This is a genomic window from Dickeya undicola, from assembly GCF_000784735.1.
Classification (GTDB): domain Bacteria; phylum Pseudomonadota; class Gammaproteobacteria; order Enterobacterales; family Enterobacteriaceae; genus Dickeya; species Dickeya undicola.
Genome location: NZ_JSYG01000008.1, coordinates 115,343 through 230,685 on the forward strand (window position 1 = coordinate 115,343; position 115,343 = coordinate 230,685).

The following is a 115,343-nucleotide window of genomic DNA, read 5'->3' on the forward strand; positions in this document are numbered from 1 at the left end:
CTGTTCTACAACGCCGACGACACCGCCGAGCGCTACAGCGTGACCGATACCCTGCGCGGTCAGCGCAACGTCTTCCTCACCACCGGCAGCGTACTGCGTTCCAACGAAGACCGCCCGATGCTGGAAATCGTGGCGGATACCTGCGGCCGCCACGACACCCTCGGTGGTGCCTGCGCCACCGAAAGCAACACGGTGCGTTACGATCTGGAAAAGCGCCACATGCACGCCTGCCGTGACAGTTGGATGCTGGCAGTAACGCAACACCCGGAATACCAGCTGACCAAACGCGACATCACCCACAACATCAATTTTTTCATGAACGTGCCGGTGACGCGAGAAGGCGGACTAACCTTCGCTGACGGCATCTCCGCACCAGGAAAATACGTGGAAATGGTAGCGAAAATGAACGTACTGGTGCTGATCTCCAATTGTCCGCAGTTGAATAACCCCTGTAACGGCTACAACCCTACCCCGATCGATATCGCTGTCTGGTAAAGGCGGCAGCCACACACATCGGGAACAGCGACGCGCGGGACGACCCGCAACACGCGTCCAAGACTCCGCAGGACGACCTGCCGGTAAGAGACTCTGTCATGTTTGAGCGAGTACTGATTGCCAACCGTGGCGCTATTGCGGTGCGTATCATCCGCACCCTGAAAAAAATGGGCGTAAAAGCTATCGCGGTTTACGCCGAAGCAGACCGTCATTCACTGCACGTGCGTCAGGCGGACGAAGCCTGGTCACTGGGCGACGGCCCAGTACGAGATACCTACCTGGATCAGGACAAATTACTGCATATCGCAGCAGAAAGCGGCGCACAAGCCATTCATCCCGGCTACGGCTTCCTGAGCGAGAATGCCGGTTTCGTCACCCGTTGCGAGCAGGCAGGCCTGGTATTTCTCGGCCCGACCGTGGCACAGATGACCGCTTTCGGCCTCAAGCACCAGGCGCGCGCGCTGGCGCAACAGAATAACGTACCGCTACTGCCGGGCAGCGGCCTGCTCACCTCGCTAGAGAGCGCCTGCGACCAGGCGCAGCTCATTGGTTATCCCGTGATGTTAAAGAGCACGGCGGGCGGTGGTGGCATCGGTATGCAGCGCTGCAATGACCAGGACCAGTTGGTCGATGCCTTTACCCGCGTAAAACGACTGGCGGGCAACAACTTCGCCGACGACGGCGTATTTCTGGAAAAATTTATCGCCCAGGCCCGCCATATCGAAGTACAGGTCTTCGGCGACGGACAGGGCAACGTCATCGCCCTTGGCGAGCGCGACTGCTCCGCCCAGCGTCGCAACCAGAAAGTGATTGAAGAAACCCCCGCCCCTAACCTTAGCGACCACGTGCGCGCCGAACTACAGGCCACCGCCATCCGTCTGTGTCAGGCGGTGAACTACCGCAGCGCAGGCACGGTTGAATATGTGTACGACGACAGCAGCAAGCAGTTCTGGTTCCTGGAGGTCAACACTCGCCTGCAGGTAGAACACGGCGTGACCGAAATGGTGTACGGCGTCGACATCGTGCAGTGGATGGTGATGCTGGGTGCCGGTTGCCTGCCCGCGCTCCACACCCTTACCGCCACACCACACGGCCACGCCATACAGGTGCGGCTGTACGCCGAAGACCCGGCCAAACAGTTCCAGCCTTGCGCCGGGTTGCTGAGTAACGTCAGTTTCCCGGATGAACTCCCCGGCCTCACCCTGCGTATTGACCATTGGCTGGACAGCGGCAGCGAGGTGTCGCCGTTTTACGACCCGATGCTGGCGAAAGTCCTCGTTCATGGTGCCAACCGGGACGTGGCGATCGACGGTATGGCGCAAGCGCTGAACGCCACATCGCTGTACGGCATCGAAACCAATCTCGACTGGCTGCGCCATCTGCTGACGCTACCTGCTGTCCGACGCGGAGAAATCATCACCGCAACACTGGGTAACGTCGTCTGGCAACCCGCCACGCTGGATGTCCTCAGCGGCGGCACACTCACCACCGTACAGGATGCACCCGGCCGAACCGGTTACTGGCATGTCGGCGTCCCGCCCTCTGGCCCGTTCGACTCGCGCTCTTTTCGGCTCGGCAACCAGTTGCTGGGCAACGCGCCGGATACCGCCGGGCTGGAGATCACCCTGCGTGGCCCGACGTTGCGCTTCAACCGCGACTGCGCTTTCGTCATCACTGGTGCCGCCATCGACGCCCGGTTGGATGATGTTCCGCTCATCGGCTGGCAGACACATCACGCCCGCGCCGGGCAAACACTGACGCTTGGCGATATTCAGGGAGCAGGCTGCCGCAGCTACCTGTTGCTGGCTGGTGGTTTAGCCTGCCCGACTTATCTGGGCAGCCGCAGCACCTTTACGCTCGGCAAATTCGGCGGCCATGCCGGGCGCGCATTGCGCGCGGGTGACGTACTGCATCTGGCAGCCGCCGCATCTCAGTCGCCCACCCTCAACGCCGCCCTGCCTGCGCCCAACTGGAGCACGCAGTGGCAACTCCGGGTGGTTTACGGGCCACACGGCGCGCCGGACTATTTCACACCGCATGACATTGAAGATTTTTTCGCTGCCGACTGGCAGGTGCATTACAACTCCAGCCGAACCGGCATCCGGCTGATTGGCCCGAAACCTCAGTGGGCACGAACCGATGGCGGTGAAGCCGGTATGCACCCGTCCAATATCCATGACAACGCCTACGCCTTCGGCACGGTGGACTTTACCGGCGATATGCCGGTGATTCTGGGGCCGGACGGCCCATCGTTGGGCGGGTTCGTCTGCCCGGCCACGGTGATCCACGCCGATCTCTGGATACTCGGCCAGTTGAAAGCTGGTGACAGCATTCGCTTTATTCCAGTCACACTGGAACAGGCGGATGAACTGGCGCGCGAGGCGGAACACGCCATCACAGCGGGTCGTCTGGTAGCAGCTTCCGCCACCGACGCCTGTTGCCCCTCGCCCGTGCTATATCACCGACAGGCACAAGACGATCGACCCTCAGTGACCTGTCTGGCGGCAGGCGACCGTTTCCTGCTGCTGGAGTATGGCGAGCACCGGCTCGATATCGCGCTACGCTTTCGCGTGCACGCGCTGATGCAATGGCTGGAACAGCATCCGTTGCCGGGCGTACAGGAACTGACGCCGGGTATCCGCTCTCTGCAAGTCCACTTCGACAGCCTGCAATGCCCGCGCAGCACGCTGCTGGCGCATCTGCAGCACGCAGACGACGCGCTCGGCGACCTGCAACACGCCGCCGTGCCCTCCCGCACCGTGTGGCTACCGCTCAGTTGGGACGACGATGCCTGCCGCGAGGCCATCACCCGCTATACCCAGTCGGTCAGGCCCGGTGCCCCCTGGTGCCCCAGCAACATCGAATTCATCCGCCGCATCAACGGGCTGCAATCGGTGGAGCAGGTCAAAGACATCGTATTCAGCGCCCGTTATCTGGTGATGGGCCTGGGTGATGTCTACCTCGGCGCGCCGGTCGCCACCCCACTCGACCCACGTCACCGGCTGGTGACCACCAAATACAACCCGGCTCGCACCTGGACGGCAGAAAACTCGGTTGGCATTGGCGGTGCCTATCTGTGTGTATACGGTATGGAGGGCCCAGGCGGCTATCAATTCATCGGTCGCACATTGCAGATGTGGAACCGCGATCGACAAACCGACGCTTTCCATCAACCCTGGTTGCTGCGGTTCTTCGATCAGATTCGCTTTTATCCGGTTACGGCACAGGAACTGCGGGCAGCCCGTGAGCGCTTCCCGTGGGGAGATTATCCGTTACGTACCGAAGAAGGGGAGTTCCGCCTCGCCGACTATCAGCGGAGCCTGGTAGAGCAGCAACCGGCGATAGACGCTTTCCAGCAGCAACGCCAGCGGGCATTCGACGAGGAACTGGCGCGCTGGCGCGCCGACGGTCAATTCACTTTCGACAGCAGCTTGCAGGAAACTATCGCGGATGACGATACCATGCCCACCGACGGCTACGGTGTGGAAAGCCAGGTGGCGGGCAGCGTCTGGCAGTGGCTGGTAGCTCCCGGCGATAGCGTCAGCGCAGGTCAACTGGTAGGGATTCTGGAGTCAATGAAAATGGAAATTCCCATCACCGCACCAGTGGCTGGCACCATCCACACCCTATACCGCCAGCCCGGCCATCAGGTGCAGGCGGGGCAGTTACTGATGGTGATCGAACCCGCGGATGCCTGATCCTTGATAATCTTGCCAACTTATCCGGCTGACACACGTCAGCCGGTTGTCTTCAGGCTGCCTGAATCATCGGGATACCCACAGAGTCTTACATCGGTGCAACCCGACGCTGACCACCCCACGCACGCAATAACCCAGGGTATACACCACAAAACACGGCTTAAATACCACATGGTCTTCATGAAGAAACCACGTGTCCATCTGGATTTTTCGTGACTTTTAGTGCTACATTCTCACTAAATTATAATTTTCGTATTAATCCGATACAGCCGGTCAGTGCCGTACCCGCTCTATCTGATGAATAATATACCCTAAATAATTCAAGTTGCAGGACAAAACGTATTGCGTTTTGAACAACGCGAAGCGTTGGCCCTTCAGGGCAAGGCTCATTTGAGCCTTGTAACGCGGCAACCGAGTGACAAATTCGTCGGGAACGAATTTGACCAGCCAACGGCTGGCCTCTGGTGAGAGACAGGATGTCTCTCATTTCATCCCGATGAGCTTACTCAGGTAAGTGACTCGGGTGAATGACAAATTGGCGTAAGCCGATTTGAACGCTGCTTGCAGCGACCCCGAAGGGGCGAGGCCCATGAAATGGGCCGAGTAACGCAGCCAACGCACCTGCAACTTGAAGTATGACGGGTAAAAAACTATCACGGGGTTGATAGCGTCATGCGTTTATTATTTATTTGCCCAAATTGGGCCGATTTGGCTACACCCATTGTGGCGGAGATGAAGCGGCAGGGTCACGACGTCATCCATATTGACCATTGCGACTTATCAACGTTTAGCTATTTTGATTCGCGTCATAAAATCATCGCGAAATGCTATAAAGCGATAACAGGCAAGAACTACAAACGCCTTGTTCTTGATAATCAAATCAAACTTGGCCTGCACAATTTTTTTATCGGCAGAGAGCCATTTGACGCCATTATCATGACGGAACCTAAGTTGTTCAATCAACAGCATCTGGAAATACTTCACCGGCATGGAAAAAAGCTTGTCGCCACATTGTGGGACAGTCTAAAAAAAGCCCCTAATAATGCTTTATATCTCAACCAGTTCGATCATGTACTCAGTTTTGACAGTGAGGATTGCGACCAATTTCACTTTGCCAAAATCACCAATTACATTGATCCGGCCTGGAAAAGTACGCTTTCTTACCAGGCGTGTGAGTATGATGTTTTTTCTATTATGAGCTTCACACCGGAAAGATATAGGCAGGCAATCCATTTTCTTGATAAGCATCCCCAGCTAAAATCCAATATTATCTTTTATGTCGGAAAGGCTGGAAAACCAAAAAATATAAAAGATGAAAGAATAAAAATATCAGAAAAATTATTACTGGGCGCTGAACTGGCTCATGAAATTAATAATTCCCGAGCCATTCTGGATATTCTGCAAGGTCAACAGACAGGATTATCATTTCGAGCCTACGAATCAATGGCTTATAATAAAAAATTGATTACCACCAATCCCTATATTACCAGTTACGATTTTTATAACCCGCAAAATGTGTGTGTTCTGAATCAGGATGGCTCCGTTCCACCTGATTTCATCCATACCCCTTACCAAGCTGTACCAGAAAATATCTATCATCAGTACACACTCTGTGCATGGGTACAAAAAGTCATTCGTGAAATATCAACCGATACCAGCCACGTACCGGCTTAACCGCAATACAGCCAACTGCCCTTTATGATAAAAAAGAGCCTCCATTCGGAGGCTCTCTGTTTACGGGCATATCCAGCTGATTAGCTGCAACCTGAATTACTGCAACACGGAGATATCCGCAACTTTCAGGAACAGGTTGCGCAGTTCGTTGAGCAGCGTCAGGCGGTTGATACGCACCTGCTGATCCTCAGCGTTCACCATCACCTTATCGAAGAAGTTGTCCACCGACTCACGCAGCTGGGCCAGTTCCACCAGCGCTTCCTGATAACGGCCTTCGGCAAACCACGGTGCCAGCTTGCTGGTCAGCGCGGTGACATAGGTCGCCAGCTGAATTTCTTCGTTCTCTTTCAGCAACGCCGCCTGCACGCTGTCGTTCAGCCTTTCGGTGGATTTAGCCAGAATGTTGGACACGCGCTTGTTGGCAGCGGCCAACGCGGCAGCTTGCTCCAGCGTGCGGAAATGGCTCACCGCTTTCACACGGGCGTCGAAATCTGCCGGGCGAGTCGGACGGCGCGCCAGCACCGCCTGAATGGTGTCCACGCTGTGACCTTCTTCCTGATACCAGGCGCGGAAGCGGCCCAGCATGAATTCGATCACATCGTCCACCACGTTGGCGTTAGTCAGCTTGTTACCGTACAGGCGCACCGCTTCTTCGGTCAGGGTTTGCAAGTCCAGCGGCAGACGTTTTTCCACGATGATACGCAATGCACCCAGCGCGGCGCGGCGTAGCGCGAACGGGTCTTTGTCGCCTTTCGGGTGCTGACCGATACCAAAGATCCCCGCCAGGGTATCCATCTTGTCGGCGATCGCCAGCGCACAGGCTACCGGCGAAGACGGCAGCTCGTCACCGGCAAAGCGCGGCTGATACTGTTCGTTCAGCGCCACCGCCACGTCTTCGGCTTCGCCGTCGTGACGGGCGTAGTGCATCCCCATCACGCCCTGAGTATCGGTGAATTCGAACACCATGTTGGTCATCAGGTCGCATTTGGACAGCAAGCCCGCACGTTTGGCGTGATTAACATCAGCACCAATCTGCTCAGCCACCCAGCCAGCCAGCGCCGCGATACGGTCGGTCTTGTCGCGCAGCGTGCCCAACTGTTGCTGGAACAGCACGGTTTCCAGACGTGGCAGATGATCTTCGAGGCGTTTTTTACGGTCGGTATTGAAGAAGAATTCAGCATCGGCCAGACGCGGGCGTACTACCTTCTCGTTACCGGCGATGATCTGCTGCGGGTCTTTGGACTCGATGTTGGCAACAAAGATGAAGTTAGGCAGCAGCTTGCCGTTGTTGTCGTAAACCGGGAAGTATTTCTGGTCGCCTTTCATGGTGTACACCAGCGCTTCCGCTGGCACCGCCAGGAATTTCTCTTCGAACTTCGCGGTCAGCACCACCGGCCATTCCACCAGCGAGGTGACTTCTTCCAGCAGGCTGTCGCTCAGATCGGCGTTACCGCCAATGTTGCGGGCGGCCGCTTCGGCATCCGCTTTGATTCTGGCTTTACGCGCCTCGTAGTCGGCAAGCACCTTGCCGCGCTCCAGCAGAATCTGCGGATACTGGTCGGCGTTATCGATGGTGAATTCCGGCTCGCCCATAAAGCGGTGGCCGCGGAGGGTGCGGGCAGAGTCGATGCCCAGCACGGTGCCGGGGACCAATTCGTCGCCCAGCAGCAGGGTTACGGTGTGCACCGGACGCACAAACTGGGTGTCTTTGTCACCCCAGTGCATCAATTTCGGGATCGGCAGCTTCGCCAGCGCGGTGCTAACCATGCCCGGCAGCAGCGCCTGCGCCGCTTCGCCTTTCACCTGCGCGCGGAACAGCAGCCATTCGCCCTTGTCGGTGGTCAGGCGTTCGGCCTGCTCAACGGTGATGCCGCAGCCACGTGCCCAGCCTTCGGCCGCTTTGGTCGGTTTGCCTTCGGCGTCAAACGCCTGCGCGATGGCTGGCCCGCGTTTTTCCACTTCCCTGTCCGGCTGAGACGCACTCAGACCGGCGACTTTCAGCGCCAGACGGCGCGGTGCTGCAAACCAGCTGACCGACTGATAACCCAGCCCGGCCGTATCCAGTTCAGCGGTAAAATTAGCGGCAAAAGATTCCGCCAGATTGCGCAAAGCCTTCGGCGGCAGCTCTTCCGTGCCGATTTCCACCAGAAACGTCTTGTCTGTCATCGCTGCCTCTCAGCTCTTTTTTCGATTGCACATCGGGAAGCCCAGCGCCTCGCGGGAGGCGTAGTAGGCTTCCGCCACCGCTTTGGTCAGGGTACGGATCCGCAGGATGTAGCGCTGACGTTCGGTCACGGAAATGGCTTTGCGCGCGTCCAGCAGGTTGAAGCTGTGGGCGGCTTTCAGAATGCGCTCGTAGGCAGGCAGCGGCAGCGGTTTTTCCAGCGCCAGCAACTGCTGGGCTTCTTTTTCGTACTGCTCGAAGCAGGTAAACAGGAAATCCACGTCGGCGTATTCGAAGTTATAGGTGGACTGCTCCACTTCGTTCTGATGGAACACGTCGCCGTAAGTGGTTTTACCCAGCGGGCCGTCGCTCCACACCAGGTCGTAAACGCTGTCCACGCCCTGAATGTACATCGCCAGACGTTCCAGACCGTAGGTGATCTCGCCGGTTACCGGCTTGCACTCCAGACCACCCACCTGCTGGAAATAGGTGAACTGGGTCACTTCCATGCCGTTGAGCCACACTTCCCAGCCCAGTCCCCAGGCACCCAGCGTCGGGTTTTCCCAGTTGTCTTCCACGAAACGGATGTCGTGAATGGTCGGGTCCATACCCAGCTCTTTCAGCGAGCCGAGGTACAGCTCCTGAATGTTGTCCGGCGATGGCTTAATGATCACCTGAAACTGGTAATAGTGTTGCAGACGGTTGGGGTTCTCACCGTAGCGGCCGTCGGTAGGACGGCGGGACGGCTGCACATAAGCGGCGGCGATCGGCTCCGGGCCAAGCGCGCGCAGGCAGGTCATAGGGTGAGAAGTGCCAGCGCCGACTTCCATGTCCAGTGGTTGGACGATGGTGCAGCCTTGACGTGCCCAGTAATCCTGTAACGTCAGGATCAGGCCCTGAAAGGTCTTGGTATCAAACTTTTGCATGTTGGATTCGCACGCGATACAAGTGGTTTTTACAATGAAGGCGCCAGTATACCCTCTGAGTGCAAGATATACAGCCAGAATGCGGCAACAACTTGGGCCGCATTGCTCTGTAGTCCGCTTTTCCTTCCGGTTCCCGTGGTGATTAGCCTGCGAACACGGTCTGCAACATTTTCAGGCTCAGCAGCAGCAATAACCCGGCGAACGCCTTTTTCAACGTGGCGACCGGCAGTCGGTGCGCCAGACGCGCGCCCACCGGCGCGGTGAAGAAACTGACTGCGGAGATCAGCACCACCGCAGGTAACGAGACATACCCCACGCTGAACGCGGGCAAGCCGGTAGCCGACCAGCCGTTAATCACGTATCCCAGCGCACCGGACAAGGCAATCGGCAAACCAACCGCCGCCGATGTGCCGATAGCCTGCTGGATGCGCACGTTACACCAGGTCAAAAACGGTACGGTGAGCGACCCGCCGCCAATAGCAACCAGCGCGGAAATACCGCCGATGGTCAGCCCAGCCAGCGACATACCCGGCACGCCCGGCAACTGCCGGTGGGATTTGGGCTTAATGTTCAGCACCATTTGTAACGAGACATACGCCATGAAGCAGGAAAAGAAAATCGCCAGCGCGCGGGTCGGCAACAGCGCCGCCAGCCAGGTGGCGGCGAAGGTCCCCACCAGAATCGCTGGCGTGATACGCCACACCACCGGCCACAGCACCGCCTGATGTTGATGATGCGTACGCAGACTGGAGATGGCGGTAATCACAATCGCCGCCATTGATGTGCCCAGTGCCAGATGCACCAGATGCGACGTTTCCACCCCCTGCGCGGCAAATAGCGCCGTCAGCACCGGCACCATGATACCGCCCCCGCCAATGCCCAGTAATCCAGCCATAAAACCCACCACGGCACCCAGCGCCAGATAGGCCAGCACCCACTCAATCCCCATTATTGTCCCCTGTCGTTTATACTCTGTTATTTCCGGCGTCATGCCTCACACGGCCCCTGTCTGCGCAGGGTTGCATCGCACCGCGCTTAGGCTGATGATCGCCCAGCCACGCGGGTGATGCGCTGAAACCGGCCATCATCAATACCAACAATGCCGGTGAATCTCAACCGGGGAGCAAGGAGAAGAGGATGACACGCTGTGGTTGGGTCACGCAGGACACGTTGTACCAGGATTATCATGACAACGAGTGGGGGAAGCCCTGCACCGACGGACGGGAACTGTTTGAACTGTTGTGTCTTGAAGGCCAGCAGGCCGGGCTGTCGTGGATAACCGTGCTCAAAAAACGGGAACACTACCGCCGCTGCTTCCACGGATTTGATCCCCATCGCGTCGCCGCCATGACCGACGACGACGTAAACCGGCTGGTGCTGGACCCAGGCATCATCCGCCACCGCGGCAAAATTGAAGCCATCATCCGCAATGCTCGCGCCTGGCTGGCGATGCAGCAGCAAGGAGAAGACTTCGCCGCTTTTATCTGGTCCTTCGTCGACCACCAACCGGTTGTCAACCGACACGCCTCGCTGGCCGACGTGCCCGCGAAGACAACGGTGTCGGACGCCATGTCAAAAGCGTTGAAAAAACGTGGCTTTACCTTCATCGGCTCGACTATCTGTTACGCCTTTATGCAGGCCGCTGGACTGGTGAACGACCATACCACTGAATGCTTTTGTCGTCCGGAGGCGCTGTGATCCGCCCTTATCGTCCGCAGGATCTGGATCTGCTGGTGCGGCTGTGGCTGGAAAGCACCACCCTGGCGCATCCGTTTATCGCGCCGCACTATTGGCGGGAAAGCGAGGAACTGGTGCGCGGGCATTATATCCCCCACTCGCAGACCTGGATTTATGAGGATGAACAAGGCATCGGCGGTTTTATCAGTGTGATGGATCAGCGTTTTATCGGTGCGCTGTTTGTCCATCACAACCTGTACGGCCGGGGAGTGGGTGCGGCGCTGATGCAACATGTCCAACACCGCTTTCCCATGCTCAGCCTGGAGGTGTATCAGCAAAACCACCGCGCCTGTGCCTTTTACCGCAAACAGGGGTTTATTACCGTACAGGAAAGCTATCAATCCGAAACTCAAGCTAACCTGCTGATCCTGCACTGGCAGGACCAAGCGTTGCTCGCCTCCGTCATGTCCTGAATCAGGCTGGTATAGCCGAAGAACGTCCCGCTACGGTTGCATTACCGCCATGAAATGATACTTTATAACATACCAACTCATGCCGCTGGCGTGAGTATGGCTGCCAATTATTTCATCTTTTTTGCAACACCGCTGATTTCAGCCAATACCAGGGTTTTTAGCGGGCGTGCGCCTTCTGGCACATTAGAAGGCGCGCCACCCGACTCCCCTCTGGCTTGCAGTCTCCCACCATGTCGACCATCATGCCTGAAGCAACCGGTTTAGAACTCGTCGCCTCTGGGCTAATTTATGCCTTACGGGTCGGGCGGCGCGCTCCCCAACAGAACAAATCGCTTCGCATCCGGCGCTGCGCGTGAATAGCGCGCGGATAATAAGCATATATGACTGTTTACCATCGTATTTCATTGAATCATCCAATCGTTTTTGGGCGATGGCACGGCAAAGACCGGGCATCAATATGCGAAGCTAGCTGAGAACTCTTTTCAAAAATCGCGTTTACATACAACCGTCGCGCTAATCAGACAATCGCCTATCAGCCGGAGTGAACTGATGAAACCTGAAGTGATCCTCTACAGAAGTATCCCTGACGCCCTGCGCGCTCGCCTTGAACAATACGCCACCGTGCATGAATTCAACGGGCTGCCGCCAGTCGATCACCCCGTACTGGAACGGGTGGAAGGCCTGATCGGCTCCAGCGCCACGGTTAGCCGGGAATTTCTCTCCCATTTACCGCGCCTGCGCGCCGTCTCAACCATTTCGGTCGGCTACGACAATATCGACCTCGCCACCCTGAACGACAAAGGAGCGTTGCTGATGCACACGCCAACCGCCCTGACGGAAACGGTGGCGGATGCGGTGCTGACGCTGATGCTGATGACCGCCCGCCGCGGGCTGGAAGTGGCAGAGCGGGTTAAAGCCGGGGAGTGGAAAACCAGTGTCGATCAAGACTGGTTTGGCATTGACGTGCACCACAAAACCATCGGTATTCTGGGTATGGGGCGTATCGGTCTGGCGGTAGCACAGCGTGCGCATTTGGGCTTCGGTATGCCGGTGCTGTACCACGCCCGCCGTCATCATCAGGAAGCAGAAACCCGCTTCAATGCTGGTTATCGTGATCTGGACGGCTTGCTGGCAGAGTCGGATTTTCTGTGCATTACCCTGCCGCTGACCCCGCAGACCCATCATCTGATTGGACGTGAGCAGTTGAAGAAAATGAAGTCCAGCGCGATTGTGATCAACATCGGTCGCGGTCCGGTTATCGACGAACCGGCGTTAATTGACGCGCTGACTGACGGCACTATTTACGCTGCCGGTCTGGATGTGTTCGAGCAGGAACCGCTGCCGGTGGACTCGCCGCTGCTGAAGTTGCCCAACGTGGTTGCGCTGCCGCATATCGGCTCCGCTACCCATGAAACCCGCTATAGCATGGCGGCCTGCGCGGTAGATAACCTGATCGCCGCACTGAGCGGCAACGTCAAAGAAAACTGCGTCAATCCGGACGTGCTGAAGTAATTCAGCACGTTACCTCCGTTTTATCTTCAATATTCCGCCCTCCTGATATCAGGAAGGCGGAATCACAGCACGAATCCTGACCTTAACCTACGGTAAGCGCGATCACTCCACCGCAATCGGTTTTTCGGTCAGCGTCGTGGCGCGATCGCCCTGAATCGCTTTCACTTTCTGCTCGGTTTGTTGTACCGCCGCCGGGCTGCTCAACAGGCTGTAGGTCAGCTCAAACGTGGTGCTCTGGCCGGGTTGCAGCTTCTTCACCCTTCCCTGCTGGCGTTCGATGGTGACCGGGTAGGCGTAATTGGTGCCGGGTTCGATGCCGGTAACGTAGCCCTGTTTCAGGGTATCGGTGTTTTTCCACAGCGTCAGCAGCGGCAACTGATGGGTATCAAAAGCGATCGACACCCCTTTGTCGCCAGCGCGATTCACCAGTGCCGCCAGCGTCTTGCCCTCTTTATCCGCGTACGGCGTCATGTTAAACACCATCTCGTCGAAGTCTTTAGTCGGTCCTTTATACGTCTGCCAGCTTTTCAGACCCGCTTTGGCGTAGTCATTAAACGGTGAAATCTCTTTCACTGGCGCGAGGAAACGTGCCCCTTCTTCCAGAATCGGCGTACCGAAATTGCTGTGGTAGATGATCTGGTAATCGCGGGCGTAATCCGACTTGTTGGTCAGCACATCGTGTACGGTAAAGGACTCGCTACCCGGCACGTAACGCAGTTCGGTCCAGGTTTCGAGGTTAGATTTCTTGAAGCTGTTCTCCTTCAGCAAGCCGCGCACAGTGATGGTGTAGGGTGCTTTGTCGCTGACATCCACGACAACTTTCGACGCCGGTGTATTACCGGCGCGACCGTGCAGGGTGTAAATCATGCCGTCGCTGGTGACCGGGTGGCCGGTCCACTCATACCCGCAGCGCACCATCATCTCATTGAAACCTTCCAGCCAGCCCAGCCCGTTGCGGCTTTCAAGCGTGATGGTATTCGGGTTCACCACCTCATCCACCGGTGAATCCCAGCCCAGCCGGATGTTTTTACCAGTCACATGCAACAAATCCATGCCGCGAGTCGGACTGAGGGTGATTTGCAGCCCATTCGGGCTGGTGATAGTAAGAATTTTGCTGCCTTCCTGACGTCCGCCGTGCAGTACTTTCTGTTCAATGCTGAAGCGCTGATCTTTGATCTTCAGCGTGTCGCTGCTGATCTGCCAGTTTCCTTTCTCGGTGCTGCTTTCAACATCCGTCAGCACAAAGGTCTGAGCTGATGCCTGCCAGGAAACCAGCGCCAGAGCGATACTTATTGCCAGTACGTTTTTCATCCCATTCGTCCTTATAGCTGAATTGATTAAGCCTGCGGAGCTAAAAGACTACAAATCCGGCTGACGGGAGAATGTGACTGCTATCACCAGATAACCAACTGCTCTTTTTTCGCGATGAATTTGGATTATTCATCACAATTTTAATAAGCATGGTGAGTATTTTTGCAGGAAAAACGTGAGATAAATCAGATAAAAGCTGACGCACGTTCAGCTTTTGGCACCATGTGGATGGGTTATGCTGAAACAGCACAGTAATGACAATAGTTAATTATTTTTCCATAACAAAAATATATAGCATAAAGAGTGGTGATGGATTTTCTGTTGCGATTGCACCTGCCCGACACGCGCGCTAAGGTGTCGGTTTACCTGTGCGTTACCCTTTATTGACAAACTATGAACTTTTCCCGTTTCGGCAACAAATTTACCCGCCATGCTGGCATTACCCAATTGATGGACGACCTGAACGACGGGCTGCGTACCCCCGGAGCCATCATGCTGGGCGGTGGCAATCCAGCTCATATCCCGGCGATGGACGATTATTTTCAGCAGTTGTGTCGCGACTTGCTGGATCAAGGAAAACTGACCGATGCCCTGTGCAACTACGACGGTCCGCAAGGCAAGGATGTGCTACTGCATTCGCTCTCCAGCCTGCTGCGCGAACAGCTGGGTTGGGAGATTGGACCACAGAATATTGCACTGACCAACGGCAGCCAAAGTGCGTTTTTCTACCTGTTTAACCTGTTTGCCGGCCGCACCGACGACGGCCAGCGCCGTCGTGTGCTATTCCCGCTGGCACCGGAATACATCGGTTACGCCGATTCCGGGTTGGATGAAGACATGTTCGTCTCCGTTCGCCCCCAAATTGAGCTATTGCCCGAAGGGCAATTCAAATACCACGTCGACTTCGAACAACTGCGCATCACCGACGACATCGGCATGATTTGCGTCTCGCGGCCCACCAATCCCACCGGCAATGTGCTGACCGACGAAGAGTTGCAGCATCTGGATGCACTGGCCCGCGAACATCAGATTCCGCTGGTGATCGACAACGCCTACGGCGTGCCGTTCCCCGGCATTATTTTCAGCGACGCCACGCCGTTGTGGAACCCGAACACCATCCTGTGCATGAGCCTGTCGAAACTCGGTCTGCCCGGCTCGCGCTGCGGCATCGTGATCGGTTCGGAGCAGGTGATCGAAGCGCTTGGCAACATGAACGGCATCGTCAGCCTGGCACCCGGCTCCATCGGCCCGGCGCTGGCCCACGAGATGATTCAGCGCGGCGACCTGCTGCGGCTCTCTAACGACGTGGTGCGGCCGTTCTACCGTCAACGGGTGGAGCAGGCTATCGCCATCATTCGTCGTTATCTGTCGCCAGAGGTGTGCCTGATCCACAAACCGGAAGGGGCGATTTTCCTGTGGCTGTGGTTCAAAGACCTGCCGATCACCACCGAAGTGCTGTACCAGCGGCTGAAACAACGCGGTGTGCTGATGGTGCCGGGCCACTACTTCTTCCCTGGTCTGGAGCAGGAATGGTCGCACGCCCACCAGTGCCTGCGCATGAACTATGTGCCGGAGCCGGAAAAAATCGAGCAGGGCGTCGCCATTCTGGCCGAAGAGGTGGAACGGGCGCGAAAAGAAGCCGGCATCTGATATCTGAACATTCCATACACAAAAAAGCCGCCCGAAGGCGGCCTGTGCGACATGGAAACCAATGATCAATTGTAGATTTCTGCTACACCGCGCAGCTGATTGTCGTTGCCGGTGGCGGAGATGATGCGGAATGATTTAGCTCCAGCGGCCTGTGCTTTTTCAGACAGGCTGGCCTGCAGGCTGTCCAGCGTACCGGCGGTGGCGCTCACGGTGCCAACAGACTGGCTGCCAGCGTGCTGTACTTCGGTCGCCGCAAAAGTGCCGAAAGAAAGGGTAGCCAACGCGATAACTGCAACAACATTTTTGATAGATTTCATGGTCAATATCCTTCACTTGGAATTCGGTTAGTGTTCTTAACTGGAGGCGTTATCGCCTTCGATGAAAGTGATAATAGACCTGTTATCGCCACGTTAAAACCGGGTTTATTTGCAGATATCATTCAAATTTTATGAAATAAAAAAACCCGCACTCTCGGCGAATTATTACCCACCTGCACAGTGGCTGATGCTGACGCGGGGCAAACAAGGCGCATTGCGTGCGTTTTTCCATTTGTACTCATCTCGTCCGCACAAATGGCGTCATTCCTCTCGCATCAGATCATCAATACTCCGGGCGAAGCACACACTCAGGAGATGTCATGATGTCTGTCTTTCAGTTAAGAACCTACACATTGAAAACGGCGGTCGCGGCTAGTCAGTACGCTGAAATCTGGTATCACCACATTGAGAGCCTGAAGTTGTTCCACATCGAAACACATGGTGTTTTTCGACCACAGGAGAACGATCGCCAGGTGGTGGCACTGGTGAGCTATGCCGACGGCGTGGACATTCAAACAACCGCACTCGCTTATATGTCCAGCGATGCATTTCATGCCGATATGTCGGGATTTGAGATGAATATGATCGAAAATGTGCAGGAAACGCCACTCGTTGCCTTACCTGCCTCACCGCTGCAATAACACCGCTCCAGTCTTAGCTATCGCGCTCACATCCAGGGAATACAAACCATCAGGCAACCTGTTTTGGTTGCCTGACGAATAGGCTCTCCGCGCGAGATAAAGGAGTTACAGCGTCTGGCCCAGCGCCTGACGCAGATACGCGCCCGCGCCCAGCAGCCCTGGCTGTGGGTGGGTGATCATGAACACCGGGATGTCGGCGAGGTAATCGCGGAAACGGCCTTTGTCTTCAAAGGCGCTGCGAAAACCCGAGTTGCGGAAGAATTCCAGAAAACGCGGCACGATGCCGCCAGCGATGTAGACACCGCCGAAGGTGCCGAGCGTCAGCGCCAGATTGCCGCCGAAACGCCCCATCAGTACGCAGAACAGCGACAGCGCGCGCAGGCAGTCCACATCGCTGTGCGCCAGCGCCCGTTCGGACACCACCTGCGGCGTCAGCGCTTCCGGCACCCGGTCGTCCGCCTTGACGATCGCCCGATAAATATTCACCAGCCCCGGCCCGGACAGCACGCGCTCAGCGGAAACGTGCCCCAGTTCCTGACGCAGCACCTGCAACAGGATGTCCTCTTCTTCGCTGTTGGACGCGAAATCCACGTGACCGCCCTCGCCCGGCAGGCTTAGCCATTTGCCGTTCACCGGCAGCAAGTGCGCCACGCCAAGCCCGGTTCCGGCACCGTATACCGCCACCGGCTTACCAGCGACTGCATCAGCGCCGCCCAACCGAATCACATCCTCCGGCGTTAACACCGGAATCGCCATGCTGACGGCGGTAAAATCGTTGATCACCGCCAGACGCTCAAACCCCAGGCTCTGCCGCATGGCCTCAATGGAGAACGCCCAGTGATGGTTGGTCATCTCCACCCAGTCATCGGTCACCGGGCAGGCAATGGCAATGCAGGCTTCTTTGATAGTGAGCGCCGCGTGTTCCGTCAGAAACAGACGAATGGCGTCTTCCAGACTGTCGTGCTCGTGAACCGCGTACTGTTTACTGTGTGACAGATGCCCATTCGCCAGCTCGCAAAGGGCAAGACGTGCGTTGGTTCCACCGACATCACCTACCAGCGCATACTGATGCATAAATTACGATCTCCCATTGAAATATCATCATGCGTACTTGGGCACACGGAGAAAACCGCACGCCGATGACGGCAAGCACGCCCGAATTTCACTCATATTTACTGGCGGTCCATGCCATCAGGGAGACGCGACAGATCACATCAGGCCGTTTCCCCCCGTTTCAGCCGCAGCATAAAGTCCCGAAATGCGGGAGCCAATTCCTGAAACAGAGCGTCTTTGCGGTGGGTCATCATGACCTCGCTAAACAGCTTCAGCCCGGTGCAGAACGCGGCGACCTCCGAGTCCGGCAAAATCCCCTTTGACCGAACTTTCTCAATGATTTCCAGAATATCGTCATGATTGGTGACGTCAAACGTCAGTGCGCGATTTTGTGGCGTTTCGTCGCGATTATCGGTGATATTTTCCAGCGTGATACGATAGTGATAAGGCATGATTTTATCCTTGCGGTTGTGCGGTTTGAATCGTGCGATGGCATGGGCGGCCCGGCGTCGCCATATGGTTGACATTATCAACCATATGAACATATAAACCAAATGGTTGATAAGGTCAACAAATTGATGCGTGACACCCTTGATACCCAGACCTTTGAGCTGCTGGGAGAACTGATCCACGGTTTTAAACAACGTCTGCAGGAGAGCGATGCACTGACGCAGACGGGCCTCGCCCCGTTTCAGGCACGCACGCTGGGGCTGATAGCTCGCCACCCCGGCAAGAGCCAGCATTTTCTGGCGCAGTACATGGGGCGGGACAAAGCGCAGATTGCCCGTCTGCTGAAAGATCTGGAAACGCTGGGGCTGATCACCCGCCAGCCTTCGCCGACCGACCGGCGGGCACAGGTAGTGTTACTGACGAAAAAAGGTGAGGACACACATCGCCAGTTCGCCGATGCTCGCACCAGCCTGTTGCAACGCGCCTTTGCCGATGTAACGCCGGAAGAGCGCCACCAGTTCGCACAGGTATTGCAGAAAATGAAGGCCAACCTGGCCTCAATATCGGAATGTACCCAAAATAATTCGAGTTGCAGGAAGGCGGCAACCGAGTGAATCCCCAGGAGCTTACATAAGTAAGTGACTGGGGTGAGTGACAAATTGGCGTAAGCCGATTTGAACGCTGCTTGCAGCGGCCCCGAAGGGGCGAGGCCCATGAAATGGACCGAGTAACGCAGCCAACGCACCTGCAACTTGAAGTATGACGGGTATAAAAGCCTGATGATGAACCGCTGACCTCAGCCTGCCATCCCGGTGCTGTAGATATCCTGGCGGACAAAGGTCCAGGCATAATCCTGACGGTTAACCGGCTCGTAGCCCACTTTCTGGTATAGCCACGGCGCGGTAGAGGTAAGCAGCAATTGACGGCGCAAGCGCTGCAATCGCGGATGGTTGACCGTGCATTCCACCAAAAAACGGCCCAGCCCGGCACCCTGATGTACGGGCAGTACAAACACATCGCACAGATAGCCGAAGGTAGCGAAATCGGTCACCATGCGGGCAAAGCCAATCTGGCGGCCCTGATGATAAAGCCCGAAACACAGGCTGTTGGCGATAGACAGTGCGACAGTTTCCCGATCGATGCCTGCTGCCCAACTGGAGGTGGTGAGATAGCCATGAATGGTATCCAGATCGAGCTGCTGCGGATCCGTCGACACCTGATAGTCCTTTTTCTCCCATTGCGCTGACACGGTGTTACTCCTTTTGATCATGATGAGGGGTTATCATCCCACCAGACCGCCCGCCAGAACAACGCCGACAACAACGATAACGTCCACCCTTGTCTCACACAGCATCACCTGTCATGCCAGTAGCAAAAGCAACGCCACCTGCGTCCACGCGAATAAAACGCTTACCCACCTGATGTATTGACCTTCCCTGATATTGACGCAATGAAATATGACGAATAGCCGGTCTGACGCGTTCCTGACGTCCAGCATGGTCAGATCCGCTGTTCTGGAAACATGAAAAGTATTGACCCGCGAATGACTGATGACAAAGCAAGCTCGCCGCCTGTGGCGACCCATCATCAATCTGTTTTTTCATTATGTATACGACATGTGCCCGCTAACTCAAGCCGGTCACACTCAGGCCTGGCACAGCGTCTGGATTAACGTCCATACTGCGGTTGCCGCAGTGGAGAGCGAACGATTACGACGGCGGACCAATTGCAATCGTCGGTTCTCGATTGGCCATAACTGACGGACTGCCAGCCCGGAAAATTCAAGGGAAGATAATGCCAGTTGTGGAATGACCGAAACCCCAATACCTGACTGCAAAATACGAAAGATGGTGGTGACATGCCCAAGCTCCTGAATGACATGCGGTGTGACACCATGACGAATCAACGCATTGTCGATTAAAGGGCGGCTGCCTGAGGCATAGTCAAGCAACACCAGTTCCTGATTCTGCAAGTCACACCATGTCACTCGCTTCAGCCGGGCAATCGGGTGATGCTCCGGCAGTACCAGACAAAATGGCTCCTCCATGAATGTTTCGGTGTACAAATCGGACGGTACAGCGGGTTCGATCACCACACCAAAATCAACCTCCTCGTCCATGACCATCTGCATCGCTTGCTGCTGTACCCGGTCATGGATGACTAAATTGACGTGCGGATAATTTTCAGCGATTTGCGCGATGCAGTCAGGCATGATCCCCGCCGAGATGGTGGGGCTGGTTGCTACATGCACCAGCCCGCGACGCCGCTCTCCCCAACTCTGGACATTACACAGCGTCGTTTCCAGATCACCCAAAACACGGCGAAGGTCTTGCGACAAATCTGCCCCTTCCTGCGTTAATACCACCTCACGGGTTGTCCGTTTAAATAATCTGACGCCCAGCTCATTTTCCAGATCACCAATACTGTGACTCATCGCGGATTGTGTCAGGGAAACCATGTTTCCTGCACGACTAAAACTATGATGTTCAGCCACCGCCAGAAAAATACGCAACTGCCTTAACGATATATTTGAGATATTCATGATTTTAAGTCATCGATAGATTAAAAAAAAACATTTCCACATTCAGTACCTTGTGGTTATTAATAAATACCAGAAACAGAACGAAGAGCAATTACATTTTACTGTCAATAAATCAATCGATGAAATTATTCAAATAGCCACGGGATTTTATTCAATGGAAATAAATTGATAAAAATTAAAATACTTGTGAATTAGTTAGCAGAAATGACTTTCCATCTGACTTTATCACCAATGGAATAATCATTTTAATGACTGTCATAACACCGGAAACCTGAAATATGACGGGTATTAATAAAGCAAGTGAAACACGTTGAAAATAGCCAACCAGATTATGGTTAGCGATTTCTTCGGTGTTTCACTCCACCCCTTATTTTCAAATCCTCGAAGTCAGGAGAGTGTATTATGAGTGAAAGAATAGATGTGCGGAATCGAACGGATAAGGAAATACTCGGCTTTAATCGATGGTGGCTTTTTGTATTGGCTTTTCTGGCGATGTCTGTTATTAGCCCTTATGAATATGCCTGGTCGGTTATTGCCCCGCACTTTGCCAAAATATATGACTGGGAACCGACAAAAATATCGTTAATGTTTAGTATGTTCGTTATTTTCCAGGCATTCGGCACCCTGCCCGGTGGGATTTTTCGTGACAAGTTTGGCCCCAAGGTCGTGTCTGTCGTCGCGGGTATCTTTTCAGGCATCGGGCTGCTGGTGTGCGCATTTGGGCAGACGTTGTCCTATAAAGTCGTGCTCATCGTCTGGTGTATTGGGTGTTTTTTCTGCGGATTTGTCTACAACGCAGCGATAACCACCTGCAACAAATGGTTCCCTGATCACAGGAATATCACTATCGGTCTTATTTCCGCCGCTTTCTCCTGGGGAGCATTACCCTTTATTTTCCCCATCCGTAGCATTCCAGACAACGCCCCAGACAGTACCTTCTTCAATGTCATTTTTATTATGGCGGCGATCATCTCTGGCGTTATCATTATCACCGGCTTATTGATGAAAGACCCACCGAAAGGCTGGCGTTATTTCACCCCATCATCGGCAAAAAAGCATACCGTAGTAAAACGCCCGTGCGAGAAACAATACAGTATGGGAGAAGCAATGCATACCTGGCAGTTCTGGGTGTTAATTGCCTCTTTCGTTTTAGTCTCCGCATCCGGCCTGACCTTTATTTCAAATAGCATCAAATTTGCGTCAGCATTCCACTTCAGTTTGGCAGCAGGCACCATCGTTACCGTCGGAATGGCAATCACCAGCGGCCTTAGCCGGGTTGTTGGCGGCTGGATTGCAGACAAGATTGGCATCGATAAAACCATGACCATCTTTTATATCCTGTGTGGCGTGTTTTCTCTCGTGGCGTTATTTTTCGCTAAAGCCAATAGCGCAACAGGTTTTATCAGCAGTTGTATTATCTCGATATTCTTCTGGGGAGCATTATATTCGCTGTTTGCATCAATTGTAGGGTATTACTACGGTGAAGTTGCTTCCGGCTCCAATTACGGCATGTTGTATGCCTCAGCCAAAGGCTTAGGGGGAATTTATGGCGGTGTCTTCTCCGCTTATTTAATTTCCACCTACGGTCACTCCTTCACCATTATTGTCTCTTCCATTATGGCGTTACTTTCCGGGCTCATTCTTATTCCATTGTGGAAACACCCTCCTGTCTGGAAAGAAACGAATGGAATGCTCATACCCACACACTAGAAATTTAAATTCACTAGAAATTTAAATTCACTACAAAAATTCATGACATTGGAAATTAAAAGCGAGGTCTTATGTCTTCTATTACCGAAATCGATACTGCCAATGCGGCAGCATCAGAAAAAACAACACTGATTGATGGCTTTCACCTTTTTCTTGAAGCACTCAAACTGAATGATATCGATACCCTCTTCGGTTTACCCGGCATTCCGATTACCGATCTGCTGCGTATGGCCCAGGCGGAAGGACTGCGGGTTATCTCTTTCCGCCATGAACAACACGCCGGTAACGCGGCGGCGGCGGCCGGTTTCCTTACCGCCAAACCCGGTATCTGTATGACGGTTTCCGCACCCGGTTTCCTGAACGGCCTGACCGCTCTCGCCAACGCCACGACCAACTGCTTCCCGATGATCCTGATCAGCGGCTCCAGCGAGCGTGAAATTGTCGATTTGCAACAAGGCGATTACGAAGAGATGGATCAACTGGCTATCGCCAAGCCGCTGTGTAAGGCCGCCTTTCGCGTATTGCGAGCCGAAGACATCGGTATTGGTATCGCTCGCGCCATTCGTGCAGCCGTCTCCGGACGCCCCGGTGGGGTCTATCTGGATCTGCCCGCTAAACTGTTCTCGCAAACCCTACCACAGGATGCCGGGCGTAAATCCTTAATCAAGGTCGTCGACCCTGCGCCGCGCCAGCTCCCCGCACCACATGCCGTAACCCGTGCGCTTGAGCTACTCAAGAACGCTAAAAAACCGCTGATTCTGCTGGGCAAAGGGGCGGCCTACGCCCGTGCCGATGCCGAGATTCGTGCCTTCGTCGAAAAAACCGGCATCCCCTACCTGCCGATGTCGATGGCTAAAGGCTTGCTGCCGGATACGCATGAACTGTCTGCCGCCGCCACTCGCTCCTACGTTTTGAAAGAAGCGGATGTGGTGGTGCTGATCGGCGCTCGTCTGAACTGGCTGCTTTCACACGGTAAAGGCAAGACCTGGGGGCAGGAAAACGGGCCGAAGAAATTTATCCAGATCGATATCGCGCCGACTGAAATCGACAGCAACGTCGCGATTGATGCACCGCTTATCGGTGATGTCAGTTCCTGCATCACCGCTTTGTTGAACGGCATCGGCAACAACTGGGCCAAACCTTCGACTGACTGGACCGGCGTTATCGCAGAACGCAGAGCCAAAAACATCAACAAGATGGCTGACATGTTGGCCGCCCGCCCATCGCCGATGAACTTCCATAGCGCATTGAGCGTCGTGAAAGCCATCGTGAAGGACAACCCGGAAGCCATCGTCGTCAGCGAAGGGGCCAACACGCTGGATTTTGGCCGCAGCATCGTGGACATGTACCTGCCGCGCAAACGTCTGGATGTCGGCACCTGGGGGGTGATGGGTATCGGCATGGGCTTTGCTGTCGCTGGTGCAGTGGTGACGGGCAAACCGGTTATCGCCATTGAAGGCGATTCCGCCTTCGGTTTCAGCGGCATGGAAGTTGAAACGATCTGCCGTTACCACCTGCCCGTCTGCATTGTGGTGTTCAACAACAACGGCATTTACAAAGGGACCGACATCAATGCCGCGGGCGGCACAGACATGGCCCCCACCGTGTTCGTCAAAGACGCACGCTACGAAATGATGATGCAGGCGTTTGGCGGCGTGGGCGTGCATGTCACCACCACGGATGAACTGCATCACGCCATGAATGAAGCCATTGCCTCCGGTAAGCCAACGCTTATCAATGCCGTCATCGACGAGACAGTCGGCACCGAAAGTGGCCGCATTACCAACCTGAACCCAGCCAAAGCCATCAAAAAATAATCGCTTTGGTCATTCATCGATAAAATGGAGATAACACCATGAATAATAAAAAAGACTTGCCGTTGGCTGGCGTCAAAATCATCGATTTCACCCACGTACAGGCAGGCCCGGCTTGTACACAAATGCTGGCGTGGTTCGGTGCCGACGTGATCAAAATCGAACGTCCGGGTTCGGGCGACATCACCCGTAACCAATTACGCGACATCCCGGATGCGGACGCTCTGTATTTCACCATGCTCAACAGCAATAAGCGCTCACTCACACTGGATACTAAAAAGCCCGAGGGCAAGGAAGTGCTGACCCGACTGATCAAAGAATGTGACGTGATGGTGGAAAACTTCGGCCCCGGCGCGTTGGACCGCATGGGATTTACCTGGGAGCACATTCAGGAACTGAACCCTCGCATGATCCTTGCCTCCGTCAAAGGCTTCAGCGAAGGCCACCACTACGAACACCTGCGTGCCTATGAAAACGTGGCGCAATGCGCCGGTGGTGCCGCTTCAACCACCGGCTGGTGGAAGGGTGAGAATGCCGTGCCAACCATTTCGGCCGCCGCGTTGGGTGACAGCAATACCGGTATGCATTTAGCCATCGGTATTCTGACTGCCTATATCGGCCGCCAGAAAACCGGCAAAGGGCAGAAAGTCGCCTGTGCCATGCAGGACGCCGTGCTCAACCTCTGCCGCGTCAAAATGCGCGATCAACTGCGTTTGGATAACGTCGGTTATCTGGAAGAGTACCCGCAGTATCCGCATGAACCGTTCTCCGACGTGGTGCCACGCGGCGGTAATGCCGGTGGTGGTGGTCAGCCCGGTTGGATCCTCAAGTGTAAAGGCTGGGAGACAGACCCCAATGCCTACATCTACTTCACGGTACAAGACCTGGTATGGACGCCGATTTGCGATGCGATAGAGCGCCCTGAATGGCGGGAAGACCCGGCGTTTACCACCCCGAAAGCGCGCCAGCCGCATATCATGGATATTTTCGGTGCCATTGAAAGCTTCATTCTGAGGACCGGTAAAGACAAATTCGACGCGGTGGAATACTTCGGTAAGTTCGGCATCCCCTGTGCGCCGGTGATGTCGATGAAGGAACTGCTGCACGACGAATCGCTGCGTAAGAGCGGTTCCATCGTCGAAGTGCCGCACAAAGTACGCGGCAGTTACTGGACCGTCGGTTGCCCAATCAAGTTCTCGACTCTCAAACCTGAGATTACCGCCTCGCCGCTGCTCGGCGAGCACACCGACAACGTACTGGCGGAACTGGGCTACTCGCAAGAGCAGATCGCGCGCATTCACACAGCTAAAGCGGTGTAAGCACGGCACGCCCTGACCGTCGCTACTGACGCTCAGGGCAAACAGACCGAGGAATGATGAAGCGCGGTGAATCGCACCAAAGTGAATGAGAGTCGAGGAGAATTATCATGAGCAAAGCATTAGACGGGATCAGAATTATCGATTTCACCCATGTTCAGTCTGGCCCAAGCTGCACCCAGTTACTCGCCTGGATGGGTGCTGACGTTATCAAGATCGAACGCGTCGGCGAGGGTGACGCGACACGCAAGCAATTACGCGATATCCCCGGCGTGGACAGTTTGTATTTTACGATGCTGAACCACAACAAACGCGCCGTCACCCTCAACACCAAAACCCCCGAAGGCTTGCAAGTACTGGATAGCCTGATCCGACGCGGCGATGTACTGGTTGAGAACTTTGCGCCCGGCGCGCTGGACCGCATGGGGCTGACCTGGGAGCACATCCACGCCACCAATCCACGCCTGATCCTCGCCTCGGTCAAGGGCTTCGGGCCAGGTCGCTACGAGGACTGCAAATCTTACGAGAATGTCGCCCAATGTGCGGGCGGCGCGGCATCAACCACCGGCTTCAACGATGGCCTGCCGATGGTGACCGGCGCGCAGATCGGCGATTCAGGCTCAGGCTTGCACCTGGCGCTGGGTATTGTCTCGGCACTTTTCCAGCGCCATACCACGGGGCGCGGGCAAAAAGTGTCGGTGTCGATGCAAGACGCCGTGCTCAATCTATGCCGGGTTAAATTGCGTGACCAGCAACGGCTGGAACGCACTGGCGTATTGCAGGAATATCCGCCATTCCCGCATAGCGACGCGGTGCCGCGCGCTGGCAACGCGTCGGGTGGCGGCCAGCCGGGTTCTATCCTCAAATGCAAAGGCTGGGAAACCGACCACAACGCCTACCTCTATTTCATCGCTCAGGCGGCGGTCTGGCCTGCAATATGTAACCTGATCGGTGAGCCAGGCTGGGCCGAGGACGAGCGTTTCAGCACCCCCGCGGCCCGCCTGCCCAGACTCAACGCTATCTTTCAGCGCATCGAACAGTGGACCATGACCAAGAACAAATTCGAGGTGATGGAAATCCTTAACCACTACGACATCCCCTGCGGCCCGGTGCTGTCGATGAAGGAGCTTGCCCGTGACGATGCGCTGCGCGCCAGCGGCACCATCGTCGAGGTTGATCACCCCACACGTGGCAGGTACACCACCGTAGGTATGCCGATAAAAATGTCCGACAGCCCGGTGGATGTCACCCGCTCCCCTCTGCACGGCGAGCATACCGATGAGGTTCTGCGGGAACTGGGCTATGACAGTGCAACCGTAGCGGCCCTGCGCGACAAGCAGGTGATTTGATGACGCGATGCCTCTTGTTGATACTGACGGGGCGGTCGGTGGCATCCTGTCTGTCACCGGCCCTGTACCGGCAGCGCTCTCCCATTACACATCGCGCGGTTTCGCCACATCCCCCTCGGTGACCAGGACACGCTGACGATAGCGATAAGCCCACCCTTGCACCACCAGCAGCATGGTCAGCGGCAAACCGTGGAACAGCACAATCACCGCTGCGGGCGTCCACCATACATAGAACGGCGCGACCACCAACATGCCGATACCAAACCCGGTCATCTGCATCAACGTCAGCAGGCTGAAAATAGGCAGACGCAAAGATTCCGGCTCGCTCTGTGCGCGCGAGATCAAGCTGACTTCCGCCACACCATCGCCAATGCCCGCCCACACCACAAACACCAGCAGCCACATCAGCCCGGTCTGCTGGAAGGTCAGAATAAACCCGGTGGACATCAGCGCCACGCCGATGAAAAAGACCCGTTCCATCGCCCGGCGCTGCCCTTGTCTGAGCCAAAAACCACTGACCCGCGCACCGACGAATTTTCCTACCGCCCACAGCGCCAGCATCAACCCCATGGTCTTACTGGCGCTATCGGGAGAAATGAGAGCAGACAATACCGGGAAACCCACGTTATGCGCGGCGCTGCCAAGCGTGTCCGCCATAGTGACGATCAACATGCCCGCCAACATCGGCGCGCCGCGCAGCCCTGCTTTCAGTTGACGCCACTCGCCAAGCCTGTCGCGCTGGCTGGCTCGCGGCTGCGGCTTTTCTACCCAACGCAGCGGCAAAATCAGCAGCGCGGCAGCCAGATAGGTCGCCACGTTCAGCGCAAACACCACCGGATAGCCAAAACCGGCGACCAGCAGGCCCGACACCAGGCTGCCCAGCACCGCGCCGCTGGCCGCCACCGACGTCAGCCAGGCGTTGGTGCCGAGCCGCATCGAACTTTCCACCCAGTAGGGCAACTGGCTGTTAAGCCCAATCGCAAACATAGCGTTCCCCACCCCCACACCCAGCGCGATCATCGGCAGCAGCGGCAACTGCCACGTTGGCGGTAACACCAACAACAGCGACAGCAACGCCGCCCGCAGCAGGTCGAAGCCGACAAGCGAGGCACGCCCCTGAAAGCGGCGGAAAAACGGCGTACCGATCAGGCTCGCCAGCAGCCCGCCCGCCACCCGGCAGGCCAGAAAAATACTGACGCTCACCACACTGTTGCTCAGCAGATAAACGTAGGTGGACAGCGCCACCATATTCAGAAACGCGCCAAAGTCGGAAATAAAACGCGCGGCAATGATCAACCCGGCATTACGCCGGGATTGTCCCATGTCGATATCATGATGCTCAGCCATGACGGATTACCTTTTTGTTTTCCCTGTTGTGTTCCCTGTTAACACTCCTGCACCGGCCGAAACGTCACCAGCAATAAATCCCGGTAGGCGGACTCCGCCGTCGCTGCCGGTCGAACTGGCCCGGCGCGGTGGTACAGCTTTTTGTCATTCACAATCAGCGTCTCCAGAAACCGGCTCATCGCCGTTGCCAGCAACGGTGGGGAGGTTTCCTGCGCCGAGGTGAAAATTTCAGACACCACCGGCTGTGTATCCACACTCTGAATGAAATGCATACAAATCCACGCCATGCCATCCTGATGAATGCCGGAGGTGGTCGGGCTGCTGTGCCCTTTTTCCGCCCTGACCCGAAACTGATGGATATCGACAGCATATTGCTGATCGGCCACCATCCAGCGGCGCATCATCGCGATATCCGTCGCCACGATGCGCTGTAACAACGGGTGGTGGATAAACCCCGCTTCGGCATACTGCAGGTGGTTCGGCCCTGGTTTGTAGTCGATGTCGTATTTCACCGTGGAGCGGTAATCCGCGTCGGTATTCAGTCGCAGCGGGTGGCCGGGCTGGTGGAAAAACCGCAAAATCCGCCGTTCACGGCAGGTGTAGCTTTTGAAGTTTTCATCCTCGGCCAGATTATCCCAGTAGGCTTTGAAGGTCTTTTCTTCCTCCGGTTCCACCGCAATCCACTCCCGGCTGGTGGCAAAATGGCAATAATCCTGCTGCGCCAGTTGTTCAACAATCCTGTCTGTATTCATAGTGATTTTCCTGAGTTAACGCATCGCGACAGGCGCGGGCGCTACGCCGTCAGCAACGGTGAGCGGCATCGGGTCGATCTGTGGGCGGAGGTGGTGCTGCAATGCGTCGTACAGCGCCTGCGCGTCTTGTGCCGACGCGACGCGAGCCCACCCTTTGAACAGGTAATGCTCTTCGATATCGGCATCCACGTAATGCCCCACCGGATAATGACCAAACGCCAGTACCGCCGGGTGACGCTCGACCCACGCCAGACCATCAAAACCGTTGAAATAACCGCTGGCGGGAGGATAAAGCGCGAACATCGAATAGTGCTGCCGGTTTCCAGCGGCACGCTCGCAGGCCGTGCGCACCGACGCCTCAATCCCCTCCTCCGCCAGCAGCAAAGACAGGTACAGATCGTAAGGGTCCAGCCCGGCGATATCCTGAAACGCCGCGTTCACGTACAGCCCGCCCAGCCGCGGATTGACCTCGATAACCACCGGCCCCGATGCCGTCATACGGAACTCGACATGCGCCACGGCGTAAGTCAGCCCCACCGCTTGCAGGCAGGCGACGGCGTATTCCCGAATCTGTTGCTGCTGTACGTCGGAGAAGGAAACCGGCGGCGTAATCAGCAGGTTTTCCAGCACCGTGGTGCCTTGCGTGGTCAGCAACAGCTTTTCATTTATCAGTACCGGGAAAACCGCCTGCGCTGTCGCCACGCACTCTACACTGCCCTCAACGCCGTCGATATAGGATTCCAGCAGAACCGAACGGCCGGGGACATAGCGGTGTGAATGTCCGTCAAGATCGGTGAAATGGTGTGATTCGCCATAGAAACTGGCGACGGATGCGCGATCATACTGTGCGAGAAAGGTGTGGTAATAAGCCCGCAACTGCGGCCAGTCGAGGCATTTGCGAATGAAGGCGGAAGCCGCCCCGTAGGGCGGTTTGGCGATCAGCGGGTAACCGACCCGCTCGGCCTCGCGCTGCAATTCCGCTTCATCATGGCACAGCGCATAGTCCACGGACCGAACACCAGCCCACGCCAGCGCCTGACGCATCAGGAACTTGTTATTACAGTGGTCCACCGCCTGCGCGGTGCTGTAGACCAGTCCATGACGCTGGCACAGCTCCGCCACCAGACACCCCATCTGCCCCAGCGGCGAGGCGTGTCCGGCGTGACACAACACCGCCCGCACCTGATAACGCTCGGCCAGTTGCCGCAGCAGCGCATCCAGCGACGCCACCGAGAGCGTCGGCAGCCAGAACACCTCATCGCTGTCCGCCTCCAGCCGCTGAGGTTGCCGGTGGCCGCGCCATGCCGCCGTCAGGCACACCAGCCCCCGGCGGCGCGCGGCGGCGAAGTGCGGCTCGCGGTAGGTATAGACGGGAACCGCGGTATCGTTGACATCAACAAACAAAATCGCTTCAGGTTTCATGCCGGTTCTCCCTGTGTCGCGGTTAGCTGTCCTGCCAGCGGCACACATCGCCCTGCCAGTTGGTGAAACGGTAAAAACGCGTTCCGTCGATATCTTCAAACTGCGGTATCTCTTCCACGCTGCTGAGCAACGGCACGGTGAATTTCCCTTTGGCGTGAGGCAGCACGTACTCCGGCAGCGCAATATTGGATACCCGGCGTTTCAGCCGATTCATGATGGCGATGGCATCGCGAATCGATGCCTTGTATTCCGAAGCGCCCGGCGAAAACGGCATAAAGTGGTATAAATAATAGGGCTTGACCCCCATGCGATATAATTCGATAAACAGCGTTTTGAGCGTTTCCTCATTGTCATTCACGCCGCGCAGCAACGGCATATTGGAAAACACAATCGGCACCACCTGCTGAATACGTTTTACCGCATCGCGGAATGCGCCGCTCAATTCCAGCGGATGACAAACGTGCACCCCAAAGGCATTAACGCGGTGCCGCCGGAGAATATCCAGCAGATTATCGGTAATACGGTAAGGGTTGAAGGTCAGCGAACGGGAATGAATACGAATCAATAGGGAGTCACGGATATTACGAATAGCCCCCAGGCACTCATCCAACTTGGCATCCGTCAGCATCATCGGATCACCGCCGCTGAGAATAACTTCCTCCACCTCGGGGGTAGTGCGAATATAATCCAGCGAATCCTGAAAGGCTTTTCGCCCGGCATTCTCTTTTTCCGAATCGACCTTTAACGTTCGCAGCGCTTCAAAACAGAATTGGCAGTAGGAATTACAGGTATTGACCATCCGTAAAATAACCCGATTGTCATATTTGTGCTGACAAATCGGTGTTTTCATTTCATGCGACAATTCCCAGTTTTCTGATTCGCCGTCGTAACCGGTTACGCCATCATCGTGCCAAAACGGCACCACCTGACGCCACAGCGGATTATCGACAATATCCTTGTACGCGGCTTGTCGTATCAGGTCGGCATAATACGGCGTGATCTGCATTTTGCGGTCGTTGAGATTACGGACAATGCGCTGCGCCACCTCCTCGCTCCAGCCGCCGCAAGCCGCCCGTAATGCCGGTTCGTCCCGAATCGCGTTTTTCTGCTGCCAGCGCCAATCCGTCCATCGTGAACGTTCTTCTGCCGGGAATAACGCCAGTTCGGTTACTGATATATCCATATTGCCTCCGTGATCACCGTGTTTTCAGCGATGCAAAGTCACGTCAGGCTGCTGATCGTTATTTCTCTTCATGAGATGAAGTCGGTATTTTTAATGTCACATTAAATCAGAATAAATAATAGAACGACTAACGTGAAAAGATAAAAATACGATTACATGAAAAAATAACAATAGCAGACCGGCGATACTTTACATTGAAATATGCGTTCCTGGCGTTCACATAGCCAACCGTTCAGGCATTGAGAAATAATTCAGTTTGCAATAACTTATTCTTTTGGAAAAAGCGATTCTCTTTGAAAAATTATATTTTGGAAAAAAAATCAATATCATGACTGGCGACAACCACCATCGCCCTTGCCAATAACATTACCGTTATTATTGTTATACCCGTCATACTTCAAGTTGCAGGTGCGTTGGCTGCCCTCACTCACCCCAGTCACTTACTTATGTAAGCTCCTGGGGATTCACTCGGTTGCCGCCTTCCTGCAACTCGAATTATTTAGGGTATATAACAAAATGAGTTTTTTGCAAACAGATAGTTAACATTTTGGTATCGTATTTCCCTATAATGCCTACTTTCAGCACCAACGCCACCGTGCTATCTGGTTGAAATAGTCGTACCGCTTTTCTTCTATCCTGCGTATTCTCATGGCAACAACATCATGAAAACAATACAGAACCCGAGGAGAGACGTGTGGCGATAACCCTTCCTGAAGCACTGATTCCAGCCGACCCCCGTTTTGGCTGCGGCCCGTCGTTGATTCAGCTCGACGACCTGACGCAACTGAAAGACAAAGGGCCGCATCTGCTGGGCACCAGCCACCGCAAGGAGCCGGTGCGCGCGCTGTGCCGCGAGATTCAGCAGGGCCTGCGGGATTACCTGTCGGTGCCGGACGACTACAGCATTGTGCTGGGTAACGGTGGTGCCACCGCGCTGTTCGACATGGTTGGCCTCGGGCTGGTCAGAAAGCGCATCGTCCACCACACCTGCGGCGAGTTCTCCGACAAATGGTTCAAAGCCTCGCGCCGGATTCCGTGGATTCAGGCAGACAGTGCCACGGTGGAATACGGCCAGGCAAACACCGCGTTTGTGACGGAAGGCGCGGACGTGGTGGCCTGTACGCTGAATGAAACCTCCACCGGGGTGATGAACACCCGTTTACCCGAGGTCGGCGAGGATTGCCTGCTGGCGGTAGACGCCACCAGCGGCGCGGGGCAAATCGCCTGCGACCTGTCCCGCGTGGATGTGTTCTTCTTCTCGCCGCAGAAGGTGTTCGCCAGCGAAGGCGGGCTGTTTGTCGCTATTTTGTCGCCGCAGGCCAAAGCGCGGATCGCCGAGATCGCCGCCGATCCCAGCCGCTATATCCCGGCGTTCGCCGACTGGCGGCTGGCGCTGAGCAACAGCGACCAGCAGCAGACTTACAATACTCCGGCGGTGGTGACGCTGTTCCTGTTCGCCGAGCAGGTCAAACGCATGAACGCGCTGGGTTTCGCCGAGGTGGAACGTCAGGCCGCCGCTAAAGCGGCGCTGTTGTATCAGTGGGCTGCCGACCGGGATTATCTGTCCGCCTATGTGGCCGACCCGGCGTTTCGCTCCACCACCGTCGCCACCATCGACGTGGCGGATACGATCTCCGTGGACAAGCTGACCCGCTATCTGGACGAACAAGGGCTGGCGCACGGCATCGAAGGCTACCGGGCGCTGGGGCGCAATCAGTTACGCATCGCGCTGTTTCACAACATCGCCTTTGACGACCTGAAAACGTTGACCGCGTTGATCGATTTTCTGGTCGCCAGCGGCGAATTCGCCGCCTGACGTCACACCGTCGCCTTAACCGGCAGCGCGGTTTTGTGAATCAGCCGCCGCAGTGAAAACGAGGACTGCACATCACGCAGTCCTTCGATTTTGATCAGCTTCTTCTGCAAGAATTTCTCGAAATCCGACAGGCTGGCGGCCACCACCCGCAGCATGAAATCGTGGCTGCCGGACATCAGGTGGCACTCCATCACTTCGTCGAAGGTGGCGATCTGCTGTTCGAACTTGCGGAAGGTGGCTTCCGACTTCGGCTCCAGCGTCAGCGAAATGTACGCGTTCACCGGAAACCCGGCCTTTTCCTGATCCAGCAGCGTCACATAGCGGTCGATCATACCTGCGTCTTCCAACTGCTTCAGCCGCCGGGTGCAGGGCGTGGCCGACAGGCATACCCGTTCGGCCAGTTCGGTGGTTTTCAGCCGCGCATCCTGCTGTAGCTCATTCAAAATCTGTGCGTCGATGCGGTCGATCTTCATGAGTGAAAGTCTCTATTTATGCCATTACGATGAGTGATTACCCCTAATTTAATGGATAAACGGCTTTTCTTTTAGTTAAAAATCACTCCGTGATCAATGTTAAGTTGAGCGCCATAAATGAATGTTCAGTCATGAAAGACGCAAATATATGCATTTCTTATGGCTAAATCAGACAAGATCGCGTTGAGAGGGCAACACCCGTGCTGAAAGAGTCTGTCGTGCTACCCAAGGCAGCGGAAACCGGCCAGAAGCCGGGGCTGGCTCACACCCTGAAAGACGACGTGTACGGCCTGATGCTGGGGGTAATGTTTATCGCCTTCGGCCTGAACATGCTGAAACTGTCCGGTATGGTCACCGGTGGGATCGCGGGCATCGCTTTACTGCTTTCCTACTTTGTTCCACTGTCGATCGGCGTACTGTTTATCCTTGCCAACATCCCGTTCATGGTTTTCTGCTACTTCAGCATGGGGCGCGCCTTTACGCTGAAAACGCTGATCGTCAACATCGCTCTGAGTGCCGCCACTCAGGCGGTGCCCTACCTGCTGAGCATCAATTACATTCATCCGCTGTTTTCCGCCCTGGTGGGCGGCACCTTTCTCGGCATGGGCATCCTCTCGCTGGCCCGCCACAATGCTTCGGTCGGCGGCACCGGCGTCGTCACCCTGTGGCTCTACAAACGCTTCAACATCAACGCGGGCAAAAGCCAGATGCTGCTGGATGTGCTGGTGTTCGCCGTCTCGATGATCACCATGCCCGTGCACCTACTGCTGTGGTCGGCACTCAGCGCACTGGCGATGAACGCCATGCTGATGAACTGGCATAAGCCGGGGCGCTATCAGGGCGGGTGAACTAGCTATTCCCATCATGGTGTTGCAGGACGATCAAACAGGTATATCGCCCGGCGGGGTGAATGGAGATAGTGGTTTCAAAGGTTTCGCCGTTGCGATCCACATAACGCCGTATGATTTTCAACGCGGGTGAGCCCGCTTCCACTCCTAGCTGTTTGGCGATTTTGGCCGGTACGCCAACCGCAGTAATGGTCTGGTGTACTTCTTTGCTTTTCACGCCATAGTGGTTTTCGATCAAATCGCTGATCAGCGAAAACGGGTCGCTACGCACCAGACGCCGGACCTTATCGTAGGCAACGCTGGCGTAGCTGTCCGTCCAGCAAATCGGCGCGTCCGGCTTGATGCTGTCTTCCCGAATACTCGCGATATGCAGCCAGCGCGACCCCGGCGGGCAACCGATGATTTGCGACAATTCATAATCAGCGACGATCTCATCAATCTTTTTCACCACCCGCAAATTATTCCGGGCCAGCGCCAGCAAATCTTCCAGGTTGGCCAGCGGGTGATTCGTGTTCCCTTCTCTGGCATCGGTGACATGGGTCCCGGCACCTTTACGTCTTGAGATCAGCCCCTGTTCGGTCAGCTCGCGCAGCGCTTCCCGCACGGTATGTCGGCTGGCCTGATACACCTCGCAGAGCGCCTTTTCAGTCGGGAAAAGCGCGCCGACGGGGTACTTGCCGGAAACAATGTCCTGCTGGCCTTGGCGGTCAGAATGGTGTGGTGGAATCCGCTGGGGTATTACTGACCCAAATGAATCAGGGTGAGGAGAACCTCACCCTGATTGTCACTGCGTAGTGCTAACCGCGTCGTTATCACCCTGTAGCGTTCGTCGTGTTGTACCATCACGCCGTCACCACCGTAAGCACATCACGGTGTTACGCGTTAACGCATGGTGACAAACTCTTCCGCCGCCGTTGGATGAATCGCCACGGTGTTGTCGAAGTCTTTTTTGGTCGCGCCCATCTTCACCGCCACCGCAAAACCTTGCAGGATTTCATCCATGCCGAAGCCGATGCCGTGTATACCAACGATTTTCTCTTCCGGCCCTACGCATACCAGCTTCATGCGGCACGGCTGACGGTGCTGCGTCACCGCGGTGTACATGGCGGTAAAAGCCGATTTGTAGACTTTCACCTGTTCATCGCCGTACTGCTCACGCGCCTGCGGCTCGGTCAACCCGACGGTGCCGATCGGCGGATGGCTGAACACCACGGTCGGAATGTTACTGTAATCCAGATGCTCGTCCGGCTTGTTATTGAACAACCGTTCAGACAGACGACGCCCCGCCGCCACCGCAACTGGCGTCAGTTCAACGGCACCGGTGTTGTCACCCACCGCGTAAATGCCCGGTACATTGGTGTTCTGGAACTTATCCACCACGATGTAGCCTTTGCTGTTAAGCTTCACGCCCGCTGCGTCCAGATTGATATTATCGTTCGCCGGTTCGCGGCCGATCGCCCAAATCAGGCAATCTACGGTTTGCTCATGCCCGTTTTCCAGTTGCAGCGTCAGGCTGCCGTCGGCATTTTTCACCACCGCGTTGGGAATGGACTCGGTATGCAGCGCCGGGCCTTCGGTATTCATCACTTCTACCAGGGTGTCTACAATCAGTGGGTCGAACTGGCGCAACGGCGCGTGCTTGCGCACAAACAGGTGAACATCGGAGCCGAGCGCGTTCAGCACACCGGCGATTTCCACCGCGATATAACCAGCACCGACCACCGCCACCCGCTTCGGCAAGGCGGTCAGTTCAAAGAAACCATCGGAATCAATGCCATATTCCGCTCCAGGAATCGCCGGGCGCGTCGGCCGACCGCCGGTGGCGATCAGGATATGGTCGGCGGTGATGCGCTCGCCATTCACTTCCACCGTTTTCGCATCCACGAAACGGGCAAAGCCCTGAATCACCTCGACCTGATTTTTCCCCAGCACGTTATTGTAGGACTGATGGATACGGTCAATGTAGGCGCTGCGGTTTTTCAGCAACGTATCCCAGTTGAACTGATTGACGGTAACATCAAAGCCATAATCCGGCCCGTATTGATGAATGGCTTCGGCAATCTGAGCGGCGTGCCACATCACCTTCTTCGGTACACACCCGACATTGACGCAGGTGCCGCCCAGGTGTTTGGCTTCAATCAGCGCACATTTCTTTCCATACATGGCCGCACGGTTGATGGAGGCAATGCCACCGCTGCCGCCACCAATGGCGAGATAGTCATAATGTCTGGTCATCAGGGCTCCACACTTGCTTTCGATAAACATTCAATAAAAGTAAACAGACCGTATCCCGTCGGCACATCGATATTGGCGCTGATGGCGGAATACGGTTCACAGTGTAACGCCGACGAAAAAATGTAACGCCAGCGAAAAATGTCATGCTGGGGAAAAGTGTAACGCCAGCGATCGGTATCCGGCAAAGACAGAAAGCGGGATTGTATGAAGAAATGCGTAGCGGTTCGCAACGGTTTTGAAAATCGGTGCGATAGGTAAAATGACACGATGCTAAAAAAACAGGTTAACTTTCGGAGCGTTGCATGGAACTGATTTTTCTCGGCACCAGCGCGGGCGTGCCCACCAAAGAGCGTAATGTCACCAGCATCGCGCTCGATCTGCACGGTATTCGCCCGGCGTTCTGGCTGTTTGACTGCGGTGAAGGCACCCAGCACCAAATTCTGCGCACCCCAGTCAAACCCGGCAAACTGGAGAAGATTTTTATCACCCATCTGCACGGCGACCATCTGTTCGGGCTGCCCGGCCTGCTCTGCTCGCGCTCCATGGCGGGCATAGAGACGCCGCTGACGCTTTACGGCCCGGCCGGGCTGAAAACCTTCGTCGAAACCGCACTGGCGATGAGCGGCTCCCGGCTCACTTATCCGCTGGACATCGTGGAAATCGCTCCCGGTATCGTGTTTGAAGACCACCAGTTACGGGTGACGGCGCATGAGCTGTCGCACACCCTGTATTGCCTGGGATATCGGATTGAGGAACGCCCCAAGCCGGGTCCACTGGACGTGGATAAACTGGCGGCGGAGGGCGTTAAACCCGGTGCCTATTTCCAGCAGTTGAAACGTGGGGAAACGGTAACGCTGGATGACGGGCGGGTGCTGAACGGCTGGAATTACGTCGGCCCCGGACTGCCGGGCAAGTCACTGGCGGTCTTCGGTGATACCCGCCCGACGCCGGAAGCGCTCAAATTAGCGGCCGGGGTCGATGTCATGGTGCACGAAGCCACAGTGGAAGGGGCAATGGCGGAACGCGCCAACGAACGCGGCCACTCCACCACCTTGCAAACCGCCGCCACCGCGCGAGACGCCGGGGCGAAGCGGTTGATTATCACCCATTTCAGCGCCCGCTACGGCCAGGCGGACCTGGAACGGCTGCGTCAGGAGTGTCAGACGCTGTTTCCAGCCACCGACGTTGCCACAGATTTGGCTACCTTTCGGATATAACGCGGCGTCGCTACAGGTAGCCGGGTGCTTACTCCGGTACGACTTACTCCGGTACTACCCATTCGACACGCGTGTGGCCTGTACCGCCGGGCACCAGCGCCTGGTGTAGCCACGGCAGCACGCTTTTCATCTGGGCTTCCAGTTTCCACGGCGGATTAATAACGATCATGCCGGAGGCGGTCATACCGTGACGATCGCTGTCTGGCAGCACCGCCAGCTCGATTTGCAGAATACGGCGGATACCGGTGTCTTCCAGGTCTTTGAGCAGGCGTTTGATATGCTGACGCAGCACCACCGGATACCACAGCGCGAACACGCCGGTAGCAAAGCGGCGATAGCCTTCCTGAATGCCTTTCACCACCGCCTGATAATCGGTTTTCAATTCATAAGGCGGGTCGATCAGAATCAGCCCACGACGTGACAGCGGCGGCAACTGGGCTTTCAGCTGCTGGTAGCCGTCCTCGCGCACCACACGCGCCCGGTCGTCACGCAGAAATTCCTGACGCAACAACGGGAAGTCGCTGGGGTGCAGCTCGGTGAGATGGATTTTGTCCTGCTCGCGCAGCAACTGACGGGCAATCAGCGGTGAGCCGGGGTAATAACGCAGCTTGTCGCCGGAATTATAGGAGCGCACCACTTGCATGTACGGCTCCAGCTCCTCTGGAATATCGTCCCGCTGCCAGATACGGCCAATGCCGTCGAGGTATTCGCCGGTGCGCTCGGCGTGTTCGCTCTGTAACTGATAACGGCCCGCGCCGGAATGCGTATCCAGATACAGGAACGGTTTGTCCTTTTCTTTCAGCGCATTAATGATCAGGCTCTGGACAGTGTGCTTCAACACGTCGGCATGATTGCCGGCATGAAAACTGTGGCGATAACTCAGCATAAAGTGTGGATTTCCGGTCAATGAGGGCGCGTTTGCCGCTAATCGCCATAGTATAAACGGTTAGCGCCACAAAATACCCCACAATCACCTCTATCCACCTCGGGGGAGTTCAATAACTCACCTTTTTCAACCCGCCCTTTTCGTTATATAATATTTTATATATCGTATATTCTGGATACGACGCTCATGAAAAACCACTTTGGCGACGGTATTCTGGCTGGGTTGCAAGCCTCCACGCCGCAATCGATGAGTGATATCCGTCATTACTGCGACGATTATCGCCGCGGCTATGTCTGTGGCTACGCGCATCAACGGGCTTCGCAAAGAGGCAGGCAACAAGCGGCGTTCGAAGCCGGGCAGTTGTGCCGCCGTTACGGGCTGATGCGTGATATCGTGGCGGAGTTCTTTTCCGATGTCAGCAACCCGTCGCTGATAGCCTGGTTTTACGCCGGTTACGATCAATCATCCTGAACGTCGGCGCACCAGCGTTGATCAGCGTTTTTCCGGTCAGCCTTGGCCTGTTGTGCCCTTTACCATTGATTTTCCCTTCATTACCCCCCATGTTAAGTCATCATCAACAGATTTCAGGACTGTGCCATGACCAATCCATTGCTTGCCTCCTTTACCCTGCCGCCGTTCTCCCAGATTCAGATTGAACACATCCTCCCTGCCGTGCAGGCGGCGCTGGACGACTGCCGTCAGACTGTCGAGCGCGTGGTGGCGCAGCCGGGTCCGTTCACCTGGGATAACCTGTGTCAGCCACTGGCGGAAAGTGATGATCGGCTGGGGCGGATTTTCTCGCCGGTTAGTCACCTGAATTCGGTTAAAAACAGTCCGGAGCTGCGCGGTGCTTACGAACAATGCCTGCCGCTGCTGTCTGAATATGGCACCTGGGTAGGCCAGCACGCCGGGTTGTACCGCGCCTACCGCGACCTGCGCGATGGCGAGCATTACGCCAACCTGAGCGTGGCGCAGAAAAAAGCGGTGGATAACGCCCTGCGAGACTTCGAACTGTCCGGGATTGCGCTGCCGCCGGAACAACAAAAACGCTACGGCGACATCGCCTCCCGTTTGTCCGAACTGGGTTCGCAGTTCAGCAACAACGTGCTGGACGCCACCATGGGCTGGACCAAGCTGGTCACCGACATCAACGAGCTGAGCGGTATGCCGGAAAGCGCGCTGGCGGCTGCCAAAGCGCTGGCGGAGGCCAAAGAGCAACAAGGCTGGCTGCTGACGCTGGATATCCCAAGCTACCTGCCGGTGATGACCTACTGTTCCAATCAGGCGCTGCGCGAAGAGATGTACCGCGCCTACGTGACCCGCGCGTCTGAGCAAGGCCCGAACGCCGGTAAGTGGGACAACAGCGAGGTGATGGCACAAACACTGGCGTTGCGTCATGAACTGGCGCAGTTGCTGGGTTTTGCGAGTTTCGCCGACAAGTCGCTGGCCACCAAGATGGCGGAAAACCCGCAGCAGGTACTGGATTTTCTGACCGACCTGGCCAAACGTGCCCGTCCGCAAGGGGAGCAGGAACTGTCACAACTGCGCGCGTTCGCCAAACAACACTTTGGTGTTGATGAACTGAACCCGTGGGACATCACCTACTACGCCGAACAACAGAAACAGCACCTGTATTCCATCAGCGATGAATTGCTGCGTCCTTACTTCCCGGAACCGCGCGTACTGGAAGGGCTGTTCGAAGTGGTGAAACGTATTTACGGCATCACCGCCAAAGAGCGCCAGGGTGTCGACGTCTGGCATCCGGAAGTGCGTTTCTTCGACTTATTTAACGAAGGCGGCGAATTGCTGGGCAGCTTCTACCTTGATCTGTACGCCCGCGAACACAAACGCGGCGGTGCCTGGATGGATGACTGCGTTGGCCGCCTGCGCAAAGCCGACGGTGAGCTGCAAAAACCGGTGGCGTACCTGACCTGTAACTTTAACCGCCCGGTCAACGGCAAACCGGCGCTGTTTACCCACGATGAAGTCACCACGCTGTTTCACGAATTCGGTCACGGGTTGCACCATATGCTGACCCGTATCGATACCGCCGGGGTTTCCGGTATCAACGGTGTGCCGTGGGATGCCGTCGAACTGCCGAGCCAGTTTATGGAAAACTGGTGCTGGGAGCCGGACGCGCTGGCGTTCATTTCCGGCCATTACGAAACCGGCGAACCACTGCCACAGGAAATGCTGGATAAGATGCTGGCTGCCAAGAATTATCAGGCGGCATTGTTCATCCTGCGCCAGTTGGAGTTCGGCCTGTTCGATTTCCGTCTGCACGCGGGGTATGACCCGGCTAAAGGCGCGCGCGTGTTGGAAACGCTGGCAGAGGTGAAAGCGCAGGTTTCCGTGGTGAAAAGCCCGGAGTGGAACCGCTTCCCGCACTCCTTCAGCCATATCTTCGCGGGTGGTTATGCCGCAGGTTACTACAGCTACCTGTGGGCCGACGTGCTGGCGGCCGACGCCTTCTCCCGTTTTGAAGAAGAAGGTATTTTTAACCGCGACACCGGCTTGTCATTCCTGGAAAACATCCTGTCCCGTGGCGGTTCCGAAGCGCCGATGACGCTGTTCAAACGCTTCCGCGGCCGTGAACCTAAGTTAGACGCTATGCTGAAGCACTACGGCATTCAGGAATGAGGATTGGTTTACTGACGCAAGCCGGTGCCGACCCCGAGGCGCTGGCGATACTGGCCCAGCGCTGGGGTCTGGAAGATGACCCCACGGCCTCGCTGGCGCTGATATTGACGCCGGAACGTCTGGAGCTGCGCAAACGCGATGAGCCCAAACTGGGTGCCATCTGCGTGGATTTCGCCTCCGGCGCGCTGGCACACCGTCGCCGCTTCGGCGGCGGACGCGGCGAAGCGGTCGCCAGGGCGGTCGGTATTAAAAAAGACTATCTGCCCGATGTGGTGGACGCCACCGCTGGCCTCGGCCGCGACGCCTTTGTGCTGGCATCGCTCGGTTGCCGGGTGCGGATGGTGGAGCGTCACCCGGTGGTAGCGGCACTGTTGGACGACGGCCTGCAACGCGGTTATCAGGACCCGGAAATCGGTAGCTGGCTGCGCGAGCGCCTGACGCTGGTGCACGCTTCCAGCATCGACGCGTTGGCCGCTATCACCCCACCGCCGGATGTGGTTTATCTTGACCCGATGTTTCCCCACCGCCAGAAAAGCGCCTTGGTGAAAAAGGAGATGCGGGTATTTCAGTCGCTGGTGGGTGCCGACGATGACGCCGACGCCTTGCTGGCACCGGCGCGCCGTCTGGCGAAAAAGCGGGTAGTGGTCAAACGCCCGGATTACGCGCCGCCACTTGCTGGCGTACCCGCTCAGTCGGCGCTGGAAACCAAAAGCCATCGGTTTGATTTTTATCTGCCACAGGCGGAGTGATCGTGGGTTCTGGTCGCACGGTTAACAATAGCGGCCAGCGACCTTGTTTGTGACGACTGACGGCTGCCATCCTCTCGTATTAACGCTTCCCTGATTAAAAATAGACGGCTAACGGTTCTGGCGATATGTTAACCTTATTGCTCATCATTCCTGCGCACTAAGCCGTCAAACAATAATCATGAAAATAAATAAGTTACCATTACTGGCACAGGTTTCTGCCGCTCACTGGGTGAGTCATTTTCATATGATGGTGCTGCCAGCGCTGATGCCGCTGATCTCCGCGCAGCGCGGCATCAGTTATGTGGAAATCGGCTTCGCCCTCGGCGTATTCAACGTCGTTTCCGCCATTGTGCAAACGCCGATCGGCTTTGCCGTCGACCGTATCGGGCCTCGCCGCACGCTGATCGCCGGGCTGACGCTGGGCAGTCTCAGTTTTCTGTCGCTCGGTCTGTTCACCAGCTACCCGTGGATGGTGATCGCCATGGCATTGGCCGGGTTAGCTAACGCGGTCTATCACCCGTCTGATTACGCGCTGTTGTCGCGCGGCATCGCCGAAAACCGCATGGGGCGCGCCTTCTCGGTCCACACCTTTTCCGGTTTTCTCGGCACCGCCGTCGCCCCTGCGGTTTTGCTGGCGGTCGCGTCTGTCACTAACATCGAGCTTGCCTTTGCGTTGTCCGGCGTGCTGGGGCTGTTGACGGTGCCGATGCTGCTGAGCGAACAAGCAACGCCGGTCACGACGGCGGCAGCCCATAAGGCGGGGTCGGCCGTTCACGTCAGTGTCTTCACCCTACCGGTCTTTGTCTTGCTGGTGCTGTTTATGCTGCTGAATCTCAGCACCAATTCGATTCAGAACTTCTCGGTTACCGCGCTGGTAAATGGTTACGGGATGCCGCTAACCGAAGCCAATGTGGCGTTAACCGCGTTTCTGTTTACCAGCGCTTTCGGCGTGCTGGCAGGAGGCTCACTGGCGGACAAAACCCGGCATCACGGGCTGGTTGCGACGGGTTCATTGGTGATAACGGCGGTGTTGGTCGCCATTGTCGCGGTGTATCCACTGCCTTCGCTGGCGACTATCCTGATTCTGGGCATCGCAGGCTTTCTCTCCGGCATTATCGCTCCATCACGGGATATGCTGGTGCGCGCGATATCCCCCGCTGGCGCGGAAGGCCGGGTATTCGGCATCGTCACCACCGGTTTCAACATCGGCGGTGCGGTCGGCCCGGTCGCATTCGGCTGGCTATTGGATCAGGGCCATCCCTCCGCCATTTTCTGGTCGGCGGTAATTTTTATGGTGGTTACCGCCGTGATGGCGCTAGCGCAGGAACTGTACAGCACCCGGCAGCGGATACCGGCAATCTAATAGCGGAAGATTGCATCACTTTGAAAAAATGGCTTTTTTTTGCCAGTCCACTGAGACTTGATTCACCAACTGGAGAATGGAAGCCCTATTTTTTCCAGCAACATGTATCTTGACGCATATACATAGAATTTTATTCGCATGTGCCATAAGATGGTGCATATATTGTCTACGTTTTAAGACTTATGCCTCCAGCGCCCCAATTTATACTCTATCGTATCGCACAGGCAAAAAATAAAGAGGAAGTACCGATGACAGAGTTAGTAGAAAATCAACCAAGCAAGAATACTTTTAATCTTCGTGTCGTTCCCTGGTGGACGGATGGACTCTCGACCTTCCTCAATAATGTTTTTAAATGGTATCCTGCACTTATTGATCACCCGATGCAGGCGCTTGAATTTGGCGGTGGCAATTCAACATTTTACCTACTGGGCAAAGGCATAAACGTTGTCACGATCGAAAGCGATGATGCATACATAAAATTTCTGGTTGATGTATCCAATAGCATCGGATACAAGGCAACAAGCTGTGATGCCAAAGACTTCGACAAAAGCCAATTCTCTAACTTCAATCTTATTGTGATAAAAGCATCCAGCATAGCTGAAACTGATGGCATTATTCATAAGACAAATTGGGATTTTATTATCGATGATGGTATATCCCGAAAAGAAGTTTTGCAGGAAATTCAAAATTCATCACTAAATACCATTATTATTCTCGACAACGTCGAATATTGCGCAAACTGGGGTCGTCTGGATAGAAGCAGCGCTAAACCTGATCTCATTAAAGTCTACCGTGATATATTACGGGATAAAAACTGGCGTAACTATATTTTTGAAATGCCAGAAGGCCGTGGTGGCAGAGGAAGCGCGGATAAGACTGGTTGGGAATCACCGCATCGATGGTTATCCGCTATTTTATGGCCAACCGAACATTTATTTTCAGAACTGATGCTCTCAAATATCGGCATGCCGCTGGTTAATCCTCAAGGTATTGAGGATAAAGATATTGAGAGCCTGGGAGAGCGCTGCCCGTTTGACTGGAAAGAAATGAAATGGCTAAGTACTTCTTTCCCGGAAAAGCTAGATCTCAAGCTGGAAAGGAAATTCGATTAAATTAGAAGTGGCTGTACAAACAGCCACTTTATTTCAAAAAATGAAACCAGCACAACTATCTCTTACAAAGCTCATATCTGAAAAAAAACCCTGTGCGACGACAGGGTTTTTACCATCACGAGTTTCTATCAGATATCAATATTCGCCGCTTTCAGGGCGTTTTCTTCGATAAAGGCGCGGCGCGGTTCAACGGCGTCGCCCATCAGGGTGGTGAACAGTTCGTCGGCAGCGATGGCGTCCTTCACCGTCACACGCAGCATACGGCGGCTTTCCGGGTCCATGGTAGTTTCCCACAGCTGTTCCGGGTTCATCTCGCCCAGACCTTTATAGCGCTGAATCGCCAGACCGCGGCGTGACTCTTTCACCAGCCAATCCAATGCCTGCTCGAAGCTGGCGACCGGCTGTTTGCGCTCGCCGCGCTCAACAAAGGCACCCTCTTCAATCAACCCGCGCAGTTTCTCGCCCAGCTGATTGATTTTGCGGTACTCATTGCCCTGCACAAACGCCAGATCCAGCGCATAATCCGAATCCACGCCGTGGGTACGCACCCGCAGCACCGGCTCATGACGCTCGTTCGACTGACGCAGCAGGGAGCTATACGTACTGCCATGCTGCTCTTTCTCGTTGAGATAGTGGATCAGCGAGTCAATCCACTGCTGAGCCTGCGCCTGATCGTTCAGCATCGCTTCCGTCAAGGCAGGTTGATAGACCAGCGCATTAAGCAGCGCACGCGGATAGCGGCGTTCCATACGCTCGATCAGCTTTTGCACGCCGTAGTGATCCGCCACCAGTTTTTCCAGCGGTTCGCCCGCCAGCGCCGGTGCGTGAGCGTTGGTGTGCAACGAGGCACCATCCAGCGCCAGCATAATCTGGTACTGGTCCATCGCCTCGTCGTCTTTGATGTACTGCTCCTGCTTGCCTTTCTTCACTTTGTACAGCGGCGGCTGAGCGATGAACACATGGCCGCGCTCGACGATTTCCGGCATCTGGCGGTAGAAGAAGGTCAGCAGCAGGGTACGAATGTGGGAACCGTCGACGTCCGCATCGGTCATGATGATGATGTTGTGGTAACGCAGTTTGTCCGGGTTATATTCGTCGCGGCCGATACCGCAACCAAGCGCGGTGATCAGCGTCGCCACTTCCTGCGAAGACAGCATCTTATCGAAACGCGCTTTCTCCACGTTCAGGATCTTACCTTTCAGCGGCAGAATGGCCTGATTCTTACGGTTACGGCCCTGTTTGGCTGAGCCGCCCGCGGAGTCCCCTTCCACCAGGTAGAGTTCGGACAGCGCCGGGTCGCGCTCCTGACAGTCCGCCAGTTTGCCCGGCAGACCGGCCAGATCCAGCGCGCCTTTGCGGCGGGTCATCTCACGCGCCTTGCGCGCGGCTTCACGGGCGCGGGCGGCGTCGATGATCTTACCGACCACGATTTTAGCGTCGTTGGGGTTTTCCATCAGGTAGTCCACCAGACGGTCGTTCATCAGCGATTCCACCGCCGATTTCACCTCTGAAGACACCAGCTTGTCTTTAGTCTGGGACGAGAATTTCGGGTCCGGCACTTTCACCGACACCACCGCAATCAGCCCTTCGCGCGCATCGTCACCGGTGGCGCTGACTTTGGCTTTCTTGCTGTAGCCTTCCTTGTCCATGTAGTTGTTGAGCGTGCGGGTCATGGCGGCGCGGAAACCGGCCAGGTGAGTACCACCGTCACGCTGCGGAATATTGTTGGTAAAGCAGTAGATATTTTCCTGGAAACCGTCGTTCCACTGCATGGCGATTTCGACACCGATATCGTCTTTTTCGGCACTGAAATAGAACACTTGTGGGTGGATCGGTGTCTTGTTGCGGTTCAGGTACTCGACGAAGGCTTTGATACCGCCTTCGTAGTGGAAATGATCGGCCTTGTTCTCTTCGCGTTCGTCGCGCAGGCGGATAGACACGCCAGAATTGAGGAACGACAGTTCGCGCAGGCGCTTAGCCAGAATCTCATACTCAAACTCGACCACGTTGGTGAAGGTTTCCAGACTCGGCCAGAAACGCACTGTGGTGCCAGTGGTGTCGGCGTCACCCACCACGCTCAGCTTTTCCTGCGGTTCGCCGTGGCGGTATTCCTGGCGATGCACCTTGCCTTCGCGGCGGATAACCAGTTCCAGCTTCTCGGACAGGGCGTTGACTACCGATACCCCCACCCCGTGCAAACCACCGGATACTTTGTAGGAGTTGTCGTCAAACTTACCGCCCGCGTGCAGCACGGTCATGATGACCTCGGCAGCGGACACGCCTTCTTCTTCGTGGATGCCGGTCGGAATACCACGGCCGTCGTCCTGCACCGATACCGAGTTATCGGCATGAATGGTCACGACAATATCTTTACAGTAGCCAGCGAGCGCTTCGTCGATAGCGTTGTCCACCACCTCGAATACCATGTGGTGCAGACCGGTTCCGTCATCCGTATCACCGATATACATCCCCGGGCGTTTACGGACCGCATCCAGCCCTTTTAATACCTTGATACTTGAGGAGTCATAAGAATTCGACATCAACGTTTCTCGCTCATTTAGTCCTGTGATTGAACGGTTATTTTACCCTGTTCCACGCGGAACATCTTGCCATTTTCGCCCACCATGTCGCTAATCTGCTCAGCGGTAATGGCGCTGACGAACACCTGCGCCTGCGTTGCCTTCAGCCGTTCAGCCAGCAGGCGGCGGCGGGTGCTGTCCAGTTCGGAGGCGAAGTCGTCGATCAGGTACAAGCACTTCAGGCCGTTTTGCCGGGTAAGGAACTCCCCCTGCGCCAGCCTGAGCGCGCACATCAGCAACTTGAGCTGGCCGCGGGACAGCATATCCTCAACCGCCACGCCACCAGCGCGGATACGAAAATCGGCCTTGTGCGGCCCCAGCGCGGTATAGCCCAACTGCCTGTCACGCTCGAAATGGCGCTCCAGCAGTTCAGCGTAGTCGCTCTCTTTGTCCCAGCCGCGCTGGAAAGAAAAACTCAGGGAAAACTCCGGTAAAAACTGGGCGCAGGTGGAACCGATATCCGCCGCAATAGCGGCGCTGTAGTCGGCACGCCACTGGCTAATGCCTTCGGCTAACGGCACCAGTTCCCGATCCCAGGCTCGCAGTTGCCCATAATGACTGACCTGACGCAACGCCGCATTACGTTGGCGCAACAGCCTTTTCAGGTTGCTCCAGGCGCTGAAAAAACCGGGTTCATTGTGAAAACAGCCCCAGTCCAGAAAGGCGCGACGGTATTTGGGGCCGCCGTTAAGCAGGGTAAAGCCTTCTGGGGTGATCAGCTGGATAGGCAGCAATTGCGCCAGCTCTGCCACTTTGTGGCCGTCACTGCCGTCGATACGCACCGTGCTGTCGCCATCACGATTCTTGCTCAAACCGACGGAGCGCTCGCGCTCCTGCCCTTCAATACGGCCGTGCAGAATAAATTCGGCCTGCTCGTGGCGAATCACCCTGGCGGCCTGAATACTGCGAAACGCCCGCCCGTGCCCCAGCGTGTAGATGGCTTCCAGCACGCTGGTTTTGCCGCTACCGTTGGTGCCCACCAGAAAATTGAAGCCGGGAATCAGCGCCAGATCGGCCGATTCGATATTACGAAAATCGCGGATAAGAAGACGGGTCAGCGCCATGTTACAACCATTCTGCTTGATTTCTTGCCCATGCCGGACGTTTTCGCACGCTCACGCCACCATCCCGATAACGCTCTAATCCCGATAACAACACGCCGCACCTGATGGCGCGGCGTGTGAAAACGGGCAAAAGCGGACGCCCATCGTAGAGATTACAGACGCATCGGCATGACCACGTAGGCCGCCGCCTGACTGGCTGCATCCTCGATCTGGACGCTGGACACCGAATCGGTCAGCAGCAGACGCACGTCTTCACATTTCAGCGCGTTGAGCACATCCAGCACGTAGCTGACGTTAAAGCCAATTTCCATCTCCGTGCCGCCGTATTCCACATCCAGAATCTCTTCCGCCTCTTCCTGTTCCGGGTTGTTGGCGGTGATCCGCAACTGGTTCTGGTTCAGGTACAGCCGCACACCGCGGAATTTTTCGTTCGACAAAATAGCCGCACGGGAGAACGCCTGACGCAGCAGGTCGCAGCTCGCTTCCAGCGTCTTGTCCGGGTTTTTCGGTAGCACGCGGCGGTAATCTGGGAAGCGGCCATCCACCAGTTTGGAGGTAAAGATAAAGTCGCCGACATGGGCGCGGATATTATTGCTGCCGATTTGCAGTTGCAGCGGCGTATCGCCGCCATCCAGCAGACGCACCAGTTCCATCACCCCTTTACGCGGCACGATCACCGAATGCGACGGCAGCGACTGCCCGACCGGCATGGCGCAAACCGCCAGACGGTGGCCATCGGTCGCCACAGTGCGCAGCTCTTCGCCGCCGGTTTCAAACAACATACCGTTGAGGTAGTAACGCACATCCTGATGGGCCATCGAGAATTGCGTGGCTTCGATCAGGCGTTTCAGCGTCGCCTGTGGCAAGGTGAATTCCACCTCACTCTGCCAGTCGTCCAGGTTGGGAAAATCCGCCGCAGGCAGCGTGGACAGAGAGAAGCGGCTACGCCCGGAGCGTACCAGCATCCGATCCCCTTCCAGGGTGACGGAAATCTCCGCACCGTCCGGCAGGCCACGGCAAATATCGAACAGCTTGCGGGCCGGAACGGTAGTCGCACCCGGCTCATGGGGTTGTGTCAGCGCCAGATGCGCCACCATCTCCATTTCCAGATCAGTACCGGTCAGCGATAACCGGCCTTCGCTAACCTGCAACAGCAAGTTGCCCAGAATCGGCAACGTCGGTCGCCCACCCAGTGGGCTGCTGACCTGTTGCAACGGTTTTAACAGATGCTCACGCTCAACGATAAATTTCATGATGTTATGACGATAAGGTTCGGATTAAATTGGAAAAATCTTCTTTGATGTCGTGACTTTCCTCGCGCAGCTGCTCTATTTTACGGCAGGCATGGAGTACGGTGGTATGGTCACGGCCACCGAACGCGTCGCCGATCTCCGGCAAGCTGTGGTTGGTCAGCTCTTTGGCCAGCGCCATCGCCATCTGGCGCGGGCGGGCAACTGAACGTGAACGCCGTTTGGACAACAGGTCGGCCACTTTAATCTTATAGTACTCCGCCACCGTCTTCTGAATATTGTCGATGGTGACCAGCTTTTCCTGCAACGCCAGCAGGTCGCGCAGTGCTTCGCGTACAAAATCGATGGTGATCGACCGGCCGGTAAAATTAGCGTTGGCGATCACACGGTTCAGTGCGCCTTCCAGCTCACGCACGTTGGAACGCAGACGCTTGGCGATGAAAAACGCCACTTCGCCCGGCAGGCGAATATCGTTTTCGTCTGCCTTCTTCATCAGGATCGCCACGCGGGTTTCCAGCTCCGGCGGTTCGATAGCCACGGTCAGCCCCCAACCGAAACGAGACTTGAGTCGATCTTCCACCCCATTGATCTCTTTAGGGTAGCGATCTGACGTCAGGATGATCTGTTGATTACCTTCCAACAACGCATTGAATGTGTGGAAAAACTCTTCCTGCGAACGCTCTTTATTGGCAAAAAACTGGATGTCATCGATCAGCAGCGCGTCCACGGAGCGGTAATAGCGTTTGAATTCTTCGATAGCGTTATTCTGCAACGCCTTAACCATATCCTGCACGAAGCGCTCGGAATGCATGTACACCACCTTGGCATTCGGCTTGCGGGCCATGATGCCATTGCCTACCGCGTGCAACAGGTGAGTTTTACCCAGGCCAGTGCCGCCGTACAGAAACAACGGGTTGTAAGCACCACCGGGGTTATCCGCCACCTGACGCGCCGCCGCGCGGGCCAACTGGTTGGACTTACCTTCCACAAAGTTATCAAAGGTATGCTTGGGGTTCACGTTGGAACGGTAGGTATGTTCAGCCGGTGCCGCTGGGGTTTCCCAGCTTGGGCGTACCGGCGAAGCAACACGTGCCTGAGGTGCGGGTACAGTAACACTGTGATGACCAACAGGAACAGCAACAGGCGCTACCGGCTTGCTACCGACTTCAAAACGCAGTAACGGCGCATCCATGCCGCAGAAATCATTCAACAGTCCATTGATATTATTGATGTATTTATCGCGCACCCAATCCAAAACAAAACGATTAGGGGCGTAAAGCGCCAGAGTGTTGTCACTCAGTTCCGCCTGTAACGGGCGTATCCACATACTGAATTCTGTGGCAGGTAACTCATCCTGCAAACGGGCAAGACACTGCTGCCAAAGCGAAAGTGACACGGCGGACTCCACTCGAACAAGGTCAATCAAGAAAAGGAACAGACGTTAGTTATGTAACTCATGATTTTTCAGGCACCCGGCTGCGCATGGATACGGTTGCGCCGGGGTGCGCCGCGCGGAAAGCGGCTTTACCGTGACGATCCCGATCCAGGGATCGCTAGCGGGACGGCGGATCATAACCTAAACCACGCCAGAGATCTCCCCTTTCCACACAGTTTTGATCCTTTTTATCCACAGGCTCTTCTTATAGTATGCGACAACTCTGGCTTCCTAACACGGGCCATCGCCACGGTTACCCACAACCCGCCCGTCGATCCCCACAACGTCTTAAGCATAAGCGTAATCGGGGCGATCAGCGGTGATGCGGATCATGATCCCGTCGACAGGATCGCAGGTGGATCCTTGCGCTTTGTCGTAGAGTCCGTATAATTCCCGGCCTGCGCGTAGCGCCTGTTTTCTATGCTGAGCGGACAGTTTTTATGTCTGAGCAGACGAAAAGTCCGGGACAACCGGAAAGTTTCAGGCGGGTAAAACGCGGATGTTAATTGACTCGGGGCTGTACAATTATTACAATCCCGCCTCTTTATTATGCGATAGAGGCGTCGGTCACTTTTCACGCCGAGTAGCCAAACGCGTTTACTGTGAAGTCTTAAATCAAGTTTAGGTAGAAATCGCCATGAAACGCACTTTCCAACCGTCCGTATTGAAGCGTAACCGTAGCCACGGTTTCCGTGCTCGTATGGCCACTAAAAATGGTCGTCAGGTTCTGGCCCGCCGTCGTGCGAAAGGCCGTACTCGTCTGACCGTTTCTAAGTAATAAAGCTTAACCCTCCGAGTGGTTACGCTCGCTTTTCCCAGGGAGTTACGTCTGTTAACTCCCAGCCATTTCTCTTTCGTCTTCCAGCAGCCACAACGGGCCGGTACACCGCAGATCACCATCCTCGGTCGCCCGAATACGCTGGGGCACCCTCGTGTTGGTCTTACCGTCGCTAAGAAACATGTCCGACGGGCTCACGAACGCAACCGCATCAAACGCCTGACGCGTGAAAGTTTTCGTTTGCACCAGCACGAACTGCCTGCGATGGACTTTATTGTCATCGCTAAAAAAGGGGTGTCTGAACTGGATAACCGTACGCTAACGGAAGCGTTGGAAAAATTATGGCGCCGTCACCGTCGCTTGGCTCACGCTGGCTGATTGGCCTGATACGCGGGTATCAACGCTTTATCAGTCCGCTACTTGGACCGCACTGCCGCTTTCAGCCGTCGTGCTCCCAATATGGCATTGAAGCAATACGCCGGTTCGGCATGATAAAAGGCTGTTGGTTGACGCTTAAACGCGTATTAAAATGCCACCCTTTGAACCCTGGTGGTGATGATCCCGTACCGCCAAAACCCGACAATAACAGAGAACACTAACGATGGATTCGCAACGCAATCTTCTTCTCATCGCTCTGCTATTCGTAACGTTCATGATCTGGCAGCAGTGGGAAACGGACAAAAATCCCCCCGCAGCGACCCAGACCACGCAACAGGCGAATGGTGCTGTAGGCGATGCAGCCAACCAGGGCGTACCTGCCAGCGGTCAGGGTAAACTGATCACCGTTAAAACCGACGTGTTGTCGCTGAACATCAACACGCGTGGCGGCGACATTGAAGAAGCCGACCTGCTGGCTTATCCGGCGGAACTGGGATCGACCCAACCGTTCAAACTGTTGGAAACCACCCCGGCCTTTACTTATCAGGCACAGAGCGGCCTGACCGGCAAAAACGGCCCAGATAACCCGGCCAACGGTGCACGCCCGCTGTACACCGCACCGGCGGATCGCTTTGAGCTGGCTGATGGTCAGAACGAACTGCGTATTCCGTTGACTTACACCGATGCCAACGGTGTCAGCTTCACCAAAACTTTCGTGCTGAAACGCGGTGAATACGCGCTGAATGTAGAATACAGCGTTAACAACACCAGCGCACAGCCGCTGGAGCTGACCCTGTTCGGCCAGTTGAAACAGTCTATTGATTTGCCGTCGCATCGCGACACCGGCAGCAATAACTTCGCCCTTCACACCTACCGTGGCGCGGCGTTCTCTTCCAGTGACGACAAATATCGCAAGTACAGTTTCAGCGATATGAAAGAGAACCTGAACATCAACACGCAAGGCGGCTGGGTGGCTATGCTGCAGCAGTACTTTGCGACTGCCTGGGTGCCGGCAGCTGCGGGGAATAATACATTCTACAGCGCCAACCTGGGCAATGGTTTAGCCGCCATCGGCTTTAAAGCCACGCCGGTTGTCGTACAACCGGGCAGTCAGCAGAACCTGAACGCTACACTGTGGGTTGGCCCGGAAATTCAGGATAAGATGGCGACCGTCGCGCCGCATCTGGACCTGACGGTGGATTACGGTTGGTTGTGGTTCATCTCCCAGCCGCTGTTCAAACTGCTGAAATTCCTGCACGGCTTTATCGGCAACTGGGGCTTCTCGATCATCGCCATCACCTTTATCGTGCGCGGCATCATGTACCCGCTGACCAAAGCGCAGTACACCTCGATGGCGAAAATGCGTATGCTGCAGCCGAAACTGCAGGCGATGCGTGAGCGTATCGGTGACGATAAACAGCGTATGAGTCAGGAAATGATGGCGCTGTACAAGGCGGAGAAAGTGAATCCGCTGGGTGGCTGCTTCCCGCTGGTTATCCAGATGCCGATCTTCCTGGCGTTGTACTACATGCTGATGGGCTCGGTAGAACTACGTCATGCGCCGTTCGCGCTGTGGATTCATGACCTGTCGGCGCAGGACCCGTACTACGTGCTGCCGATCCTGATGGGTCTGACCATGTTCTTCATTCAGAAGATGTCGCCGACCACCGTCACCGACCCGATGCAGCAGAAGATCATGACCTACATGCCGGTGATCTTCACCGTGTTCTTCCTGTGGTTCCCGTCGGGCCTGGTGCTGTACTATATCGTCAGCAACCTGGTGACCATCGCCCAGCAGCAGCTGATTTATCGCGGGCTGGAAAAACGTGGCCTGCATAGCCGCGAGAAGAAATAACCGGTTGATTGCCCAATCAATCTCACTATAAGGCGGTCACTGACCGCCTTATTTTTTATATAGATACGACCCCATAACAGCGCCTGAAGATAGGCGAGAATGCAGAGAGAACACCATGAGCCATACCGACACCATCGTTGCCCAAGCCACCCCGCCGGGACGCGGCGGCGTAGGTATTTTGCGTATCTCCGGCCGCACCGCTGCCGCAGTGGCGCAAGCGGTGCTGGGTAAACTGCCCAAACCGCGTTACGCCGATTATTTGCCGTTCCATGATGCCGATGGCAGCGTGCTTGATCAGGGCATCGCGCTGTGGTTCCCCGGTCCGAACTCCTTTACCGGGGAAGACGTGCTGGAGCTACAGGGGCACGGTGGCCCGGTGATTCTCGACCTGCTGCTAAAGCGAGTGCTGACACTGCCTGACGTGCGTATCGCCCGTCCCGGCGAGTTCTCTGAACGGGCTTTCCTGAACGATAAGCTGGATCTGGCGCAGGCCGAGGCGATTGCCGACCTGATCGACGCCAGTTCTGAGCAGGCGGCCCGCTCCGCCGTCAACTCGCTGCAGGGCGCATTCTCCACCCGCATCCATCAGTTAGTGGAAGCACTTACTCACCTTAGGATCTATGTGGAAGCCGCAATTGATTTTCCTGATGAGGAAATCGACTTCCTCTCTGATGGCAAAATCGAAGCCATGCTTAACGACGTGATCGGCGATCTGGGTGCAGTGCGCGCCGAAGCGCGTCAGGGCAGCCTGCTGCGCGAAGGGATGAAAGTGGTCATCGCGGGTCGACCGAATGCAGGTAAATCCAGCTTGCTGAATGCGCTGGCGGGTCGCGACGCGGCTATCGTCACCGATATCGCCGGTACGACGCGCGATGTGTTACGCGAGCATATTCACATCGACGGTATGCCGCTGCATATCATTGATACCGCCGGGCTGCGCGAAGCCAGCGACGAAGTTGAACGTATCGGCATCGAGCGTGCCTGGCAGGAAATCGAACAGGCCGACCGAGTGCTGTTCATGGTGGACGGCACCACCACCGCTGCGGTGGAACCGGCGGCTATCTGGCCAGAATTTATGGCGAGATTACCGAAAACGCTGCCCATTACCGTGGTGCGCAATAAAGCGGATGTCACCGGCGAACCCCTGGGTATCGAAGACGTGAACACTTACTCACTTATCCGTCTTTCTGCCCGCACCGGTGACGGCGTAGACCTGCTGCAGGAGCACCTCAAGCAAAGTATGGGATTTACCAGCAACACCGAAGGGGGCTTTCTGGCTCGCCGCCGCCATTTGCAGGCCCTGGAGCAAGCAGCACAGCACCTGCAACAAGGGCATGAACAACTGGTTGGTGCCTACGCCGGGGAACTACTGGCCGAAGAACTGCGGCTGGCTCAGCAATCATTGAGTGAAATCACCGGCGAATTCACCTCCGATGACCTGCTGGGACGGATTTTTTCCAGTTTCTGTATTGGGAAGTGACGAGGTAGCAACCGGCGAGAAAAAACAGCCAGAGAGAGTAATGTCTTTACTGGCTATACTCGCCCAGCAAGCGTGGGCAGGCATTTCTCTCAACAGCATCGCCCCACGCAACAACCGGATTCACTACCCAGAGAATCGGGTGCTGTTCATTCATGCATCGAGGCCGGAAATCCTCACCAGATGAACCGTGAGCCAAAGCAGCTCATTACCGCCAAGGGTGATATCGAGCCGAACCTTGACGTAATCACGGATGAGCAAAGCACAGCGGTATGCGCCTGGGTACTCCTTAATCACCTGATCCAGCAAAAAACTGTCGCGCGCGGTGCTAATCTCACCTTCCTGTAATCGCTGGAGAAAGAACTGCATGTGGGTCATAAACCGCGAATAGTTAATCGACTCAGTATCGATTTCTTTCTTAAAGTGATACTGCACAAGATTAAAAATATCCTTCAGCATCTTAACCGACTGCATAGCCTGCGCCACGTCATCACCTTCACTCTGACCATTGACCAGATGAAAAGCGATGTTACCGGACTCCTCTTCCGGCAGTTCAATGCCGTACTGCTGGCGAATAATCGCCACTGCTTCACTGGCGACGCGAAACTGCTGCGGATAAAAGCGCCGAACTTCTGGCAACAGGCGGTTTTGAATCACTATACCTTTGCGGCTGCGTTCTATGGCAAAGGTCAGGTGATCGGCAAGGGTAAAGAAAATTTGCTCACGAACTTTGCTGGAAAGCTGCAAATTGGCGCGGGAAATAATCATTGCGGCCATCTCAATCACCTCATCAGGAATGGCTGAGAGCCCCTCAATATAGCCGCTGCGTTTTTCGAACGTCTGTGTAACAAATAACTTTTCTATTTTCTCTTGTGCAATCTCATCGCCGGGCCTGCTATTAAAGCCAATGCCTTTACCCATGACGATAACCTCCCTGTTATCGTCATCAACAGAGAGCACCAGACTATTATTGAGTACCTTCTGAACAATCATCGCTGCAACTCACTGTGATTACCGTTTTGCGCAATCACATCCTTATACCACCAGAAGCTGCGTTTGCGGATCCTTCGGAGACTTTTCAGGTCATCCTCACCGCGATCGACGTAAATAAAACCGTAGCGTTTGGCATAGCCCTGATGCGTGCTTACCACATCGAGTGCCGCCCACGGGCAGTAGCCCATCAGCTCAACACCATCGGCAATCGCCAGGCGCATCTGTTCGATATGCGCCTTCAGGAAGACGATACGGTAATCATCGTTCACCGTACCGTCATGTTCGAGTTTATCCGGCGCGCCCATCCCATTTTCGCTGATCAAAATCGGTAGGTTATAGCGCTCACACACCTTACGCAGGGTTAAGCGCAGGCCCACCGGGTCAACCACCCAGCCGTAAGGCGTTTTACCAACCCAGGGATTTTCCGCTGGCCTATAAACCCCTTCTTCACCCAACATAATCTGCTGGTCGCCCGCACGTGGCGCAACATCTGCGCCATCCCCCCGGCTAGCGGCAATCGTCGCAGTCGAGTAGTAGTTGATAGCGATAAAGTCAGGCCGTCCCTGCTGCAAAATAGACAGGTCTTCCACCTGCATATCTGGCGCAAGACCGCGATCCTGCAGATATGCCCATGCCAGAGCGTTATAGCGGCCATGCACCGCAACATCCAGAAAACTCCAGCAGCGCAATGTTTCCCAGTTATGTGCAGCAATAGCGTCTTCTGGCTTGCAGCTCTCTGCATACATAGACGTGGTATTGATCGCCGGGCCAATGCGCAGCCCTGGGAATTCCCGGTGACAAAGCGCAAAGATCTGCGCCTGAGCCAGCATCATATGGTGATTCTGCTGGTATAGCGCCTTCTTGTCCGGCAATGTGCGGTCAGTCGGTACGCCAATCGCACCGGGGTGGAGGATCATGGTGTTTTGTTCGTTAATCGTCAGCCACAACGGGACTTTATCGGCAAATTCGCTAAACAGTAGACGCGCATAGCGAACAAACGCCTCCCCAGTGTTGCGATTCAGCCAACCGCCTTTTAACTCCAGCGCCCAAGGCAGATCGAAATGGTAGAGGGTGACAATAGGCGTTATCCTGTGGCGAGTCAGCGCGTCAACCAGGCGATGATAAAAAGCCAGTCCAGCCGGATTCACCGCACCATCGCCATCCGGAATGACCCGTGACCAGGCCACCGAAAAACGATAAGCCTTCAGCCCCATTTCAGCCATCAGAGCAACATCTTCCTCCACATGATGATAGTGATCGCTGGCAATGCGAAAGTCTGCCGTTCCCGGCGGATGGTCGAGCATATCGACAACAGACAGCCCTTTACCGTCTTCATTCCACGCGCCTTCAACCTGATAGGCTGAGGTGGATGCTCCCCATAAAAAACTATCTGGGAATCGGGCCTGATGTTGATAAATCATACCCGTGCCTCCTGAACCGATTGCACCATCAACTCATCGCCATAATCGACCTGTGCAGCGGCCGTCACACGCAGAGAATGTGGTGTATCGCCATTTCCGACTATCACGGGAGTAGTCAGGTCGTACCCGGCCTGTTCGATAGCGGTGATATCAAAATAAATCAGCTCTTGCCCGGCCTTAACTTCATCTCCCAGCTTCAACGACGAACGAAAGTGCTGGCCGTTGAGGTTGACGGTATCAATACCGATATGAATCAGCAGTTCCAGACCATTGTCACTTTGCAGCCCAACCGCATGACGTGAAGGCAGAAAAATGATTACTTTGCCGTCAAACGGCGCACGCAATACTCCTTCCTGCGGGCGAATCGCCACGCCCTGCCCCAGCAAACCGCTGGAAAAGGCATCATCATTCACTTCGCTTAACGCCACCACCTGGCCGCGCAGCGGGCTTAGCACGGCTTTCTCACCGTCAATCTCACCTTCACTTTTCAGACGAGTACCAGACGGTGTTATCTCCTGGGTTTTCTCTTTATCTTCCGGGGTATTTTCAAACCCAATGAACCAGGTAAGGGTGAATGTCACCACGATAGAAATCGCACAAGTCACCAGCGCATGGACGATATTCATCGGGTTTTCACCGATAAATGCCGGGAGCGCTGCAAGGCCAGGGGAAACAAATGCGTAGCGCACCAGCCCGCTAAAACCGGCATACACCCCGGCACAACCACCGCCTATCATCGCAGCAATCAGTACGCGGCGATATTTGAGCAATACGCCATAAAGCGCCGGTTCGGTGATGCCCAGCAGCGCGGTAAAGCCCGATGAGGAAGCTAACTGGCGCAGACTACTATTCCTGGTTTTCAACGCCACGCACAGCGTGGCCGCCCCCATGGCCACATTTGAAGCCAGCATTCCCGGACCGTTAATCATTTCGTGGCCGCTTTTACTCAGTTGCCCCGTGGCAATGGGCGTCATCGCCCAGGCGGTTCCCGTAATAATCAGGAAGGGTTGTAAAGTGCCCATCAGCATCGGAATGAGCCAACTAGCGTGGCGGTCGATAGTCCCCGCCCCCGCCGCAACCAGATCGTTGAGCAGAATCCCCAACGGGCCGACCACTACCAGTGCCAGCGGAGCGGTGATCAACAGAATCAGCATTGGCTTAACAAAGAACTTGATTATCGATGGTGAAACTTTCTCGGCAAAACGCTCTACCCAAGACATTAGCCATACCGTCAGAATGATCGGCAGGACAGACCCGGCATAATCAGAAAGCAAGACATTGATGCCGACAAAATCCACCGCTTTACCGGCCGCCAGCATCTGGCCAATGCCTGGATGCAATAGCACACCTGCCAGAGTCATCGACAGAATCGGGTTGCACTCAAACTTCAGCGAGGCACCATACGCCAGCAGAACCGGCAGGAAAAAGAAAGCAGCATCGGCAACAATATTCAGCAGTTGATATGTCGAGCTAGTCCCGCTAATCAGCCCCGTCAACTTGAGAATCGCCAGTAGCGCTTTAATCATCCCTGCGCCGGTAATAGCTGGGATCACCGGAGTGAAGGTGGTTGAAATCACGCTGATAACACGCGCCACAATACCCTTAGGCTGACTATTTTTATCGCCGCTGACGCGACTTTTCCTCTCAGGCAGCATTTTGTTGATCATGCGAAAGACCTGCTGCACCTCATTGCCAATAACAATCTGAAACTGTCCGCCATTCTCTACCACGCTGATAACGCCGGGAATAGCGCTAATTTCCGCATCGTTTACCTTTATCCGATCATTAAACTCCATGCGCAATCGAGTCGCGCAATGCGTGATCATTCGGATATTCTCCGCACCTCCCACTGAGTGAAGGATTTTTTCTGCTATTTCTTTATAGTTCATAGTGTTACCTGGTGTTTGAGCAAAAAAAAAGACCAAAATAGACATGCCCCCCTTAACGGGAGAGCATTTCTATTTTGGTCTTGCCTGCTTTCGCAGTAACACGCCATCATAAAAATGGGCTGCTTCATCGGATTATCTAAGCAGCTACGGCGTATTCCAATCACAAACGGGTGAAAATGTGAGCTCGGTTACGTAAAAACGACATTCAGCCGTAGCAAAGCGTCAGTCCCACAATCACCGCATCGATACCGGCAAACAGGTCCGCCACCAAATTACGCAAGTGACTGTTCAGCGTGCCATCAACAAACCACCACTGATCAGTATCCCGTCAATATCGCATCAATAAATATTAACCGACGTAATTACTTTATATTTTTCTATTAATTTTAGAATAAGAAAAACTTGTTATCTCAAAACGAACCTTCACGCTATATTCACCATTGAAATCCTGTAATATATGCATACCAACCACCTCCTTTAAGGATAAAGGAAATAATATGAACGAGTTATTAGCCAACCCGCTCGAATTGAATGGATTCGCTTTTATCGAATTTGTTACCGACACGCCGGAAACACTGTCGGCATTATTTGTTTCTTTAGGGTTTACACGTGTCGCCCAGCATCGCCACCGCGATATTTCACTCTTTCGACAGAACAACATCAACTTTCTGCTAAATAACACCACGGCCGGTTTTCCACAAACGTTTCTGCAGGAACACGGCGCAGGGGCTTGCGGCATCGGGTTTTACGTCAGGGATGCCGCGCAGGCTTATGAACAGGCCATCCTGTCCGGGGCCAGACCGGCAGACCTTTCCACCAGCCCAGGTGAAATCATGGTGCCAGCAATCGAAGGGATTGGTGGGTCGAAAATCTACTTCATCGAGAAATATCACACCGGCATAGATATTTTCGATATCGATTTTGCATTTATTCCCGGCGTGGAAAGAAAGCCGAAAGGATTCGGGCTGCATACTCTTGATCACTTAACCAATAATGTCTATCAGGGCAGAATGAATTACTGGTCTGAGTTTTATAGCCGAATATTTAATTTTCAACAGATTCGTTATTTTGATATTGCGGGTGAATATACCGGATTGCACTCCAAAGCCATGATGGCGCCGGACGGCAAAATCCGTATTCCGCTGAATGAAGAGGCAGAAGGTAGCAACGGACAGATCCAGGAGTTCCTGCGCCGCTTTAATGGCGAAGGTATCCAGCATATCGCGATGCAAACCGACGATATTCTGACCACGCTCGATCAGTTGCGTCAGGCGGGTTTACCGCTGATGACCGCACCGTCTGATACCTATTACCAGATGGTGGAAGAGCGCCTGCCCGGCCACGGCCGTGATGTCGCAGCCCTGCAAACTCGTGGCATTTTGATTGACGGCAATACCCATAACGGGCAGAAAAAACTGCTGCTGCAAATTTTCTCGGAAACGCTGATCGGTCCGCTATTTTTTGAGTTTATCGAACGGGACGGCGATGACGGTTTTGGCGAAGGCAACTTCAAAGCGTTGTTTGAATCTATGGAGCGCGATCAGCTGGCGCGCGGGGAAATCAAAGTGACGACAGAAGCAGTCTAACCCCTACGTTATCAGGTGCGGCCTTGCATGATCAACACAAGGCCGCCACTGTCTGAATATCGATCGTATGCCAGCAGCATTAGCGATTAGCGCAACGGATACTCCAGACTATTCCTGCGCCGCCTGTTGCAGGCTCTCGCCTTCCAGACGGTAACGAATCCACTCGTTTTGCGGCGCGGCACCCAGACTGTCGTAAAAATCGATAGCCGGTTGGTTCCAGTCCAGCACGCTCCATTCCAGCCTTCCACAACCGCGTTCAACCGCCAGACGCGCGATGTATTTCAGCAGCGCCTTACCGGCCCCCTGGCCGCGATAATGCGGTGAGACGTACAGATCTTCCAGATAAATGCCGTTGCGCCCCAGCCAGGTGGAATAACTGGTGAAGAACACCGCAAACCCGATCGGCTCGCCGTTCCATTCGCAAATCAGCGCTTCGGTGGACGCGCCTTCGCCGAACAGCGTTTGCTCGATTTCCTGCTGGTTGGTCTTCACCTCATGCAGCGCTTTCTCGTACTCAGCCAGTTCACGAATAAAATTCAGGATAGTGGCGGAATCCTGCCGCGCCGCCCAACGGATATGTAAGGTCATAAGAAGATCCCAGTAAATCAAATTGGAAACGATAACCGGGAAGTAAGAAACGGGAAAGAGCAACCGACGCCTTCCCGCATCGTCATATCAGTAAGATATCAGGATTCTTCGTCCAGATGCGAGGCCTGTCGGCTGCACACCAGCCATACACCAGCAATAATCAGCGCGATCGCCAGCAGTTTGCCGGTGCTGAAGGTATCGGGAAAAATCGGCAGCGCCACCGCCAGCCCCCACACCAGCACGTAACTGAGGCTCAGCAGTGGATAAGCCCGGCTTAACGGCAAAAAACGCAAGGCATTAAACCAGCTCAACATTGAAAAAGCATACGCCGCCAGCCCCACCAGTACCGCCGCAGCGGCGACCGGCAACACCAGCATGGCGAACATAAACGGCAGCGGTTCCGTCATCGAGGGCAGTTGGGACATCCCCCATTTCATCGACAATTGTGCTGCACTGACCAGCAACACACTCAGCAGCGCCCATCCATAGCCTTTCACGCGATCCCTCCCATCAAGATTACACCGATAACAATCAGCGCGATGCCAGCCCACTGACGCAGGCTGATGGCTTCCCGCCATAGCCAGCGCGCGGCCAGCGCCACCAGAATAAAATTCAGGCTCAGCATCGGATATGCCACGCTCACCGCCACCCGCTGCAACACCGCCAGCCATAGCAACATCGCCAGCCCAAGCAGCAACAGGCTTACTCCCATCCACAACAGAATATGGGCACGACGTGAACGGCCACCGCTCTGCCAGCTGGCGGCCTGTTTCTGGCTAAGCTGACCGGCGCAGGTCAATAAACTGACCAGCAGAATCAGCAGGTAATTGGTCATTGCTGACGATACCACAATAAGGCGACTCGCCCTCGTCGGTCAGTGTAATCCGCTGGCGGTACGCCGGTGATCGGATCAGTCGCCGAAGAAAATATCAGTAGCAACGAGACATTGCCTTCACGGCGATGCGCCGCCAGCCAGTCGGCAAACGCACTGGCAGACACCGCGCGATTCGCGCTGTCCGGGTACGACAAACCATACTCCAGCTCACCCTGATTATCGTACATCAGAATATCGCTGCGCTTTTGTTCCCAGGCCGCTGCCGACGCAATGCCCACACTGTTGGCCAGAATGTAACGACTCTCTGCCAGGTGAGAGGCCACCTCCGGTGCGCGCAGGAACCACTGCGGATGTTTACTCTCCACCACCCGTTGCGGAATCGCCATGCCAATCAACAGGGCGATGCCCAGCGGGCAGGCCGCCGCCCAGTGCCAGCGCGTTGCCGAATGACGCAATGTCCACCAGCCGACCAGTCCCCAGAACAGGAACGCCACGACACCCAGCACCACCTTGGCGGTTTCCTGCGGCTGGTACAGCGGACGACGCGACACGCCCCACGGTGCCAACACCAACACCACGATCAGCGCGCACAGCAGGCCAAACACCAGGTTGATCCAACCATTGATAGTGAGCAGACGCGAGCTCAGCAAGGTAGTGGCACGTCTGGCCATCAGGATCGCCAGCGGCGCGAAACAGGGCAAAATGTAAGTCGGCAACTTGCCTTTGGCGATGCTGAAAAACAGGAACGGCATCACCACCCAGCCCAGCAGGTAGAACGCGCCGTTCTCCTGACGTCGCTCACGCCAGCTCTGTAGCAGTGACGACGGCAGCAACGCCAGCCACGGCAGCACGCCCGCGATCAACACCGGCAGGTAATACCAGAACGGCGCTTTATGCTGAGCATTCGCGGAATCGGCGAAGCGTTGAATATGCTCGACCCAGAAGAAATAGTGCCAAAAGTCCGGCTCCTGACGCGCCACCGCCAGCGCCCACGGCAGCGATACCACCACCGCACTGACAATCGCCAGCGGGCCGTACAGCAGCACCTCTTTCCAGCGCCGCTCCAGAGTGACCCACGGCAGCACCGCAATCACCGGCACCGCCAGCGCCAGAAAGCCTTTGGTCATGAAGCCCATGCCGCACACCACGCCCAGCAGCAAATAGCCGCCAATTTTACTGGCGCGGGTGGTGGCCTGCGCCGCACCCCAGAAGCTGCACATCGCCGCCGCCAGCCACAAGGTGACGATGGGGTCGAGCACCGCATAGGTGCCGATACCGTACACCAGCAGGCAACTCAGGTAGATGGCCGCCGCCAACAGCGAAGTGCGCCGTTGTTGCCACAACCGCTGCGTCAGCCAGTAAATCAGCCCCGCTGTCAGCAAAATGGAGAATACAACACCAGCGCGCACACCGGCGTTATTGTCGCCCAGCAGCCACTGGCCGATGTTATTGACCCAATAACCGGCGATCGGCTTTTCAAAATAGCGAATCCCCAGAAAATGCGGGGCAATCCAGTTGCCGCCCGCCAGCATTTCCCGGCTGATTTCCGCGTAGCGGGTTTCATCCGGTTGCCATAACAGGCGGCCATTGAGGGGAATAAAATAGTAGAGTAGCAACAACGCCAGCCACAGCGTTGTCTGACGTGCGTATTTCATCAGGCCGCCTCCACGGTCTGCTGACATCCCAACCAGCCATCGCGCCCGGCGAGGGAACCCCGCACCACGCGCCCGACCGGCAATGTAGTGGTATCATCCGGCAGCAATTCACTCAGCGGACAAAAGCGAATGCCTTCCTGCTCCGCCAGCGCCAGCAGTTCGCTGAACTGATCGCTCATCACAATGCCTTCCACTTCAGCATGAATGGTGTAGACCGGTGTACCCTGATCCTGATGGATTTTATCCAGAATATAGCGATTGAAATCGGCCGCGCTGGTTTCCCGGCCGACCGCTTCATCCCAGGTGGGCAACGTAACCGGAATCTGTACTGTACCGGTGCTGCCGTCGCTGAGCAGCGGGCGGAACGGCGCGGTGCCGCGACAGTCGCTGTTGTAGCGAAAGCCAAACCGCTGCTTAGCTTCCACCGCGGTTTGATCCGCACGCCAACCCGCTACCGCCGAACACGCTACCGGCTCGCCGGTAATCGATTGCAACGCCTCGTAGGCCAGTCGGATCTGTTGTTCCATTTTGGCCTGATCCCACACCCCGGCCCAGGTTTGCCAGGCGAAGTGATCCCAGGCGTGCAGCCCGACTTCGTGCTGCCGGGACGCCGCGCGAATCGGCTCCGGCAAACCGCGGCCGATCACCCTGCCCGGCCAGGCGGTGCCCGCCAGCAGGATGTCCCAGCCATACAGCGATGCTGCGCGCGAGCGCAGCATCTTCCACAAAAACACCGGTCGAATCAGGCGCCACAAATGGCGCCCCATGTTGTCGGGCCCGACGCTGAAGAAAAAGCTGGCCCGGACGCCATAGACGTCCAGCAACTCCAGCAGGCGGGGCACCCCCACCCGCGTGCCGCGCCAGGTATCAACGTCAATCCTTAACCCTACTTTTCTCATTCGCGGTCCTGTTTTATTCGCTGTCCTGACTGAATCGGCCGGTTTCAACGGTCTGGAGGAAGAAGTCCAGCGTTTCCGCCACAGTTTTTTCCATCTCGATGGTCGGCTGCCAGTGTAGCAAGCGTTTGGCATTGCGGATGCTGGGTTTGCGGTGCTCCACATCCTGATAGCCTTTACCGTAGTAGCTGCTGCTTTCCACTTCGCGGAAACCGGCGAACGGCGGGAACTGGCTACGCAGCGGATGCTTCTCAAAGCTCTCCAGCAGCTGTTCCGCCAGTTGGCGAATGCTGGCTTCGTTGTCCGGGTTGCCGATGTTGATGATCTGGCCGTCGCACACGCCGTCTTTATTCTCAATGATGCGGAACAGCGCTTCGATACCGTCTTTGATATCGGTAAAACAACGCTTCTGACGACCGCCGTCAACCAGCTTGATCGGCGAGCCTTCCACCAGGTTCAGGATCAACTGGGTGATGGCACGGGAGCTGCCGATACGCGCGGCGTTCAGGTTATCTAGACGCGGCCCCATCCAGTTGAACGGACGGAACAGGGTGAAACGCAGCCCTTCTTTTTCGCCGTAAGCCCAGATAACGCGGTCCAGCAGCTGTTTGGATACCGAGTAAATCCAGCGCTGTTTGTTGATCGGCCCAACGATCAGGTTGGAGTTGTCTTCGTCGAACACCGGGTCGGTACACATGCCGTACACCTCGGAGGTGGACGGGAAAATGATGCGTTTTTTGTACTTCACGCAGTCGCGGATGGTTTTCAGGTTTTCTTCGAAATCCAGCTCGAATACGCGCAGCGGGTTACGGGTGTACTCGATAGGCGTAGCGATCGCCACCAGCGGCAGCACCACGTCGCATTTCTTGATGTGGTACTCGATCCACTCGGAATGAATACTGATGTCCCCTTCCACGAAGTGGAAATGCGGGTTGCCGAGGAAACGTTCGATAGCATCGGAACTGATATCCAGACCGAACACTTCGTAGTTATCTTCCTGCAACAGGCGCTCGGTCAGGTGGTTACCGATAAAACCGTTCACCCCGAGGATCAGCACACGGGTACGGCGCTTCACACTCACCACCGGCGAGTTGTTGAGGATAGCGCCGGTCACCAGACCCAGGCTCTGGGCCAGTTGTGCGCCTTGCAGATAAATACCGTTGTCGCCCTGACCAGTGACGATCTCCAGCGCGTCGTTACCACAAGCCACCACCAGCGGCGAGGTGCTCAGCACGGTGCCCGGCTTGGCGGCGGCGAAATCAGTACGCACCTTCGCCTGCCAGATAATGAACTTCGTTGTGCCGACGAAACTGAACGCGCCCGGCCACGGCTCGGTCACCGCTCGCACCAGGTTATACAGGGTACGCGCTGGCTTCTGCCATTCAATACGTCCGTCTTCAGGAGTACGGCGGCCTACGTAAGTGGCCTGGCTCTCATCCTGCGGAATATCGTTCGCTTTACCGGCAGCGATGGCGGGCAGGCTATCTTTCAGCAACTGATCGGCGACGTCACGCAGCTTGCGGTGCAGGCTCAGCGCGGTATCGCTCTCGTCGATCGCCACACGCTGCTGCGCCACGATGTTGCCAGCATCGGCACGCGCCACCATGCGGTGCAGGGTCACGCCGGTTTCAGTTTCGCCGTTGACCAGCGCCCAGTTCAGCGGTGCCCGGCCACGATAACGCGGCAGCAGCGAACCGTGCAGGTTGTAAGCGCCATGCACCGCGCTCTGCAGAATGGCATCGCTCAGCAGGTGACGGTAGTAGAAGGAAAAAATGACGTCCGGCGACATCGCCGCAATGCGCTCCACCCACAGCGGGTGGTTAACGTCATCCGGTGCGAATACCGGAATGCCCAGCTCCGCCGCGGTGCGGGCTACCGATCCAAAGAACTGATTTTCCGCCGGGTTATCCGCGTGGGTAAACACCGCTTCCACGGTATAGCCCGCTGCCACCAACGCGCGGAGTCCCACGCAACCGAAATCATGATAGGCAAAAACAACAGCTTTCATTCTTCATTGTCCTGTTCAGAAAATCGTGGATCATTGCCAACAATACGTTGAATAAAATAACGGGGACGGGCGCGGACATCGTTGTAGATTCGTCCGATATATTCCCCCAATAGCCCCATACCGACGAACTGTGCGCCGATAAAAGAGAACAACACGGCGAATAGCGTAAACACCCCGTCCGCCGCCCAGGCCGCGCCGAAAAACAGACGCAGCAGGATCAGCAACAGCGCCAGCGTGAAACCGGAGAGCGCAATCACGCTGCCCACCACGCTCAGCAAACGCAGCGGCGTGGTGGTCAGGCAGGTCACCAGGTCGTACATCAGGTTAATAAGCTTCATGAAGCTGTATTTGGAGTCGCCAAACTCGCGCTCGGAGTGGCGCACCATAATTTCGGTGGTGCGGCGGGCAAAGGTATTGGCGAGGATCGGGATAAAGGTGCTGCGCTCGTGGCAGTGCAGCATGGCGTCGATGATATGGCGGCGATAGGCACGCAGCATACAGCCGTAATCGTTCATGGCCTTGCCGGTGGTGCGCTGAATCAGGTGGTTGATCATGCGCGAAGCGGTTTTACGAAACACACTGTCCTGACGATTTTCGCGGATGGTGCCCACCACGTCGTACCCTTGATCCGCCGTGTCCACCAGCCGGGGAATTTCTTCCGGCGGGTTTTGCAGGTCGGCATCCAGCGTGATGATAAGATCGCCGGATACATGGCTGAACCCGGCCATGATCGCCGAATGCTGCCCGTAGTTGCGGTTAAGAATCACCGCCACTACATGGCTGCCCGGTGCCTGCGCCGCCTCGGTCAGTAACGCGGCCGAGTTGTCGCTACTGCCATCGTCCACCAGCAGAATTTCATAATCACGGTTCATTTGATCACAGGCGGCGGTGGTGCGACGAATCAGCTCCGGCAGGCTCTCCTGCTCGTTGAAAACCGGAATCACCACCGAGACTTTATTAATTGCTTCCATGTCTGACATCAGCGTTTCCCCGCCAGTTCAGTTAACGCATCCACCACCCGGTCCACATCCTCGTCGCGCATATCCGGGAACAACGGCAGAGAGCAGATTCGGGCCGAGTTCCAGTCGGTGTTCGGCAGGTGGAGGTTGGTGAAACGTTCACGATAGTATTTCTGGGTATGGGCAGCGCGGAAATGCAGGCCAGTGCCAATATTGCGTTCTTTTAACGCTTGCATCAGCCCGTCGCGATCGATGCCGCAACGCGCTTCATCCACCCGGATGATAAACAGGTGCCAGGCGTGTTGGTGCGGCCATGACGGCAGTGTCAGCGGCTGGAACGGCAACGCAGCCAGTTTTTGCAGATAACGCTGCGCCAGCGCTTCGCGGCGCGCATTGTTGGCGGCCAGCTTTTCCAGTTGCACCAGCGCAATGGCGGCGCTGATATCCGGCAGGTTGTACTTGAAGCCCGGCGAAACCACTTCCGCCTGCGGTGCGCGCCCCTGCACCATGCGATCAAACGCGTCTACCGCCAGACCATGGAATTTCAGACTGCGAATGCGGTTAGCCAGCTCGTCGTCGTCCGTCACCACCAGACCGCCTTCAGCGCAGGTCATGTTTTTGATGGCGTGGAAGGAGAAAATCGCCGTGCCTTCACCGCCGACGTGGCGGCCACGGTAGTAGGTGCCCGCCGCGTGGGCAGCATCCTCAATCACCGGAATGCCGTGACGGCGGCCAATGTCACGAATAGCGTCGATATCTGCCGGTGCACCAGCGTAGTGAACCGGAATAATGGCTTTGGTGCGGGGAGTAATGGCCGCTTCAATCGCTTGTGGCGTCACCATCAGGTTATCGCGGTCCACATCCACCATCACAGGCTCTGCACCCAGCAGCACAATCATGTTCAGGGTGGAAACCCAGGTGAGTGACGGCGTGATCACTTCATCGCCAGCGCCAATGCCCAGTGCCATCAGGGTGACGTGCATACCGCCAGTCGCGGAGCTGACTGCAATGGCGTGTTTCGCACCGGTCAGAACGGCAAACTGTTGCTCCAGTTCCTGATTTTTGGGGCCAGTGGTAATCCATCCGGAACGAAGAACCTGCCCGACCGCAGCAAGTTCTTCCTCACCTAACGCGGGGCGTGAGAAAGGTAGAAAATCAGCCATGTAAAAATTCACTCTCAGGTTAAATCGATGATTATTGGTGTGGCGAGATAATTTTTTGAGCACTCGGGTCACATCGCCGTCCCGCCATCAAAATCGGATATGGGGATAAATACGTCAGGGAAAACCGCTCCTTAGTCCTTGCGAGGGATAAGTAGAAAAGCAATTAATGACAGTAATATGACCATCAATAATGTTGTTCATCTGACCTTGGTAGATGAGCATAACGAAGATTTCTTAGGTGAATATTAAGATGCTTCTTTTTAGCTGATGTTCAATCCGGGAGAAGAATAACAAGCGATGTTTAAACCCATCATCAATAAAATGGCGTTCAACGACAAACATTCATCCATCCTCAACCATATATAAACACACGAAAAGTAAGATGTTTTTCGTGATGCAAATCACATTGAAATCAAAACAACAAAAGAATTACGATTTCTTGCAAAATAATTAAAACTATCAACGTGGGAATAAATCCCATTCATACAAATTACTTATTTTTCTATAAAATATGAGCGGAGATAACCGTGCGTTCTTGTTCATCACTGACTCGCCATCCCTCTGCACTTTCTCATATTCTTTAATTATCATGAACAAAGCATAGTAAGATTTTCTGATATGGCAACAGGACAGGTCCCCATTGGGGGATATAACATCAGAAATGATATGCATAAAAAGCAAAAAAACCGCCCATGCAGCCATGGGCGGTTTTCTAGGTTATACATTTAAGAAAATAATATAATTACTTAGCTTCTTTCCCGTACATCGGTGAGCGCGGACCATATAACAGGGAAGAAGGACCACCAGCCGTCAACAGACGTACACTGGTAATACCCGCAATATCGTGGCCTTTATCAGCAATAGTATCGGCAATCTGTGTAACTGCCGCCTGAACCAGCAAGCCGATAACGCCTCCGTTAGAATTCGACTGCTGTTCGCTACTGGAGGCAGTCGCACTGCCTTTCCATAACTCCTTGCCATTACGCAAATCAACCAAGCGCGCATTAGCAGTAACACGAGTTTCACTATTTATGACCATGTATTTTGAACCATAGTCAGTGATATCAAGATACAGAGCCGCATCCGCTCCGAAAATCTGGTGCAGCTTCGCTACGCTAACTGCCTGAATATCCTGAGCTGTTGTCAAACCATTCTGTTTAAAAGTCTCGTCCGTTACCGCAACAGGCAGCACATAGTACCCTGATTCAGCTAACGGGTACGTCACTTGACTAAGGAAGCTAGTCCCGGCTTTCACATCCGGAGAGTGGTTCAGTGGTGGCAATACCAGAATCGTTCTCGGTTTGCTCTGCTTGAACGCAGTATAATCATAAGGTTGCGGCTTGGCACAGCCAGTAAGAACCAGCACACCCATCAAACTGATTAATGCTAAAAAACGGTTCATTGCTTATTTTCCTTTATTCTTGCTCAACAGAAAGTCCATGAAAGGGGCGGATTCGGGGAATAATGATTTTTCCGTCTCGAACTGCTGACGAGCATCCACACCGTGGCCTGTTTTTGCATACAGCAGACCCAATTGAGCATGTAATCCAGGGGGCACGGGTTTGTTCTGCGATTTGGCAACCTCTACTGACTTCTGCAAAGAAGCAATCTGCTCTTCAGGGCTGCTTTTATCCTGCTGATAATATTGATAAAGTGTAGTCTGGTAATTATCCCAGCTATAAATGGTCTTGGGCGCTGAAGCACACCCAGCCAGTAAAGTTGCGGCCAATAACAGCGCTGTCTTTTTATTGAATAACATTATTATTTTCCCATTCCTTTAATTTGATGGACGCCATGCGCCGCTCTCAATACCTGCAACCAGGTTGTTAACCGCTTCACGAATCGCCAAATCCAGTACTTTGCCATTCAGCGTCGAGTCATAACTGGCTGTACCGCCAAACCCGACAATCTCACGATTGGACAACGCATATTCACCAGCCCCCTGCACGGAATACACGACTTCAGATGTCTGGACATTTACGATATTCAATGTGGTCTTAGCGTAGGCAATCTGTGATTTGCCTCTGCCAAGAATGCCCCACAGTTGATGATCGCCAACTTCCTTACGACCAAACTCAGTTACATCCCCTGTCACAACGTAATTTGCGCCTTTTAAGGTTTGAGTCTGACCTTTAATACCAGCTTCCGTTTTCAGCTCGTCCATGTTGGTGCGATCCAACACATTAAAGCGGCCAGTTTGCTGTAAGTGGCTAACAAGAATGGTTTTAGCTTGATTTCCCAAACGGTCTACACCATCAGAGAAAATGCCATTCATATAGTTGGAGCGATTTTCAAATTTCCCTACCGAAATGGGGCTGCGGACGCCTTGATAAGGCGTGCTGTAGGACGCAACTTTAGGAGTTTCCACGGTACGTGAAGATTCTGTGGCACATCCGCCCAACAGGGTGGCGGCAATGACCATAGAACAAAAAACGACCTTTTTATTCATAGACCAATCCCTTACTAAATTATTGTTATACCGGTCAGCGTTTCTCATGAATGAGGTAGATGCCTGATAACGCCAGCATCCAGCCAACGGCGGGAGCTATTATGCTTAACGTTAAGATAAGTAACCACATATTTCACATCTAAAACTAAATTAAATATCCCGAACAAACATAAATATTCTCACGATCATTTTTCGATTAATAAAACTCTCATCATGTATTGCTGCGAATGGCTGTTTTTGTCTTTTTTGATAACTGCATGAAAAAATTTGGTTATTTTTACCCCACATTATCTGTTCTATATCAAGATTCATGCTGACCCGAGTCGCTAGGATAACCCTCAATAATTGAAGGGAACGTTATTTTTTCTCCTGACGAGACAAGTACCCCCCCTTCCAGAATCACTTTCTAAGAACCTTTCTCAATAGGCGCAATTGGCGTAGCCAGTTTGGACTCGGGCAGCGCGGAGACAACATGCAACGCATGTTGAACGGACAATTGCTTTGTCCGGCCCTACGGGCGAACGCAGCGAGCAAACCAGAGCGTACACGTAGTACGTGAGGGTTTCGAGCACTGCCCAGGTCCAAAATGGCAAGTGAATTAGCCTTATTGGGATAGGCTCTAAGTGACCCGCTCAGGCTGGTTTCGTTATCTCTCGCCTGCCCGGCAGGCAGTTCCGGCGCAACACAGCCTGTAATCACAACAGACACCCCATTAATTAAGTGAGTGCACACTTACTTAATTGAGTGGAGGCACGCCTGAAAATGACCGGCGGGTTATACGCACACCCATGCTGTACATGTCGGGAGAGGATATGAATCAGTTTGTTATCGCAAATGCGAAGGATTGTATTGGCTGTAATGCCTGCGAGATTGCCTGTGTGATTTCCCATAATCATGGGCGTTATCCTGAAAACAGGGACGACTTTCACCCCCGGATCAGGGTATTTCATCAGGGGGAGCAGCATACCGCGGTAACCTGCCGCCATTGTGAAGATTCCCCTTGTGCAAAAGTGTGTCCCACACAAGCACTCATCAGAAAGCAGGATGGTATTCAACTGGTTGCTGAAAAGTGCATCGGCTGTAAAACCTGTGTACTGGCCTGTCCATTCGGAGCCATCACTGTGGAAACCCAGCCACAAGGTGCCACCGCTCATAAATGCGACCTCTGCATTGGTCGCCCGGAAGGACAGGCCTGTGTGGAAGCCTGCCCCACACAGGCGCTACAGCTTGTAAGCGAGCACTCACTAGAAGAACAACGCCGCGCGAAGCAACTGCGGATGGCGCAAACCATCATGCCCGGCACGCCGCGCGCGGTCCCCACGTTTACCGAGATAGCCTGTCGCCCACTGGACAAGCGTAAAAACTGGCCGCGTCGTGATGCGGTAAAAAAACCACTGGAAGAACGGGTCAACACGTTTAACGAGATCTATCACGGCTTCAGCGCCGAGCAAACCCTCGATCAGGCCAGCCGTTGCCTGCACTGCGGTCAACACGCGGTCTGCGAATGGACCTGCCCGCTGCACAATAACATTCCCGCGCTACTGCAACTGGTGCAGGAAGGCCGCATTCTCGACGCGGTGGAACTGTCGCATCGCACCAGCAGCCTGCCGGAGATTTGCGGCCGGGTCTGCCCACAAGATCGGTTATGTGAAGGTGCCTGCACGCTGGGTAAAGGCCACGGTGCCGTCACGGTGGGCAACATCGAGCGCTATATCACCGATACCGCAATGAGCATGGGCTGGCAGCCGGACCTGAGCCAGGTCAAACCTACCGGCAAGCGGGCGGCTATCATCGGTGCCGGACCCGCCGGGCTGGCCTGTGCCGATGTGCTGGCACGACACGGCGTACAGGCGGTGGTGTTTGACCGGCATCCTGAAATCGGCGGGCTGCTGACATTCGGCATTCCGGCCTTCAAGCTGGACAAGTCAGTGCTAATCCGACGCCGGGAAATCTTCAGCGCGATGGGAATCGAGTTTCGTCTTAATACCGACGTGGGAACTGATATCAGCATGACGCAGTTGCTGGCGGAGTTTGACACTGTATTCCTCGGCGTCGGCACCTACCGTTCGATGAAAGCTGGGCTGGAAAATGAAGACGCACCCGGCGTGTACGACGCGCTACCGTTCCTGATCGCCAATACCAAGCGGGTCATGGGATTGCCTGAACTGCCCGACGAACCTTACGTATCGATGCAAGGCAAGCGGGTGCTGGTGCTGGGCGGCGGCGATACCGCCATGGACTGCCTGCGCACCTCGATTCGCCAGGGCGCAGAATCGGTCACCTGCGCCTATCGTCGTGATGAAGCCAATATGCCGGGCTCACGCAAGGAGGTAAAAAATTCCCGTGAAGAAGGCGTGGAATTTTTGTTCAACGTTCAGCCACTCAAGATCTGCCTGAATGATAACGGCGAAGTCTGCGGGATCAGTCTGATCCGCACCGAAATGGGTGAACCAGACGCCAGCGGACGCCGTCGGCCGAAACCGGTGCCCGGCTCCGAATTCATTCAGCCAGCGGACGCCGTGATCACCGCGTTCGGTTTCCAGACACACAGTATGCCGTGGTTGCAGGATGCGCATATCGAACAAAATCGTTGGGGCCATATCACGACCACGCAATCCGGCAACCGGCACCCTTGTCAAACCAGCCATCCCCAGGTCTTCGCCGGTGGAGATGTGGTACGCGGTGCCGATCTGGTGGTCACCGCCATTGCCGATGGCCGTAAAGCCGCGCAAGGGATGTTGCGGGTGATGGGGCTGGAAAGTCAGGACATGTCGTTACCGGTCAACACCACGATTGTTCAGCAGGAGAACCGGCCATGAATCAGTTTGTCATTGCGGACGCGACCAAATGTATTGGCTGCCGCACCTGTGAAATCGCCTGTGCTGTCGCCCATGCGGGCGGGAACCAACAAAATTTGCATAAATCGCATTTTTTTCCGCGCCTTAAAGTAATTAAAAATGCTAACGTGAGCACGCCTGTGCTGTGCCATCAGTGTGAAAACGCACCGTGCGCTAGCGTTTGTCCGCACGATGCGCTGGTGCAGCATCAAGACAGCATTCAGGTTATCTCGTCGCGGTGTATTGGTTGCAAAAGTTGCGTCATCGCCTGCCCGTTCGGTGCTATCAATGTGGTATCGCGGTCATCCGATGATGAGACGCCAGCCCCATCGCTATCAGGCAGTGAAGTCCATAAATGTGATCTTTGCATCGGCGTCGCCGATAGCCCGTCTTGTGTACGCGTGTGCCCAACGTCAGCGCTGACTCTGGTTACGTCGCAGACGCTGACCGAGCGAGTGCTTGAAAAACAGCAGCGTTCCGCATGGCACCACGCGGAGATTCGTTTGCGCTAATGCCTTTGTGCCCGTAACGCCAGGATGCGTTCACGGGCAACTTAAGCAGGCCACACTGCCGTGCTTCGTGAGCATGGCGACTGACATGATGTGATATAAGCCCGATTTTAGTTTCAAATAAAATAAAATCAGTTTTAATAAAATGTGCTTTTTGACGTATTCTGCTCGAACATAGATAATTATCGCCGATTTATCCGCCAGTTTTTCTTTGGCACAGATATTTATCTGAACATTTGCGTCAGAAATGAACTTCACAGAGCAGTCATTCTACTAAAAATTATCAGGTTTTTTTCGTTGGCATCATGGAGTGAATATGACCTGTCATTTCGTCAGGTGGGCAAGCACGGAAGCGTTACCCGATCTGCAGCGGTTATCGGATGACCTGATTTCATCCACGCACAGCTTTTCAGTGAAGCGCCGCGAGCGCTATCTGAAAAGCCGCGCGCTGCTGGCAGAGATGATGTTTTATTTCTTCGGTTATCCAGTTCTTCCGCCACTAATGGTTTCGCCGAATGGCAGACCTTGTTTTGTTGATCCACATTTACCTGACTTCAGCCTCGGCTACGCAGGAAACACCATCGCAATCCTGCTCAGTGAGGAAGGTAAAGTGGGTATGGACGTGGAAATTGTTCGCGTCTGGAGTCGTGAAACGCCGTCGCATCTGCAAACGCAAACCCACGCAGAAAAAGCCTGGATTGACGCCCAGCTTGATCCGCTGGAGGCTGCCACCCAGTTATGCACTATTCGTCAGTCGGTACTGAAAATTCCCGGTTTCAATATTGGTGGTCCGGAATCGCTAAAATTGCACCCGGCCTCCGGCCGCCTGCGGTCGCGGCATATCCCGGATGTGGAAGTGATCAGTGATATTGATGACTATCTGGCCTGGGCCTGCGCCCATACGCCTCGTCTCGACCGGTTGGTGATGTGGAACTACACCTCGGCCTACGGTATGCGGAAATCCGGCGAAATCGTTCAGCAACAGCGTCAATCACGGCGCTATATCAAGCTGAGTAGCCACGCGACGGAAAACGCGCCGCCGCAGTACGCGATGTAGCAGACAGAAACGCGGAAAAGAACGCCAAACAAGCGAGCCGGGGCAATCCCGGCTCGCCAGTGATTAATGGGCGTCGATAAACACGATTTTCAGCAGGAACAGCACCGCCACGGCGATAACGCACGGGCTGATGTCGCGCCAGCGACCCGTTGCGGCTTTCATTACCGCATAGGAAATGAAGCCCAACGCGATACCTTCGGTAATCGAGAAGGTGAACGGCATCATCACCGCAGTCACAAACGCCGGTACGGATTCAGTCAGGTCATCCCAGTTAACGCGCGCCAGGCTGGAAGTCATCAGCACGCCGACATAAATCAGCGCACCCGCCGCGGCATACGCGGGCACCATGCCCGCCAGCGGAGACAGGAACATCACCAGCAGGAACAGAATCCCCACGACCACCGCAGTCAAACCAGTACGACCGCCGATGGATACGCCAGAAGAGCTTTCGATATATGCGGTCACGGACGAGGTGCCGATGAACGAACCGGCCACCGAGCTGATGCTATCCACATACAGCGCCTGCTTCATCTGCGGGAATTTGCCGCGAGCATCAACCAGGCCGGCCTTGTCGGTCACGCCAATCAGGGTGCCGGAGGAGTCAAACAGGTTTACCAGCATGAAAGAGAAAATCACCCCGGATAGGCCCAGATTCAGCGACCCAGCCAGGTCCACCTGACCGACCACATTACTGACGCTCGGCGGCATGGAGAACACGCCAGAGAATTTCACATCACCCAGCATAACGCCCAGCAGTGTGGTCACTGCGATGGAAATCAACACCGCCGCATGGATGTTGCGAGACGCCAGCACCACGATAATGAAAAAGCCTAATGCGCCCAGCAGCACACTATGCGAGGTCAGCTTGCCGACCGACACCAGCGTTTCCGGATTCGGCACGATAATCCCGGCGTTTTTCAGCCCGATCATAGCAATAAACAGGCCGATACCGCTGGCGATGCCCAGCCGCAAGCTGAGCGGTATATTGGCGATCATCCAGTAGCGCACCTGGAACACCGTCAACAATAGAAAGCCTACCGAGCCCCAGAAGATGGCGCCCATCGCCACCTGCCACGGCAGCCCCATCGTGCCGACCACGACAAAGGCGAAAAAGGCGTTCAGGCCCATCGCGGGTGCCAGCGCCACCGGCAGGTTAGCCAGCAGGCCCATGAAAATACTACCAAAGGCGGCGATCAGACAGGTGGTGACAAACACCGCTTTGGTGTCCATCCCGGCGGCACCCAGAATCTGCGGGTTGACGAAAACGATATACACCATCGTCAGGAACGTCGTGAACCCGGCGATGGTTTCAGTACGAGCGGTGGTGCCGTGTTGCTTCAATTTAAACACGCGCTCCAGCAGCCCCTGCCCAGCAGCGGAACCAGACTGAGATTTATCCATGATTAATGACCTAAAAAGAAGAAAGGAAAGATAATCGCCCGGTATCCTATACCAAAACGCGGAGCAGTTAACGCGCTGACGGGCTTTTTTTTCCCGACGATAACAATTTTCTATATCTCCAGCCTGTTCGCAGCGGTTTCGCCTCACTTCCCGACGGGAAAACGTTTGTCCACCACAAAGATAAACGTCAACAAGTCCCGCATTTCCACAAACATCGCATTATCCTGTCAGTCAGGTAAAGTGGGAATTTTCGTCTTTCTCACTTTTCGCTTTCCCAACAAGGAATGCCCATGTCCCTGATTGAATGTGTATTTTTCGACTGTGACGGCACGCTGGTAGACAGCGAAGTCATTTGCTGCCAGGCCTACGTCAACATTTTTATTCCTTACGGCGTGCAGTTGCCGCTGGATGAAGTGATCAAAACCTTCAAAGGCATGAAGCTCTACGACATTATCGACAGCATCAGCGAACGTTTCGGCCTGACGGTGTCAACCGAGCAGATGGAGCGCCATTTCCGCCAGGAAGTCGCGCGACTTTTCGACCTCTCGTTGCAGCCGATTGCGGGAGTACGGGACGTACTGGCAGTGCTGCAAACACCCACTGCGGTGGTGTCCAACGGCCCCGTCAGTAAAATGCAGCATTCGCTAGGGCTGACCGGCTTGCTGCCATTCTTTGGCGAGCACCTGTACAGCGGCTACGATATCGGCAAATGGAAGCCAGACCCGGCATTGCTGCATCATGCTGCGCAACAGATGGGCGTGGCAGTGGAAAACTGCATTCTGGTGGAAGATTCTGTTTCCGGCACACAAGCCGGTATTGCTGCCGGTATCCCGGTGTACTACTACTGCGCCGACGAACATAACGCACCAATCCATCACCCCTTGGTGACGATGTTCCACGACATGGCGCAGCTACCCGCGCTGTGGCAGGCTCGCGGCTGGGCGTTGACCACCGCCTGACAGCTCAGGCGGATTCGCGCAACAGCGACTCCTGCACATTTGGCGGCTTGCATCCGCCGAACAACAAACGACTATCTCGTTACCAATGACAACGCCCCGCACAGGCGGGGCGTTGAGAACATCGTCGGCATGAAGCCAGACTTATTCCGGTTTTTCGGCGTCTTTCTGCGCCAGCATTTTTTCCAGCGCGTCGCCGCCCAGATGACGGAAGTCCTGGCCTTTGACGAAGTAGAAAATAAACTCGCAGATGTTCTGGCAACGGTCACCGATACGTTCGATGGAACGGGCGCAGAACAGCGCGGTCAGCACGCTGGGAATGGTGCGGGAGTCTTCCATCATGTGGGTCATCAGCTGACGCACAATGCCTTCGTACTCTTTATCCACCTTCTTGTCTTCCATGTAGATGCGCTTGGCTTCGTCCAGATCCATACGGGCGAACGCGTCCAACACATCGTGCAGCATCTGTACGGTGTGGTTGCCCAGCGATTCCAGGCTAACCAGCAACGGCTGATGCTGATGGGAGAATTTCTCCAGCGCGGTGCGGCAGATTTTGTCCGCCACATCGCCAATACGCTCCAGCTCGGAAATGGTCTTGATGATCGCCATCACCAGACGCAGGTCGCTGGCGGTAGGCTGGCGTTTGGCGATGATGCGCACGCACGCCTCGTCAATGCTCACTTCCATCATGTTAACTTTGGCGTCGCCTTCGATCACGCGCTGCGCCAGTTCCGCGTCCTGGTTATGCATGGCGGTGATGGCGTCGGTCAGTTGCTGTTCCACCAGCCCGCCCATGGTCATCACCTGGGTGCGGATGCTTTCCAGCTCGGCATTAAACTGACCGGAAATATGTTTGTTCAGATTGAGATTTTCCATGATACTCCCGTAATCAACCGTAACGACCGGTGATGTAATCTTCGGTCTGTTTCTGCCGTGGCGCGGTAAACAGGGTATCGGTATCGCTGAACTCAATCAGCTCGCCCAGATACATAAACGCCGTATGGTCGGAACAACGCGCCGCCTGTTGCATGTTATGCGTCACGATCACCACGGTATAGTCTTTCTTCAGTTCGGAAATCAGCTCTTCGATACGGCCGGTGGAAATCGGGTCCAGCGCCGAGCAGGGTTCATCCAGCAACAGCACATCCGGACGAATGGCGATACCGCGGGCGATGCACAAACGCTGCTGCTGACCACCAGACAGGCTGTAACCGCTCTGGTGCAGCTTGTCCTTGGTTTCCTGCCACAGCGCCGCTTTGGTCAACGCCCACTGCACGCGCTCGTCCATCTCCGCACGCGACAGTTTCTCAAACAGTTTCACCCCAAAGGCGATGTTGTCATAAATCGACATCGGAAACGGCGTCGGCTTCTGGAACACCATGCCCACTTTGGCGCGCAACAGCGCGATATCCTGGTTATCGGTCAGGATATTGTTGCCATCCAGCAGGATATCGCCTTCAGCGCGTTGCTCCGGATAGAGCTGATACATTTTATTCAGGGTGCGCAGCAAGGTGGATTTGCCGCAACCGGACGGCCCAATAAACGCCGTCACCTGATTTTTAGCGATATCCAGCGTGATGTTTTTCAGCGCATGAAATTTTCCGTAATAGAAGTTCAGGTTGCGCACCTGGATTTTGCTGGCGGATGTCTCTGTGACCATACTCATCAAGACTTCTCTCTTCTGGCGAATCTGGCGAACGCCGCCTGCGCGACGCCCGGATATTCATTAATGTTGCTGGTAATTTTTTAATGTTGCTGATTAATTTGTCTTTTTGGCAAACAGCACGCGCGCCACAATGTTCAACAGCAGCACACACAAGGTGATCAGCAGTACCCCTGCCCACGCCAGCCCTTGCCACTCTTTGAACGGACTCATGGCGAACTTGAAGATGGTGACCGGCAGGTTGGCGATCGGATGCATCAGGTCCGTGCTCCAGAACTGGTTCGACAGCGAGGTAAACAGCAGCGGTGCTGTCTCCCCGGCGATACGCGCCACCGCCAGCAACACCCCGGTGATGATGCCGGAAACCGACGCCTTCAGGGTGATGGCCGAAATCATCTTCCATTTCGGCGTCCCCAGTGCGTAGGCTGCTTCACGCAAGCTGTCCGGCACCAGTTTCAGCATGTTCTCGGTAGTACGAATCACGATCGGCACCTGCAACAGCGCCAGCGCAATCACCCCCGCCCAGCCGGAAAAGTGCTCCATTTTAGCCACCACCAGCGTGTAAACGAACAGCCCCACCACAATCGACGGCGCCGACAGCAGAATGTCGTTAATAAAGCGAATCACTTCGGCGATCAATGATTTACGGCCGTACTCTGCCAGATAGACGCCAGCCAGAATCCCCAGCGGCGTACCAAACAGCGTTGCCCACAAAATCAACAGGCCGCTGCCGACAATGGCGTTAGCCAGGCCGCCACCCGCCGTGTTGGGCGGCGGCGTCATTTCGGTAAACAGCGACAGCGACATGCCGTCGATGCCTTTGGTCACGGTGGACATCAAAATCCACACCAGCCAGAACAGACCGAACGCCATCGTCAACATCGACAAAAATAACGCGAGACGGTTTTTCTGACGGCGCCAGGCCTGCATCTTGCGACGGGTTTCCAGCGAGTCAGAACGATTTTCAATGCCAATGCTCGCCATCAGCGTGCTCCTTCGTTTTTAGCCAGGCGCATGATCATCAGCTTCGAGCAAGCCAGCACGATAAAGGTAATCACGAACAGGATCAGGCCCAGTTCCATCAGTGCTGCGGTGTGCAGCCCGGTGTCGGCTTCGGCGAATTCGTTAGCCAGCGCGGAAGTGATACTGTTGCCCGGCATATAAAGCGAAACACTGTCGAGCTGGTAGGTGTTACCGATGATAAACGTCACCGCCATCGTTTCGCCCAACGCACGTCCCAGACCCAGCATAACACCACCGATCACCCCATTTTTGGTGAACGGCAGCACGATGTGCCAGATAACTTCCCAGGTGGTGCAGCCGATACCGTAGGCCGATTCTTTCATCATCACCGGCGTTTGCTCGAATACATCGCGCATTACCGCCGCGATGTAAGGGATGATCATAATGGCCAGAATCACGCCCGCAGCCAGAATGCCGATACCGAAGGATGGCCCGGAAAACAGCGAACCGATCAGCGGAATGCTGGAAAGCACACTCCCCACCGGTTGTTGGAAATACTTGGCAAACAGCGGGGCGAACACGAACAACCCCCACATGCCGTAAACGATACTCGGGATCGCAGCCAGCAGTTCAATCGCCACGCCAAGAGGACGTTTCAGCCAGCCTGGTGCCAGTTCCGTCAGGAACAGCGCAATACCAAAACTAATCGGAATAGCAATGATCAGCGCGATCAGTGAAGTCACGAGGGTGCCGTAAATCGGGACCAACGCGCCAAACTGCCCAGCGGGCGCATCCCACTCTTTGGTCCACAGGAAGGAGAAACCAAAGGTTTTGATACTCGGCCAGGAGGCGAAAATCAGGGAAACGATAATTCCGCCCAGCAGCAGCAACGTCAACAGGGCCGCCAGTCTGACCAGCGCCCCGAAGAGAATATCGCCCTGTTTTCCCGGAGGTGTAATGGTTGGCTTGTGTTCAGCCATACGTCTCTCTTCTTTCAGATAATAACTGCGTCTTTCAGATAATTGGGGGAGCCCCAATGAATGTCAGAGGTGGATACCCCGTTTCCGGTTTATCCACCTCTCGGTACTTACACAACCGATCCTACTAACCGCAATCAGTACAGCGCTTTACCGCTGCTGTCTTTGATCTGGGTTTTCCATGCTGCGCGTACCTGAGCAACGACTTCTTTCGGCAGAGTAGAATAATCCAGCGCGTTAGCCTGCTCGCCGCCTTTGTTGTAAGCCCAGTCAAAGAACTTCAGCACTTCTTTGCCCTGCTCTGGCTTGCTCTGTTCTTTGTGAATCAGAATGAAAGTGGTAGAGGTGATCGGCCATACATCAGCGCCTTTCTGGTTGGTCAGGTCCTGTGCGAAGGACTTGCTCCAGTCAATACCTTTAGCCGCGTTGCTGAAAGACCCTTCCGTCGGGCTGACAGCTTTGCCATCGGCAGAAACCAGCTTGGTATAAACCAGGTTGTTCTGCTTGGCATAAGCATATTCAACGTAACCGATAGACCCCGGCAAACGCTGAACGAACGCCGCGATGCCGTCGTTGCCTTTACCACCCAGACCGGTCGGCCAGTTTACGGTGTTGCCCGCGCCAATCTTCTCTTTCCACTCGCTGTTCACTTTAGCCAGGTAGCTGGTGAACACGTAGGAGGTGCCAGAACCGTCGGCACGACGCACCACAGCGATATCCTGATCCGGCAGTTTCACGCCTGGGTTCAGTTTAACGATGGCTTCGTCGTTCCATTTTTTGATTTTGCCCAGGTAGATGTCACCCAGCGTTTTGCCATCCAGCGTCAATTCACCGGCTTTCACGCCCGGCAGGTTAACCGCCAGTACGATACCGCCAATCACGGTCGGGAACTGGAACAAACCGTCCTGAGCCAGCTTGTCATCCGTCAGCGGCGCATCAGACGCACCAAAATCTACGGTTTTAGCGGTAATCTGTTTCACGCCGCCCGAAGAACCGATGCCCTGATAGTTAACTTTGTTGCCGGTTTCTTTTTCGTAAGAATCAGCCCACTTTGCATAAACCGGAGCGGGGAATGTCGCACCTGCACCAGTGAGGTTTGCCGCGGCAAAAGCAGAAACCGCCGTCAGAGAAAAACTTGCAGCAACGATACTGGCAACAGTGGTACGCATGAGTTTCATAATCCCTCCTGTGGGATACTTAGACGTGTAGACCCGGAGCTATTTGTTTAATCAGAGTGTAGTTTGCTGGTGGAGAAAATAGGTCAATTCAGTGACAGTAAAATGTACGCAATATGACAGTTGTGTGACAGGTGAGTCAGATTCGGCCGTTTGTCATAGTTTGACTGCTGCCATACCCCTATCGGTATTACATAAAAAAACAGCAATAACGCCAAAAGCAGCATCTGGTTTAAAGAGCAGAACACCGCACCACCATCCCTTTTAACGCCACAAAGTAATGTGCCTTTTATTTTTGCTTCCCTGGCTGTAAGCGCTAAAAAAACCTGTTCTATACTCAGATATGTAGCTGAAAAAGCGACGCTCTCACGTCAGGACACCACATCCCCTACAGGATGTTTCCGTTTTTTATTTTGGAGCCTGGCGGGTGTATTTTTTATTTTTTTATCAGGGGTTAAATGTAATTATTTTTTTGTTTTTAAAAGGAAAATTACAATGAAAAAGCATAATTCCGATAAGCAGCGCGTCGCAAAAATCAATGAGTATCATTTACTCGACTTACACTTACAGCAGTCCTTTCAAAACCAGGTCAAACTGTTTGCACGCATACTGAATTTTCCGGCAGCGTTTATCTCGATTATCGATCTGGACAAACAGTGGCTGATTTTCAGCGAAGGTATTGATATTGAATGCACGACCCGGGAGCTGGCATTTTGCAATTCGGTGATTGCCACCGAAAAGACCCTGTTGATCCCCGATACTCTGACAGACAATCAGTTTTGCAAACACCCATTGGTGACCGGCGCTCCGCATATCCGCAGCTACTTTGGCATACCTCTGGTGCTCGACGAGGTCGTGGTTGGTTCGCTCGCCGCCATCGACTACCAACCCCGCACGCTGGATGATGCCACGTGTGAAACCGCCGCCTTCGTCGCCAGCACCACCGAATCCTTGTTTAAACTGCATAGTAATCTGTTGTACCGGGAGCAGGAAATCCGGCTCCTGAACAACTCGTCCGTGGTGTTAATCAACTGGCAGCAGGACAATATGCTGCACATTTCCTACATGTCCCCCAACGCGCAGAACGTATTGGGCATTACGGAAGAAGACATCAGACACAACATCACGGTGATGGAAAACTTCATCCACCCGGACGACTACGAAAACCTGCTGTTCACGATGGATAACCATAAAAAAGGGGTGGCAAACCTGGAGTGCGAGTACCGTTTTATCTCTCCCAAAGGCAAAACCTTGTGGATTCGTCAGCTTTCCATCGCCAGCTACCATAACAATGGCAAACTCAGCCATATTCAGGCACTCCTGATCGATAACTCACATCAAAAATACCTGCAAAAACTACTGGTAGACACCAACACCCAGATGAGGCTGATATTAGAATCCTCCAGTCTTGGCACCTGGGATTGGGAATTGGAACGGCACACTATCCGTGTTAACAAACACTGGTGCGACATGATGGGCATCTCGCAGGACCAATTCGACTCCTCAATGGATTACTGGCAACAGCTGATGCACCCGCTGGATCGAGAAAGAATGGTGCAGGCAGCGGAATCCTGCATCACCGGTCAGGCAACCTTGATCAACGAACAATACCGGATGCGCCATAGTAAAGGCCACTGGGTATGGATTGAAACCTACGGCAAGGTGGTGGAATACAACGAAAAAGGCAAACCCATTCGGGTTGCTGGCACGCATCGGGATATTACGGAAAAGAAAAACAAAGAATTACAGGAAGAAGCGGATAAACGCTTGCTGGAGTTGATTAACCGGGCGCAAAAAATCTTTCTGGAAAAAACGGATATCCAGGAAGCCTGTATGTCCATCTTCAACGATCTGTTGTCTATCTCCGAATCAGAGTTCGGATTTATCGGTCAGGTCAGGGAACATGATGAGAAGAAAGTGCTACATATCGTCGCCATTTCCAACGTCAGTTGGAACGGCGACAGCAAGAACTCTTACGATACTTTTCTGCAAAACAAACTGCAGTTCACCAGCCTGGACAACCTGTTCGGGCATGTGGTGATAACCGGCAAGCCGGTTATCACCAATACGCCCCGCACCCATTCCGCTTCACGTGGTGTGCCACCAGGCCACCCGATTTTGCGTCAATTCATGGGGTTGCCGATCTACTTTCGTAACGAAGTCGTGGGCATGATTGGGCTGGGAAACCGGTTTGACGGATACAACGAAAAGCAATTGCATTTCCTCACCCCGTTCGTGGATACGCTGGGTTCGCTGTTCTACGCCCTGGAAACCCAGCGCGCCAGAGAAGAACTGGAAGAAAAACTGCTGGAAATGGCCAATACCGATGCTCTGACCGGCATTCACAACCGGCGCGCCTATATTCTGGAAACAGAAAAGTGCTATCGCAACCATGAAAAAAGCACCGCACTGGCGATCATCGATATCGACTTCTTCAAAAAGGTCAACGATCAATTCGGCCATCACGTCGGCGACGTGGCGATCTGCCGTCTGGCAGAAATTATTATCAGCAAACTGCGTACTGATGATTTCGTCGCTCGCCTGGGTGGCGAGGAGTTCGGTCTGATCGTCCACAACGCCAATCACGACAATGTGGACGCCATTATGGACGGGATTCGCGCCGAAGTAGAAAACACGTTGTTCACGGTTGACGGCTATTCCTTCCATTTTACCGTCAGTATCGGCGTGACATTTATCAAACACCGCAATGTTCCGAACCTGAAAGACAACTTCGAAAGCGACATGAAACGGGCCGACGATGCGCTATACGAAGCCAAGAACGCAGGCCGTAATCGGGTGGTGTGGAAGTAACAGATGAAACCGGGAAAAAACAAGCGAACCTGAAGCCGCCCTGTGTCGCTAAACACAGGGCTGGCACGGCTATGATGGCCAGCGCCGGAAAATCAGCGAAGTATTAATACCGCCAAAGGCAAAGTTGTTAGACTGGATATATTCCACATCAAGCTGCCGGGGTTCACCGATGATGTAATCCAGATCACCGCAATCTTCCGCAGGCTGACGCAAATTCAACGTTGGTGCGAACCATCCGGCACGCATCATCTCAATCGATATCCAGGCCTCCAGCGAGCCGCAAGCGCCTAGCGTATGGCCGAAATAGCTCTTCAACGAAGAAATCGGTGTGGTATTGCCGAAGATCGCCGCCGTAGCCTGGCTCTCTGCTACATCCCCCCGATCGGTAGCCGTACCATGCGCGTTAATATACCCGATATCGGCAGGCGTTAATCCGGCCACCCGCAGCGCACCTTCAATGCAGACTTGCATGGTTTCACGTTGCGGCTGGGTAATATGCGCCGCATCGCAGTTAGTGTAAAAACCAACCAATTCGGCGTAAATGGTCGCACCACGGGCCTGCGCATGTTCCAGTTCCTCCAGAATCAGCGTCCCTGCACCTTCGCCAATCACCAGGCCGTCTCGGTCGGCATCAAACGGTGCCGGTGTCGTTTCCGGTGCATCATTGCGCTGGCTAGTGGCGAACAGCGTATCGAAAACCGCTGCTTCCGACGGGCACAGCTCCTCAGCACCGCCAGCCACCATCACGGTCTGATAACCATGTCGGATCGCTTCCCAGGCATAGCCTATCGCCTGGCTGCCCGAGGTGCAGGCGCTGGAGGTGGGGATCACCCGACCGCGCAGGCCAAAAAACAGCCCGGCGTTCACCGCGGTAGTGTGCGGCATCATTTGTACATAAGTGGTGCCGGTAATATTATTGGTATGCTTTTCCGTCAGCATGGTAGCAAACTCGCTGACCGGGCCGGTGCTGCCGGTAGACGAACCGTAAGCAATGCCGGTTTCGCCATTGGTGAGCACCGAATGCCCCAACAGTCCCGCCTGCTCCAACGCCAGTTCCGTCGCCCGAGTCGCCATCAGCGACACCCGCCCCATTGAGCGAATCCGCTTACGGGTATAATGCTCCGGCAACTGGAAATCCTCTACCGGTGCGCCCAGCAGGGTATTCAGGCCGTCATAAACCTGCCATTCCGGCATACTGCGTACCGCGTTACGCCCAGCCAGCAACCCGCTGGCAACCTGAGCCCAGTTGTCGCCAAATGCGGTGACGCCCCCCATTCCTGTCACAACCACTCGACGCATTACAGCATACCTCCGTTGATTGAAATCACCTGACGGGTGACATAACCGGCAATATCCGACATCAGATAGCCAGCCAGTCCGGCTACTTCATCAGCCTGCCCCATCCGCTTCATCGGGATGAGTTTCATCGCCTCGTCGATAACAACCGGTTCCAACTGCGTCATGCCGGTTTCGATCAACCCCGGCGCGATACAGTTCACGGTGATTTTCCGCTTAGCCAGCTCAATCGCCAGCGCTTTGGTCGCGCCAATGATACCGGCCTTGGCAGCACTGTAATTAACCTGCCCACGGTTGCCCATAATGCCGGAAACTGAAGACAGCGTAATAATGCGCCCCCCCTGACGCAGGCCAATCATCGGCATGACACAGGGATGGATAACGTTGTAAAAACTGTCCAGATTAGTGTGAATCACACTGTCCCACGCTTGCTCGTCCAGCGCCGGAAACGCGCCGTCGTGGGTGATACCAGCGTTACTCACGACGCCATAATAGGCACCGTGTGCGTCAATATCCGATTCGATCACCGTACGGCACTGTTCCCGATCGGCAATATCAAACTGAATGCAACGTCCTTGGCCGCCCAGTTGGATAATCTTTTCCAGCGTCTCTTCAGCGCCGTTCCGATCACGGTGATAATGCACCACCATCAAAAAACCATCCTGCGCCAGTCGCAACGCAATGGCGCGGCCAATCCCTTTACTGGCTCCCGTAACTAATACCGAACGCGTCATTAATCGTTTTCCTGCTGTAATAATCGTTGTAATTCAGTCTCATCGGGCTGGTAGGTGTTTAACCGGCCCGATGCAAATACATCACCACCAATCAGAATTTCACCGTCAAAGCTGCCGATCTTGTCATCACGCATCAGTAGCGTAACGTTGACGTCCAGCAGGGAATCCGCCGGAAAAATAGCCTGCTGGCAACGGTAACCGCGGCCGCCTAGCAACATACCCGGCCGGGGTTTCTCATCCTGATGCTGACGCTGATGCCAGCCAGCCCAGACGCCGACCGTCTGAGCGATAATTTCGATACCAAACCAGGCGGGCAGATTACCATCATCATCCAGAAACGGCCCCAGTACGCTGCCCGGACTGACACGAACCCGGCAACAGGCGCTGCTGTGATCGACCCGGACTACCTCGTCCACCATCACCATTGGTGACTCGTGCGGCAGATAATAGTCGGCACGGCGATAGTTACTCATCGGCTTTCCCCAAAATCAGGCAGGCGTTATTACCGCCGAACGCAAAAGAGTTAGACAGGATCGTCGGCCGGGCCAGTGATGTCGGTACAGTCAGTAAACCGCAGGGCGGCAGGGTGTCATCCGGTTCGCCGTCTGAAAAATCCTGTGCGGGTAATTGCAGCTCACGCGTCAGGAGTAACCAACATAACACCGCCTCCCCAATGCCCGCCGCACCCAACATATGTCCGGTCAGGTGCTTAGTCGAACTGCACGGCACCGCCTCACCAAAAATTTCATGCACAACCGCAGCCTCAATCTGATCATTGAGCCGCGTCGCCGTACCGTGCAGGTTGATATATCCCACGTCGTGCGGCACCAATCCCGCCTGTTCCAGTGCCATGATAATAGCGCGTCTTGCCCCCACCCCCTCAGGGTGAGGCGCAGACATGTGATGAGCATCCGACGATTCACCTACCCCCAGCACCGCAACCGCCGCCGGTTCACGGCCAATCAGCATCAGCGCACCGCCTTCACCGATCGAAATACCATCGCGCTGGCGGCTGAAAGGCGTACAACGCCTGGCCGATAGCGACTCCAGGCTGTCAAATCCATTGATTGGCATACGGCTGAGCGTATCCGCACCGCCAACAATCGCCACATCCACCAGACCGGCTTCAATCAACCGTTTTCCGCTGATCACCGCTCGCACGCTCGATGAACAGGCGGTGGAGAGGGTATAAGCCGGGCCGGTTATCCCCAGATACGCAGCCAGAAAACGCGAAGGATCGCCCAACTCCTGCTGGGCATAACGATAGGTAGGCAAACCCTCGCTAATAAAGCGATCGGCCTCGTCCAGCCCCGAGGTACTGGTGCCCATGATAACTGCGACGCGATCAGCACCGAATCGCGCTACGGCCTCATCCACCTGTGGACGAATCTGTTCCAGTGCCGCCAACAGCAACCGGTTGTTGCGGCTGTCATGAGTCGTCAGATGTGACGGCACAGCCGGGAGCTCAGCCAGTACGTTGCCCGTCCAGCAGCTTTTACCCTGTAACAACCAGCGACTGTCAGGCCGCATTCCTGGCGCGCGCCCTGCTGCCAGGTTGCGGGCGATTTCATCCGCATTGTTACCCAGCGCATTGAGCAGACCGACGGCATGGATATAAATCATGCTAACCATCCAAATATTGAATAACAATGTGATAGCCAAACACGAGGTGCTTCACGCTGACTGGCTCCCGCTGATTATTACGCTGCTGGTAGCGAATCTCGACAATCAGCTCACCGTGGTTATCGCGTAGTTGGCGGATGTCGCCGTCGTCTTTCAGCGTCCAACCTGTCGGCAACTGCTGCTGCCAGGCTGACAACGGCCAATGACTGAGCATGATATCGGCCAGTACCTGACTGGCAGGCGGCAATTCTGGCAGCACCAGCGACTGTTCGGTATGTACACCGGTGGCGTCATAGGTAATGCGAAACAGGCGAATCCCCAACGATGACAGACCAGCCAGCGACAGCTGCCGCTGATCGGCGTGCAACAGCACCAATAACGATTGCTGTTTACCTTTGTAATTGCCCGTCAGCAATTGCTGTTGCTCCACGGTCGGTGTAATACCTGGTGCAGGCAACGTAACCTTCACGCCGGGTTTAAGCCACGCTTGCGGACGAGGATCCGACGGCTTACTGGCGCAGGCACTCAGCAACAACACGGCCGCCATCAGGATCAGATGGGCTGATACTCTCATTTTCGTTTCCCTTTTGAATCCGGCAACGCCAGTGGCGCCAGCAAAAAAGCGATAAAAATACCGGCGCACAACACAATGCCAAAACTACTGATGGCCTGTGTACTGCTGAACACCAGCACCCCCAGCGTCAACAATGTGGTGCACATCGCCAGCGTCACCGCCAGCAGCGAAGTCATGGGCGTACCGCGAGGATTGCCGAAGAACAAGGTGTAATTGATGCCGATACCCAACACCAGCACCAGCGCCAGCAATGAAAACAGATTGAAAGCGTGCCCACTGAACGCCAGCACCGCCACGCTACCCAGCAACGACAACACTGATGGCAGCACACTGATCAGACCGCGACGAATGCCCAGACGTAGCACATAACTCAACGCAATCACGCCGACGGCAACCGCCAGTAAGGAGCCAAGAATGAGGCGATACCGTCCAAACAGTTGATCAAACGTGCTTTTACGATCAATCCACACCACCCCCGGCAAGTCATGTGACAGTTTTTCCAGCTTGCCGCTGTCTCGCACACCATTTACTGGCACTAACACGCCGCTGGTGTCATTCGGCAACGTTAGCCACAATAACCGCCAGCCTTCGCTAAGCGGGCCGTTGAGCCAGGCGGGTGGCGTCACCGTCATTGGCCGGATATCCGGTTCGCCCAAATTAACGCCGGCATCATGCAGGCGGGACATCACGACAGGCGCAGCGTCAGCGATCAACTGCGCGTCCTGCTGTTGGCGCTGTAGAGAATTGAGCGGTAACAGACGATAAGCGGTGAAATCACGATTTTGCCGCGCCACTTCCAGCAAAGGAGCGAGTTTTTCAAGGCGTTGCAGCGTCTGCTCTGGCGAATCGCCATACACCATAAACCAGGTCTGATCGGCCTGCTGACCGGTCAGCGCGCTGATTTGACGTTCCTGCTGCACCAGCGATGGCGGCAGCGACTGCAACTGTGCGATATCGTCGTTCACATTGAGGTGCAACACGCCAATCACGCCAACCACCAATACCAGGCTGGGGATACCCCAGCGCACACGCGAATGACGACGCCAGGCTGCCAGCCACCGCCCCATCAGCACCATCGCGGGTATCGGCCGCACCGGCAAACCTCGTACCAAAAATGGATACCAGGCCATCACTGTCAGGCACGACGCCGTCAGCCCCGATGCGGCAAACACTGACAACTGCCGCAAACCGGGGAACGGTGCCAGCACGATGATCAGGTAGGCCACTACGGTGGTAGCGAGCGCCAACAGCAACGCTGGCAGCACCTTACGCAAACTGTCTTGCGGCGACACCGCGCCGCCGTGCACCATGCGTTCCGTCAGGTAATACAGGGTGTAATCGGCAGAAATCCCCACGATGCTGAGACTCATCACCAGCGTCATCAGGTGTATTTCGCCAAATAACAGCAACGTGCAAACCGTCCCGGTCAGTGCGCCAACCGCCACCGACAGCGCGCATAAGACCAGCGGCCGGGCGGAACGGAATACCAGAAACACCAGCAACAACACGCCCGCCACCGTAACGGTGCCCAGCGTCGATACATCGTGCCTGGCTTGCTGGCTGGCGTAGTCGCTGAACAATAACGTACTGCGGGTCAACACCTGTGCGTGCGGAAACGCGGTGCGCAATTCTCCCTGAAATCGCGCCAGTTTTTCCACAAGTTGATGCCCGGCGGTCATATCAAACGCACTGCCACCCGGCAGTTCACCATGCAGGAAGTACCAGGTATGCCCTTCCTTGTCCCTGACCGTCAGCCACCCTTGCGTCAACCCCATCTGACTGGCCTGCTGTTGCAGCGCCAGTTGAGAACCTCTTACCAGCAGTAACGGGTCATGCGTCAGCTCCATACCACTGACACCGGCAAAAGCAGAATACAGTTGCGACAACACCCAATCAGCCTGAGCATCACCGCCCTGTTGCAAACGCTGGCGGGTGGCACTATCTATCAACCCGTTACGATGCTCAAAAGCAAAACGGCCCCATGCTTGTTGCTGCTGTGCGTCCACCGGCCCGTTGACCTGTTTCAGTTCAGGCAGTGAGCGCAATTGCTGCAACCAGCGCTCGGCCACCGCCGGATCAGCCTGATCTCCCGCTGTCACCAGCCACACCATTTGCCGGTCGAGCCGCTGCATGAATCCCTGCTGAAGTTCAGGCGGCGCGTTGCCCATCGTCTGGCCCGGCAACAGAGCCAGCACGCTGCTGTTGATTCTTGATTGCGGCCACAGTAACGCCAGCGCCAGCAGCAACAGAACGATGATCGCCCCCCAGACTATTGCCGCGCGACGATGCCAGTCAGAAAACGAATCGGGTCTGCTCGTCATCGCTTAACACCTGGGGAGTAATTCGCTGATTGCTCAGGATAATGCGGGTCATATCCCCCTGACGATCGTCGATCACGATCTCGTCAAGAAAGGCTTGTCCGTTCAGGGTTATAGCATTGAACAGCTTATCCAGCGGGGAAACTTTCGGGGTCAATACCAAACGCCAACGCTGTTGACCCAAGTCGTTAAAATCGACCCGGAAATTCTGCTCCAGCACCTGGCGGTCGGCCTGAAACAGCGCCCGCAACAAATGGTTGAACTGGAACATCTGTGGCTGACTTTCTGCGGTGACGATCTGCGGCGGCTGACCGTTCATCACCTGCACCATACGCGTGTCATCCAGCACCAGTGTCATCGGGAAGGGTTTGGCCTGATGCCACCACAGCCCTTTCTGGCGGGCAATCAGCATCGCACCGCTCGATTTAAGCGGCTGTGCCATCCCTTTAATTTGCCGCATCTGGGTGAAATCAGCCCGCACCACTGGCTGGCTGCTAAAGCGTTGCTGTAGTTCATCCAGAGTAACCGCCTGTGCCGCCATAACCGACATGCCTATCAATACCATAACGGCTGACAGAGTTCTTTGTACCCTCTTGATCACGTTCACAGCGTTACTCCCAGGCGCTCCAACAAAACTTGTGGCGAAACAAAACTCAAGGTCTTGCTGCCCTCTTCCACCGCCACCTGAATGGTATAACCGGTGGTGGTGCGTTGCCCGCTTTGCACATCGAAAATCTGGTAGGCGATGCGCAGCCGGTTTTCCACTTCCTCAATCGTCGCCCGCACACGAATCCGCTGTTCGTAGGTCAGCACTGAACGGTATTTCACCCGGGTATCCACCACCGGCCAGACGTAACCAGAGGCTTTCATTTCCCGATAGCCGTAATTGAATTTGCCCAGCAACGCTTCGCGCGCCACCTCGAAAAAGCGGAAGTAATTGCCGTGCCAGACCACACCCATCGGGTCGCAGTCATGGAAAGAAACCACCAACTCAACCTCATGGCTAAGATTGAGATCCGTTAACGCACTCATGTGTTTTCCCCATCAGCAGGTGTGTCATCCGACAACTGCCAAAAATCGAAAAAATTGAACCAATCCAACGGCGCTTTCAGCGCGTGGTGTTCCAGCCGCCCAGCGTAGCGATCCACCACCTGTTGCAAAGCGCTCTGACGATGGGCGCGCGGCAACAAAATCGGGTCGGCGAACGGTTCACAATAAACGCGTAACTTGCCGCGCTCACGAATGGCGAACATCAGCAATACCGGACAGCGCAACGCCGCCGCCAGCACGAACGGCCCCTGGGGAAACGGTGCTGGCCGACCAAGAAACGGGCTCCAGACCACCCGCCGCCCGCCGCCGCGCTGACGATTAACCGCGGTGCGATCGCCCACGACAGCCACCCATTCACCCGCATCCAGTTTCTGTTGCAGCAATATGGCGGTATCCGGGCCGATATCACTGACCGGAATCAGATTAACCCCGGCTTGTGGTGCCACCGCTTCCTGAAGCTGTCGGAAACGCTGGGCATTGTCGGTAAACACCAGCGCATTGATCACCAGCCCGCTAACCTGACGGGCTAGCCCACGGCACACTTCGATATCGCCGAGATGAGATGCCAGAATCAGTTGCCCGCGCTGTCTTCCCTGATTGATGGCCTCCAGCGCTCCCGGCGCGAAATCGATATCCCGTCCCCATTGCAGGTCGCCACGCCAGCTGGCGATTTTATCGATCATGGCGTGACCAAAACGCAGAAAATGGTGATAGCTGGTTAACGGACGCGGCAGGCCGACATGATGCTGACGGGCATAAAGACGCACTGCGCGCAGCCAGTTCTGCGAGGCTTTGCGCTGCGGACCGCCGGTCAGCCAGTAAAACGCAATTACCGGCCACAACAGCAGGGTAAAGGCCCGGCGGCCAAACCACCGGTAAACCTGTAGCATGAAACGCATCCCCAACATGCCCTTGCGTTCATTGATGGCCGCCCAGTGTGGTTCACGGCGGCGTTTGAGCAACGACGGAATACGCGGCAACATGCCGAAAAATAACCGGGTATGCATCCAGGAAATGCGCAGGTTGTCGCGCAGCGCATCAAAGTGAGACACCCCATTGTCAGGGTAAACCACCCGTGTGGGTACAAAGCGGCTGAAGGTGCCGCCCCAGTATAACCGCACCATGATTTCGGTATCGAAGTCCATACGACGGCCAATCGCCCGCTGCGCCGACAGCGCCAGCGTCGGCGCGATGGGGTAGACCCGGAACCCGCACATGCTGTCTTTCAGCGACAACGACAGCGTTTCGATCCACACCCAGACGTGGGTGACATAACGGCCATACAACCGCGAGCGGGGCACCGACGCATCGTACAGCGGTCGCCCGGAGATCAGGCACTCTGGCCAGGCACGTGCTTCTGTCAGCATACGCGGTGTATCTTCGATATGGTGCTGACCGTCGGCGTCAATCTGTAGCGCATGGCTGTAACCGGCATCCGCTGCCATTGCCAGCCCGTGCATCACGGCGGCACCCTTGCCGCTGTTTTGCGCCAGCCGAAACAGCGTCACCTCGGCGAATTCGTCCGCCAGACGAGACAGCACCTGCCGTGTCGCGTCATCACTGCCGTCATCAACGATCAACACCGGCAGGCCAAACGGTGCCAACCGTGTCAGCACGCTGCGCATCATCGCGCCGTGGTTGTAACAGGGGATCACCACACAGGGCGAAAATTCACGGCTCATCGACATAATCGGATTTTCCCGCTGCTAGCCGCCTGCCCAGTCTGTGCCGATGCATCCGGCCCATTAGCCACAATCGGTTCATTAGCCACAATATGGTAACTGAACGTCAATTGTTGCTTTTCTTCCAACCAATTCAGCGTCAGCCGCAAGGTTTTATCCGGCAATACCGGGTGTTGAAATTTGATGTTTTCCACCGAGAGAAAGCGCCAGCCAGGTGCCAGGAGCTCACGGCCGTAATGCAACGCCCAGTCAAGCTGCGCCACGCCGGGCAATAACGGTTGTTGTGGGAAATGACCATCGAACCAGAACAGGTTCGCGTCAATATACAGCAGCAATTCCGCCTGTGATGCAGAGCAGACGCGCGACAGTTCAACCGGCAGCATGAAACAACTCCTGTATTTGCGGCCAGGCGCGTTTGCTCTGACTGTTGAGGGGAATAGTGTCGACAATGCGCCAGAACCGCGGCATCGCCACCGGCTCCAGCCATTTGTGCAACTCATGGCGCCACTGGCGTTTCAACGCAGGAAGCCCGACGGGCGTCATCGGTGATTTCAGCACCAGCACCACACCAATGCCGCTTCGATCCTGCCGGGTCACCTGCAAGGCAACCGCGTCATCAATTTCCGGCAGCGACAGTAATCGACGCTCAATCTCGCTGAGCGAAATACGCTTATCTTCAATTTTGACAATACGATCGTGACGCCCGCACAGTTGGAAACAGCCGCGCTCATCAAACGCTAGTTTGTCGTCCAGTTTCATGCCTTCAAGCTGCGGAATAAGAGCGGAACGCGCCCACCAGCCCTCATCATCATCATCCCCCTGAAACGAAACACCAGGGAACGGCTGCCAGACGGTTTGTTCATCTTGCCGGGAACGCCACCCCATCACGCCGGTTTCCGTGCTACCGTAAATTTCATCCACCGCGCTGCCTAACCACTGGTGCGCAGACTGTGCGCACGGCCACGGCAGGACGCCGCCAGCCGAAACAATCAATTCGCAAGACGGAGCCTGGAGGGAGTGGTCAATCCGGCGCAAAAACGCCGGACTGCTGATAAAGGCATAACGACGATCCGATGAATGCGCCGCTAGCTGCTCGCTATATAACACCTGACGGCTGTCGAAACTAAGCCCCAGCGACATCGGCAACCAGATACGAAATGTCAGCCCATACATATGCTGGTGGGTAACCGATGCCATCATATGGCAGCCATGCAGACGTTCGCCCCACAACCTGACCAGCCAGCGCGCTTCTTCATCCATGCAGCGTATCGGCTTTCGTACCTGACGAGGTTTACCGGTGGAACCAGAAGTGAACAGAATCAGACAAGCATCGTCGGATATTGGCGGCAGCGCATCTTCGATGTAATGGCCTTCTCTCTGTAGCGCTTCAGCCGAAAGATAAAAACAGCGACAAGCCAGCGTCATGTGATTGTCGGTCAACAGCCCGTCAAATTCATCATTCTGTTCACGCAACACGGATTCACGACAATGGCCGTAAATCACCGGTGTTTTCCCGGCGTGCAGCGCCGCCAGCAGCGCTACGGTAAACAGATAGCTGTCTTCAAAACACAACGCCCAGCGTGATTCACCACAAGAGATCAGTTGCTGGCAGAGCGACATCACCTGATGACGCATCATCGGCAAGGTAAAATCCTGCTTACCGTTGGTGGCGACCAGGCGCTCGATTGACGCGTCGTCGTTGGTTAACCAGTCATTCAATGACCGGGCGGTCACATTATTCATTCCGTCACACTATTCTTCTATCATCCGGTCTTGCGATTCCGCCAGCCCGCCAATGTTCAGGCTGATGTTCTCAGTCGCTGGCGTATTAACCATTCACCGCCCATCAACACCCCCATCAGCAGGTAGCTGAACATGCCATTCCATGCAGTCCACCAGACCATGTTTCCCGACAGGCAAGTCAGTAATGCTATCGTGCCATTGAAAACAAAAAACAGGCTCCAGACTTGCGTAACACGTCGCGTGTAAGCAATGGCTTTGGCAGGCAAATCCGGTTCCCGTAAGCGAGCAATACGCTCAATGAACGGCATTCGGCTGAACAGAGAACCGAAGAATAACGTCAGCATGACGACGTTTACCGCCACCGGATACCACATCAGCCACTGCCGATCCCGCAGCCACAGACTGGCAACACACAGCGCCGCGCCAACCGCCGCCAGTAATAACCCAGTTTCCCTGAATAACCCGCGGTCACCTCGGAGCATCAGCATTCGTGCCAGAAACACCAGCGCTAGCAGCGGCAATAACCAACGATGTTCAGGATGCGTAATACTGAACCACACCAAAAAAGGCCAGCTCAGCGTCATCACGCCCACCAACACGCCGGTTATGCGATACAGGCGTCGCCCAGCCTCATTTGCCTTCATGGCCCATCAGTTGTTCGATAGCGTTCACAACATCCTGCACAGTACGCACAGATTTGAAGGTTTCCGGTGAAATCTTACGGCCAATGCGTTTTTGCAAATGCACCACCATGTCAACCGCGTCGATGCTATCCAGCTCCAGATCTTCATACAAACGCGATTCCAGCGTGATATCGTCTTCGTCGAGCTCAAACAGCTTTACCAGCAGCGTTTTGATTTCGTTATAAATTTCATTTTTATCCATGATAAACCCATCATCTTTTCAATCAGGCGCTGGCCTGACGCTGAGACATAATGAATGACGCCAGCGTCGCGACGGAAAAGAAATGCTGCCGCATTTCCTCGCTTTCAGCGGAAAGCACCACACCATAACGGTTTTTCACCGCCAAACCGAGCTCAAGCGCATCGATCGAATCCAGCCCCAGACCTTCACCAAACAAAGGCGCTTCAGTCTCGATTTCATCGACGCTAACCTCCTCAAGGTTCAAGGCATCGATAATCATCTGTTTGATTTCAAGGAAAAGATCTTCCATAACTCATACCTGTTTTCTGATTTATTATGCTTATTAAAGCGTGAGAGACTGCTGCAAAAAACGATTCAGACGGCGTGCCGCCAGCGGCAGTTCGTCTTCCCCGGTTATAAATGCCTGACTACTGATACGTTCGCGAACCCGGATGGTAAAACAGGGTTTTTCAGGCGGAATCTGATACCAGCGGCTCTGTTTTCCCAGAGTTTGCTGGCTACAGTGAATATGTACGATGCGTAAATCACAGCCGCAACGTACAGCGATATTGGCGGCACCACGTTGTAGCGTCACCGGTTGCTGATAACGAGTGCGAGTACCCTCGGGGAAAATCATGATGACATCCCCACGATTAAGCCGCTGATGACAGTCAGGCAATAACGTATCGGACTGACTGTTGACCAGATAATCCGCCGCCCGAATGACACCACGAAAAAAAATGTTCTGACGTAGTTCCGACTTCACTAAACAGTCGACATCCGGCATCACAGAGGCCAGCAAAACGTAGTCAATCAATGTGGGATGGTTGGCTACTACCAAACAACCGCGATCGCCGTGCAGTGTTTCGACACCATCAATCTGATAATCCAGTACCCCTACAGCACGGGCGCTGCGCAGGAAAACACGGAAACTGAAGGCAATGCTGCGACGCGCCCATGCCCGACGCCGGGTTTCATCACGTTGCACCAGCAACAGCAGATTGAACCAGACCGTGGATAACAGCAGACCGCCCAGGCTAAACAACCCGAAGCAGCATCCGGTCATCACTAATCGCCAGCACCAGTTCAGGCGCGACGAGCGATTCAGAGGCAACGATGACTCAGACATGGTGCACCTTCGTCCATTGCCAGCACTGCCGCTCGCCATCAACCGCAAATGCAGGGTTGCCCGATAACCAACCGTGCAGAAATTGCAGACTCTGTGGCAATGCAGGCTCCGTAGCGCCGTCAATCATTGTCTGAGTTTCGCAGGTCAACGTAGTGCCAGGTGCCAGCAACAATGCGACCGCGTAGGGATAACACGGCATCTGCCCTGCAACCTGAGAGTGATAAAACGCTGGAATAGTGCCGTCGAAATCCACCAACAGCACATGGGAATACCCTGCCGACTGCAAGGCTGCGACTTCCACCAGCCCTTGCTGGAAGGAGTCCATTCCGGCGGAAATAGAGGTTGATACCAGCGGTGCCTGGGCTGCAATGGTCAGGCTACCTACCGCCGAATTATGAACCGACATGGCGAAATCCGTGGGAGACAGGCTTTCCTGCTTTGATAATGCCAGCAAAATACGCAGGTTACGCTCCAACTCGCCGTGGCGGCTGGTAAAGACAATCGCCTCGATTTCCGGCTGACGCCGTAGCAATGCCAGGCCATTGTTGACCGCCATCCGGCTACCGCTGTTAAGCCGACGCGCCGTCATCATCGGCAATTGATCGCATTTAGTAAGCAACCCAGCCGCATCAACCATCGCGGGCTGTGCCGCCCATTGTTGCCATGCCGACAGTTCGCCTAACCCTGGTGCGCTGGCCTGCCAGTCAAGGAGTGTAAAAGCCAATCTCATACCCGTGTATTCCGAATCATTGCGTTAAAACACGCGGATTATTCCTTGCGAATTACCACATAACGCCTCATTTTTTCTTACAAACCAGCAAGGTATGGCCGACTCCCAACCCATCAACCTGCTGTTCGATATAAAGTCCCGCTTCCTGCAATAACGGCAAAAAACGGCTCGCCGCATAAAAACGGCTGTAACCATTGGCCAGACAGGTAAAATACAACGACGCCATATTCAGACTAAAAGCACCCGCTTCCCAGGGCTGGCGATCCCAAAATATTTCCAGAATACACACCCGTGCATCCGCTTTCATGGATTGAGCAATCCGTGTCAAAATCCGGACGATCTGTTCTTCACTAAAACAATCCAGAAACTGACTCATCCACCAGATATCTGCATCTGCAGGCAGTGGACCATCGGAAAGCATATCGACGGCAACGCCAGAAATTCGGTCCGCTTTTCCTGCCAGTTCTACAGCCTTTGTCGACAAGGCGATCTGTTCTGGTAAGTCAAGGATGGTAATTCGCACATCCTGATTGTAATCGTGACAACACATCGCCCATTTACCCGTATTTCCACCGACATCATAAAGCTGTACAGGTTTATGTTGGAATACGTAGGGTAATACTGCAGTAAATGCGGCATCAGAATAAAAATGGTCGAAAGCAAACCAGCTTTCTTTCACTTTCTGGGGTAATTGGCTAAGTGCCGGATAAATCGTCGACCAGTGACCAAAAACCTGTAAACCAACCGGCTTTTTCTGTTTCAACGATTCATCGAGATGAAACATGGCCTGATAGCAGACGTCTTGCGTAAAATCCATGTTGATACGGGTCATTCTGTCATGAATAAGGTAATGCCCCGTTCTAGCAATAAAGTAACGAGCATCTTTCTTGATCAGTATCCGCCCGCTTAGACCAGCATCCAGTAAAATCTCTACCGCATAACGATCCAAATCCGTCACGGCAACAATATCATCAAGCTCAGCGCCCTTACTGCCACACTCATCCAGAAAACCCAGAATACCGTGATTCCGAAGATTAACCGCCGCCTGAAACAAAATGGGAGCAAACGCGATTCGTTGCGCTTCTGTTATAGCATCCAGTGCGCTGAGATTATCCTGATCATATCCGTGAAGCACAATTAATTCCCTGAAAAAAAAGAAATTTAAATTTATATAAAAATCAGAGCCGAATAATAAAAACTATTCGGCTCATATTGTTATTTGATTTGCTGGGAAGCCAGTTTCAATTGAATTTCACGGTCCAGATTATTTACCCAACGGTTATAGGTTTTATGAATCTTACCGTCATCAGCTTTCAGATTATAACTGTTAACATAATTGATCGTATAGTTGCTCGGCGTGTAATTAATTCGAATATCTGCAGAATGACCGCGATCATCAATACGACCATTAATTACGCCAGGAGACACCGGAGTCATCACCCATTTGCGCTGCAAACCCGCCTGCAAAATGGCAACTTTAACTTGATCAGCGGTGTAATTTCCGGCAATCGGCGTCGTGGTATTCATTACCGGTGCAGTACGTGCACAACCCGCCAATGCAAAAACACAAACCATACTTGCTAAAAAATGCTGCTTTTTCATAGAGTCCCTGTCAATAAAATCAACTATTGAGCTGCCTGAAAAATCACTATACAGCTCCAGATACGACGAGCATAAGGTGCGCATCATTGAAGCTATTTTACATAAAACAGGCATAAATTGACAAAATTTATCAGAAAACTAACTGATTAATGTCTCAAAAATCGGCTCTCGTAGGAGCGAAAAAGGTGGGCTGCAACAGCCCACCTTTAGCAGATCCCGCTCCGATTGCATCATAGCGTCAGGTGCGGAAGAAAGGTCAACAATGAAGGAAACCCCCTTCTTACTCCACCGTCACCGACTTCGCCAGGTTACGCGGCTGGTCCACGTCGGTGCCTTTGATCAGCGCCACATGGTAAGACAGCAGCTGCAACGGCACGGTGTAGAAGATGGGAGCAATCACCTCTTCCACGTGCGGTAACTGAATGATCTTCATCATGTCGCTATCGGAAGTGAAACCAGCCTGTTCGTCGGCAAACACGTAGAGTTCACCACCACGAGCACGGACTTCTTCAATGTTGGATTTCAGTTTTTCCAGCAGGTCGTTGTTGGGTGCGACCACCACCACCGGCATATCCGCGTCGATCAGCGCCAGCGGGCCATGTTTCAGTTCACCCGCTGCATAGGCTTCCGCATGGATATAGGAGATCTCCTTGAGTTTGAGCGCCCCTTCCATCGCAATCGGGTACTGGTCACCGCGGCCGAGGAACAAGGCGTGGTGCTTGTCGGAGAAACCTTCTGCCAGCGATTCGATCAGCTTGTCCTGCGACAACATCTGCTCGATACGGGCTGGCAACGCCTGCAAAGCGTGCACGATGTCGTGCTCGATACGGGCATCCATACCGCGCAGACGGCCGATGCGCGCCACCAGCATCAGCAATACCGTCAACTGCGTGGTAAACGCCTTGGTGGACGCCACACCGATTTCAGTACCAGCACGGGTCATCAACGCCAGATCCGACTCGCGCACCAGCGATGAACCTGCCACGTTGCAAATCGCCAGCGAGCCCAGATATCCCAGCTCTTTCGACAAACGCAATGCCGCCAGCGTGTCGGCAGTTTCGCCGGACTGGGACAGGGTAATCATCAGGCTGTTGGCGCGCACCGCCGGTTTGCGGTAACGGAATTCAGACGCGATTTCCACGTCACACGGAATCCCCGCCAGCGACTCGAACCAGTAGCGTGACACCATGCCGGAGTTGTAAGACGTGCCGCAGGCAATAATCTGGATATGCTGAACTTTTGCCAGCAACGCATCGGCTTGCGGACCAAGCTCGGACAGATTGATCTCGCCATGACTAAAACGCCCTTCCAGGGTGTTTTTGATCGCCATCGGCTGTTCATAGATCTCTTTCTGCATGTAGTGACGGTACGCGCCTTTGTCACCAGCGTCGTACTGTACTTTCGATTCAATCTCTTCGCGGTTAACGTCCTGCCCCTGACGGTTGACGATACGCACCGTACGACGAGTGACCTCCGCGATATCCCCCTCTTCCAGAAAGATGAAGCGGCGGGTTACCGGCAGCAATGCCAGTTGGTCGGAGGCAATGAAGTTTTCACCCACGCCACGACCAATCACCAGCGGGCTACCAGAGCGCGCGGCAACCAGCACGTTGGGGTCACGGCTATCCATCAACACCATGCCATACGCACCACGCAGTTGCGGGATAACGCGCTGCACAACGTCCAGCAGCGAACCGCCGTTCTGCTGCTGTTCCCAATGCACCAGATGCGCGACCACTTCGGTATCGGTTTCGGAGACAAAATGATAACCACGGGACACCAGCAGCTCGCGCAGCGGCTCATGGTTCTCAATGATGCCGTTGTGCACCACGATAATGTGCCCTGACACATGCGGGTGAGCATTCTGTTCGGACGGTTCGCCGTGAGTCGCCCAGCGGGTGTGAGCAATACCGGTTCCGCCAACCAGCGGGTGTTCTTCCGCCGCCTGCGCCAGTACTTGCACCTTGCCCAGACGGCGCAGGCGGGACACCTGTCCTTCACCATTTACCACCGCCAGACCGGCAGAGTCATAACCACGGTACTCGAGGCGGCGTAGCCCCTCCAGCAGGATCTCAGCAATATCTCGTTGCGCAACAGCGCCTACAATTCCACACATCGGTTGTATTCCTGTAAACGTGACATATTGTGTCACCACGATGTCTTTAGACCTGATTGTTCCGGTTTATTCCGGGTTCCCCGAGCCTTGTAGAGAATGGGGAATTATTATGTTTTGGCCTGTACTCGCGAGTGAACACAGGCCAAAACCGTCTTATATCAAGACGCATTCTGCCCTCGAATCCTGTTTCTTCCACGCGTCAGAGGGAATTGCAGCATCCGAGGGGGGTAAGACTATTTTTTCTTCACCGGGCGTTTCCAGCCGCTGATATGGGTTTGCTTAACACGGCTAATGACCAGCTCATTTTCCCCCACCTCACGGGTGACGGTAGTACCAGCCCCAATAGTCGCACCGTTAGCCACCTTGACCGGCGCGATCAACTGGCTATCCGAGCCGACAAACACATCATCGCCAATCACCGTCTGGTGCTTGTTAGCGCCATCGTAGTTACAGGTAATCACACCCGCACCAATATTCACGCCAGAGCCAATTTCTGCATCGCCGAGATACGTCAGATGACCGGCTTTCGACCCTTTGCCAAGACGCGCTTTTTTCAATTCGACGAAATTGCCGACATGCGCTTCTTCTTCCAGCACCGCACCGGGGCGCAGGCGGGCGAACGGACCGATAGTACAGCGCGCTTCCAGCACCGCGTTTTCCACCACGGTGTAAGGACTGAGTTCGCAATCGTCACCGATCACACTATTTTTGATCACGCAGCCCGCGCCGATTTTTACCCGGCTCCCCAATGTCACCCGGCCTTCCAGAATGACATTGGTGTCAATCGTCACATCACGCCCGTGCTCCAGTTCACCACGCAGATCAAAACGAGCCGGATCCAGCAGCATGACGCCCGCCAGCAACAACTGCTCGGCTTGCTCACGCTGGTAAGTGCGCTCCAGCGTCGCCAGTTGCAGGCGGTTATTGATACCTTCTACTTCACTCAGCCGCGACGGCTGCACCGCTACCACGCGCTGACCTTCCTGCGCGGCCATGGCGATGATATCGGTAAGATAATATTCGCCCTGCACATTGTGATTATTGAGCTGGCTTAACCAACGCTTCAAATCACGGCCACCCGCCACCAAAATACCGGTGTTGATTTCATTGATCGCACGCTGCTGCTCGGTGGCGTCTTTGTGCTCAACGATGCCCACCACGTCGCCGTTGTCCCGCACAATACGGCCGTAACCACTAGGGTCGGCCAAATTGACGGTCAGCAGGCCAATCCCGCCTTGTGGCTTGGCCGCTACCAGGTGTTGCAACGTTTTAGGGGAGATGAGCGGCACGTCGCCGTACAGAATCAGGATGTCTTCGTTATCGTCAAAACCGTCGGCTGCCTGCTGCACCGCATGACCGGTTCCCAACTGCTCGGCCTGCAATACCCAGTTCAGCGACGTTTCCGTCAGCGTTTCCCGGATGAGATCCGCACCATGCCCGTAAACCAGGTGAATGCGCTGAGCACCAACCTCCATTGCAGCATCAATGACATGCTGAACAATGGGTTTACCGGCCAGAGGGTGAAGGACTTTGGGAAGATCGGAATACATGCGAGTTCCCTTGCCTGCGGCGAGGATAACCACACTCATTGCACTGTTTGACATAGGCATCCTGACTAAAAACTGAATGGTGTCCCACTGAAGGCGGACGAACGAAAGTAAACCTGTTATCGCGCCGGATTACTACATATTTTTCAGCGAAAAATACGTCTCAGAGCCAATTCGGGCGGAAAAAAAAACCGTCATCAAAGTTTACCCAACCCAACAGGATTTGGGTAATCCCAAACGCGCTCACGGCCGTTTTTCCCCAGCTGCGTTCAAAAACAGAACAAAAGAGGAACACAAACCGTCGTTTCATAAAATCGAGATGGGGATAACAAAACAAAACTAATTGTTTCATCAGGTGAATTCTGCCTTTCAGTTTGTGAAACAGACAAAAGAAACAGCGTTTCATTTTTTGACATAATGCGCCGATCAATAACAAATAATGATGGGGAAAACATGAAATATGCTACTTCGGGGCTTCTCTCTGTCGCCCTAAATTCTCTTTTGCTTCTGGGTTCCAATACTGCCTTTGCCGCCACTCAGGATACCGCACCAGTCTGGCATAGCATCGCGTTCGGCCAGTCAACGGATGTGAATTTCGCGACCAACGTCCTGCCAGGCAAAGTCGGCGTCAACGACGTCACTATCAACGGCAAAAAGCTGACAGTAAATGACAAGGCCGACCTCTCCACACCTGTCACCATCGAAAGCCGGGGAGGAAAGATAGCCAACACGCATGACGGTTTGACTTTCTTTTACACCCAGTTGCCCGCCAACGTGAATTTCACGCTGCAATCCGATGTAACGGTCGATCAGTTCGGTCCGGAAAGCGACGCCAAACCTAACGCTCAGGAAGGTGCTGGCCTGCTGGTGCGCGATATTCTCGGTGTACCGCGTCAGGAGCCGTTGAAAGAAGGGTACGAAGAGTTTCCGGCGGCATCGAACATGGTGATGAATGCCATCATGACGCAGGATAAAAAATCGAAAACCGAAGTGAAGATGCAGCTCATCAATCGTGATGGCGTTACGCAACCCTGGGGTAATACCAACGCACAAATCACCCGCACCAGCTATCAGGAAAAAATCAATCTGGAACAAACGCCAACGTTCCGCCTGAAACTGGAACGCACGGATGACGGCTTCATCACCTCTTATGCGCCCAAGGGTAGCGACCAGTGGGTCAGCAAAACGGTAAAAGGCGCGGATGTCGTCACTCATCAGGATAAAAATCACTACTATGTGGGGTTCTTCGCCTCCCGTAATGCTAAGATCACCATCAGCAATGCCAGTCTGACCACTAGCCCGGCCAGCACTCAACCTTCCGCCCCCTTCAAAGCCGAAGTCAATGCGCCATTGTTGCAGGTCGCTTCTTCTACGCTCTCCGCCAGCGACACCTACCCGGTGCAAGCACGAGTCAATTACAACGGCACTCTTGAAGTATTCCAGAACGGTAAATCACTCGGCAAACCGCAAAAAATTCGCGCTGGCGATTATTTTTCCCTTACGGCGAAGCTGACGCAGCCTAAATTGGATTTCAAACTGGTTTACGTACCGGGAGAAGGCGAAGACAAAACAGCAAAAGAAACCGCGTTTAGCGTGGAAAAAATCAACCTGGCCGATGCCAAAAATCTGTATGTCTCGCCAGAAGGTAAAGCCGACAACAACGGCAGCAAGAACGCGCCGCTGGATATCAAAACGGCTATCAACGCCTTACAAGCTGGCGGCACGCTATGGCTGATGGACGGCGATTACAGTGCTACCGTAATTCCGGTCAGTGCCAGTGGCAGCGCCAACGGCATGAAAACGCTGATGCCAGTCAGCCAAAAAGCGGTATTCCACGGACTACAGCTCAACGCCAGCTACTGGAAAGTAAAAGGCGTTGAAATCACGGAAAAAAGCTTCCGGATTGAAGGCAGCTACAACCAGATTGAACGCGTACTGGCACATCACTGCGACAACACCGGTATTCAGGTTTCCTCCAACGACAGCGTGGGCCGTCCGCTGTGGGCCAGCCATAACCTGATTCTGAATTCGGAATCGCACAGCAACCAAGACCCCAGCAAAAAAGATGCGGACGGCTTCGCCGTGAAAATGCGCGTCGGCGAGGGTAACGTCATTCGCGGCGCGTTCTCCCACGACAATGTTGATGACGGCTTCGACCTGTTTAACAAAATTGAAGACGGCCCGAACGGCGCGGTATTGATCGAGAACTCCGTCTCGCTCAACAATACCAGTAACGGCTTTAAGCTGGGGGGTGAAGGCCAGCCAGTGACTCATCAGGTGAAGAATAGCATCGCTATCGGTAACCATATGGACGGGTTCAGCGACAACTTCAACCCAGGCGCGCTGCAAGTCACCAATAACATCGCGCTGGATAACGTTCGCTTTAACTTTATCTTCCGTCCAAGCCCTTACTATGGCCCGGAGAAACAAGGGATTTTCAAAAACAACGTTTCGCTGCGTACGCAACCCGGTAAGTATGACGATGCCGTGGTGGGCCGAGTGGATGCCAGCAACTACTTCATCAAAAATAACCGTACAGTTAACAGCCAGGGTAAACAAATCACGACTGCTAACTACAAATCCGTTACGGTGCCAGCGGTCTTCAGCCGCGATGAAAAAGGCAACCTGCAACTGGGTGATTTTCTGAAGAAGAAATAACCGACATGAGCAAGAGGGCGTCGAAACTGACGCCCATTAATATCAGCCCGATGGAATATCAGGCATAAAAAAAGCCAGCTGAATCAGCTGGCTTTTTTACATCTGCATGATGGTTACATCCGCATCTGTTACATCGCTTTTTTGGTCAGCTCAATGACGCGCAGCTTGGCAATGGCTTTTGCCAGATCGGCAGAAGCCTGAGCGTAATCCACATCACCGTGTGAATTGCGGATATGCTCTTCCGCTTTGCGCTTCGCTTCCAGCGCACGCGCTTCATCAAGGTCCTGCCCACGAATGGCGGTATCGGACAGCACAGTCACCATGTTCGGTTGTACCTCAAGGATACCGCCGGACAGATAGATATACTCTTCTTCGCCGTGCTGTTTAACAATGCGCACCATACCAGGCTTAATGGCCGTGAGCAGGGGGGCGTGGCCAGGATAGATTCCCAGTTCGCCTTCGCTACCGGTCACCTGGATCTTCTGCACCAGACCGGAAAACATTGCCTGTTCCGCACTAACGACATCCAGATGGTAAGTCATAGCAGCCATATCACCCTCCTATCAAGGCGTTACAGTTTCTTGGCTTTTTCCACTACTTCGTCAATGGAACCAACCATGTAGAACGCCTGTTCCGGCAGGTGGTCGTATTCGCCTTCCATGATGCCTTTGAAACCACGGATGGTGTCTTTCAGCGTCACATATTTACCCGGAGAACCGGTGAAGACTTCAGCTACGAAGAACGGCTGAGACAGGAAGCGCTGGATCTTACGCGCACGAGATACGACCAGCTTGTCTTCTTCAGACAGCTCATCCATACCCAGAATCGCGATGATGTCCTTCAATTCCTGATAACGCTGCAGAATAGACTGCACGCCACGCGCTACATCATAGTGTTCCTGACCCACAACCAGCGGATCCAACTGACGGCTGGTAGAATCCAGCGGGTCAACAGCCGGGTAGATACCCAGAGACGCAATCTGACGGCTCAGCGTTACCGTTGAGTCCAGGTGCGCAAACGTGGTCGCCGGAGACGGGTCAGTCAAGTCATCCGCAGGCACGTAAACGGCCTGAATAGAGGTGATTGAACCAGTCTTGGTGGAGGTAATACGCTCCTGCAGCACACCCATTTCTTCCGCCAGCGTCGGCTGGTAGCCTACTGCGGACGGCATACGACCCAGCAGTGCGGATACTTCGGTCCCCGCCAGGGTGTAACGGTAGATGTTGTCGACGAACAGCAGAACGTCGCGACCTTCGTCACGGAATTTCTCTGCCATGGTCAGACCGGTCAGCGCCACGCGCAGACGGCTTCCAGGCGGCTCGTTCATCTGGCCATACACCAACGATACTTTGTCGATAACGTTAGAGTCGGTCATTTCGTGGTAGAAGTCGTTACCTTCACGGGTACGTTCGCCCACGCCTGCAAACACGGAGTAACCGGAGTGCTCGATCGCGATGTTACGGATCAGCTCCATCATGTTTACGGTTTTACCTACACCCGCACCACCGAACAGACCGACTTTACCGCCCTTCGCAAACGGACAGATCAAGTCGATAACCTTGATGCCGGTTTCCAGCAGTTCCTGGGAGTTTGACAGCTCTTCATACGTCGGCGCAGAGCGGTGAATCGCCCAACGCTCTTCTTCGCCAATCGGCCCTTTCATGTCGACCGGTTCACCCAGTACGTTCATGATACGACCCAGCGTAGCCTTACCAACCGGTACTTCGATCGGATGTGCCAGGTTGGCGACTTTCAGACCACGACGCAGACCGTCGGAAGAACCCATCGCAATACAACGAACCAAGCCGCCGCCCAGCTGCTGCTGTACTTCCAGCACCAGCTTCTCAGCTTCTTTCTCTACCTCAAGGGCATCGTACACATTTGGTACGGCATCCTGAGGGAACTCGACGTCCACCACGGCGCCGATTACCTGGATAATCTTTCCAGTAGCCATCTTGAATCCTCTACGTAATTCGACAATACGTAATTCGTAAAACCTGATTTAAACCGCGGAGGCTCCCGATACGATCTCGGTGAGTTCCTGAGTGATGCTTGCCTGACGAGCCTTGTTGTAAACCAACTGCAGCTCTTTAATCAGGTTGCCGCCGTTATCCGTTGCGGCCTTCATCGCTACCATTCGCGCGGCCTGTTCACTGGCCAGGTTTTCTACGACGCCCTGATAAACCTGAGACTCCACATAGCGGCGCAACAGGGTATCCAGTAGCGACTTAGGATCGGGTTCATACAGGTAATCCCAGGATTTTTTCGTCAGCTCGCCTTCTTCCGCCGCAGGCAAGGGCAGCAGCTGAACAACTTGTGGAACCTGGGACATGGTATTGATGAACTTGTTGCTCACCACATACAGTTTGTCCAGACGACCTTCGTCGTAGGCCTGCAGCATGACTTTCACCGGACCGATCAACTCGGACAGCGAAGGGTGATCCCCCATGCCGGTAACCTGAGCAACAATGTTTGCGCCTACTGAACCGAAGAAAGAAACGCCTTTGGAACCAATCATCGCCAAATCAATCTCGGCGCCTTTTTCATTCCAGGCTTTCATGTCACCCAGCAGCTTCTTGAACAGGTTAATGTTCAAGCCACCACACAGGCCACGGTCGGTAGACACCACCAGATACCCGACACGCTTAACTTCGCGCTCTTCCAGGTACGGGTGTTTATATTCCAGATTCCCTAACGCAAGGTGACCAATCACTTTGCGTATGGTTTCCGCATAAGGACGGCTGGCCGCCATACGATCCTGCGATTTACGCATTTTGGAAGCGGCGACCATTTCCATCGCTTTGGTGATCTTCTGCGTGTTCTGGACGCTTCCGATCTTACTACGTATCTCTTTTGCGCCGGCCATCTTAGCTTCTCCTCAATGCCTAGCGGCCTGCCGTTAAGGCAGGCCACGGGGCGTTACCAGGACTGGGTTGCCTTAAAGGTATCGAGGATGCTTTTGAATTTACCCTCGATCTCATCGTTATAAGCGCCAGTCTGGTCGATCTGCTGCAGAAGCTCGCCGTGCTCACGGCTGGCATAGGCCAGCAGCGCGGCTTCGAAACTGCCGACTTTCGCCAGTTCAACGTCTTCCAGATAACCACGTTCAGCGGCAAACAGCACCAGAGACTGCTGCGCAACGGACATCGGCGCATACTGTTTCTGTTTCAGCAACTCGGTCACTTTCTGACCGTGGCTCAGCTGTTTACGGGTCGCGTCGTCCAGATCAGAAGCAAACTGGGAGAAAGCCGCCAGTTCACGGTACTGCGCCAGCGCGGTACGGATACCACCGGACAGTTTTTTCATGATCTTGGTCTGTGCGGCACCGCCCACACGGGATACGGAGATCCCTGGGTTAACCGCCGGACGGATACCGGAGTTGAACAGGTTAGATTCCAGGAAGATCTGACCGTCGGTGATCGAGATAACGTTGGTCGGAACGAACGCGGAAACGTCGCCAGCCTGCGTTTCAATGATCGGCAAAGCAGTCAGAGAACCGGTTTGTCCTTTCACTTCCCCTTTGGTAAAGGCTTCCACGTACTCGGCGTTAACACGCGCAGCACGCTCCAGCAAACGGGAGTGCAGGTAGAACACGTCACCAGGATAAGCTTCACGACCTGGCGGACGACGCAGCAGCAGGGAAATCTGACGATAAGCGACAGCCTGCTTGGACAGATCATCATAAATGATCAGTGCGTCTTCACCGCGATCGCGGAAGTATTCGCCCATGGCGCAACCGGCATACGGTGCCAGGTATTGCAGCGCAGCAGACTCAGAAGCCGTTGCCACCACCACGATGGTGTTGGACAGCGCACCGTGTTCTTCCAGTTTGCGCACCACGTTGGAAATCGTGGAGGCTTTCTGGCCGATAGCGACATAAATACATTTAATACCGGAATCGCGCTGGTTGATGATGGCATCAATTGCCAGTGCGGTTTTACCGGTCTGACGGTCGCCGATGACCAGTTCACGCTGACCACGGCCGATCGGAATCATGGCGTCAACGGACTTGTAACCGGTTTGAACCGGCTGATCAACGGACTGACGGTCGATAACGCCCGGCGCGATGGTTTCTACCGGAGAAAATCCGTCATGTTCCAGCGGACCTTTACCGTCGATAGGCGCACCCAGCGTGTTCACTACACGACCCAGCAGGCCACGGCCAACCGGCACTTCCAGAATACGGCCGGTGCATTTGACTTTCATGCCTTCGGCCAGGTCCGCATACGGACCCATCACTACCGCACCAACGGAGTCGCGCTCCAGGTTCAGTGCAATCGCGTAACGGTTGCCCGGCAGGGAAATCATTTCGCCCTGCATAACATCGGCCAGGCCGTGTACGCGGATGATCCCGTCACTGACGGAAACAATCGTACCTTCGTTGTGAGCTTCGCTCACGACGTTGAACTGAGCAATCCGCTGCTTGATCAGTTCACTGATTTCGGTGGAATTCAGTTGCATGCTCCAGTCCCCTTAAGACTGCAAGACGTCTGCCAGACGTTCCAGACGACCACGAATACTGCCGTCTATCACCATATCGCCTGCGCGGATTACCACGCCGGCCATAACAGACTTATCAATTTTGCAATTCAGCTTCACTTTACGTGACAGACGTTGTTCCATCGCAGCGGTTATCCCGGATAACTGCTGCTCGCTCAACGTGGCGGCGGAAATCACCTCGACATCCACGGTCGATTCCAGCTCCGCACGCAATTGAACAAACTGTTCCAGCACTTCAGGCAGCACCGGCAAACGTCCGTTTTCAGCCATAACCCGGATCAGGTTCTGGCCCGCTTCATCCAGTTGATCACCACATACGGTAACGAACGTTTGCGCCATGGTCTGGGGAGCGATGGCCCCGGCCAGCATCCCGGCAATATGTTCATTACGCGCAACCTCAGCGGCGAATGCCAGCATCTGCTGCCAACGATCAAGCGCCTGGTTTTCAACGGCAAAGTCAAAAGCTGCTTTGGCGTAGGGGCGAGCTACCGTGACAAATTCAGACATCAGCCCCTCCCTCCTTACAGTTCAGCGACCAGTTTATCAACGATGTCGCTGTTGGCAGCTTCATCCACGGAACGTTCAATAATTTTCTCGGCACCGGCAATCGCCAGAATGGCAACCTGCTTACGCAACTCTTCACGGGCACGTTTGCGTTCGGCTTCGATTTCAGCCTGCGCCTGCGCCACGATTTTGTTGCGTTCCGCTTCCGCTTCCGCTTTGGCTTCGTCCAGAATCAGAGCACGCTGTTTGCTTGCCTGCTCGATGATCACCTGAGCTTCCGCTTTGGCTTTCTTCAGTTGGTCGGTCGCATTGGCCTGCGCTAAGTTCAGATCTTTTTTGGCACGTTCAGCAGAAGCAAGACCGTCAGCAATTTCTTTCTGACGCTTTTCAATGGCAGCCATAATCGGCGGCCATACATACTTCATGCAGAACCAGACAAACAGGACGAACGCAATGGCCTGGCCGAGGATTGTTGCGTTAAGATTCACAGCACAATGCCTCTTTCATGAGTTAAATGAGTCGATGTCTTTTACCTGGTAAGCTCACGCTTACTTAGGCCACTGCGAACATCACGTACAGACCCAGACCTACCGCGATCATCGGGATAGCATCCACCAGACCCATAACGATAAAGAACTGTGTACGCAGCAGCGGGATCAGGTCAGGCTGGCGGGCAGCACCTTCCAGAAATTTACCACCCAGAATGCCGATACCGATTGCAGCACCGATTGCCGCCAGGCCCATCATTACAGCGGCAGCCATGTACAGCAGATCCATACTCAGGTTTTCCATGACAGTCTCCAGTTTGTTTCAGTTAAAACGTTTGTAGTGTTGTGAAAAATCAATGCTCTTCAGATGCCATCGAAAGATAAACAACTGTCAGAACCATGAAGATAAAAGCCTGCAGCGTAATAATCAGGATGTGGAAAATGGCCCAAGGCACATTCAGAATCCACTGTGACCACCACGGCAACAGACCGGCAATCAGGATGAAAATCAACTCACCCGCATACATGTTGCCAAACAGTCGCAAGCCGAGTGAAACCGGTTTGGACAGCAGGCTGACCCCTTCAAGAATCAGGTTGATGGGAATAAAAACAGGATGATTGAACGGTTGCATGGTCAGTTCTTTAACGAACCCACCCACACCCTTCATCTTGATGCTGTAGAACAGAATCAGGATGAACACACCCAGCGCCATGGACAACGTAACGTTCACGTCGGCGGAAGGCACAACACGCAGGTAAGCATGTGCAGGATCATGACCAAGAGCGCTGTAGATATGTGCCCAGATTTGCGGCAGCAAGTCGATAGGCAGCAGATCCATCAGGTTCATCATGAAAACCCAGACGAAAACGGTCAGCGCCAACGGTGCAATCAGCTTGCTTTTTCCATGGAACATGTCGCGCACGCTGCCATCGACAAATCCCACCACCAGTTCTACCGCCGTTTGCAGTTTACCTGGAACACCGCTGGTCGCGGTCTTGGCAACTTTGCGGAAGACAGCCAGAAAGAGTACGCCGAGCACCACGGAGAAAAACATCGAGTCGACGTTAATCGCCCAGAATCCCGAGCCCACCTGCAAATGGGTTAGGTGGTGACCGATATACTCTTGCGGAGTAGATGCAGACATGATGTCTCTTACCCTTTTGTTGTTAACTACGGTAACGGTTAATTACAGCCGGTGCCACGATCTGCGCGATCAGCACCACTAAGTACGTCAGGCCAAGCGGAAAAAACGCCGCATGAAACACACCTAACGCCACCACCAACAGCACGATGGTGAAGAGCATTTTCAGCCCTTCCCCAACGGCGAACGACCAGGCTACCCGACCTTCCGGTGGCTTGTCCGTCTGATGCCGCACGGCAAACAGTATGAACACCATGTTTGGCAGCCAGGCTGCCAGCCCCCCAGTCAGTGCAGAAGCACCCGCTTTAATGCCACCAGCGCAAAACACCGCGCTGACAACGAGAATCACAGTTAGCTGCAACAGCAGTGATAATCGGGCGACTTTCCCACTGTAAAGGGATACAGACATGACGATTCTCCGCACCTTTCAGAGGTATGCTGAATGACCGTATAAAACTGCCTTTGCAGTACCGAGTCAAGCAGCGAAAAACGAGCAAATTATACGGGTCATCCATGCGAATTCAATCGATAAGTAGCAAAAAGGTGAACGATTATTTAAATTTATTTCCGAAGCCTTATTTTCACCAACTATCCCCGATAGCCCATTTTGAAGACTCGGTG

Annotated in this window: 104 protein-coding genes (1 of these 104 cut by a window edge); 33 read left to right on the forward strand and 71 right to left on the reverse strand. The window is 54.8% G+C overall.

Annotated elements, in window-relative coordinates; genetic code table 11:
• The 3 genes from OB87_RS03875 to OB87_RS03885 form a co-directional block, all read left to right on the forward strand.
• Positions 1-495, forward strand: partial view of an urea amidolyase associated protein UAAP2 gene (locus tag OB87_RS03875; protein WP_033568120.1) — the 3' portion only. It extends 141 nt beyond the left edge of the window; only the last 495 of its 636 coding nucleotides appear in the window; its start codon lies beyond the left edge, outside the window; its stop codon occupies positions 493-495.
• Positions 496-593: 98 nt separating this feature from the next.
• Positions 594-4,193: an urea carboxylase gene (gene uca, locus OB87_RS03880; RefSeq protein ID WP_033568121.1), complete on the forward strand. Its 3,600-nt coding sequence runs from the start codon at positions 594-596 to the stop codon at positions 4,191-4,193.
• Between the two features lie 672 nt (positions 4,194-4,865).
• Positions 4,866-5,867, forward strand: a complete 1,002-nt coding sequence (locus tag OB87_RS03885; protein WP_033568122.1) for a hypothetical protein — start codon at positions 4,866-4,868, stop codon at positions 5,865-5,867.
• A gap of 96 nt (positions 5,868-5,963) precedes the next feature.
• Here the strand turns inward: OB87_RS03885 and glyS are convergent, their stop codons facing one another.
• From glyS to OB87_RS03900, 3 genes are all read right to left on the reverse strand, one after another.
• The gene (glyS, locus tag OB87_RS03890) at positions 5,964-8,033 is read right to left on the reverse strand and encodes a glycine--tRNA ligase subunit beta (protein WP_033568123.1); all 2,070 of its coding nucleotides are present in this window, start codon (positions 8,031-8,033) and stop codon (positions 5,964-5,966) included.
• A gap of 9 nt (positions 8,034-8,042) precedes the next feature.
• Positions 8,043-8,957, reverse strand: a complete 915-nt coding sequence (gene glyQ, locus OB87_RS03895; RefSeq protein WP_033568124.1) for a glycine--tRNA ligase subunit alpha — start codon at positions 8,955-8,957, stop codon at positions 8,043-8,045.
• Positions 8,958-9,099: 142 nt separating this feature from the next.
• Positions 9,100-9,906, reverse strand: coding sequence for a sulfite exporter TauE/SafE family protein (locus OB87_RS03900; protein WP_033568125.1), 807 nt, complete (start codon positions 9,904-9,906; stop codon positions 9,100-9,102).
• A gap of 188 nt (positions 9,907-10,094) precedes the next feature.
• Here OB87_RS03900 and OB87_RS03905 point away from each other — a divergent pair, with 188 nt between their 5' ends.
• From OB87_RS03905 to ghrB, 3 genes are all read left to right on the forward strand, one after another.
• Entirely contained in the window at positions 10,095-10,655 is a 561-nt protein-coding gene (locus tag OB87_RS03905; protein WP_033568126.1) for a DNA-3-methyladenine glycosylase I, read from the forward strand.
• Positions 10,652-11,107, forward strand: coding sequence for an N-acetyltransferase (locus OB87_RS03910; RefSeq protein ID WP_033568127.1), 456 nt, complete (start codon positions 10,652-10,654; stop codon positions 11,105-11,107). The genes OB87_RS03905 and OB87_RS03910 overlap by 4 nt, the downstream gene beginning before the upstream one ends.
• Before the next feature lie 549 nt (positions 11,108-11,656).
• Positions 11,657-12,619 carry a glyoxylate/hydroxypyruvate reductase GhrB gene (gene ghrB / locus OB87_RS03915; RefSeq protein WP_033568128.1) on the forward strand — a complete coding sequence of 321 codons (963 nt, stop codon included), beginning with the start codon at positions 11,657-11,659 and terminating at the stop codon, positions 12,617-12,619.
• Between the two features lie 102 nt (positions 12,620-12,721).
• Here the strand turns inward: ghrB and OB87_RS03920 are convergent, their stop codons facing one another.
• Positions 12,722-13,930, reverse strand: a complete 1,209-nt coding sequence (locus OB87_RS03920; protein ID WP_033568129.1) for an aldose 1-epimerase family protein — start codon at positions 13,928-13,930, stop codon at positions 12,722-12,724.
• 393 nt (positions 13,931-14,323) lie between these two features.
• On the opposite strand from OB87_RS03920, the gene OB87_RS03925 reads away from it, so the two are divergent.
• The gene (locus OB87_RS03925) at positions 14,324-15,580 is read left to right on the forward strand and encodes a valine--pyruvate transaminase (RefSeq protein ID WP_033568130.1); all 1,257 of its coding nucleotides are present in this window, start codon (positions 14,324-14,326) and stop codon (positions 15,578-15,580) included.
• A 65-nt stretch (positions 15,581-15,645) separates the two neighbouring features.
• Here the strand turns inward: OB87_RS03925 and bhsA are convergent, their stop codons facing one another.
• On the reverse strand, positions 15,646-15,897 hold the full coding sequence (bhsA, locus tag OB87_RS03930; protein WP_033568131.1) for a multiple stress resistance protein BhsA: 252 nt from the start codon (positions 15,895-15,897) through the stop codon (positions 15,646-15,648).
• Positions 15,898-16,217: 320 nt separating this feature from the next.
• Here bhsA and OB87_RS03935 point away from each other — a divergent pair, with 320 nt between their 5' ends.
• The gene (locus OB87_RS03935) at positions 16,218-16,538 is read left to right on the forward strand and encodes an NIPSNAP family protein (protein WP_235425233.1); all 321 of its coding nucleotides are present in this window, start codon (positions 16,218-16,220) and stop codon (positions 16,536-16,538) included.
• Between the two features lie 105 nt (positions 16,539-16,643).
• Here OB87_RS03935 and glk read toward each other — a convergent pair whose 3' ends face one another.
• Both glk and OB87_RS03945 read right to left on the reverse strand, forming a co-directional pair.
• The gene (glk, locus tag OB87_RS03940) at positions 16,644-17,612 is read right to left on the reverse strand and encodes a glucokinase (RefSeq protein ID WP_033568132.1); all 969 of its coding nucleotides are present in this window, start codon (positions 17,610-17,612) and stop codon (positions 16,644-16,646) included.
• A 140-nt stretch (positions 17,613-17,752) separates the two neighbouring features.
• A complete protein-coding gene (locus OB87_RS03945) occupies positions 17,753-18,043 on the reverse strand; it encodes a DUF3861 domain-containing protein (protein ID WP_033568133.1) in 291 nt (96 codons plus the stop codon).
• A gap of 126 nt (positions 18,044-18,169) precedes the next feature.
• Here OB87_RS03945 and OB87_RS03950 point away from each other — a divergent pair, with 126 nt between their 5' ends.
• Positions 18,170-18,655 (forward strand): MarR family winged helix-turn-helix transcriptional regulator, encoded by a 486-nt coding sequence (locus OB87_RS03950; protein ID WP_050515633.1) that lies wholly within the window; start codon positions 18,170-18,172, stop codon positions 18,653-18,655.
• 182 nt (positions 18,656-18,837) lie between these two features.
• On the opposite strand, the gene OB87_RS03955 is transcribed toward OB87_RS03950, so the two are convergent.
• The 3 genes from OB87_RS03955 to OB87_RS03960 all read right to left on the reverse strand — a co-directional run bounded on the left by OB87_RS03955 (position 18,838) and on the right by OB87_RS03960 (position 20,583).
• A complete protein-coding gene (locus OB87_RS03955; protein ID WP_081977346.1) occupies positions 18,838-19,290 on the reverse strand; it encodes a GNAT family N-acetyltransferase in 453 nt (150 codons plus the stop codon).
• Between the two features lie 94 nt (positions 19,291-19,384).
• The gene (locus OB87_RS20520; protein WP_148042049.1) at positions 19,385-19,645 is read right to left on the reverse strand and encodes a hypothetical protein; all 261 of its coding nucleotides are present in this window, start codon (positions 19,643-19,645) and stop codon (positions 19,385-19,387) included.
• Positions 19,646-19,686: 41 nt separating this feature from the next.
• On the reverse strand, positions 19,687-20,583 hold the full coding sequence (locus tag OB87_RS03960) for a LysR family transcriptional regulator (RefSeq protein WP_033568135.1): 897 nt from the start codon (positions 20,581-20,583) through the stop codon (positions 19,687-19,689).
• Positions 20,584-20,985: 402 nt separating this feature from the next.
• Here OB87_RS03960 and OB87_RS03965 point away from each other — a divergent pair, with 402 nt between their 5' ends.
• The 4 genes from OB87_RS03965 to frc (OB87_RS03980) all read left to right on the forward strand — a co-directional run bounded on the left by OB87_RS03965 (position 20,986) and on the right by frc (OB87_RS03980) (position 26,772).
• Positions 20,986-22,293: an OFA family MFS transporter gene (locus OB87_RS03965; protein ID WP_033568136.1), complete on the forward strand. Its 1,308-nt coding sequence runs from the start codon at positions 20,986-20,988 to the stop codon at positions 22,291-22,293.
• Positions 22,294-22,364: 71 nt separating this feature from the next.
• Entirely contained in the window at positions 22,365-24,110 is a 1,746-nt protein-coding gene (gene oxc / locus OB87_RS03970; protein ID WP_033568137.1) for an oxalyl-CoA decarboxylase, read from the forward strand.
• A gap of 38 nt (positions 24,111-24,148) precedes the next feature.
• Positions 24,149-25,426, forward strand: a complete 1,278-nt coding sequence (gene frc / locus OB87_RS03975) for a formyl-CoA transferase (RefSeq protein WP_033568138.1) — start codon at positions 24,149-24,151, stop codon at positions 25,424-25,426.
• 107 nt (positions 25,427-25,533) lie between these two features.
• Complete coding sequence (frc, locus tag OB87_RS03980; RefSeq protein WP_033568139.1) at positions 25,534-26,772, forward strand: formyl-CoA transferase; 1,239 nt, start codon at positions 25,534-25,536, stop codon at positions 26,770-26,772.
• 84 nt (positions 26,773-26,856) lie between these two features.
• Here frc (OB87_RS03980) and OB87_RS03985 read toward each other — a convergent pair whose 3' ends face one another.
• The 4 genes from OB87_RS03985 to OB87_RS04000 are packed head-to-tail and all read right to left on the reverse strand — an operon-like array spanning position 26,857 to position 31,476.
• The gene (locus tag OB87_RS03985) at positions 26,857-28,119 is read right to left on the reverse strand and encodes an MFS transporter (RefSeq protein WP_033568140.1); all 1,263 of its coding nucleotides are present in this window, start codon (positions 28,117-28,119) and stop codon (positions 26,857-26,859) included.
• 38 nt (positions 28,120-28,157) lie between these two features.
• Complete coding sequence (locus OB87_RS03990) at positions 28,158-28,871, reverse strand: 2OG-Fe dioxygenase family protein (RefSeq protein WP_033568141.1); 714 nt, start codon at positions 28,869-28,871, stop codon at positions 28,158-28,160.
• 15 nt (positions 28,872-28,886) lie between these two features.
• The gene (locus OB87_RS03995) at positions 28,887-30,293 is read right to left on the reverse strand and encodes an ATP-grasp domain-containing protein (protein WP_033568142.1); all 1,407 of its coding nucleotides are present in this window, start codon (positions 30,291-30,293) and stop codon (positions 28,887-28,889) included.
• Between the two features lie 22 nt (positions 30,294-30,315).
• Complete coding sequence (locus OB87_RS04000; protein ID WP_050515626.1) at positions 30,316-31,476, reverse strand: KamA family radical SAM protein; 1,161 nt, start codon at positions 31,474-31,476, stop codon at positions 30,316-30,318.
• A 694-nt stretch (positions 31,477-32,170) separates the two neighbouring features.
• Here OB87_RS04000 and OB87_RS04005 point away from each other — a divergent pair.
• The gene (locus OB87_RS04005; protein ID WP_033568143.1) at positions 32,171-33,292 is read left to right on the forward strand and encodes an aminotransferase class V-fold PLP-dependent enzyme; all 1,122 of its coding nucleotides are present in this window, start codon (positions 32,171-32,173) and stop codon (positions 33,290-33,292) included.
• 2 nt (positions 33,293-33,294) lie between these two features.
• Here OB87_RS04005 and OB87_RS04010 read toward each other — a convergent pair whose 3' ends face one another.
• Positions 33,295-33,765 (reverse strand): Lrp/AsnC family transcriptional regulator, encoded by a 471-nt coding sequence (locus OB87_RS04010; protein WP_012767803.1) that lies wholly within the window; start codon positions 33,763-33,765, stop codon positions 33,295-33,297.
• A gap of 200 nt (positions 33,766-33,965) precedes the next feature.
• Here OB87_RS04010 and OB87_RS04015 point away from each other — a divergent pair, with 200 nt between their 5' ends.
• Positions 33,966-34,613: a YitT family protein gene (locus OB87_RS04015; protein WP_033568144.1), complete on the forward strand. Its 648-nt coding sequence runs from the start codon at positions 33,966-33,968 to the stop codon at positions 34,611-34,613.
• A 1-nt stretch (position 34,614) separates the two neighbouring features.
• On the opposite strand, the gene OB87_RS04020 is transcribed toward OB87_RS04015, so the two are convergent.
• Together OB87_RS04020 and gorA are read right to left on the reverse strand one after the other, a co-directional pair.
• Positions 34,615-35,340, reverse strand: coding sequence for a GntR family transcriptional regulator (locus OB87_RS04020; RefSeq protein ID WP_033568145.1), 726 nt, complete (start codon positions 35,338-35,340; stop codon positions 34,615-34,617).
• Positions 35,341-35,495: 155 nt separating this feature from the next.
• Positions 35,496-36,848, reverse strand: a complete 1,353-nt coding sequence (gorA, locus tag OB87_RS04025) for a glutathione-disulfide reductase (RefSeq protein ID WP_033568146.1) — start codon at positions 36,846-36,848, stop codon at positions 35,496-35,498.
• Between the two features lie 302 nt (positions 36,849-37,150).
• On the opposite strand from gorA, the gene rnz reads away from it, so the two are divergent.
• On the forward strand, positions 37,151-38,065 hold the full coding sequence (gene rnz, locus OB87_RS04030) for a ribonuclease Z (protein WP_033568147.1): 915 nt from the start codon (positions 37,151-37,153) through the stop codon (positions 38,063-38,065).
• Positions 38,066-38,108: 43 nt separating this feature from the next.
• Here the strand turns inward: rnz and OB87_RS04035 are convergent, their stop codons facing one another.
• Positions 38,109-38,951 (reverse strand): 23S rRNA (adenine(2030)-N(6))-methyltransferase RlmJ, encoded by an 843-nt coding sequence (locus tag OB87_RS04035; RefSeq protein ID WP_033568148.1) that lies wholly within the window; start codon positions 38,949-38,951, stop codon positions 38,109-38,111.
• 186 nt (positions 38,952-39,137) lie between these two features.
• On the opposite strand from OB87_RS04035, the gene OB87_RS04040 reads away from it, so the two are divergent.
• The 5 genes from OB87_RS04040 to OB87_RS04060 all read left to right on the forward strand — a co-directional run bounded on the left by OB87_RS04040 (position 39,138) and on the right by OB87_RS04060 (position 44,815).
• Positions 39,138-39,422 (forward strand): DUF2623 family protein, encoded by a 285-nt coding sequence (locus tag OB87_RS04040; protein ID WP_033568149.1) that lies wholly within the window; start codon positions 39,138-39,140, stop codon positions 39,420-39,422.
• Between the two features lie 126 nt (positions 39,423-39,548).
• The gene (gene prlC / locus OB87_RS04045) at positions 39,549-41,591 is read left to right on the forward strand and encodes an oligopeptidase A (protein ID WP_033568150.1); all 2,043 of its coding nucleotides are present in this window, start codon (positions 39,549-39,551) and stop codon (positions 41,589-41,591) included.
• Entirely contained in the window at positions 41,588-42,340 is a 753-nt protein-coding gene (rsmJ, locus tag OB87_RS04050) for a 16S rRNA (guanine(1516)-N(2))-methyltransferase RsmJ (protein ID WP_033568151.1), read from the forward strand. Before prlC ends, rsmJ begins: the two co-directional genes overlap by 4 nt.
• A 178-nt stretch (positions 42,341-42,518) precedes the next feature.
• Positions 42,519-43,703: an MFS transporter gene (locus tag OB87_RS04055; RefSeq protein WP_033568152.1), complete on the forward strand. Its 1,185-nt coding sequence runs from the start codon at positions 42,519-42,521 to the stop codon at positions 43,701-43,703.
• 248 nt (positions 43,704-43,951) lie between these two features.
• Positions 43,952-44,815: a hypothetical protein gene (locus tag OB87_RS04060; protein WP_033568153.1), complete on the forward strand. Its 864-nt coding sequence runs from the start codon at positions 43,952-43,954 to the stop codon at positions 44,813-44,815.
• Positions 44,816-44,943: 128 nt separating this feature from the next.
• Here OB87_RS04060 and gyrB read toward each other — a convergent pair whose 3' ends face one another.
• The 4 genes from gyrB to dnaA all read right to left on the reverse strand — a co-directional run bounded on the left by gyrB (position 44,944) and on the right by dnaA (position 51,104).
• Complete coding sequence (gene gyrB, locus OB87_RS04065) at positions 44,944-47,355, reverse strand: DNA topoisomerase (ATP-hydrolyzing) subunit B (protein WP_033568154.1); 2,412 nt, start codon at positions 47,353-47,355, stop codon at positions 44,944-44,946.
• Positions 47,356-47,372: 17 nt separating this feature from the next.
• On the reverse strand, positions 47,373-48,458 hold the full coding sequence (recF, locus tag OB87_RS04070) for a DNA replication/repair protein RecF (RefSeq protein ID WP_033568155.1): 1,086 nt from the start codon (positions 48,456-48,458) through the stop codon (positions 47,373-47,375).
• 152 nt (positions 48,459-48,610) lie between these two features.
• On the reverse strand, positions 48,611-49,711 hold the full coding sequence (dnaN, locus tag OB87_RS04075; protein WP_033568156.1) for a DNA polymerase III subunit beta: 1,101 nt from the start codon (positions 49,709-49,711) through the stop codon (positions 48,611-48,613).
• A gap of 4 nt (positions 49,712-49,715) precedes the next feature.
• On the reverse strand, positions 49,716-51,104 hold the full coding sequence (gene dnaA / locus OB87_RS04080) for a chromosomal replication initiator protein DnaA (RefSeq protein ID WP_200884268.1): 1,389 nt from the start codon (positions 51,102-51,104) through the stop codon (positions 49,716-49,718).
• A gap of 676 nt (positions 51,105-51,780) precedes the next feature.
• Here dnaA and rpmH point away from each other — a divergent pair.
• The 5 genes from rpmH to mnmE all read left to right on the forward strand — a co-directional run bounded on the left by rpmH (position 51,781) and on the right by mnmE (position 55,634).
• Positions 51,781-51,921: a 50S ribosomal protein L34 gene (rpmH, locus tag OB87_RS19685; protein ID WP_004093983.1), complete on the forward strand. Its 141-nt coding sequence runs from the start codon at positions 51,781-51,783 to the stop codon at positions 51,919-51,921.
• A gap of 18 nt (positions 51,922-51,939) precedes the next feature.
• Entirely contained in the window at positions 51,940-52,299 is a 360-nt protein-coding gene (rnpA, locus tag OB87_RS04090) for a ribonuclease P protein component (RefSeq protein WP_072025424.1), read from the forward strand.
• The gene (yidD, locus tag OB87_RS19690; protein ID WP_072025425.1) at positions 52,263-52,520 is read left to right on the forward strand and encodes a membrane protein insertion efficiency factor YidD; all 258 of its coding nucleotides are present in this window, start codon (positions 52,263-52,265) and stop codon (positions 52,518-52,520) included. Before rnpA ends, yidD begins: the two co-directional genes overlap by 37 nt.
• Before the next feature lie 2 nt (positions 52,521-52,522).
• Positions 52,523-54,154 carry a membrane protein insertase YidC gene (gene yidC / locus OB87_RS04095; RefSeq protein ID WP_033568159.1) on the forward strand — a complete coding sequence of 544 codons (1,632 nt, stop codon included), beginning with the start codon at positions 52,523-52,525 and terminating at the stop codon, positions 54,152-54,154.
• Positions 54,155-54,269: 115 nt separating this feature from the next.
• Positions 54,270-55,634, forward strand: a complete 1,365-nt coding sequence (mnmE, locus tag OB87_RS04100; protein WP_033568160.1) for a tRNA uridine-5-carboxymethylaminomethyl(34) synthesis GTPase MnmE — start codon at positions 54,270-54,272, stop codon at positions 55,632-55,634.
• Positions 55,635-55,784: 150 nt separating this feature from the next.
• On the opposite strand, the gene licT is transcribed toward mnmE, so the two are convergent.
• From licT to OB87_RS04115, 3 genes are read right to left on the reverse strand one after another with little or no spacing between them, the layout of a single operon-like run.
• The gene (gene licT, locus OB87_RS04105; RefSeq protein ID WP_033568161.1) at positions 55,785-56,624 is read right to left on the reverse strand and encodes a BglG family transcription antiterminator LicT; all 840 of its coding nucleotides are present in this window, start codon (positions 56,622-56,624) and stop codon (positions 55,785-55,787) included.
• Complete coding sequence (locus OB87_RS04110; RefSeq protein WP_033568162.1) at positions 56,621-58,045, reverse strand: glycoside hydrolase family 1 protein; 1,425 nt, start codon at positions 58,043-58,045, stop codon at positions 56,621-56,623. The genes licT and OB87_RS04110 overlap by 4 nt, the downstream gene beginning before the upstream one ends.
• A complete protein-coding gene (locus tag OB87_RS04115) occupies positions 58,042-59,934 on the reverse strand; it encodes a beta-glucoside-specific PTS transporter subunit IIABC (protein WP_033568163.1) in 1,893 nt (630 codons plus the stop codon). The genes OB87_RS04110 and OB87_RS04115 overlap by 4 nt, the downstream gene beginning before the upstream one ends.
• Positions 59,935-60,431: 497 nt before the next feature.
• Between OB87_RS04115 and hppD the strand changes: the two genes are divergently transcribed.
• Complete coding sequence (gene hppD, locus OB87_RS04120; protein WP_033568164.1) at positions 60,432-61,520, forward strand: 4-hydroxyphenylpyruvate dioxygenase; 1,089 nt, start codon at positions 60,432-60,434, stop codon at positions 61,518-61,520.
• 108 nt (positions 61,521-61,628) lie between these two features.
• Here hppD and OB87_RS04125 read toward each other — a convergent pair whose 3' ends face one another.
• From OB87_RS04125 to OB87_RS04175, 11 genes are all read right to left on the reverse strand, one after another.
• Positions 61,629-62,108: a GNAT family N-acetyltransferase gene (locus OB87_RS04125; RefSeq protein ID WP_033568165.1), complete on the reverse strand. Its 480-nt coding sequence runs from the start codon at positions 62,106-62,108 to the stop codon at positions 61,629-61,631.
• A gap of 98 nt (positions 62,109-62,206) precedes the next feature.
• On the reverse strand, positions 62,207-62,605 hold the full coding sequence (gene arnF / locus OB87_RS04130) for a 4-amino-4-deoxy-L-arabinose-phosphoundecaprenol flippase subunit ArnF (RefSeq protein WP_033568166.1): 399 nt from the start codon (positions 62,603-62,605) through the stop codon (positions 62,207-62,209).
• The gene (arnE, locus tag OB87_RS04135; protein WP_033568167.1) at positions 62,602-62,943 is read right to left on the reverse strand and encodes a 4-amino-4-deoxy-L-arabinose-phosphoundecaprenol flippase subunit ArnE; all 342 of its coding nucleotides are present in this window, start codon (positions 62,941-62,943) and stop codon (positions 62,602-62,604) included. Before arnE ends, arnF begins: the two co-directional genes overlap by 4 nt.
• Positions 62,940-64,598, reverse strand: a complete 1,659-nt coding sequence (arnT, locus tag OB87_RS04140; RefSeq protein WP_033568168.1) for a lipid IV(A) 4-amino-4-deoxy-L-arabinosyltransferase — start codon at positions 64,596-64,598, stop codon at positions 62,940-62,942. Before arnT ends, arnE begins: the two co-directional genes overlap by 4 nt.
• Positions 64,598-65,497, reverse strand: a complete 900-nt coding sequence (gene arnD / locus OB87_RS04145) for a 4-deoxy-4-formamido-L-arabinose-phosphoundecaprenol deformylase (RefSeq protein ID WP_033568169.1) — start codon at positions 65,495-65,497, stop codon at positions 64,598-64,600. The genes arnT and arnD overlap by 1 nt, the downstream gene beginning before the upstream one ends.
• A 13-nt stretch (positions 65,498-65,510) precedes the next feature.
• Entirely contained in the window at positions 65,511-67,502 is a 1,992-nt protein-coding gene (arnA, locus tag OB87_RS04150) for a bifunctional UDP-4-amino-4-deoxy-L-arabinose formyltransferase/UDP-glucuronic acid oxidase ArnA (protein ID WP_033568170.1), read from the reverse strand.
• A complete protein-coding gene (gene arnC / locus OB87_RS04155; protein ID WP_033568171.1) occupies positions 67,499-68,482 on the reverse strand; it encodes an undecaprenyl-phosphate 4-deoxy-4-formamido-L-arabinose transferase in 984 nt (327 codons plus the stop codon). Before arnC ends, arnA begins: the two co-directional genes overlap by 4 nt.
• Positions 68,482-69,624, reverse strand: a complete 1,143-nt coding sequence (gene arnB / locus OB87_RS04160; RefSeq protein ID WP_033568172.1) for a UDP-4-amino-4-deoxy-L-arabinose aminotransferase — start codon at positions 69,622-69,624, stop codon at positions 68,482-68,484. Before arnB ends, arnC begins: the two co-directional genes overlap by 1 nt.
• A gap of 742 nt (positions 69,625-70,366) precedes the next feature.
• On the reverse strand, positions 70,367-71,026 hold the full coding sequence (locus tag OB87_RS04165) for a DUF799 domain-containing protein (protein WP_033568173.1): 660 nt from the start codon (positions 71,024-71,026) through the stop codon (positions 70,367-70,369).
• 3 nt (positions 71,027-71,029) lie between these two features.
• On the reverse strand, positions 71,030-71,383 hold the full coding sequence (locus OB87_RS04170; protein ID WP_033568174.1) for a DUF4810 domain-containing protein: 354 nt from the start codon (positions 71,381-71,383) through the stop codon (positions 71,030-71,032).
• Positions 71,384-71,401: 18 nt separating this feature from the next.
• A complete protein-coding gene (locus OB87_RS04175; protein ID WP_015855655.1) occupies positions 71,402-72,073 on the reverse strand; it encodes a CsgG/HfaB family protein in 672 nt (223 codons plus the stop codon).
• Positions 72,074-72,885: 812 nt separating this feature from the next.
• On the opposite strand from OB87_RS04175, the gene aegA reads away from it, so the two are divergent.
• From aegA to OB87_RS04195, 3 genes are all read left to right on the forward strand, one after another.
• Positions 72,886-74,892 (forward strand): formate-dependent uric acid utilization protein AegA, encoded by a 2,007-nt coding sequence (gene aegA, locus OB87_RS04180; RefSeq protein ID WP_033568175.1) that lies wholly within the window; start codon positions 72,886-72,888, stop codon positions 74,890-74,892.
• The gene (locus tag OB87_RS04185; RefSeq protein ID WP_033568176.1) at positions 74,889-75,422 is read left to right on the forward strand and encodes a 4Fe-4S dicluster domain-containing protein; all 534 of its coding nucleotides are present in this window, start codon (positions 74,889-74,891) and stop codon (positions 75,420-75,422) included. The genes aegA and OB87_RS04185 overlap by 4 nt, the downstream gene beginning before the upstream one ends.
• A gap of 313 nt (positions 75,423-75,735) precedes the next feature.
• Positions 75,736-76,476 carry a 4'-phosphopantetheinyl transferase family protein gene (locus tag OB87_RS04195; RefSeq protein WP_033568178.1) on the forward strand — a complete coding sequence of 247 codons (741 nt, stop codon included), beginning with the start codon at positions 75,736-75,738 and terminating at the stop codon, positions 76,474-76,476.
• A gap of 63 nt (positions 76,477-76,539) precedes the next feature.
• Here OB87_RS04195 and OB87_RS04200 read toward each other — a convergent pair whose 3' ends face one another.
• Positions 76,540-77,877, reverse strand: a complete 1,338-nt coding sequence (locus OB87_RS04200; protein WP_033568179.1) for an NCS2 family permease — start codon at positions 77,875-77,877, stop codon at positions 76,540-76,542.
• Positions 77,878-78,167: 290 nt separating this feature from the next.
• Between OB87_RS04200 and yieH the strand changes: the two genes are divergently transcribed.
• Positions 78,168-78,836 (forward strand): 6-phosphogluconate phosphatase, encoded by a 669-nt coding sequence (yieH, locus tag OB87_RS04205; protein WP_033568180.1) that lies wholly within the window; start codon positions 78,168-78,170, stop codon positions 78,834-78,836.
• A 141-nt stretch (positions 78,837-78,977) separates the two neighbouring features.
• Here the strand turns inward: yieH and phoU are convergent, their stop codons facing one another.
• The 5 genes from phoU to pstS form a co-directional block, all read right to left on the reverse strand.
• The gene (phoU, locus tag OB87_RS04210; protein ID WP_033568181.1) at positions 78,978-79,709 is read right to left on the reverse strand and encodes a phosphate signaling complex protein PhoU; all 732 of its coding nucleotides are present in this window, start codon (positions 79,707-79,709) and stop codon (positions 78,978-78,980) included.
• 13 nt (positions 79,710-79,722) lie between these two features.
• Complete coding sequence (pstB, locus tag OB87_RS04215) at positions 79,723-80,499, reverse strand: phosphate ABC transporter ATP-binding protein PstB (protein WP_013320134.1); 777 nt, start codon at positions 80,497-80,499, stop codon at positions 79,723-79,725.
• A gap of 93 nt (positions 80,500-80,592) precedes the next feature.
• Complete coding sequence (pstA, locus tag OB87_RS04220) at positions 80,593-81,480, reverse strand: phosphate ABC transporter permease PstA (RefSeq protein ID WP_033568182.1); 888 nt, start codon at positions 81,478-81,480, stop codon at positions 80,593-80,595.
• The gene (pstC, locus tag OB87_RS04225; protein WP_033568183.1) at positions 81,480-82,439 is read right to left on the reverse strand and encodes a phosphate ABC transporter permease PstC; all 960 of its coding nucleotides are present in this window, start codon (positions 82,437-82,439) and stop codon (positions 81,480-81,482) included. The genes pstA and pstC overlap by 1 nt, the downstream gene beginning before the upstream one ends.
• Positions 82,440-82,573: 134 nt before the next feature.
• On the reverse strand, positions 82,574-83,614 hold the full coding sequence (gene pstS / locus OB87_RS04230) for a phosphate ABC transporter substrate-binding protein PstS (protein ID WP_033568184.1): 1,041 nt from the start codon (positions 83,612-83,614) through the stop codon (positions 82,574-82,576).
• A gap of 492 nt (positions 83,615-84,106) precedes the next feature.
• Between pstS and OB87_RS04235 the strand changes: the two genes are divergently transcribed.
• The gene (locus OB87_RS04235) at positions 84,107-86,422 is read left to right on the forward strand and encodes a sensor domain-containing diguanylate cyclase (RefSeq protein WP_033568185.1); all 2,316 of its coding nucleotides are present in this window, start codon (positions 84,107-84,109) and stop codon (positions 86,420-86,422) included.
• Positions 86,423-86,491: 69 nt separating this feature from the next.
• On the opposite strand, the gene OB87_RS04240 is transcribed toward OB87_RS04235, so the two are convergent.
• From OB87_RS04240 to glmU, 20 genes are all read right to left on the reverse strand, one after another.
• On the reverse strand, positions 86,492-87,721 hold the full coding sequence (locus tag OB87_RS04240; RefSeq protein WP_033568186.1) for a beta-ketoacyl-ACP synthase: 1,230 nt from the start codon (positions 87,719-87,721) through the stop codon (positions 86,492-86,494).
• Complete coding sequence (locus OB87_RS04245) at positions 87,721-88,452, reverse strand: 3-ketoacyl-ACP reductase FabG2 (protein ID WP_033568187.1); 732 nt, start codon at positions 88,450-88,452, stop codon at positions 87,721-87,723. The genes OB87_RS04240 and OB87_RS04245 overlap by 1 nt, the downstream gene beginning before the upstream one ends.
• Positions 88,452-88,925, reverse strand: a complete 474-nt coding sequence (locus OB87_RS04250; RefSeq protein WP_033568188.1) for an ApeP family dehydratase — start codon at positions 88,923-88,925, stop codon at positions 88,452-88,454. The genes OB87_RS04245 and OB87_RS04250 overlap by 1 nt, the downstream gene beginning before the upstream one ends.
• Positions 88,918-90,075 carry a beta-ketoacyl-[acyl-carrier-protein] synthase family protein gene (locus OB87_RS04255; RefSeq protein WP_033568189.1) on the reverse strand — a complete coding sequence of 386 codons (1,158 nt, stop codon included), beginning with the start codon at positions 90,073-90,075 and terminating at the stop codon, positions 88,918-88,920. Before OB87_RS04255 ends, OB87_RS04250 begins: the two co-directional genes overlap by 8 nt.
• Before the next feature lies 1 nt (position 90,076).
• On the reverse strand, positions 90,077-90,649 hold the full coding sequence (locus OB87_RS04260) for a DUF3261 domain-containing protein (RefSeq protein ID WP_033568190.1): 573 nt from the start codon (positions 90,647-90,649) through the stop codon (positions 90,077-90,079).
• A complete protein-coding gene (locus OB87_RS04265; RefSeq protein ID WP_033568191.1) occupies positions 90,646-92,970 on the reverse strand; it encodes an MMPL family transporter in 2,325 nt (774 codons plus the stop codon). The genes OB87_RS04260 and OB87_RS04265 overlap by 4 nt, the downstream gene beginning before the upstream one ends.
• A complete protein-coding gene (locus tag OB87_RS04270) occupies positions 92,942-93,517 on the reverse strand; it encodes an outer membrane lipoprotein carrier protein LolA (protein WP_235425234.1) in 576 nt (191 codons plus the stop codon). The genes OB87_RS04265 and OB87_RS04270 overlap by 29 nt, the downstream gene beginning before the upstream one ends.
• A 53-nt stretch (positions 93,518-93,570) precedes the next feature.
• A complete protein-coding gene (locus tag OB87_RS04275; RefSeq protein WP_033568193.1) occupies positions 93,571-93,999 on the reverse strand; it encodes an acyl-CoA thioesterase in 429 nt (142 codons plus the stop codon).
• Positions 93,996-95,705, reverse strand: a complete 1,710-nt coding sequence (locus OB87_RS04280) for a glycosyltransferase family 2 protein (RefSeq protein ID WP_033568194.1) — start codon at positions 95,703-95,705, stop codon at positions 93,996-93,998. Before OB87_RS04280 ends, OB87_RS04275 begins: the two co-directional genes overlap by 4 nt.
• On the reverse strand, positions 95,696-96,082 hold the full coding sequence (locus OB87_RS04285; RefSeq protein ID WP_033568195.1) for a 3-hydroxyacyl-ACP dehydratase FabZ family protein: 387 nt from the start codon (positions 96,080-96,082) through the stop codon (positions 95,696-95,698). Before OB87_RS04285 ends, OB87_RS04280 begins: the two co-directional genes overlap by 10 nt.
• On the reverse strand, positions 96,069-97,442 hold the full coding sequence (locus OB87_RS04290) for an AMP-binding protein (RefSeq protein ID WP_033568196.1): 1,374 nt from the start codon (positions 97,440-97,442) through the stop codon (positions 96,069-96,071). The genes OB87_RS04285 and OB87_RS04290 overlap by 14 nt, the downstream gene beginning before the upstream one ends.
• 56 nt (positions 97,443-97,498) lie before the next feature.
• Entirely contained in the window at positions 97,499-98,086 is a 588-nt protein-coding gene (locus tag OB87_RS04295) for a COG4648 family protein (RefSeq protein ID WP_033568197.1), read from the reverse strand.
• Positions 98,073-98,327: an acyl carrier protein gene (locus tag OB87_RS04300; RefSeq protein ID WP_080762556.1), complete on the reverse strand. Its 255-nt coding sequence runs from the start codon at positions 98,325-98,327 to the stop codon at positions 98,073-98,075. Before OB87_RS04300 ends, OB87_RS04295 begins: the two co-directional genes overlap by 14 nt.
• A gap of 22 nt (positions 98,328-98,349) precedes the next feature.
• Positions 98,350-98,616, reverse strand: coding sequence for a phosphopantetheine-binding protein (locus tag OB87_RS04305; RefSeq protein ID WP_022635485.1), 267 nt, complete (start codon positions 98,614-98,616; stop codon positions 98,350-98,352).
• A gap of 33 nt (positions 98,617-98,649) precedes the next feature.
• Positions 98,650-99,435, reverse strand: a complete 786-nt coding sequence (locus tag OB87_RS04310; protein ID WP_033568199.1) for a lysophospholipid acyltransferase family protein — start codon at positions 99,433-99,435, stop codon at positions 98,650-98,652.
• On the reverse strand, positions 99,428-100,165 hold the full coding sequence (locus tag OB87_RS04315; RefSeq protein ID WP_033568200.1) for a beta-ketoacyl synthase chain length factor: 738 nt from the start codon (positions 100,163-100,165) through the stop codon (positions 99,428-99,430). Before OB87_RS04315 ends, OB87_RS04310 begins: the two co-directional genes overlap by 8 nt.
• 67 nt (positions 100,166-100,232) lie before the next feature.
• The gene (locus tag OB87_RS04320) at positions 100,233-101,300 is read right to left on the reverse strand and encodes a methyltransferase (RefSeq protein ID WP_033568201.1); all 1,068 of its coding nucleotides are present in this window, start codon (positions 101,298-101,300) and stop codon (positions 100,233-100,235) included.
• 80 nt (positions 101,301-101,380) lie between these two features.
• On the reverse strand, positions 101,381-101,767 hold the full coding sequence (locus OB87_RS04325; RefSeq protein ID WP_033568202.1) for a hypothetical protein: 387 nt from the start codon (positions 101,765-101,767) through the stop codon (positions 101,381-101,383).
• 280 nt (positions 101,768-102,047) lie between these two features.
• The gene (gene glmS / locus OB87_RS04330) at positions 102,048-103,883 is read right to left on the reverse strand and encodes a glutamine--fructose-6-phosphate transaminase (isomerizing) (RefSeq protein WP_033568203.1); all 1,836 of its coding nucleotides are present in this window, start codon (positions 103,881-103,883) and stop codon (positions 102,048-102,050) included.
• Between the two features lie 233 nt (positions 103,884-104,116).
• Positions 104,117-105,487: a bifunctional UDP-N-acetylglucosamine diphosphorylase/glucosamine-1-phosphate N-acetyltransferase GlmU gene (gene glmU / locus OB87_RS04335; protein ID WP_033568204.1), complete on the reverse strand. Its 1,371-nt coding sequence runs from the start codon at positions 105,485-105,487 to the stop codon at positions 104,117-104,119.
• Between the two features lie 396 nt (positions 105,488-105,883).
• Here glmU and pelX point away from each other — a divergent pair, with 396 nt between their 5' ends.
• Complete coding sequence (gene pelX / locus OB87_RS04340) at positions 105,884-108,088, forward strand: pectate disaccharide-lyase PelX (RefSeq protein WP_081977347.1); 2,205 nt, start codon at positions 105,884-105,886, stop codon at positions 108,086-108,088.
• 128 nt (positions 108,089-108,216) lie between these two features.
• Here the strand turns inward: pelX and OB87_RS04345 are convergent, their stop codons facing one another.
• The 9 genes from OB87_RS04345 to atpI form a co-directional block, all read right to left on the reverse strand.
• Positions 108,217-108,630: a F0F1 ATP synthase subunit epsilon gene (locus OB87_RS04345; protein ID WP_161451031.1), complete on the reverse strand. Its 414-nt coding sequence runs from the start codon at positions 108,628-108,630 to the stop codon at positions 108,217-108,219.
• Positions 108,631-108,659: 29 nt separating this feature from the next.
• On the reverse strand, positions 108,660-110,042 hold the full coding sequence (atpD, locus tag OB87_RS04350) for a F0F1 ATP synthase subunit beta (RefSeq protein ID WP_033568206.1): 1,383 nt from the start codon (positions 110,040-110,042) through the stop codon (positions 108,660-108,662).
• Positions 110,043-110,090: 48 nt separating this feature from the next.
• The gene (atpG, locus tag OB87_RS04355) at positions 110,091-110,954 is read right to left on the reverse strand and encodes a F0F1 ATP synthase subunit gamma (RefSeq protein WP_033568207.1); all 864 of its coding nucleotides are present in this window, start codon (positions 110,952-110,954) and stop codon (positions 110,091-110,093) included.
• 53 nt (positions 110,955-111,007) lie between these two features.
• The gene (atpA, locus tag OB87_RS04360) at positions 111,008-112,549 is read right to left on the reverse strand and encodes a F0F1 ATP synthase subunit alpha (protein ID WP_033568208.1); all 1,542 of its coding nucleotides are present in this window, start codon (positions 112,547-112,549) and stop codon (positions 111,008-111,010) included.
• A 12-nt stretch (positions 112,550-112,561) separates the two neighbouring features.
• Entirely contained in the window at positions 112,562-113,095 is a 534-nt protein-coding gene (gene atpH / locus OB87_RS04365; RefSeq protein ID WP_033568209.1) for a F0F1 ATP synthase subunit delta, read from the reverse strand.
• Positions 113,096-113,109: 14 nt separating this feature from the next.
• Positions 113,110-113,580 (reverse strand): F0F1 ATP synthase subunit B, encoded by a 471-nt coding sequence (gene atpF / locus OB87_RS04370; protein WP_033568210.1) that lies wholly within the window; start codon positions 113,578-113,580, stop codon positions 113,110-113,112.
• A 64-nt stretch (positions 113,581-113,644) separates the two neighbouring features.
• The gene (gene atpE, locus OB87_RS04375; protein WP_004093904.1) at positions 113,645-113,884 is read right to left on the reverse strand and encodes a F0F1 ATP synthase subunit C; all 240 of its coding nucleotides are present in this window, start codon (positions 113,882-113,884) and stop codon (positions 113,645-113,647) included.
• A 49-nt stretch (positions 113,885-113,933) separates the two neighbouring features.
• Positions 113,934-114,725: a F0F1 ATP synthase subunit A gene (gene atpB / locus OB87_RS04380; protein WP_033568211.1), complete on the reverse strand. Its 792-nt coding sequence runs from the start codon at positions 114,723-114,725 to the stop codon at positions 113,934-113,936.
• A 22-nt stretch (positions 114,726-114,747) separates the two neighbouring features.
• Positions 114,748-115,131, reverse strand: coding sequence for a F0F1 ATP synthase subunit I (atpI, locus tag OB87_RS04385; protein ID WP_033568212.1), 384 nt, complete (start codon positions 115,129-115,131; stop codon positions 114,748-114,750).
• Positions 115,132-115,343 lie beyond the last annotated feature (212 nt).

Bases quoted from the DNA above. Each gene is read 5' to 3' on its own strand.
- uca (WP_033568121.1), top strand. From the start codon at position 594: ATGTTTGAGCGAGTACTGATTGCCAACCGTGGCGCTATTGCGGTGCGT.
- OB87_RS03885 (WP_033568122.1), top strand. From the start codon at position 4,866: ATGCGTTTATTATTTATTTGCCCAAATTGGGCCGATTTGGCTACACCC.
- glyS (WP_033568123.1), bottom strand. From the start codon at position 8,033: ATGACAGACAAGACGTTTCTGGTGGAAATCGGCACGGAAGAGCTGCCG.
- glyQ (WP_033568124.1), bottom strand. From the start codon at position 8,957: ATGCAAAAGTTTGATACCAAGACCTTTCAGGGCCTGATCCTGACGTTA.
- OB87_RS03900 (WP_033568125.1), bottom strand. From the start codon at position 9,906: ATGGGGATTGAGTGGGTGCTGGCCTATCTGGCGCTGGGTGCCGTGGTG.
- OB87_RS03905 (WP_033568126.1), top strand. From the start codon at position 10,095: ATGACACGCTGTGGTTGGGTCACGCAGGACACGTTGTACCAGGATTAT.
- ghrB (WP_033568128.1), top strand. From the start codon at position 11,657: ATGAAACCTGAAGTGATCCTCTACAGAAGTATCCCTGACGCCCTGCGC.
- OB87_RS03920 (WP_033568129.1), bottom strand. From the start codon at position 13,930: ATGAAAAACGTACTGGCAATAAGTATCGCTCTGGCGCTGGTTTCCTGG.
- OB87_RS03925 (WP_033568130.1), top strand. From the start codon at position 14,324: ATGAACTTTTCCCGTTTCGGCAACAAATTTACCCGCCATGCTGGCATT.
- bhsA (WP_033568131.1), bottom strand. From the start codon at position 15,897: ATGAAATCTATCAAAAATGTTGTTGCAGTTATCGCGTTGGCTACCCTT.
- OB87_RS03935 (WP_235425233.1), top strand. From the start codon at position 16,218: ATGATGTCTGTCTTTCAGTTAAGAACCTACACATTGAAAACGGCGGTC.
- glk (WP_033568132.1), bottom strand. From the start codon at position 17,612: ATGCATCAGTATGCGCTGGTAGGTGATGTCGGTGGAACCAACGCACGT.
- OB87_RS03945 (WP_033568133.1), bottom strand. From the start codon at position 18,043: ATGCCTTATCACTATCGTATCACGCTGGAAAATATCACCGATAATCGC.
- OB87_RS03950 (WP_050515633.1), top strand. From the start codon at position 18,170: ATGCGTGACACCCTTGATACCCAGACCTTTGAGCTGCTGGGAGAACTG.
- OB87_RS20520 (WP_148042049.1), bottom strand. From the start codon at position 19,645: ATGAAAAAACAGATTGATGATGGGTCGCCACAGGCGGCGAGCTTGCTT.
- OB87_RS03960 (WP_033568135.1), bottom strand. From the start codon at position 20,583: ATGAATATCTCAAATATATCGTTAAGGCAGTTGCGTATTTTTCTGGCG.
- OB87_RS03965 (WP_033568136.1), top strand. From the start codon at position 20,986: ATGAGTGAAAGAATAGATGTGCGGAATCGAACGGATAAGGAAATACTC.
- oxc (WP_033568137.1), top strand. From the start codon at position 22,365: ATGTCTTCTATTACCGAAATCGATACTGCCAATGCGGCAGCATCAGAA.
- frc (WP_033568138.1), top strand. From the start codon at position 24,149: ATGAATAATAAAAAAGACTTGCCGTTGGCTGGCGTCAAAATCATCGAT.
- frc (WP_033568139.1), top strand. From the start codon at position 25,534: ATGAGCAAAGCATTAGACGGGATCAGAATTATCGATTTCACCCATGTT.
- OB87_RS03985 (WP_033568140.1), bottom strand. From the start codon at position 28,119: ATGGCTGAGCATCATGATATCGACATGGGACAATCCCGGCGTAATGCC.
- OB87_RS03990 (WP_033568141.1), bottom strand. From the start codon at position 28,871: ATGAATACAGACAGGATTGTTGAACAACTGGCGCAGCAGGATTATTGC.
- OB87_RS03995 (WP_033568142.1), bottom strand. From the start codon at position 30,293: ATGAAACCTGAAGCGATTTTGTTTGTTGATGTCAACGATACCGCGGTT.
- OB87_RS04000 (WP_050515626.1), bottom strand. From the start codon at position 31,476: ATGGATATATCAGTAACCGAACTGGCGTTATTCCCGGCAGAAGAACGT.
- OB87_RS04010 (WP_012767803.1), bottom strand. From the start codon at position 33,765: ATGAAGATCGACCGCATCGACGCACAGATTTTGAATGAGCTACAGCAG.
- gorA (WP_033568146.1), bottom strand. From the start codon at position 36,848: ATGACCAGACATTATGACTATCTCGCCATTGGTGGCGGCAGCGGTGGC.
- rnz (WP_033568147.1), top strand. From the start codon at position 37,151: ATGGAACTGATTTTTCTCGGCACCAGCGCGGGCGTGCCCACCAAAGAG.
- OB87_RS04035 (WP_033568148.1), bottom strand. From the start codon at position 38,951: ATGCTGAGTTATCGCCACAGTTTTCATGCCGGCAATCATGCCGACGTG.
- OB87_RS04040 (WP_033568149.1), top strand. From the start codon at position 39,138: ATGAAAAACCACTTTGGCGACGGTATTCTGGCTGGGTTGCAAGCCTCC.
- prlC (WP_033568150.1), top strand. From the start codon at position 39,549: ATGACCAATCCATTGCTTGCCTCCTTTACCCTGCCGCCGTTCTCCCAG.
- rsmJ (WP_033568151.1), top strand. From the start codon at position 41,588: ATGAGGATTGGTTTACTGACGCAAGCCGGTGCCGACCCCGAGGCGCTG.
- OB87_RS04055 (WP_033568152.1), top strand. From the start codon at position 42,519: ATGAAAATAAATAAGTTACCATTACTGGCACAGGTTTCTGCCGCTCAC.
- OB87_RS04060 (WP_033568153.1), top strand. From the start codon at position 43,952: ATGACAGAGTTAGTAGAAAATCAACCAAGCAAGAATACTTTTAATCTT.
- gyrB (WP_033568154.1), bottom strand. From the start codon at position 47,355: ATGTCGAATTCTTATGACTCCTCAAGTATCAAGGTATTAAAAGGGCTG.
- recF (WP_033568155.1), bottom strand. From the start codon at position 48,458: ATGGCGCTGACCCGTCTTCTTATCCGCGATTTTCGTAATATCGAATCG.
- dnaN (WP_033568156.1), bottom strand. From the start codon at position 49,711: ATGAAATTTATCGTTGAGCGTGAGCATCTGTTAAAACCGTTGCAACAG.
- rpmH (WP_004093983.1), top strand. From the start codon at position 51,781: ATGAAACGCACTTTCCAACCGTCCGTATTGAAGCGTAACCGTAGCCAC.
- yidD (WP_072025425.1), top strand. From the start codon at position 52,263: ATGGCGCCGTCACCGTCGCTTGGCTCACGCTGGCTGATTGGCCTGATA.
- yidC (WP_033568159.1), top strand. From the start codon at position 52,523: ATGGATTCGCAACGCAATCTTCTTCTCATCGCTCTGCTATTCGTAACG.
- mnmE (WP_033568160.1), top strand. From the start codon at position 54,270: ATGAGCCATACCGACACCATCGTTGCCCAAGCCACCCCGCCGGGACGC.
- licT (WP_033568161.1), bottom strand. From the start codon at position 56,624: ATGATTGTTCAGAAGGTACTCAATAATAGTCTGGTGCTCTCTGTTGAT.
- OB87_RS04110 (WP_033568162.1), bottom strand. From the start codon at position 58,045: ATGATTTATCAACATCAGGCCCGATTCCCAGATAGTTTTTTATGGGGA.
- OB87_RS04115 (WP_033568163.1), bottom strand. From the start codon at position 59,934: ATGAACTATAAAGAAATAGCAGAAAAAATCCTTCACTCAGTGGGAGGT.
- hppD (WP_033568164.1), top strand. From the start codon at position 60,432: ATGAACGAGTTATTAGCCAACCCGCTCGAATTGAATGGATTCGCTTTT.
- OB87_RS04125 (WP_033568165.1), bottom strand. From the start codon at position 62,108: ATGACCTTACATATCCGTTGGGCGGCGCGGCAGGATTCCGCCACTATC.
- arnE (WP_033568167.1), bottom strand. From the start codon at position 62,943: ATGACCAATTACCTGCTGATTCTGCTGGTCAGTTTATTGACCTGCGCC.
- arnT (WP_033568168.1), bottom strand. From the start codon at position 64,598: ATGAAATACGCACGTCAGACAACGCTGTGGCTGGCGTTGTTGCTACTC.
- arnD (WP_033568169.1), bottom strand. From the start codon at position 65,497: ATGAGAAAAGTAGGGTTAAGGATTGACGTTGATACCTGGCGCGGCACG.
- arnA (WP_033568170.1), bottom strand. From the start codon at position 67,502: ATGAAAGCTGTTGTTTTTGCCTATCATGATTTCGGTTGCGTGGGACTC.
- arnC (WP_033568171.1), bottom strand. From the start codon at position 68,482: ATGTCAGACATGGAAGCAATTAATAAAGTCTCGGTGGTGATTCCGGTT.
- arnB (WP_033568172.1), bottom strand. From the start codon at position 69,624: ATGGCTGATTTTCTACCTTTCTCACGCCCCGCGTTAGGTGAGGAAGAA.
- OB87_RS04165 (WP_033568173.1), bottom strand. From the start codon at position 71,026: ATGAACCGTTTTTTAGCATTAATCAGTTTGATGGGTGTGCTGGTTCTT.
- OB87_RS04170 (WP_033568174.1), bottom strand. From the start codon at position 71,383: ATGTTATTCAATAAAAAGACAGCGCTGTTATTGGCCGCAACTTTACTG.
- OB87_RS04175 (WP_015855655.1), bottom strand. From the start codon at position 72,073: ATGAATAAAAAGGTCGTTTTTTGTTCTATGGTCATTGCCGCCACCCTG.
- aegA (WP_033568175.1), top strand. From the start codon at position 72,886: ATGAATCAGTTTGTTATCGCAAATGCGAAGGATTGTATTGGCTGTAAT.
- OB87_RS04185 (WP_033568176.1), top strand. From the start codon at position 74,889: ATGAATCAGTTTGTCATTGCGGACGCGACCAAATGTATTGGCTGCCGC.
- OB87_RS04195 (WP_033568178.1), top strand. From the start codon at position 75,736: ATGACCTGTCATTTCGTCAGGTGGGCAAGCACGGAAGCGTTACCCGAT.
- OB87_RS04200 (WP_033568179.1), bottom strand. From the start codon at position 77,877: ATGGATAAATCTCAGTCTGGTTCCGCTGCTGGGCAGGGGCTGCTGGAG.
- yieH (WP_033568180.1), top strand. From the start codon at position 78,168: ATGTCCCTGATTGAATGTGTATTTTTCGACTGTGACGGCACGCTGGTA.
- phoU (WP_033568181.1), bottom strand. From the start codon at position 79,709: ATGGAAAATCTCAATCTGAACAAACATATTTCCGGTCAGTTTAATGCC.
- pstB (WP_013320134.1), bottom strand. From the start codon at position 80,499: ATGAGTATGGTCACAGAGACATCCGCCAGCAAAATCCAGGTGCGCAAC.
- pstA (WP_033568182.1), bottom strand. From the start codon at position 81,480: ATGGCGAGCATTGGCATTGAAAATCGTTCTGACTCGCTGGAAACCCGT.
- pstC (WP_033568183.1), bottom strand. From the start codon at position 82,439: ATGGCTGAACACAAGCCAACCATTACACCTCCGGGAAAACAGGGCGAT.
- pstS (WP_033568184.1), bottom strand. From the start codon at position 83,614: ATGAAACTCATGCGTACCACTGTTGCCAGTATCGTTGCTGCAAGTTTT.
- OB87_RS04235 (WP_033568185.1), top strand. From the start codon at position 84,107: ATGAAAAAGCATAATTCCGATAAGCAGCGCGTCGCAAAAATCAATGAG.
- OB87_RS04240 (WP_033568186.1), bottom strand. From the start codon at position 87,721: ATGCGTCGAGTGGTTGTGACAGGAATGGGGGGCGTCACCGCATTTGGC.
- OB87_RS04245 (WP_033568187.1), bottom strand. From the start codon at position 88,452: ATGACGCGTTCGGTATTAGTTACGGGAGCCAGTAAAGGGATTGGCCGC.
- OB87_RS04250 (WP_033568188.1), bottom strand. From the start codon at position 88,925: ATGAGTAACTATCGCCGTGCCGACTATTATCTGCCGCACGAGTCACCA.
- OB87_RS04255 (WP_033568189.1), bottom strand. From the start codon at position 90,075: ATGATTTATATCCATGCCGTCGGTCTGCTCAATGCGCTGGGTAACAAT.
- OB87_RS04260 (WP_033568190.1), bottom strand. From the start codon at position 90,649: ATGAGAGTATCAGCCCATCTGATCCTGATGGCGGCCGTGTTGTTGCTG.
- OB87_RS04265 (WP_033568191.1), bottom strand. From the start codon at position 92,970: ATGACGAGCAGACCCGATTCGTTTTCTGACTGGCATCGTCGCGCGGCA.
- OB87_RS04270 (WP_235425234.1), bottom strand. From the start codon at position 93,517: ATGTCGGTTATGGCGGCACAGGCGGTTACTCTGGATGAACTACAGCAA.
- OB87_RS04275 (WP_033568193.1), bottom strand. From the start codon at position 93,999: ATGAGTGCGTTAACGGATCTCAATCTTAGCCATGAGGTTGAGTTGGTG.
- OB87_RS04280 (WP_033568194.1), bottom strand. From the start codon at position 95,705: ATGTCGATGAGCCGTGAATTTTCGCCCTGTGTGGTGATCCCCTGTTAC.
- OB87_RS04285 (WP_033568195.1), bottom strand. From the start codon at position 96,082: ATGCTGCCGGTTGAACTGTCGCGCGTCTGCTCTGCATCACAGGCGGAA.
- OB87_RS04290 (WP_033568196.1), bottom strand. From the start codon at position 97,442: ATGAATAATGTGACCGCCCGGTCATTGAATGACTGGTTAACCAACGAC.
- OB87_RS04295 (WP_033568197.1), bottom strand. From the start codon at position 98,086: ATGAAGGCAAATGAGGCTGGGCGACGCCTGTATCGCATAACCGGCGTG.
- OB87_RS04300 (WP_080762556.1), bottom strand. From the start codon at position 98,327: ATGGATAAAAATGAAATTTATAACGAAATCAAAACGCTGCTGGTAAAG.
- OB87_RS04305 (WP_022635485.1), bottom strand. From the start codon at position 98,616: ATGGAAGATCTTTTCCTTGAAATCAAACAGATGATTATCGATGCCTTG.
- OB87_RS04310 (WP_033568199.1), bottom strand. From the start codon at position 99,435: ATGTCTGAGTCATCGTTGCCTCTGAATCGCTCGTCGCGCCTGAACTGG.
- OB87_RS04315 (WP_033568200.1), bottom strand. From the start codon at position 100,165: ATGAGATTGGCTTTTACACTCCTTGACTGGCAGGCCAGCGCACCAGGG.
- OB87_RS04325 (WP_033568202.1), bottom strand. From the start codon at position 101,767: ATGAAAAAGCAGCATTTTTTAGCAAGTATGGTTTGTGTTTTTGCATTG.
- glmS (WP_033568203.1), bottom strand. From the start codon at position 103,883: ATGTGTGGAATTGTAGGCGCTGTTGCGCAACGAGATATTGCTGAGATC.
- glmU (WP_033568204.1), bottom strand. From the start codon at position 105,487: ATGTCAAACAGTGCAATGAGTGTGGTTATCCTCGCCGCAGGCAAGGGA.
- pelX (WP_081977347.1), top strand. From the start codon at position 105,884: ATGAAATATGCTACTTCGGGGCTTCTCTCTGTCGCCCTAAATTCTCTT.
- OB87_RS04345 (WP_161451031.1), bottom strand. From the start codon at position 108,630: ATGACTTACCATCTGGATGTCGTTAGTGCGGAACAGGCAATGTTTTCC.
- atpD (WP_033568206.1), bottom strand. From the start codon at position 110,042: ATGGCTACTGGAAAGATTATCCAGGTAATCGGCGCCGTGGTGGACGTC.
- atpG (WP_033568207.1), bottom strand. From the start codon at position 110,954: ATGGCCGGCGCAAAAGAGATACGTAGTAAGATCGGAAGCGTCCAGAAC.
- atpA (WP_033568208.1), bottom strand. From the start codon at position 112,549: ATGCAACTGAATTCCACCGAAATCAGTGAACTGATCAAGCAGCGGATT.
- atpH (WP_033568209.1), bottom strand. From the start codon at position 113,095: ATGTCTGAATTTGTCACGGTAGCTCGCCCCTACGCCAAAGCAGCTTTT.
- atpE (WP_004093904.1), bottom strand. From the start codon at position 113,884: ATGGAAAACCTGAGTATGGATCTGCTGTACATGGCTGCCGCTGTAATG.
- atpB (WP_033568211.1), bottom strand. From the start codon at position 114,725: ATGTCTGCATCTACTCCGCAAGAGTATATCGGTCACCACCTAACCCAT.
- atpI (WP_033568212.1), bottom strand. From the start codon at position 115,131: ATGTCTGTATCCCTTTACAGTGGGAAAGTCGCCCGATTATCACTGCTG.